The sequence below is a fragment of the Ruegeria sp. AN11 genome, from assembly GCF_056536005.1.
On sequence record NZ_JBQFJD010000001.1, the window covers coordinates 3266954 to 3377116 of the forward strand.

The following is a 110163-nucleotide window of genomic DNA, read 5'->3' on the forward strand; positions in this document are numbered from 1 at the left end:
CCGATTTCACCGGAATGTTGCTTGAGGCTTCAACGGCCTGCCGTGATATACTGGCCCAAACAAATCAAACCCGATGAACGGGTTCATGAGCAGAGGGTAAATCCATGACGATTTCCAAGTTTGTTTTTTCTGCCGGGCTGTGTTCGGCCCTTGTTCTTGGCGCATGTACCGACCCAGGTACTCTGTCGGTGCAAAGCGATCCCAACCAGAATGCAAAGCAGGGTGCTTTGCTGGGCGGTTTGATCGGTGCGGGGGTCGGCGCTATTGCCAATGACTCGGATCCGCTTTTGGGTGCGCTGGCCGGTGGTGCCATTGGTGCCGCAGGTGGCGGCGTCATCGGCAATCAGCTTGATCGCCAGGCGGCGGAACTGCGTCAGCAACTGGCCAATGACGGGATCACCATCGTCAATACAGGCGACCGCCTGATTGTGACCGTCCCCAATGACATCACCTTTGACACCGACAGCTCGACCGTGCGTCCGGGGCTGCGGTCCGATCTGGTGAAGGTGGGGCAGAATCTGGTCAACTACCCGAATTCGAACGTTCAGATCATCGGACACACCGACAGCGACGGCGACGCCACCTATAATCAGGGCCTGTCCGAGCGGCGGGCCAATGCCGTGGCCGATGTCCTGCAAGCCAATGGCGTCAGCTATTCGCGCATCACCACAATCGGTCAGGGTGAAAACAATCCGGTCGCTTCGAACCTGACGCCGGATGGCAAGGCGCAGAACCGTCGGGTCGAGATTGTCGTCGTGCCCAGCGGCAACGCCTGATCGGATCCAACAACCGTGGACAGGGCACATTCTCTTGCCCTGTCCATGCGCACTGACCGTGCGTCAACAGGGCTATGGTCCCGGTCCATCCCCGTATAAGTTCCCGAAAACAACAAAGCGGAGTTCCCGATAATGTCCGAACCGACCCTTCTGGGCCTGTCCGGTTCGTTGCGCCAGAACGCGACAAACCGAAAGTTGCTGCGCGAGGCCGCGCGGTTGTTCGAGCCCGGCACTTTCATCGAGGCCGACCTCAACCTGCCTCTATATGACGGTGATCTGGAGGCGGGTGAGGGCATTCCCGCGTCGGTTCAGGTGCTGGCTGACCAGATTGCGCAGGCCCATGCGGTGATCATTTCGACCCCGGAATACAACAAGGGGCCGTCCGGTGTGCTGAAAAACGCGCTGGACTGGGTCAGCCGAACCAGTGGCAAGCCATGGGCGGACAAGCCCGTTGCGGTGATGTCCGCCGCTGCTGGTCGGGCCGGCGGCGAACGCGCGCAGATGATGTTGCGCGCCTATATGGTGCCGTTTCAGACGCGCATCCTGCAAGGTCCTGAAATCCATCTTGCCGACAGCTCGAACGCATTTGACGATCAGGGGCGGCTGAGTAGCGAGCGCTATGAGAACCCGCTGCGGACGCTGATGCAGAAGCTGAAAGCCGAGGCCGGCTTCTGAGGTCAAGGCGCGGTACTTGTTCCGCAATGCCCTGGCGCGTAACGTGCGGGTATGTCAGATGAAACTCCGGCTGAAACACAGCAGGACATTATGGATCCCGCGCGCGCCGCTGCCTTGCAGGTGGCGCTGGGACAACCAGTTTCCGTTGCGGCGGGCGCACCGCTTCCGCCGTTTTTTCACCAGTTGTATTTCTGGTCACCGCTTCCACCCGATCAGCTTGGCCGGGATGGGCACCCCAGGGTGGGCGGCGGCCTGATCCCGGATCTGGGCCTGCCACGTCGCATGTGGGCCGGAGGCCGGTTGCGGTTCCGCGCGCCCCTGGTCGCGGGCAAGCCAGCCCGGCGCCGGTCCTTTCTGGAAAGCGCCACGTCAAAAACTGGCCGGACCGGGCCGCTGGGTTTTGTCACCTTGCGGCACGAGATCTGGCAGGGGGAAGATCTATGTCTGACGGAATTGCAGGATCTTGTTTACCGTGAAGACCCTTCGGCTGATGCAATCAAGCCGAAGCCGCCAACGGCCAGAACCGACCAAACGGATCGCCGAGAGCTTGGGTTTTCCTCAACTTTGTTGTTTCGGTATTCGGCACTGACATTCAATGGCCACCGGATCCACTATGATCTGGACTATGCGCGCGACGTCGAAGGCTATGACGGGCTTGTCGTTCATGGACCGTTGCTGGCGCAGCATCTGATGTTGTTTGCAACCGATCTGATGGGGCCGCTGTCCGAGTTTTCGTTCCGCGCGTCCTCCCCACTCATGCACTTCGAAACGGCGGCCCTGTGCCGGAACGGTCGCGAGCTGTGGGTCGCGGGGCCGGACGGCCGGAAATGTATGCAGGCGGTTGCCACTCCGGTGTCAGAGTGAGTCTTCGGGTCTGAATCCCTCCGGTATCTGATCGCGGTTTTCCAGTATCAGATCGGCCATGACATCGGCCACTTTGGGGGCCATGCCGAAACCGATCTTGAAGCCGCCATTGGCAATGTACTGACCCCTGTGCATCGGATGTTCGCCCAGCATTGGTGCGCGGCTTTTGCTGCGGGGGCGGACCCCGGCCCAGCGTTCAATCACTTCGGTGCCGTGCAGAACGGGAACGGCGCGCGTGGCGCGGTCGATCACGTCTTCCAGCGCGCTGTCGGTGCTGGAAGGGTCTTCATAGTCCCGCTCGGATGTCGATCCGATGGCCAGAGTGCCGTCCGCATGGGGCACGATGTGAATTGCATCAACAAAAAGCTGAGGCACCGACCCTGCATCGAACCTAAGCAGGGCAGCCTGGCCCTTGACCCCATTGCCAACAGTTTTGCCATAGTGGCGGTTCAGTTCCAGCAGGCCCGCCAATCCGGTGGTGTGTACGACCCGACCCCGGTCGGGCGCGTCTGTGGCAATTTCGACCCCCATCACGGACAGGGCCGCAACCAGCGCGGCACAGGCCCGTCTGGGATGCATGCGCGCACTCAATGTGTCGTGGATGACGTATCCCGTCGGGCTGGGCGGGCACCAGGCGCCGGCCTTGGCGGTTTCAACAACGCGCCATTCTGCCTGTCCCTGCCACAGTTCGATGGCCGTTTTAGCGCGCTGATGCGCAAGATCCAGATTGCGCTGGTCAGCGATGGGCTGCAGGCGACCCAGACGCGCATAACCGGGTGACACGCCACCTGTCGCTTCGACCTGGTTCCAGAACGCTTGGGCCATGATCAGGCTGTCGAACTGAAATGCCTTTTTGGCATTCCAGTTTTCCGGCACATGAGGCGCCAGTGCGCCGACCAGACCACCGCTGGAGCCCGAGCCGGGACCATAAGGATCGACTACCTGCACCTTTGCGCCGCGCCGCGCGCAGGTCCAGGCAATGGACAGGCCGAAAATACCCGCGCCACGCACTGTCACATCGACCATTGCCAATCCCCTTTTCCTTGTTCAGTGTCGCGCCGCCTAGCTACAGGATTCCCCGATGGCAGACCAGCGCGCCGAACTGACCTGGACGGACGAGCAGATCCCGATTTCGGACCGGTTCGACGATCCATATTACTCGCTCCAGAACGGGCTGGAAGAGACACGGCATGTGTTTCTGGCGGGCAACGATCTGCCCGGTCGCTTCGCGCCGGGTTTTCGAATCGCCGAGCTTGGATTCGGAACCGGCCTGAACATGCTGACGGTCTGGTCCGCGTGGGAGGCATCCGGTCAGACAACACCACTGACCTTCACCAGTTTCGAAGCCTTTCCGATGGATCCTGCAGACATGGCACGCGCACTGGCATGTTTCCCAGAGCTTCAACCCTGGAGCAGCCGGTTTCTGGCGCATTGGCAAGGTGGCGAATGCGATCTTGGCACGCTGCACCTGAAAGTGATCGAAGGCGACGCGCGTGAAACCCTGCCCGCTTGGTCGGACATTGCGGACGCCTGGTTTCTGGATGGGTTTTCCCCGGCCAAGAACCCGGAGTTGTGGCAGGCGGACCTGTTAAAGCAGGTCGCCGGTCACACTGTGGCTGGCGGAACAGTCGCGACATATACCGCCGCCGGTTTCGTGCGGCGTGCGTTGACCGAGGCCGGGTTTTCAGTCGCGCGTTCGCCCGGATACGGGCGCAAACGGCACATGACACGGGCGATCAAAGAATGAGTCAGCAGAACAACGTGCGGGCCGGGATCGCCCTGATGGTCGCGGCCACAATCGTCTTTGCGTTGCAGGACGGGATTTCGCGTCATCTGGCCGGAACCTACAACACCTACATGGTCGTGATGATCCGGTATTGGTTCTTCGCGGCATTTGTCATCACCATCGCGGCCCGTGCACCCGGCGGGCTGAAGGCGGCAACACAAACCAGCCAGCTTGGGCTTCAGGTCATCCGGGGTGTGTTGCTGGCGGCCGAGATCTGTGTGGCCGTTTTCGGGTTCACGGTTCTGGGTCTGATCGACAGCATGGCCGTTTTCATCTGTTATCCCCTGTTAGTGGCCGCGCTTAGCGGGCCGGTTCTGGGTGAAAAGGTGGGCTGGCGGCGCTGGTCCGCGATCGGGGTCGGTTGCATCGGGGTCCTGATCATTCTCGAACCGGGTGTTGGCGTCTTCAACCCCTGGGCGGTCATTCCTTTGATTTCGGCCCTGATGTTTGCGGTCTATGGATTGCTGACCCGATACGTTGCCCGTCGCGACAGCACGGCCACCAGCTTTTTCTGGACGGGTGTCGTCGGGGCGGTGGCCATGACGCTGGTTGGCATGTGGTTCTGGGAACCGATGGCCCAGGCGGACTGGTTGTGGATGGCACTATTGTGCGTCAGCGGCGTGACAGGGCATTGGTTGCTGATCAAATGCTATGAAATGGCGGAAGCCAGCGCAGTTCAGCCCTTTGCCTATTTCCATCTGGTCTGGAGCGCACTGTTGGGCATTTCGATATTTGGCGAAACGCTGCGCCCAGCTGTTGTCGTGGGCGCGGCGCTTGTCGTGGCGGCAGGTCTGTTCACCCTATGGCGCGAAAGACGCCAGGGTTGAGCCGGTAAGTTCCTGCGAAAACGGAATGGGCAGGGCCGGCTTGCCCAGACGCGCGCGATAGACGGGCATGCTTTCCGCGACGCGCATGACATAGTTGCGCGTTTCGCTGAACGGGATGGTTTCGATCCAGTCGATGACGTCGACCTCTCCGGCGCGGGGATCGCCAAAGCGTTCCATCCACGAAATCGGACGCTTGGGTCCCGCGTTGTACCCGGCCGCCATCATGACCACGTTGCCTTTGAACTCGGCGGCCAGCCCGGACAGGTAGTTCGCCCCCAACTTGGCGTTGTATTGCCAGTCCGATGTGAGGCGTCCGGTCTGATGGCCGCTGAGGATACCCATCTCCTGCGCGACCAGCTTGGCGGTGGCTGGCATGACCTGCATCAAACCACGTGCGCCGGCTCCGCTGACCACGACCGGGTCAAACTCGCTTTCTCTGCGGGCAATGGCCAGGGTCATTTCTTTCGCCATGGGCAGGCCCATATCGGCCACCGGATGGACAGGGTAGTAGGCCGCAGGCAGAACCGATCCTGTTCTGGCGGCGCGCTTGGCGATCATGACTGCCAGATGTGGCTCCTTGAGTTCCAGCACCAGATCACCCAGTTGACCGGCCTCAACCGGATCGAGACCTTCCACCAGATGGGTCAGAAACTGTTCTGTCAGATTATCTTCGCCGGCTCGCAGCAGCAGAAGCCCAGCTTCCAATACACTGGAATTCGCAAACCCGGCCTGTTTCCAATGCGGTGCACGGCGCGGGTTGGCCAGCTCGCTGTCAAACGGGCGCCCGATGCGCTCGGCAGCCAGCAGGCCATAGAAGGAAGTTTGGTAATCCGCGCCGATTACGTAGGCGTCATAGGCCTTGTCCGCATCGCCCTGCGCCGCATAGGCCCGGCCCAGCCAATAGCCGCCGCGCCCTTTGGAAATTGGCGACTGAACTGCGGCCGAGAAATTCTGGAAATGGCGCACGGCCGTATCCGGATCGTTCAGTTTGCGCAGCGCGAGGAACCCGGCGAGCCATTCCAGATCCGCGTAACCATAGCCCATTTCGGGCGTCATGTGATGGTTGGCCGCCACGTCATAGGCGCGTGCGATATTTCCGTTGCGCATCTCCAGCCGCGCCAGCCTGCGCCGCCCTTCGGCCCATTTGTCCGGCTCGCCCAACGCCTGTGGGCTGGTCGAGCGTTCCAGCATCAAATCGATGGCGCTGTCGTCAAGTTCCTTGCGGTCCCGCCATACGAATCGGTCGAAGGCCAACCCGGCTGACGACGCCAGCGAGTCCGGTACTGCCGAAATCTTTGCATCCACACCGGGCTGGCGTTTTTGCAGCGCGATTCTGGCTTCGGCCAATTTGCGTTCATCCGCACTGACCAGCGGCAACATCTGATCAGCGCTAACCAGATGCCCGTCCCAGAGCATACGGTCCAGCCGGGCCGCGTGATGCGGTTTCAGCAATTTGCCGAAGTTTTCCAGATAGTCCTTCTGCAAACCCGACCCCATGGGCATCGTGCGCCAGGCCATCACGATATCCGCCTCGGCATCGCCCCTGCGACCCTTGGCCATCAGGGCAACCGCGAAATTCAAGGCACCCTCAGCGGTTTGCGGCGGTGAGCCGTCGTAGAACTTCAATACCCGGACCGGGTCGGCCCCGGTGAACGAAGGTTCGCTTTTGCGGCGCAGCCACCCCAGTCCGGGCCAGTCCGACCGGCGGTCGAGAAACACAAGTACATCGCCCGAACTGCCAAAGCCGCTGCGCAACCAGTGCCAGACGATGATGTCACGAGACACCGACCCGCGCGTTCCTGCGACGCGCAGGGCCTCGTTCCAGTCGCCTTTGCGCATCTCGTTCAGCGCCGCGCGCAGGTCCGCGGCGGCATCCGCGCGCGCCTGAGCCGTCGAACAAAGAATCACGGTGATCAATACCGCCAGAAAACGTGTCATCCCTTGCATTTCCCAACCAACCAAGGATACAGCCATTCAGGATAAACCTTGCGCCGCCGGGATCAACTCACAAACCGAAGATTGTGATAAAGGGTGGCGCGTTCACAGCAAACTGTACGCTAAGGAGCGTTCCATGTTCAAAGGCTCGATGCCAGCACTCGTCACCCCGTTCCGAAACGGTGAGTTGGACCTGGACACGCTCAAACATCTGGTGGAATGGCAGATCCAGGAAGGTTCGACTGGGCTGGTGCCGGTGGGAACCACGGGCGAAAGCCCAACGCTCAGCCATGAAGAACACGAAGTGGTGGTGGAAGAGGTCGTCAAGGCCGCTGCCGGCCGCGTACCGGTCATCGCGGGTGCCGGATCCAACAACACGGTCGAGGCGATCCGGTTCGTGCAGTTCGCCGAGAAGGTCGGCGCGGCTGCGGCTCTGGTTGTCACGCCGTATTACAACAAGCCGACCCAAAAGGGTCTGATTGCCCATTTCAGGGCGTTGCATGATTGCGCGGATATTCCGATTGTCATTTACAACATCCCGGGCCGCTCGGTGATCGACATGACACCGGCGACAATGGGCGAACTGGCACAGCTGCCGCGCATTGTCGGGGTGAAGGATGCAACCGGCGATCTGGCGCGGGTCAGCCAGCAGCGGGCAAGCTGCGGTACCGACTTCTGCCAACTGTCCGGGGAAGATGCGACTGCCCTTGGCTTCAACGCGCATGGCGGGGTCGGATGCATTTCGGTGACGGCAAACGTGGCCCCGCGCCTGTGCGCCGAATTCCAGCAGGCGACCCTTGCAGGTGATTACGCCAAGGCGCTGGCCTATCAGGACCGTCTGATGCCCCTGCACGAAGCGATCTTCATTGAACCCGGCCTTGTCGGCGCCAAATACGCGCTCAGCAAACTGAACCGTTGCAGTGAAGACGTGCGCTCGCCCCTGACCGGGCTGGACAGCAGCACAAAATCTGCCATCGACGCGGCAATGGCCCACGCCGGACTTCTCTGAACGCGCTCGACACGAAAAAAGGGCGGCATTCACCGGGTGAAGCCGCCCTGTTTCTTTTCGGTAATCGGACTTCTTTTGTTCGAAAATCCCCCGGCGGTTGACTGCGCCTATGGTTCAGGAGGGGGCTGACCCCCTCGCTTCAGCGCTTGCCGTAATACAGTCCGACCACATGCTCTGCCTGAGCGAAGAACAGCCAGCGTGATACGGCAACGCCAGCCAGGTGCGACAGCACGGCCAACAGCACAAAGAAATGGCTGAACGGCAATACCAGCAACACAACGGGGACAAGGAAGGCCAGCGTGAACGAAATGATCCGCAGCTTTTCGGCGTGTTTGCGTCCGACCACATGCACGAATTCGCGCAACAGGTAGTTAGTCCCGGTATGCGGCGGTTCAAACGCCCGGACGGTCCCCCTCGACCCAAGCCCTGTTGCGGTGCCCAGATCCGTTCCCGAAGCCGCAAGGGCTTTGTCGCTCCGCACCCAGTACAGAATCTGAACCAAACCGGCAATCATCAGCAGGGGACGGGCCAGTCCCGTCTGTCCGGCCAGCAAGGCGCCGCCGGCCAGGCTGAAGGTAATAAACATGAGCGGGGTCAGTTTCATGTTCCAGCGTGGAATGGTCTTCAACTGGGTATAGATCATCGAGGTGGTAAACACGGTCGCCAGTGAAAACAGCGCCCCCAATGCGCCCAGAACGCTCCAGCTCTGGCCCAGAAAGACCACGCCAAAGGCATAGAGGCCCATAAGAACCAATGCGATGACCGCGCACCAGCCCTCACGCGAAAGCCAGCTTGATCGCCATTGGGTGAACGCCTTCAGCGCGCGTTCGGGGTGGCCCAGATGGAAGGTCGACGCCATCAGGCCGCCAACGGCCAGACCATAAGCGATAGCGTAGAAAACAAAAGCCACCCAGCCGGTGACGTCCGGGCTGCCAAGGCCAAGAAAGAACAGCAGGCCAAAACCAAGGCCGGACAGCGTGGTGAAGATGATAACGGAAGGTGCCGGATGCATCAGAGCTTCTCCAGAGTTTTGTCGAGCCAGCCCAGAAAGCCCTTAGGTTCTTCGGCGACGGGTGCCAGAAGCGGTGCCAGGATGTCGATCTGTTCTTCGACAGTGTCCTTCGGGCGCGGCGGCAGGTATTTGTTGACGGGCTTGGTGCCCATTTCCGGCATCAGATCCATGCCATCCCGTTCGGCGACCAGTTTTGATACATCGCTGTTCGGATCACCCAGATCGCCAAAATGCCGGGCCCCGGCGGGGCAGGTACGCACACATGACGGGATGCGATCCACCTCGGGCAGGTTGTCGTTGTAAATCCGGTCGACGCAGAGGGTGCATTTTTTCATCACCCCTTCGGCCTGATCCAGTTCGCGGGCGCCGTAAGGGCAGGACCATGCACACAGGCCGCAACCGATGCAGTCGCTTTCATTGACCAGTACGATTCCATCCTCGACCCGTTTGTAGCTGGCTCCGGTCGGGCAGACGGTGACACAAGGCGCGTCTTCGCAGTGCAGGCAGGATTTGGGGAAGTGGATCAGCTGGGCGTGCCCTTCGGCAGGCTGCACCTCGTAGGAATGCACGCGGTTCAGGAAAGTCCCCGACGGGTTGCCGCCATAGGCATCCTGATCCGACAAAGGCGCGCCATAGTTTTCGGTGTTCCAGCCTTTGCAGGAAATCACGCAGGCGTGGCAGCCGACACAGGTGTCCAGGTCGATCACCAGACCCATCTTGCGCTCGGTTGACTGAGGGAGTTGGGTCATGTCATTGGATCTCCGCTGCCGGGGAGGGGGCCAGCCCCCTCTTGAGCCTCCGGCTCAATTCACCCCCGGGATATTTCTGGCCAGATGAAGTTTGGACCTCGGTCATTTGCCCACCTTCCATGCCAGATCGGTCGGACCGGTTCCGACAGGTGATTTGATCGGTGGGAAGGCCGGCTGGCTTTCCGTCATTTCCTGCGGCGCGGCTGCTTTTTCGATTTTGACTTTCAGATCGAACCATGCGGCCTGCCCGGTGATTGGATCGGAGTTTGCCCAACGCAGCCCGTCACCTTTCGGGGGCAAAAGCTCGTGGATCAGATGGTTCAGAAGGAATCCCTTGGTGGCCTCGGGGGCGTCCTCCTGCAGGGCCCACGCGCCTTTGCGTTTGCCAATGGCGTTCCAGGTCCAGACAGTATTGTCGTTCAGCGCCGCCATTTCCATCACCGGCACGGTGATTTCACCATGCGGAGAGGTGACTTTGGCCCAGTCGCCGTCCGACAGGTTGTGTTCTCGCATCAGTTTGGTCGGCACATAGAGCGGGTTGCGTCCGTGCAACTGGCGCAGCCACGCATTCTGGGTGCCCCAGCTGTGATACATTGCCATGGGCCGCTGGGTCAGGGCGTTGACGGTGAACCCCTCGTTCCCGGTCTGATCGGTTTCGTACCAGATCGGCAAAGGATCCATCGTGTCCTTGATGCGCTGGCGTAGATGATCGGGCGGTTGGCGCTCGCCATACCCTTCGGCTGCCAGTTGGAATTTTCGCATCGGCTCGGAGTAGAGCTGGAACAGGTATGGTTGTGGACTGTCATAGAGGCCCAGGTTGACGGCCCAGTTCTGATAGGCGCTGTTCCAGGGTTTGTAGTACAGCGCCTCATCCGGCACATGTTCGACGTAGAACCCGCCGTTTTCAATGTAACGGTCCAACTGATCCGGGTTCACCTCGCCGCGCCCGGCCTGATCGCCGTTCTCGCCGCGGAAGCCGGCCAGTGGGCCAATGCCCGGCTTGCGCTGATGGTTGACCATATAGTCGGCGTAATCGGTGTACTTGGCGGCGCCGACTTCGTTCGTAAAGCCGGGCAGGCCCAGCTTGTTGGCAAGCTGGATCAGAACCGTCTGGAACCCGCGCACATCCCTGTCAGGCTCGATCACCGGCCAGCGGATGGCGTCTGCGGCGCCGTCCGCCTCGCAGATCGGGCGGTCAAGCAGCGAAATGCAATCGTGCCGCTCCAGATAGGTGGTGTCGGGCAGGATAAGGTCGGCATAGGCGACCATTTCCGAGGAATAGGCGTCGGAATAGATGATATGCGGGATCACATATTCGCCGTTTTCATTCTTGTCCGTCAGCATGTCCATGACACCCTTGGTGTTCATGGTCGAGTTCCAGGACATGTTGGCCATGTACATGAACAGCGTGTCGATCTTGTAGGGATCGCCGGCATGTGCGTTCGAGATCACCATATGCATCAGACCATGGCTGGACATCGGGTTTTCCCAGGTGAACGCCTTGTCGATCCGCGCTGCGCTGCCGTCGGCCTTCAGCGCCAGATCATCCGGACCGCGTACAAAGCCCAGATGCGGGCCGTCCAGCGGTGAGTTCGGTGTGACCTTGCAGTGTGGCGTCGGGTGTGCCTCGACCGGTTTGGGGTAGGGCGGTTTGAACCGGAAGCCGCCGGGCACCTCGACCGTGCCCAGAATGATCTGCAGCACATGCAGCGCCCGGCAGGTCTGGAATCCGTTGGCATGGGCCGAGACGCCGCGCATCGAGTGCATGGCGACGGGGCGGCCGATCATCTTGTCATGTTTCTCGCCCCGGAAATCGGTCCATTCCTGATCGATCTGGAAGGCCTCGTCAAAGGCGACGCGGGCGAGTTCCGCTGCAATGGCGCGGATGCGCTTGGCGGGGATGCCGCACCTTTCGGCGATGGCTTCGGGGGCGTATTCCTCGCTGAGGTATTTCTCGGCCATCAGGTGGAAGACCGGGCGGTGGGTGACGCCGTCTTTTTCGTAGGTGGCCGACAGGTCTGGGCGCACGCCGGGTTTGTCAAAGGCGGTCAGTTCGCCGGTTGCACGATCAATGACCAGCGGTTTGCCGTCTGTATCGCGCAGGAACAGGCCCTGTTCCGGCCCGTCCGAGGCGTTTACCAGCACAGGCGCGTTGGTGTAGCGGCTGAGATAGTCCAGATCGATCTTGCCGGCTTTCATGAGCACATGGATCATCGACAGGATGAACAATCCGTCAGTGCCGGGTGTGATGCCAACCCAGTCGTCAGCAACAGCGTTATAGCCCGACCGGATCGGGTTCACGCCGATCACCCGCGCGCCGCGCGCCTTGATTTTGCCGATGCCCATCTTGATCGGGTTGCTGTCATGGTCTTCGGCCACGCCGAACAGCATGAACAGCTTGGTGTGATCCCAGTCGGGCTGTCCGAATTCCCAGAATGCGCCGCCCATCGTGTAGATGCCGCCAGCTGCCATGTTGACCGAGCAGAACCCGCCATGGGCTGCATAGTTACAGGTGCCGAAATTCTGCGCCCAGAAGCTGGTGAAGGATTGGGACTGGTCGCGGCCGGTGAAAAAGGCCAGCTTCTCGGGGTTGTCTTCGCGCAAGGGCTTCAGCCAGCCGACGGCGATGTCCAGCGCCTCGTCCCAGCTGATTTCTTCGAACTCGCCCGAGCCGCGCGGCCCAACCCGTTTCAACGGTGCGCGCAGCCGTGACGGCGCGTTGACTTGCATGATCCCGGCACTGCCCTTGGCGCACAGAACGCCCTTGTTCACCGGGTGATCGCGGTTGCCTTCGATATAGGCGACCTTGCCGTCTTTTATGTGCACATTGATGCCGCAACGGCAGGCGCACATATAGCAGGTGGTCCGCCTGATCTCGTCCGAGACCTTGGGAGAAGTGTCTAGGATCGGCTGCTGATGCGTCATTGGCGGGTCCTGTCGGTTGTGTCGGGATGAACTTGTCACTTTCATTCCGAATTGAGAACACCGTTCTGCGAACGGCGCAAATATAAGTTCTATGTTCCGTCGGCCTGCAGGGCGGTCACGGCGATCATCTGAGTCACATCCTCGGCGCTGCAGCCGCGTGACAGGTCGTTGGCCGGCTGTGCCAGCCCCTGCAAAACCGGGCCGATGGCAGAATATCCGCCAAGGCGCTGGGTGATTTTGTAGCCGATATTGCCCGCGTCGAGATTGGGGAAGATCATGACGTTGGCCTGACCGGCCACAGACGATCCGGGGGATTTGCGATCTCCGACCGATGGTACGAAGGCCGCATCGAACTGCAATTCGCCGTCGACCTCAAGATCTGGTGCCGTCTGCCGCAGGGTTTCGGTGGCTTCGCTGACCTTGTCCACAGCGGCGTGTTTCGCACTGCCCTTGGTTGAAAAGCTGAGCATGGCGATTTTGGGATCAACACACAGCAATGCCCGCGCGGAGTTGGATGATGCGAGTGCGATCCTGCTCAGCTCTGCAGCGCTGGGATCGATCACAAGGCCGCAATCGGAATACAGCATCGCCCGCGCGCCGGGCATTGCGTTTTCTGGCGGGTACATCAGGAAGAATGAGGACACCATTCCCGCGTCCGGCGCCATGCCGATCACCTGAATGGCCGTCCGCACGATATCACCGGTGGTATGGACAGCACCGCCAACCGTTCCGGTGGCGCGCCCGCTGCGAACCAGCATGGCGGCATAAACCAGAGGAGATTCGGCGGCTTTTCGGGCTTTGGCCTGATCCACGCCTTTGTGATGGCGCAGTTCGAAATAGGTTTGGGCAAACTCTTCGGTCAGATCCGAAGTTGCAGGGTCGTGTATCGTCACGCCATCTGATGCGGACGTGCCCAGGTCTTTCAGAGTGGCTTCGATGTCGGCGTGTACGCCGACCAGAATGACATCGGCAAGTTCAGCCGCATGGGCGGCAAGCGCCCCCGCAACAATGCGGGGATCACTGCCTTCGCATAAGGAAATTACAGGTCGGGTTGCCGGGGCGCGCTGACGCAACAGCTCGATGGGTGTCAGGGTCATGCGCTCCGGCTCCGTCCTGCAATTACACGATCTGTTCGCGCATGTCGTCCGCGGACACACCGGCAACGGCGACGGGTTTCTTCATCGCGTCGCGGCGGAACGGTTCGCCCAGTTCCTGGTTGATCAAGGCTTCGATCAGGGTGGTGATACCGTTCTTCTGATCCTCAATCGCCTGGTTCAACGCTGCGGTCAGCTCGTCCTGGGTACGGGCAACGACGCCTTTCAGACCACAGGCCTGCGCGATTCCGGCGTAGGAAACCTTAGTGTCCAGTTCGGTGCCGACGAAGTTGTCGTCGAACCACAGGGTCGAGTTCCGCTTCTCCGCACCCCACTGGTAGTTGCGGAAGACGATCTGGGTCACGGCGGGCCATTCGTCACGACCGATGGCGGTCAGTTCGGTCACGGCAATGCCGAAGGCACCGTCGCCCGAGAAGCCAACGACCGGAGTGTCCGGGCAGCCGATTTTGGCGCCGATCACCGATGGCAGGCCATAGCCGCAGGGGCCGAACAGGCCGGGGGCCAGGTATTTGCGGCCTGCCTCAAACGACGGGTAGGCATTGCCGATGGCGCAGTTGTTGCCGATGTCGGACGAGATGATCGCCTCTTTCGGCAGTGCGGCCTGAATGGCGCGCCACGCCATGCGGGGGCTCATCCAGTCGGGCTTGGCAGCACGGGCACGTTCGTTCCAGGTGGTGCCCGGATCGTCCTGCTCGTGATCCATCGAGGTCAGTTCCTGCGCCCAGCGCGACTTGGTTTCCGCGATTTTCGCCTTGCGCGCATCGCGTCCTTCGTCGCCTGCTGTGTCCGACAGCTGCGCCAGAATATTGGTTGCAACGGTGGCCGCATCGCCCACGATGCCGACCGAGACCTTCTTGGTCAGGCCAATACGGTCGGGGTTGATGTCAACCTGGATGATCTTGGCGTTTGTGGGCCAGTACTCCATTCCATAGCCGGGCAGGGTCGAGAACGGGTTCAGACGGGTGCCAAGGCAAAGAACAACGTCGGCTTCCTTGATCAGCTCCATACCCGCTTTCGAACCGTTGTAGCCCAGCGGGCCGGCAAACAGCGGATGGGAGCCGGGGAAAGCGTCGTTGTGCTGGTATCCAACGCAAACCGGCGCGTCCAGACGCTCGGCCAACGCCTTGGATGCCTCGATTCCGCCCTTGGACAGAACAGTACCGGCGCCGTTCAGGATGACCGGGTTCTTGGCCTCCGACAGCAGGGCGGCCGCTTCGGTGACGGCGGATGCGCCGCCCGAAGGCAGTTCGAATTCGACGACGGCGGGCAGGTCGATATCAACAACCTGGGTGAAGAAGTCGCGCGGTACGTTGATCTGTGCCGGTGCCGAGGCGCGCTTGGCCTTGGTGATCACGCGGCTCAGGACTTCGGCCATCCGCGAGGGGTCGCGCACTTCTTCCTGATAGCAGACGCAGTCCGCGAACATGCGCATCTGTTCCATTTCCTGGAAGCCGCCCTGACCCATGGTCTTGTTCGCGGCCTGCGGGGTGACCAGCAGCAGCGGGGTGTGGTTCCAGTAGGCGGTTTTGACGGCGGTGACAAAGTTGGTGATGCCGGGGCCGTTCTGCGCGATCATCATCGACATCTTGCCGGTGGCGCGGGTGTAGCCGTCGGCCATCATGCCGCCCGAGCCTTCGTGTGCGCAATCCCAGAAAGTGATGCCAGCTTTTCCAAAAATGTCGGAGATCGGCATCATAGCCGACCCGATGATCCCGAACGCGTGTTCGATTCCGTGCATTTGCAGGACCTTAACAAAGGCCTCTTCCGTGGTCATTTTCATGTGTGCGCTCTCCAAGCAAAGGTGGAACGGGCCAGGCACCTTGCCTTGCCTTTGCATATGGTTTTGGCGCAAGGGTGGCAGCTGCGTTAGGGCCAGAACGCGCGGCGGAATATGTCCAGAGTCGGGTCGGATCACTCGCCAATAAAAGGTACCGCTGGTCCCCTGTCGCGCCGTTGGCGTCCTTGGGAGGGTGAGGCACAGGGCGATTCTGTTTGAAAGCCGGGCGTCCTAATACGCGCGGATTGCGTCGGCAATCAGCTTGATGCCCGGGGCTATGCGATCCGAAGTGATTGACGAATATCCGAGGCGGTAAAAGTTCTGCGGGCGGTCCGGTCCGGAAAAGAATGGCTCGCCCGGTTCGATATGTACGCTTTGGCTTTGCAGGTTGCGCGAAAGCTGTGTCGCATCCACATGGTCGGGTGCCGACATCCATATCGATGATCCGCCCAACATACCGCGACCGGCAACCGTCAGGCCGTATTGTTCTACGGCTTTCTCAAGGGCGTCCCGCCTTTGGGAAAGCGCGTTCGACATGCGTCGGATCTGCGCGTCATAGTGCCCGAGCGACAAGAAATAGGCGGCCGTGCGCTGGATATGGCCGGGCGGGTGGCGCAGAACCAGCGATCTCAGGGCGCGGGCTTCGCGAATGAAGGGCTCGGACCCGACCATGTAGCCAAGGCGCAAACCGGGAAACAAAGATTTCGAGAAGCTGCCGACGTAGATTACGCGCCCGTCCCGGTCCATGGATTTCAAAGCGGGTGAGGGCGCGCCAAGAAAGGACATCTCGAATTCGTAATCGTCTTCGACGATCATCGCGTTCAGTTGGCGCGCCCTGTTCAGCAGTTCGCCCCTTCGAGACACCGGCATGGTCGCGGTGGTCGGGCTTTGGTGACTTGGCGTGGTGAAGATGACGTCCGTATCGTCGGGGATGATGTCCGGCGAAAGGCCGTCCCGGTCGACCTTCAGCGGTGTGAGCTGACACTCGGAGTGGCTCAACAGTTCGCGGAGGGCGTAATAGCAGGGGTCCTCAATCGCCGCCTTGCGTGTTTTGTTCAGCAGTATACGCGAGGCCAGCCAAAGCGCGTTCTGGGCGCCCAGCGTGATCAGAATCTCTTCTGGGCGCGCCGCGATTCCCCGGCGCGGCAAGGTATGACGGGCAATAAACTCGATCAGCAGGGGATCATCCTGATCCACATAGTCGCCGGTCAGCGAGGCAAAATCCTTGTGACCCAGCGCCCGCACGGCGCACAGACGCCAGTTTGCGTGATCGAACAGGGTTCGGTCTGCCTGGCCGTAGATGAAAGGATACCGGTAATCGCGCCAGTCGCTGGGCTTTGGAAGGACATCGCCTTCGGAGAACCGGCGCGCCAGCGCGGTATTCCAGTCAACATTTTCAGCCCCACGCTGAACCGGAGTGTATTTTGGCGGCACCGGCGCGTTGTTTGAGACGTAATACCCGGACCGCCCTTTGGCAGTCAGGTAGTCATTTGCCAGAAGCTCGGTGTAGGCCAGAGTCACCGTGATCCGGCTGACGCCCAGATGCGCGGCAAGTTTGCGGGACGAGGGCAGTTTTTCGCCAACGTGGAACCGCCCTGACAAGATGCCTTCGGCAATCATCTGCTGGATTTGCGCCTGCAGCGTGCCCTGTCCGTTCAGCTCAAGAAAGAATGTGTCGACCGATATCCCCATAGGGCCTTATAGAGTGGACTTAATCGTGGGGCAATCTGGACTTAACATCTTGTGGCACGATTTGGCAAAAATCTGTTGACACGATGAAACCATAAACCTAAATAACTAGAAAATTAGTTTAATAGAGGTGATGAAAATGTGGGAAACCGCTGCTGCAGGGTTTTCAGCCATGGGGTCCGAGGCCCGGCTGAAAGTTCTTAAGACCCTGGTCCGCGCCGGGCAGGCGGGCCTGACCGTGGGCGAAATCCAAAGTCGCACGGGCATTGCGCCATCGACGTTGGCCCATCATCTGCGGTTCCTTGCCGCTGGTGGTGTCGTGGAACAGGAAAAGATCGGGCGCACCACGATTAACCGCGCCTGTTTCGATGAGCTTCGGGATCTTGCCCAGTTCATTCTGAGTGAGTGCTGCATGGACGAAGTGGGAAAGGCCGCGAACGATGGCTGAACTGACACAAAATCCAAAGGTACCGGCCAGATCCGTCGCCGATCTGATTAAAACGCCCTGGGCAGTGATCGTGGCGCTTCTTGCAGCCGTCGCTGTTCTGGATCCCGGAAACTGGACCGAGGTGGTGACGTTTGCCGGCAAGGCGCTGGCCCATACCGGTCAATACATCCTGTTTGCCGTGTTGCTGCTGTCCTATCTCAAGGCAACAGGGGCCGAGGTCATGGTGGCACGGGCCTTTGAGGGGCGCGAGACACGAATGATCTTTCTGGCCGCCTTGTTTGGTGGCCTGGCTCCGTTCTGCTCCTGCGAGGTCATCCCGTTTATCGCCGGACTTCTGGCCCTGGGCGCGCCTTTGTCGGCCGTTATGGCCTTCTGGCTCAGCTCACCCCTGATCGATCCGCCAACGCTGTTGATCACGGCCGGGGCACTGGGGTGGCCGTTTGCCGTAGGCAAAGCCGTTGCGGCAGTGGCGCTTGGGCTGTTCGGCGGGTTCGTGGTGCGTGCCCTGATGCGCAACGGCGCCTTCTCGCAGCCCCTGCGTGAATACAAACCCGCCGGTTGTTGCGGCTGCGGCCCGAAGAAGGACGACAAACCGGTCTGGCGTTTCTGGCAGGACCCCGATCGCCGCGTGCGCTTCCGGTCCGAGTTTGTGCACAATGGTGTGTTCCTGCTCAAATGGCTGGCGCTGGCCTATGTGCTCGAGGCGCTTCTGGTCAGCTATGTACCGGCTGACGTGATCGCCCGGGTTGTCGGTGGTGACGGTGTCCTGCCGATCGTGATCGCGGCGCTAGTTGGCATGCCTGCCTATCTGAATTCCTACGTCGCGCCGCCGCTACTGGCCGGCCTGACCGAACAGGGGATGAGCGCGGGTGCCGCCATGTCCTTCATGATCGCAGGCGCAGTCAGCTCGATCCCGGCAATGGCCGCGGTTTGGTCGCTGGTTAAACCCCGTGTCTTTGCTACCTATCTGGGTCTGGGGATCAGCGGTGCAATCATCGCCGGAATACTGTTCCAGATGATCTGAAAATGAAAAACCGCCCGGCGTTCAGGCCGGGCGGTTTCAATTAGGTCGAGGCGGCTCAACCAGCCTCGCAATATCGCGGCAGTTTGAACCGGTACCGCGCCTCGCCGCTTTCCACGTAAACCCGCTTTTCGACGCAAGCGCTGGTGCCAACGGATTGTGCAATCGGAGCTTCGGTCGACGTTATCGATGCCGCTGAACCATCCGGCAGGCGAACCGACGCCACGACGCCGTTCTTCAGATCGCCATTGATCGGCGAAGCGGACAGAACATCGGCGACAAAAAACGAGTCGTGTTCGTGCACGCCGTCGTCATTCAGGATCAGCAAACCTGCCGTTACGGCGATGAGGGCCAGCACACCAGCAATGGCCAGACCCTTCGTCTGGACAAAAGCATAGATGGATACAGCGCGATGCGGGCCAAAAATGGCTGACAGTACGTTCAGCATGGTTTTTCCAAAAGCAAAACCCCGACCAGTCGGGCCGGGGTCACACGTCAATTATGGGCGCAGGTCGTCTTCGTCCTCTTCCTCGCCGCCACCCTTGGGCAGGTTGAAGAAGCTGTCGGCGTCCACGATCGGTTCGTTCTCTTCCTTGTCATCGCCGTCATCGGACAGCGAGAAGGTCTCGAGACCCTCGATGGCAGTCGGGATCTTGGGCGCGGCGTCCATTTCCAGCGACTGCTCGGTCGACACCAGCCTGCGGCGTTCGTCGTCGCTCATGACGCCGCCTTCGGCGGCTTTCTTGGCGGCGGCCTTCTGAACGATCGCGTCCAGCTCGGACTGTTTGCACAGGCCCAGCGCAACCGGGTCGATCGGCTGCATGTTGGCGATGTTCCAGTGGGTACGCTCGCGGATCGACTGGATGGTCGGCTTGGTGGTGCCGACCAGCTTGGCGATCTGACCATCGCTGAGTTCTGGGTGGAATTTGACCAGCCACAGGATCGAGTTCGGACGGTCCTGACGCTTGGACAGCGGGGTGTAACGCGGGCCGCGGCGCTTTTCCTCGCCCGAGGCGGCGGGATTGAACTTGAGCTTCAGCTTGTGCAGTGGGTTGTTCTGCGCCGAGTCGATTTCTTCCTGGGTAAGCTGGTTGTTGGCGATGGGGTCGAACCCTTTGACGCCAGCAGCAACATCGCCATCCGCGATGCCCTGCACTTCAAGCTCGTGCATTCCTACGAAATCAGCGATCTGCTTGAAGCTGATCGTGGTGTTGTCCACCAGCCATACGGCTGTTGCCTTGGCCATAAGCGGTTTTGCCATCAGCCCATCTCCTATAAATACATCTTTCCCGTCGCCGGAATTCGGCGGCCCCTTGGTGTTGGGGCAGGTTTCCGTTGTCGGGGAACTTGGCCCGTATATAGTCGCCGGAAGGCAAGAAGGGAAGAGGCGAATGCGCCAATGGATTATGGGGCTGGTTTTGTGGGTGTTCGGTTCAATGGCGGCGCTGGCCGACGGCGAAAAGGCGGGTGAGTTCGACTATTACGTACTGGCGCTCAGCTGGTCGCCCAACTGGTGCGCCCGCGAAGGCGATGCGCGCGGATCGGACCAATGCGATGCGCGGCATGATCACGGCTGGATTTTGCATGGTCTCTGGCCGCAATACCATCAGGGTTGGCCAGCCTACTGCCGCACGCCAGAGTCACCGCCAACGCGCCGCATGACCCGGGACATGGAAGACATTCAGGGCAGTTCCGGTCTGGCGTGGCATCAGTGGAAAAAGCACGGCACCTGTACGGGCCTCAGCGCGACCGACTATTTCGCATTGTCCCGCCAAGCCTATGAGCGCGTTGAACGCCCACCGGTGTTTCGTAAACTGGATGCGTCGGTGAAACTGCCCGCCTCGGTCGTTGAGGACGCGTTTGTGAAAGCAAACCCCGGTCTTGAACGCGATATGATCACCGTGACCTGCAAACAGGGTTACATCGAAGAGGTCCGCCTGTGTCTGTCGCGCGACCTGAAACCGGTGCCCTGCGGACGGGATGTGATCCGCGATTGCACCGCCAAGGACGCCTTGTTCGATCCGATTCGTTAGAGCTTCTTGTTCTGGCAGTCCCGCGCATACTCCAGCGCCTTGGCCGTGCCTTTGAGGTCGATTGCCATCACACGCTCACCTGCCGGGTTGTAGACAGTCATGGTTCTGTTCTGCGCAATCGCGTTTACAAAGTTGCGGTCGGTGAAAAACACCGTCCCCCCTGGCACGCGATCCTGCCTGAACCCGATGGCGGTGGCGTCAAAGCTCTTGCCGTCCAGATCGAACCGGATCGGATAGTTTTTCCCCGGTTCGATATCGCCCCATGCCTTGTTGTAGACGGTGAAGTATCCGCGATCGCCCAACGCATCATAGCCCAGCCGCACGACCGACAGATCCTGATAGATCGTCTGGATCAGGCACCCGTTGCCAAGTGCGGGGTCCATCATGATGTTCCAGCCCTCGACAAAGCCTTTGTCGACAAGTTGTTGCGACAGAGCGGAGGTTGCGGTGAAAGCTGCAAAGGTGAAGGCGAGAAGGCGGGTCATCGGGGAACGCTCCAGCTAAAATGGTAGTGTTTGGATATCCTTAGCGCAGTTTTGCGCATAACCAAAGGCTGTGATCAGAAAGCGTGCAGCAGGCACGTGTCGGATAATACTGCAGCCGCCTCTACCGAAGTATCGTTTCCGTTCCGTTGGAAAGATGGAAGACACACCCTTGTGTGCGAGGCAGCTTAAGCAGATCTTCCTGATCCAGGCCCAGCCAGATCCCCCTTAGCACCGAAGAAGTTACACCGTGGGTCACAATGATTGAGGGTTCTTCTTGCTCATCCAGAAAGGATCGGACTCTTGTCGATATCTCCTCAAAGCTCTCACCGCCAGGGCTGCGAAAAAACCACAAATAGCTTTCGTAAGCGTAGTCGATCTGCGACCTGATGACGTTCTTGGTTACACCTTCCCATTGGCCAAATGCGATTTCCTGAAGGCGGTGGTCAGTTTCCAGTTGAAGATGGGGTGCAATCGCGAGCCGAGCCGTGTGCTGCGCGCGCTCTTGCGGGCTGACGACGACCCGAGACGGTGTGTTCGGAATGCCGCAGAGAATTTGGTTCTGAGTGCGCGCCTGCGCCTTGCCCGTTTCGGTCAGCGGAGAGTCCTTGCGGCCTTGAAATTTCCCAAGAGTATTCCACTCGGTTTGGCCGTGTCGCAGTACGAATAGATCGGGATATCTGCTCATAAGTTACGCACAACTCTGGAAAATCAAAGCATGATTCAAAAATGTTCTCGGGGCAGGTTCTGTGACCTTACAGTTCTTTCCGCGCCCTCAGCGCCGCCGTGATCGTCCCGTCGTCCAAATAATCCAGCTCACCCCCAATTGGCACACCCTGCGCAAGTGAGGTCAGGCGGACCTGTCCCTCCAACTGGTCGGCAATGTAGTGGGCGGTGGTCTGTCCGTCGACTGTGGCGTTCAGGGCAAGGATGATCTCGGTGATGCCCTCGGCCGTCACGCGGTCTTTGAGGCGGGGTATGCGCAACTCGTCCGGGCCGACACCGTCCAAGGCCGAAAGTGTACCGCCCAGAACGTGATAGCGGCCTTTGAAGACACCGGCACGTTCCATCGCCCAAAGATCAGCGACATCCTCGACGACACAAAGCTCTCCGGTGGCGCGGGCCTCGCTGTCGCAGATGTCGCAGATGTCAGCGGTACAGACATTGCCGCAATTCAGGCATTCGCGGGCGGTGGCGGCGACCTGCTGCATTGCGTCCGAGAGCGGTGTCAGCAGCAGGGCGCGTTTGCGGATCAGGTGCAGCACCGCGCGGCGGGCCGAGCGCGGGCCAAGCCCCGGCAGCTTGGCCATCAGGTCGATCAGGTTGTCGATGTCGCTGTTCGAACTCACGGCCTGTCCTGTTTGGCACCGAAGGGAGCCTCCGGCGGGAGTATTTTGGAAAAGATGAAGATCAGAACGGCAGTTTGATGTCTGCCGGCAGCCCCATGCTTTCAGTCAGCTTGGCCATTTCCGCCTGAGAGCGCTCGGCGGCCTTGGTCTGCGCGTCCTTGATGGCGGCCAGGATCAGGTCCTCGACCACTTCCTTGTCGTCTCCGTTGAAGATCGACGGGTCGATGTCCAGACCCTTGAGTTCGCCCTTGGCAGTGGCGGTGGCCTTGACCAGACCGGCGCCGGATTCGCCGACAACCATGAGGTTGTTCAGTTCTTCCTGCATTTCGGTCATTTTGGTCTGCAGGTCCTGCGCGGATTTCATCATCTTGGCCATATCGCCCAGACCGCCTAAACCTTTGAGCATCGGGTTTCTCCTGTAAATCGATTTGACGCCTAAATACGAAGGGTGACTGCGTGACACAAGGGGCATGGGCATCCTCCTGTCTTCCAGGCAGATGTTCAGTCCTCTTCGAACGGGTCCCATTCGTCTTCGACCTCGGGCAGAGCCTCGGTTTCGACCTTGGCGGCGCGCTGTTCCGGGGTTTCGATCCGTTTGATGCGCGCCTTGGGAAATTGCATGAGTACCGCCTGAACCAGCGGGTGCTGCTCGGCCTGTGACCTTAGCGCGAGGTCGGCCGCATCGCGGATCTCGGCGATCGTGGCGGCTTCGCCATCTGCCACGATGGATACGGCCCACCGATTGCCTGTCCAGCGCTGCAGCGCCGTACCCAGCCGTTGGGCAAGGTCTGTCGGGGCATGATCGGTCGGCGTAAATTCGATCCGGCCCGGTGAGTAGGACATCAGCCGCACACCGTTTTCGACCTCGACCAGCAGCTTTACGTCCCGGTTTGTCCGGATCAGTTCGACCACATGTTCGAAGGTCGGATAGCGCGCCAGAGCAGTTTGGACGTCCTGTGCCAGGGCCGCAGTCGGCGCGCCGGCGGGACCGTGTGGAGCGGAAACGTAGGAAGACCTTGCCGATGCCTGAGGTTGTACCGGGGCGTGCGAGGGTACGGCCATGCCGCCACCGGGGCCTCCGTTCGGCGTGGGTGGAGGTGCGTCCTGCAAACGTTTGATCAGTTCTTCCGGGCTTGGCAGGTCGGCCACATGGGTCAGCCGAATGACGGCCATTTCCGCCGCCATCATGGCGTTTGGCGCGGCTGAGACCTCTTCGAGTGCTTTCAGCAGCATTTGCCACATGCGGGTCAGGACACGCATCGGCAGGGCTTCGGCCATTTGCTGTCCGCGTGCGCGTTCGTCGGGCGAAACGGTCGGGTCCTCGGCCGCGTCCGGCGTGATTTTGACCACGGACACCCAATGGGTGATTTCGGCCAGGTCGCGCAGCACGGCAAGCGGGTCGGCGCCCTCGGCGTACTGAGCGCTTAGCTCTGTCAGAGCTCCCGCCGCGTCGCCGCGCAGGATCATGTCCATCAGGTCCAGGACGCGGCCCCGGTCCGCCAGACCCAACATCGCCCGGACCTGATCGGCACTGGTTTCCCCGGCCCCGTGCGAGATCGCCTGATCCAGCAGCGAAGTTGCATCACGCGCTGAACCCTCGGCCGCTCGGGTGATCAGCGCCAGTGCGTCCTCTGCGATCTGGGCGCCCTCGGCGGCGGCGATCTTGTTCAGAAGACCGATCATGTCCTCGGGTTCGATCCTGCGCAGGTCGAAGCGTTGGCAGCGCGACAGGACCGTCACCGGAACCTTGCGGATTTCGGTGGTCGCGAAGATGAATTTCACATGCTCGGGCGGTTCCTCAAGCGTCTTGAGCAGCGCGTTGAACGCGCTGGTCGAGAGCATGTGAACCTCGTCGATGATATAGATCTTGTAGCGTGCGCTGGCGGCACGATAGCGGACGCTGTCTATGATCTCGCGGATGTCGTTCACGCCGGTGCGGCTGGCGGCGTCCATCTCCATCACGTCGACATGGCGGCCTTCCATGATCGCCACGCAATGTTCGCATTGGCCGCAGGGTTCGGTCGTCGGTTTGCCGTCGCCATCGGGGCCGATGCAGTTCATGCCCTTGGCGATGATCCGCGCCGTCGTCGTTTTGCCGGTGCCGCGGATGCCGGTCATGATGAAGGCCTGCGCGATCCGGTCTGCCTCGAACGCGTTTTTCAGGGTGCGCACCATGGCATCCTGACCAACCAGGTCGGCAAAGGTTTCCGGGCGGTATTTGCGGGCAAGAACCTGATAAGCGGGGCTTGGCGTGTCGGTCATTTCTGCTCTGTCGGATTCGTATCAGAAGTGCAGCGTAGAGTGCGCCGCCGCCTGCGTCCACAGCCGGTTCGCGAAATTCATTTGGGAATGCTTCGGGATGCGCGTAAAAATGAAGGCGAAAGCATTTTTGACCGGATTCTTGTGCGTAACGATTAAGGAGGGCGCGTTGCATGTCTCAGATGATTATTCATGCGCTGCAGGTCGGAGGAGGTACTCTGGCCCTGACATCAATGCCGGGGCGTGGGGGTAAATATGTCCAGGACCTGAATGCGATTTCCGACTGGAAGCCCGGTCTTGTCATTTCAATGACGACCGAAGTCGAGATGCTGCAGGACGGCGCGCGTGACTTCGGAACCGACATTCAGGCGCGCGCCTGCCGCTGGGTCCATCTGCCGGTCGAAGATTTCGGTGCACCCCCCGACGCCGTGACCGCGCGCTGGCCCGATGTAAGCGCGGCCGTCCGCCATGCCCTGTCAGGGGGCGGGCGCATTCTGGTGCATTGCCGGGGCGGCTGTGGCCGGTCCGGAATGGTGGTGTTGCGCCTGATGGTCGAATGCGGCGAGCAACCGGGTGCAGCCCTGAAACGGTTGAGGGCGGTGCGGCCCTGTGCGGTTGAAACAGATGCACAACTGGCATGGGCCACGCAATTGATTCCGGCCAGCGCGGACCCGTAGCTTAGGCCGACAAATGTCCGGTCTGGGCCGCCACTTGGCGACCTGCCAGGGCCGAAGCTTCAAGCATGGCGCAGGGCGGGTCCGACAGAATTGCGGACGGCAGCGCACGGAACTCTGCGCAGAACATCATGTCTGCATAATCCTCCAACCTGTCGCCCGGAGTTTCCTCATTCGTTCCGCAAAACACCCGGATTTTGTCTGGCCGCGCGTGGAACCGGGCCATGCACCCTTCGGGGCAATGGGCAAGCTCGCTGCTGCCTTCAACGGCGAATTGCGGGGTTGCGGCCGGGCCGGCGCTTGCCACGGCGCGCGTCAGAGCCCGCGCCATTTGCGCCAGTGCCGGACAGGGTTTGCCGGTGCGCTGGCACACAGTGGCAGAAAATTCGTGTGTCCTTGTCTTCCAGATCATAATGCGCCCTCCGCGCGCGGCGCGGGGCAAGGATCAGGTGTGACGGGGCTATGCCATCAGGACCTGCCCGGACACCCCGCCCGAGTTTCGGTTTCAGTATCGATGGCAGGTCTCCTGACTTGCGGGTCATCGCTTTGCCGACCTTCCCAGCCCTTCGGCCAGTGGTGTTTCGGCATTGCTCACCGCTTACAGTTGCGGGGGCAGTCTCGGCCTTGGTTCCTTCCGGCAATGCCAGACAGAACCGCACCGTGTTCCCTTTTCATCCCGGCCCCGGAAAGGGCGCGGAAACCATCGCCTCATCGCTAGCGGTTTCCGGGTCCCCGAGTCAAGCGCATAGCGCGGGCCGAGGCATTTGGTCCGATGCGTGGTCGGGAAAGCGGACGTTTGGTCATGTTTGCACCGGGTTGACTTGAGTGGGCGACTGGCCTGACAGATAGGTGAACTGAACTGTTCAGTTGAGAGCGGAGCATGAGATGTTGGACATACAGGAACGGGTCTTGACCGAAGACATACGATTTCCCGCCGGGACGGCGATGCTGTCGGGTCGCCTGTACCTGCCTGTTGCAGCGCCTGATATCGTAGTTGTTCTGAACAGCGCGACCGGCGTTCCCCAGGACTATTATCAGCATTTTGCCCGGTGGCTGGCGGAAGAGCAGGGCATTGCCTGCCTCACCTATGATTACCGCGATTTCGGAAAATCGTTATCGGGGCGCCTGAAGGATTCGCGTGTCACCATGTCCGATTGGGCGCTGGTCGATATTCCCGCGGCCCGGGCCGAGATGCGGCGGCGATTCCCAAGTGCGCGGCAGTGGACCATTGGTCATTCGCTGGGGGGTATGCTTGGGCCATTGCAATCGGATGTGGATCAGGTCGACCGGATGATTTGTGTGTGTTCAGGCCTGGTTACGTTGTCGGATCATCCGTGGCCCTACAGGGGGCTGGCCGGAATCTTCTGGTACGGTCATGCGCCTTTTGCAGTTCATATGCTGGGGTATCTGCCCGGCAAGGCCATTGGGTTTGGCTCGGACCTGCCGTCAAAGGTCTACTGGCAATGGCGAAAATGGTGCACCTCGCCGAACAGCTATTTGCCTGAAATTGGCCAAAGCCTGCCCGCAGCGACCTGGCCGCGGGCCGGTGGTCCGGTTGACCTGTTTGCGATTTCGGACGACCAGATGGTGCCTGAAAATGCGGTCTGGAGGCTGGCCGAGCTATACGGCCCGGACGCCAACCGTCATGTGCTTGAACCAAAGGATTTCGGGCTGAAATCCATTGGCCACATTGGTGTTTTTGCGCGCAAAAACAAAGCGGTCTGGCCGAGGCTGATCGAGTCTGCGGAGCAGCAAGTCCGTTCCGACCGGAAAGATGTGACGATTGCGGGATGAAGTGAGAGGTTGGACATCGACCCAAGCGGGGCTCGTTGTGGCTGCTTCCTTCCGGACCTGACCAGGTTGGCGAGGCGCTCGCCCGCGCCAACCTCTCAATCGTCGATATAGGGAAGTTGCGCCAGGAAGACAACCCGTCAGAGTGACAGTCTGATCCGCAGAAAGCCTTCCGGGTCATGCCCCAGCACATGCGGATCGTATGCGTCCAGTTCGGAAAGATGCGCCCTTGCTCCCGGCCCGGTTTTCAGAATCTAAGCGTGCCCGGGAAGCCGGACAAGGCTGAAGGGGAAGGGCGCAGATTGCATCGGGTCGCCCGGTAATCCCCCCGAAAGATAGTCGCGCAGGACGTGCCTGATGGGTAAGGCCGGCAGATTGATCTGCCGGGCCTGATGCGCAACAGGGAAGTGTCCGCCGCCGCTGGCCCGGTAACTGTTCAGGGCCACAACGAATTTCTGGGTGGGTTCAACAGGGATTCCACCGCAGCAAATCTCGCGGACACGGTTTGCAGCGGGATCGACCAGCATTCCGTGAGAATCAAAACGCGCCGGCTGGGAAAGATCGATCCGATAGGTCAGGCCGAACAGCACATCGAAGTTATGCCCGGCCCGTGTTTCATCGGTCAGAGTGCGGACAGCTCCTGCATCCACCTGATTGAAAATGCCCGCCGACATTTCAAGCCAGTCACGGACCATGTCGCCGGTGACAAGCGCGGCGCGCAGTTCATTCGGGAAAGAATGAAGATCCGAAACATTGCGCAACCGAACCTTTCCGGGCGGTACTTCCGTGTAGGAGCGCGGTCCCGCGCGGCCTCCGAACTTGCAGGGCGAAACAGCGGACAACAGTGGAAGCCCCCGCAGGTCTTCGTCCAGATGGAGGTTCAATGCTGCTGCCTGGGCGCTGGCGACCAGCGCGAGGCCCCGATCTGGTGCGCAAAAGCTGAAATAGCTGTGCAGGCTTTGACCGGTGTGGCCCACGGGTCTTGAGGCCAGCGCTCGGATTTCTTCGTGGCCGTAACTGAACAGATGCTGCATTCCGGGGTCTTCGGATACCGCTCCGTTCCCGTGCCGGGAGAGAACAGGCGGCAGCTTAACCTGCTGCCCGACAACCTTCCATCGCCCGGCAGAGGTTTTCTGCACATGCAGGTCAATGATGCCAAGATGCGTCCCGGCGACGCCAGGCATGACAACCGGTTTGCCATGTACATGCCCCCGGGTTGCGTCCGTATGATCCAGCCCTTCGTGATCCTTGCCGGGAAGTGTGAGATGCGTATGGCCTGCAACAATGGCGTCGATCCCGTCGATCGCGGCCAGCGGTATGACGGCGTTCTCCATTCCGCGCGCGGGTTCCGAAGGTCCAAGGCCCGAATGCGCCAGGGCGACAATCACATCGCTGCCGTCCGTGCGCAGGGCCTCGACCGTCTTTTGCGCGGCCTCCAGAATATCTTCGAACACGACCACATCCTGTACCCGGTGCGCATTCCATTGCGCCGTTTGCGGCGGCAGGATCGACAAAAGACCCAGACGAAACGGTGTTTCGACGCCGTCAACCAGAAGAGAGCGTTTTAGTATAGCGCGGTCATTCCATTTGGCCCCGGTGGTCAATTGCCGGGCATTGCTGCAAATCACCGGGCACGGTGCGCCGTCCAGAACGCGATTCAGCGTTTGCAGGCCAAAGTCGAAATCATGGTTGCCCAGTCCGATTGCGTCATAGCCAAGTTCCCGGAAGGCCTGCATCAACACGTGGTTGTCATCAGTCTGCTCTGCCGCCCAATCGCCAAACGGCGTTCCCTGAAGGGCATCTCCGTTGTCGAACAGGAATACCAGTGCTCCGTCTTTCTGCGCTTCTTCTCTGGCGGCGCGGATCAGACTGGCCGTTCGGGTGAAGCCCCGCGCCGGATCCGGTTCATCCGCGTGATAGTCGAACCCTGTCAGATTCATATGCAGATCGGTCGTGGCCAAAATCCGAATGCGACCGGCTGAAGTATGTTGGCGCTGAGATGAAACAGTGGTCGGGTGCAATTTTCTACTTTGGGCAATTTAATCTAAGCCATGTTCACTAAAAGAATGAGTAAGTGCAAATAACTTGGCGCCGGTGGGACCATTCAGCGGCATTGCCACGTCCCGGTGTTCATGAATTGGCATTGCAACAACTCGGCAGTCGTGGCAGCCCTGTGCGCAACACCCTGAGGATATTCAATGAAAAACGCGGAAACAGTGACATTTGGCGGCTCGGGCCTGGATCGCGCAGCGCATCTCCGGGGAGATTCGGACAGGCTGGAACAGATGAAAACTGATTCACGCGCCGAATGCCTGCTGGTCTGGCGTGGCAAGATATTGGTGCAGGGCGAAGGTCTGGACCGGCTTGGATTGGTTGCGATGGCACATAGCCTGGTGCGCGAAGGTCCCGGAGGGGTTGTGGAAGGCCCGGTATTTCTGGGCCTTCGTGAAGACGATGCACCGATTTTTGCGGCGGATATATCGGACTGGTCGGCGGATGGGCAGGATTTGTCGGATATCGGTGCTTTTGTAGACCGGTCCGAGCAGCAGCATCCGGACCTGCCGGACGGGTACGTGTTTGCCGAATTGCGCCGGATCATGACGCGGCTGAGCGCCCGCGATGCCGAGCTTGCGGCAGCGGCCAAGGCCGTTATTGGCTGGCATGAAACGCACCGGTTCTGTGCGCGTTGCGGGGCTGCCAGTGAAATTGCACAGGCGGGGTGGCAGCGCAGCTGCCCCACTTGTGGCGGGCAGCATTTTCCGCGCACCGACCCTGTGGTGATCATGCTGATTACCCATGGAAACTCGGTCCTGATGGGCCGGTCTCCGGGTTGGCCCGAAGGCATGTACTCGCTGCTTGCGGGATTTGTCGAACCGGGTGAAACGCTGGAAGCCGCCGTGCGGCGCGAAGTAATGGAAGAGGCAGGCGTGCCGGTTGGTGCCGTTCACTATCTGGCCAGCCAGCCGTGGCCGTTTCCGGCCTCGTTGATGTTCGGCTGCGCGGGTGAGGCCCTGTTCCGCGAACTCAGGATTGATCCGGTCGAGATCGAAGACGCGATGTGGGTCAGCAAATCGGAAATGATGCGCGCCTTTGCCGGAGAACATCCGGTCTTGTTGCCGGCCCGAAAAGGCGCCATTGCGCATTTTCTGCTGCAAAACTGGCTTGCAGACACTCTTGACTGACGAGACACTGAACGAAAGCAAAGGCACCGAGGGCGGACATGCAGTTTTCAGCGCGCGAAGATATCGAGGCCCCGATTGATGCGGTTTTCGACATGGTCGCGGATTTTGAGCGGTTCGAGCGGATGGCCATGCGCCGGGGTGTCGAAGTACGGCGACTGAACGAACAGGCCCCGATAACCGCTGGTGCCACTTGGCTGACGGATTTCAATTTGCGGGGAAAACCGCGTCGGGTCGAAATACAGATGACCGATTGCGATACCCCGTCCCGCATGTGCTTTGAGATGTCCAGCAAAGGTATGAAAGGGGTGACATCGGTTGACTTTCTTGCCCTGTCCCAACGCAAAACCCGGCTGAGTGTCGAAATGTCGCTTGCTGCGAAGTCACTACCGGCCCGCCTGTTGCTTCAGTCCCTGAAGCTGGGACAATCGCGGTTCCGCCGGCAGTTTCAGATTCGCCTGAGCGAATTTGCCCGTGAATTGGAAGAGCGACACGCACACGGTGTATGACGGAAAACTTGCAGGCATAGATTGAGCAGCTATTCCATTCGCCCCGCCGTTGCGGACGATGCCGAGGGGTTGGCCGTCGTTCTGAAGGCCCTTGTTCTTGCCGGACAACGCAGCAAACCATCGGATGCGGCCTTTGCGCTGTCGCATTATCTTTGCCACCCTCAGCAGATCCCGTGTTCGGTCGCCATCGACCCCCGGGGAACAGTATTGGGGTTCCAGTCTTTGAAGCTTGCAACTGCAGGCAATCCGTACAAGGTCGCTGAGGGGCTGGGCATTATTGGCACGCATATCAACCCGTCATCGGCCCGGCAGGGAATCGGACGGGCCTTGTTCAGATCCACTTTGCGGGCTGCGCAGGAAGTCGGCTTGCCTGCGATAGATGCCACCATTGGGGAAACCAATGTTGGGGGGTTGTCCTACTATGGTGCAATGGGCTTCACCGAATACCGCAGGTTGTCCGGCGCGATTTCGAAGTCGTTCACTCTGTCAGACTGCCAGTCATTGAGCTGACTTTTTCTGATCGTATTAGCTGGTGAGGATCGCAAAACAAAATGGGCCGCTGTCAGGCTATGACAGCGGCCCTTACCGATCAGAGTTCGGGGATCGGTTTCGCCCCCTCGAAAACCACTTAAAACACCAGCAACCAGAAAATCTTTCGATACTTTCGAAACTGACCCGCCTTGCTGATCGGTATGTCACTGTAATGCCGATAAACTTCGAGGCTCACAGTGAAGCAGTTCACATTGTTAAAACTTTTTTCATTTTTTCCAGTCGAAGAAGCCCGGTCCGGCCTGTTGCAGCAGTCTCGCTGCCATCTGGCGACCCATTTCCGCACCGTCTGCAACATCTCCGGTTACATCCTCGGCGATTGATTCTGACCCGTCTGGGCGCAGGACTTCTCCGCGCAGCCGAAGTTGCCCATTCAGAATTTCGGCCAGGCCGGCGATCGGTGTCTCGCAGGAACCGTCAAGCGCCGCCAGCAGCGTGCGTTCCGCCGACATGCGCTGTCCTGTCTCGGCATGGTGGATGGCTTTGAGCATTTCAGCCGAACGGGTGTCGGACGCCCGGCGTTCGATGCTGATGGTGCCCTGCGCGATGGCGGGCAGCATGTCCTCGGGCGCAATGGCCGTGGCGGGGACGTCGTCCATCTGCAGTCGGCGCAGTCCGGCCATGGCCAGAAAGGTGCAGTCCGCCACCCCGTCGCCCAGCTTTTTCAGCCGGGTCTGAACGTTGCCCCGGAACTCGACAACCTTCAGGTCAGGCCGCCGGTTCAGCAATTGCGCCTTGCGGCGCAGCGACGACGTGCCGACCACGGCGCCATCGGGCAGGTCATGGATGGAACTCAGGTCCGGCGAGATGAAAGCGTCGCGAACATCCTCGCGCGGCAGGAACGTGTCCAGTACCAGTCCCGCGGGCTGTTCGACCGGCATATCCTTGGTCGAATGCACGGCGATGTCGATATCGCTGCGCAGCATCGCCTCTTCGATTTCCTTGGTGAACAGGCCCTTGTTGCCGATCTCCTTCAGCGGGCGGTCCGCGTCGATCATGGCGCGATTGTCGCCGGTGGTCTTGATGACCACGATCTCGAGCGCCTCTTCGGGTAGATCAAACGCATCGCGCAGTCTTTGACGGGTTTCGTAGGCCTGCGCCAGCGCCAGTGGCGAGCCACGGGTTCCAATCTTCAGCGGCGATGCGGGGGTCGGCAGAGTCAATGTCATGCGCACAGCTTTAGTCGCGTCACATTGCCCTGACAATGGGGGCAGAGCTTGACAAATTGCCGCCGAAGGCAGACCCGTTGCGGCAAACCGGACGATTGGGGACAAATATGGCCGAGACAAAGAAACTGCTGCGGGCGCTGTCGGGCGAGGTACAGGACGTGCCGCCGATCTGGATGATGCGTCAGGCAGGGCGGTATCTGCCGGAGTATCGCGCGACACGGGCGCAGGCAGGGGATTTCCTGTCCTTGTGCTACAACCCCGAACTGGCCGCCGAGGTCACTTTGCAGCCGATCCGCCGCTACGGGTTCGACGCAGCCATTCTGTTTGCCGATATCCTGCTGGTGCCACAGGCGCTGGGTGCCGACCTGTGGTTCGTCACGGGTGAAGGGCCGCGCCTGTCGACCATCACGCGGCAGTCCGATTTTGACGCTCTGAAGCCGGTAGAGGACATCCACAAAACCCTGTCTCCGGTCTACGAAACGGTTCGGATTCTGGCGCGGGAACTGCCCTCCGAAACCACGCTGATCGGATTTGCTGGCGCGCCCTGGACCGTGGCAACTTACATGATTGCCGGGCGCGGGACACCGGATCAGGGCCCAGCCCATGCGCTGCGTGAAGGTGACACTGCCTTGTTCGAAGTGCTGCTGGATCGGATCACTCTGGCCACGATCGAATACCTCTCCGCCCAGATCGAAGCCGGGGCCGAGGTGGTCAAGATTTTCGATAGCTGGGCCGGGTCGCTGAAGGGTGAAGCGTTCCGCAAATACGCCCTTGAGCCCTGTCGGGTTATCACGAAGGCCATCAAGAAACGTCACCCGGGCATCCCTATCATCGGTTTTCCGCGTGAGGCAGGGGACGGCTATGTCGGTTTTGCCAAGGCCACCGGTGTGGATTGTGTCGCGTTGGATAATTCCGTGTCGCCCGAATGGGCAGCAGAATATGTGCAGGCCGATGGATGCGTTCAGGGAAATCTGGCGTCGTCGCATATGGTGACAGGTGGGCAGGCGCTGGTCGATGAGACGCGGCGGATTGTCGAGGCCTTCTCGAATGGGCCGCACATTTTCAATCTTGGGCATGGGATCACGCCGGACGCAATCCCGGACAACGTGCAACTGATGATCGACACGGTGCGCGGTCGGTAACGACGGCCAAGGGGGCCAGCCCCCTTCTTGGCCTTCGGCCAATTCATCCCCCGGGATATTTCCGGCCAGATGAAGGGGCGGATCAGCGCAGGTTGTCGAGTTCGGCCAGGATTTCCCCAGTGTGCTCACCGCGAGCAGGGCTGGGGCCGGGTTGCCAATTGGCGTTTGAAAACCGCGGCGCCGCAGCAGCCTGTAGGGTTCCGTCAACCTCCTGCCAGGTTTGGCGGGCGAGGTTCATCTCGTGGTTCTGTGCCTCTTGCGGGCTGAGGACCGGGGCAACGCAGGCGTCGGTGCCATTGAACAGGTCTGCCCAGTGATCGCGGGGTTTGTCGGCAAATATGGCGCTCAGCCGCCGCGTCTGGTCGGGCCAGAGCTGTGGCTTGAATTGTTCCTTGAAAGCCGGATCCCCGGACAGATTCAAAACGCTCAGGAAAATAGCGTAGAATTTCGGTTCGAGGCATTGAACCGAGACAAAGCCACCATCGGCGCAGCGATAAGTGCGGCTCCAGTGCGGACCGTCCAGCAGGCTTTGACCGCGGGTGTCTGACAGGTTGCCGGTCTGGCGCAGACTCATCAGCAGGTTCATCATATGGGCGGATCCGTCGTAGATCGCCGCATCGACAACGGTGCCTTGTCCGGTTCGTTGCGCATTGATCAGTCCGGCCAGAACGCCGGCGACCAGATACATCGCCCCTCCGCCAATATCGCCGACCAGCGTTGCCGGTGTTTGCGGCGGGTGATCCGGAGCAGAGGCGTACCAGAGTGCGCCCGACAGGGCGATATAGTTCAGATCGTGGCCAGCGTCGCCCGACAGCGGGCTGTCCTGTCCCCATCCGGTCATGCGGCCGTAAACCAGCCTGGGGTTCCGGGCCTGGCAGATCTGCGGGCTGAGGCCCAGTTTTTCCATGACACCTGGGCGAAATCCTTCGATCAGCGCATCGGCCGAGGCGATCAGGCGTTTGGCCGTTTCAAGGTCATCGGGATTTTTGAGGTCCAGATCGATAGAGCGCTTTCCACGATCTAGCAGCGAACGTTCCGGCATTCCGGGTGTCACAGCCCCACCCTTGCGGTGAATGGTAATGACGTCCGCCCCAAGGTCCGCCAGCAGCATGGCCGCGAAAGGGCCAGGGCCAAGCGCTTCGATTTCGATGACGCGTATTCCGTGCAGCATGACTGTCCTCCGTTGTCGCGCAAAATTCCGGGAAGGCCGAAAAAATGCAAGGTCGGAGTTGCCGCGCCGGCGCGTTTCGAATCCGGCGTGCTTGCCTGCCACCACTATTCAGCGCTAGGTCTGTGAGAACCGTCAGAGAAACGACAAAGGGTCCGCGACCATGCAGATGAGTGATACCCGTGAAATCAAGGCATCGCCGGCAGAGTTGTACGCCGCGTTGCTTGACCCGGAGGTTCTGAAAGCCTGTGTCAGTGGCGCGCAAGAGGTTTCGGGCAATCCGCAGGACGGTTACGAGGCCACGGTTGTGCAGAAGGTTGGCCCGGTAAAGGCGACGTTCAAAGGCGTCGTCACAATGTCGGACATGGTCGAGGCCGAGCGACTGACCATTGCCGGTGACGGAAAGGGCGGCGCGGCGGGTTTCGCCAAGGGCCGCGCCACGGTGACATTTCAGCCAAACGCCGAGGGCGGCACAGTTCTGAGCTATGACGTTGATGCCAGTGTCGGTGGCAAACTTGCGCAACTGGGCAGCCGTCTGATCGACGGGTTTGCCAAGAAAATGGCAGATCAATTCTTCGTAAACCTGCAAGCGCATTTCGAAGGCCCGGCAGAAGAAACAGCGGATGACGGGGATGGTGAAAGCGGCAAAGGATGGCTGGGGCGCTTGACGGGCCGGGACTGATCCGTTTGTAAATGGTCTGTTCGGTAACGGCGCGGCGCGGATGGGTCGCTGTCACCACAGGGAATATGCATGACCACCATTCTGTCCATCAGGGATCTGCGAAAATCGTATGCGGATGGCTTTGAGGCGCTGAAAGGCGTGTCTCTGGATATCGAGCAGGGCGAAATACTGGCGCTGCTGGGGCCGAACGGCGCCGGAAAGACGACCCTGATTTCAACGATTTGCGGGATCACCACGCCCAGTTCCGGGTCCGTCACGGTGGGTGGTCACGATATTCAGACAGAGTTTCGCGCCGCCCGCCGGATGATCGGTCTGGTGCCGCAGGAGATTGCGCTGGAACCGTTTGAGAAGGTCTGGAACACGGTGCGGTTTTCGCGAGGTCTGTTCGGGCTGGGCCGTGACAACGCTCGGCTTGAGGAGATTCTGCGCAAGCTCTCGCTGTGGGAAAAGCGCAGAAATGCCATCCGGGAACTGTCGGGCGGCATGAAGCGGCGGGTGCTGATTGCCAAGGCGCTGGCTCATGAGCCGCGCGTGCTGTTTCTGGATGAACCCACCGCCGGTGTTGATGTCGAATTGCGCAAGGACATGTGGGAGATCGTGGCCGAGTTGAAGCGGGCCGGTGTCACCATCATCCTGACCACCCACTACATCGAAGAGGCCGAGGCCATCGCGGACCGTGTAGGCGTCATCGACAAGGGTGAGTTGTTGCTGGTGCAGGACAAGGACACCCTGATGGCGCAGATGGGGAAAAAGCAGATCGAGGTCATGCTGACCGAGCCGATCCCGACCATCCCGGACAGTCTGGCCGCGCACAATCTGGTTCTGAACGGAAGCGGGGACACCTTGGTCTACACCTACGACACGCATGCCGACAGGACGGGTATCACCACGTTGCTGAACGATGTGGCACAGGCCGGTCTGGTGTTGCGTGACGTTCAGACCCGGCAGTCGAGCCTTGAGGAAATTTTCGTCAATCTGGTGTCGGGAGAACCCGCATGAACTGGTCTGCCATCGCCGCCATCTATCGGTTCGAGATGCAGCGCTTTTTCCGCACTCTGGCGCAAAGCTTTCTGTCGCCGGTGTTGTCGACTTCGTTGTATTTCGTGGTCTTCGGCACGGCCATCGGCAGCCGCATTCAGGAGGTTGAAGGCGTGTCGTATGGCGCCTTCATCGTACCGGGGCTGATTATGCTGTCGGTGGTGATGCTTTCGATCTCGAACGCATCTTTCGGCATCTATTTCCCGAAATTCCTGGGCACGATCTACGAACTCCTGTCGGCCCCGGTCAATTTCATCGAAATCGTGATCGGTTACGTTGGCGCGGCAGCGACAAAAGCGTTGTTTGTGGGCGTGGTGATTTTGATTACCGCTACCTTCTTTGTGGATCTCAGGATTGAACACCCGTTGGCGATGATGGCCTTTCTGGTGCTGACTTGCCTCAGTTTTTCATTGCTGGGCTTCATCATTGGTATCTGGGCCAGCAATTTCGAGCAGATGTCGCTGGTTCCGCAACTTGTGGTCACGCCATTGATCTTTTTGGGCGGCACGTTCTATTCGATCTCGATGCTGCCGCCGGTGTGGCAGACAATCACCCTGTTCAATCCGGTCGTCTATCTGATTTCGGGGTTCCGGTGGTCCTTCTACGGGCTTGCGGATGTGCCCATCGTGTTTAGCCTGCTGGCCATTCTGGCCTTTACCGGGATCTGTCTGGGCATCATCGGCTGGATCTTCAAAACCGGCTGGCGCATTCGCAGCTAGGGCGTTGCATTTTTGCCCATCGGATGTGTTTATTTGGTTCACGTCGCGTTTATGGCCGCGTCCGTCTCTTGTTTACCGTCAGGCAGCACTCTACATCGGCATCCATGAAACTCAGCCTTCCGTTTGTCAAAAAGCAGCCGCTTGTGGCCGTTGTGCGTTTGTCCGGCGCGATCGGGATGGCCGGTCGCGGGTCGCTGAACGACACCACGCTGGCCCCGATTCTGGAAAAGGCATTTCGCAAGGGCAAGCCTGCTGCCGTCGCGCTTGAGATCAACTCGCCCGGCGGTTCCCCGGTGCAAAGTTCCTTGATCGGCGCACGTATCCGGCGGCTGGCGGAGGAGCTTAAAATCCCTGTTTTCGCCTTTGTCGAGGATGTCGCGGCCTCGGGCGGCTACTGGCTGGCGGCGTCTGCGGATGAGATCTTTGCCGATGACAGTTCCGTGCTGGGTTCGATTGGCGTGATTTCTTCGGGCTTTGGTGCGCATGTGTTCCTGAAACGCCAGGGGCTCGAACGGCGCGTACATACGGCGGGTCAGTCGAAATCCATGCTGGATCCTTTCGCGCCGGAAAAGAAAGAGGATGTGGCACGACTGCAGGGGTTGCTGGGTGATATCCATGAAAACTTTATCACCCATGTCGTCACACGGCGCGGTGACAAGCTGGATGACGCGGCGGACCTGTTCAGTGGCGAGATCTGGCTGGCCAAACGCGCGCAGGAGCTGGGGTTGATCGATGGTATTGCCCATCTCAAACCTAAGATGCAGGAGCGGTTTGGCGATAAGGTGAAATTCCGCCGCTATGGCGTCCGCAAACCGATCTGGTCCCGTTTTGGGGCCGCTGTGGCGCAGGATGCCATTGCCGGGCTGGAGGAGCGGGCGGCTTACGCGCGCTTCGGTTTGTAACGTGATCATCAAGGCCGTCACTCTTTTTCTGATCGCCATGGGTGTATTGGCGATGTTCGGAAAGCTGCGCTTTCCGGGGCAGAAGCGGCTGCAGTCCTCAAGATGTCCCCGCTGCGGGCGGTTCAGGATCGGTAAAGGCCCCTGCGCCTGCGAAAAAGGAGGGCGGTCATGACGGCATGGCTGCTATCCGGCCTCGGATTGCTGATCCTTTTGTTGGCCGGTGACGCGCTGGTTCGGGGGGCGGTGAACCTGAGTCTGCGTCTGGGCGTGCCTGCCTTGATTGTCAGTCTGACGATTGTTGCCTTTGGCACATCGGCACCGGAACTTCTGATTTCCATCAGCGCCATATTGGAAAACGCGCCCGGTATCGCACTCGGGAACGTCGTCGGGTCGAACACGGCGAATATCCTGTTGGTGCTGGGCCTTCCCGCGCTGCTTGCCACGCTTCACACCAGTGAATGCGACAGCCGCAAGAACTATGTTTTCATGTTGCTGGCCTCGGTTCTGTTCATTGGGCTGGCCTTCTGCGGCACGTTCACCGTGATCAGTGGCCTCATATTGCTGGCTGCGTTGGCCCTGATGCTGTGGCACGCGTTCCGGGAAGCCCGTGCCCATCGCAAGGCCTGTGGCGAAGCCTGCGCCGACGATGAGGAGCTGGAAGGATTGGAAGAAGCCGATCCCGAAATGCCCTATTGGAAAGTGTCGATCTTTTTGGTTCTGGGTCTGGTCGGCCTGCCGATGGGTGCGCATTTGCTGGTCGAGAACGCAACAGTAATTGCGCGGCATTACGGTGTCAGTGAAACCGTGATCGGATTGACGCTGGTGGCCGTCGGAACATCTTTGCCCGAGTTGGCGACAACGGTCATGGCGGCGCTGCGCCGGCAGGCGGATGTGGCGCTGGGGAACGTCATCGGTTCGAACATGTTCAATCTGCTGGCGATTGTGGGGATTGCGACGCTGGTCGGACCGATTCCGGTTGATCCCGAGTTCCTGCATTTTGATCTGTGGGTCATGCTGGGCGCATCGCTTCTGCTGATCCCTTTTGTTTTCCTCAAGCAAGACATCACACGGACCTGGGGTTTTGTCCTGTCCATCCTTTACGTGATTTATGTCATCATCCTGCTGGCGTGATCTGACGAAGAAAGGTGATCCATGACCCGAGCTCTAGTTACCGGTTCAGGCATTCGTCTTGGCCGGGCCATGGCGCTTTTTCTTGCGCGGCGGGGATATGACGTCGCGGTTCACTACGCCAGTTCGCGGGCCCCGGCAGAGGAGACCGTGGCCGAGGTTCAGGCGATGGGGCGCAAATCCGTTGCACTACAGGCCGACCTGCTGGACGAAGCCCAGGTTCAGGCGCTGCTGCCTCGCGCGGTCGAGGCGCTGGGCGGGCCGATCACCTGTCTGGTCAACAATGCTTCGGTCTTCGAGTACGACAATATCCGGACGGCCACTCGGCAAAGCTGGGACCGCCATCTCGACAGCAATCTGCGCGCGCCGTTTGTGCTGACGCAGGCAATGGCTGCGCAGGGCCTGGAGCCTGAAACGGACGACGCGGGCGAGCCCGTTGCCACCGGTCTGATCGTCAACATGGTCGACATGCGGGTGCGCAAGCTGACGCCGGAATTCATGTCCTACACCATTGCCAAGATGGGTCTTTGGGCGCTGACACGCACCGCGGCGCAGGCGCTGACGCCCGCGATTCGCGTCAATGCGATCGGGCCGGGTCCGACCATGCAGGGCCACCGGCAAAGCGAAGGGCACTTCAAAGCGCAACGCGCCAATACTGTTCTGGAACGCGGCGCGAACCCCTCCGATATCACCGCGGCGCTGGGGTATTTTCTGGATGCCCATGCCGTAACCGGGCAGTTGCTTTGCGTCGACGGCGGCCAGCACCTTGGCTGGCGGACGCCTGACGTGCTGGGACTGGAATAGGCAATTTTGCTGTAAGTTTTGCACCGCTCTCATTTGTGTTACCGGCACGTTACAAAAATGTCTTTTTTTTCATACACTTGTCACGCGTGAGAAAAAATCTCTATAAATAACAGGTGGTTATATGATCGCCTAATTATTAGGCAAACAGGGAAATAGGCAATGAAACAAGGGAAAAACGAGGCGATACAAAAGTTATCTGCACAGTTATCCACAGAAACCGTGGACTTGTTTACTCTTGATCTGAGGTCGACAAGATTGCAGCCATGGTCAGAGAATCATATCTCAGGCCAATGACCACCCAGGACGACCCTTCATCAGACACGCAGCCCACCGGCTATGCCTGCATTCAGCGTTACGTGAAAACGTTGGACAGCTCACCCGGTGTTTATCGCATGCTGGATAGCGACAGCCGCGTTCTTTATGTGGGAAAGGCGCGGAACCTCAGGGCGCGAGTGTCGAACTATGCGCGTCCGGGGCATTCGGGGCGGATCGAGCGGATGATTGCTGCGACGTCGTCGATGATGTTCCTGACCACCCGGACCGAGACCGAAGCGCTGCTGCTGGAACAGAACCTGATCAAGCAGCTCAAGCCGAAATACAACGTGCTGCTGCGCGATGACAAAAGCTTTCCGAATATTCTTGTCGCAAAGGATCATTCTTTTCCGCAGATCAAGAAACATCGCGGGGCGAAAAAGGAAAAGGGGGCCTATTTCGGCCCATTTGCCAGTGCGGGTGCGGTGAACCGGACCCTGAACCAGCTGCAAAAGGCGTTCCTGCTGCGCAACTGCTCGGATTCCATGTTCGACAGCCGCACACGACCTTGTCTGCTTTATCAGATCAAGCGCTGTTCCGGACCGTGCGTCGGCCTGATCTCCGAGGCTGACTATGGCGCAAGCGTCAAGGATGCGGAACGGTTCCTGTCCGGGCGGTCCACTCGGGTGCAGGAAGAATTGGCCGAACAGATGATGGTCGCCTCCGAGGCGATGGAGTTCGAACGCGCCGCCGGTCTGCGTGATCGCATCCGGGCGCTGACGCAGGTGCAGACCTCGCAGGGCATCAATCCGCGCGGGGTGGCCGAGGCAGATATCATCGGTCTTTACATGGACAGCGGGCAGGCCTGCGTTCAGGTGTTTTTCATCCGCGCCAACCAGAATTGGGGCAACAAGGATTTCTATCCGCGCGTGGGGCCAGACGTCTCGGCGGCCGAGGTCATGGAAGCTTTTCTGGGTCAGTTTTACGACAACAAGGAACCGCCCCGGCAATTGATCCTGTCAGACGGGATCGAAAACGCCGATCTGATGCAGGAGGCACTGTCTGAGAAGGCTGGCCGAAAGGTCAAAATCCTTGTGCCCCAGCGCGGTGAAAAGCAGGAACTGGTGGCTGGGGCCTTGCGCAATGCACGTGAATCTCTGGCCCGGCGCATGTCGGAAAGCGCAACGCAGGCCAAGCTGTTGCGCGGCGTGGCCGAGGCGTTTGATCTGGACAGTCAGCCGAACCGGATCGAGGTTTACGACAACAGCCACATTCAGGGCACCAACGCTGTGGGCGGCATGATTGTTGCGGGCCCGGAAGGGTTCATGAAAAACGCCTATCGTAAGTTCAACATCCGGGGCGACGATCTGACACCGGGTGACGATTTCGGCATGATGAAAGAGGTTCTGACCCGTCGGTTCACCCGTCTGCAAAAGGAGGACCCAGACCGGGACAAGGGGCTTTGGCCCGATTTGCTGTTGATTGATGGCGGCGCCGGTCAGGTGAGTGCCGTGCATGAAATTATGGTCGAACATGGTGTCGAAGACATCCCGATGGTCGGTGTCGCCAAAGGCGTTGATCGCGATCACGGCAAAGAAGAATTTCACCGGATCGGTCAGCGCCCCTTTGCGCTGAAACGCAACGACCCGGTGCTGTATTTCATTCAGCGCCTAAGGGACGAGGCGCATCGGTTTGCCATCGGAACACATCGCGCGAAACGGGCCAAAGCGGTGGGCGCGACACCTCTGGACGAAATCCCGGGGGTGGGTGCCGCGCGCAAAAGGGCGTTGCTGGCGCATTTCGGCAGTGCCAAGGCCGTCAGCCGAGCCAATCTGGCAGACCTGAAGGCGGTCGAGGGGATCTCAGCCGGGCTGGCGCAGAAGGTTTACGATTACTTCCACGACAAGGGCTAGACCTTCCGCCCACGCCACAGGATGTACAGCCCCGAGGCAACGATCAGCGCGCTGCCGGTCCACATGGTCCGGTCCAATTGCTCGCCAAATATGACGACCCCCAGTCCGATACCGAACAACAACCGGGAATAGCGGAAGGGCGTGACCGCCGAGACCTCGCCCGTGCGCATCGCCTTCATCAGCGACGCATAGGCGATTGTGCCCATCAGTGTGGCACCAACCAGGTGCAGGCTCGTGTGCAGGGTCACAGCGGCCATCGGCACATTTTCCCAGAACCGATAGGCCAAACCGGCCACGACGATGCAAAGAAAGCCATAGAACCCCAGCACTTCGGTTCCCAGCGACGCGGGTGCGGCACGGCTGGCCAGATCGCGTCCGGCAAAGCCCAGCATTCCCAACACGGCGAGGATGGAGAGGGCCGAGAAACTGTCCCCGGTCGGCTGGATGATGATCACGACGCCGATCAGCCCGATCAGGATTGCGCTCCACCGCCGCCAGCCGACGGTTTCACCAAAGAACAGGGCCGCTCCGGCGACCACGACAAGGGGCGTGGCCTGCAGAATTACCGTGGCCGAAGACAGGGGTGTCAGCGCAATGGCCAGCACGTAGAACAAACGCCCAAGGATTTCGAAGACCACGCGCACCTTCATCGGGCGCGATAGCACGTCAGGCTGAAACAGCCGCGTGCCACGCAGCAAGGCGGCAATTCCAAACACAAGCGCACCGCCCGTGCCGAACAGAATCAGGACCTGCCAGATCGGCAACGCGGCCGAGGCGCTTTTCAGCAGCGCATCCTCGAGCGCAAACAGCGCCATTGCCGAGATCATCCATAAACTGCCGATCAGGTTTGACCGGGGGTCCGTTTGAATATGCGGTGTCATGCTGCTGTCGTTCCCCAACCGGTCCGCACGCCAATCTGACGGCAAAGCGCGCGCGCGCCAAGCTGTATCTGGTTGAGATGTCCGGCTTGCGACCCTTTGACCACCAGTGCCGCAACCGCCTGTGATCGGGTCAGTTTTTTGCATGGCTGTCTTTTCTGTCCCGAAGTGGCGATGTAGTGTCGATCCATGAAGTGGAACCTGCCCAATATCCTGACCGTCCTGCGCCTGTTGGCGGCACCCGGTCTGGCCGTGATGTTTCTGTATTTCACCCGCCCCTGGGCGGACTGGTTCGCTTTGATCCTGTTTCTGACGGCCGCCATCACCGACTGGTTCGATGGATATCTGGCGCGTGCGTGGAAACAGGAAACCAAGATCGGGGCCATGCTGGACCCGATTGCCGACAAGGCGATGGTTGTGATCGCCCTGATGATTCTGGTCGGCTATTCCGCCGAGCACTGGACGCCCTGGCTGGTGCTGCCCGCAACTGTTATCCTGTTTCGCGAGGTTTTCGTCTCGGGCTTGCGTGAATATCTGGGTGACGTGGCCGGGACGCTGAAAGTCACGAAGCTGGCCAAATGGAAAACCACTGCGCAGATGGTGGCGATTGCCATCCTGTTTTCGCAAGGGATATTCGAGCACCATTTTGTGATGGGGTCCTTTGGCATGGATGCCGAAACACTCGATCGGGTCCTGATGGGTGAGATCGAGGACCTGAACGGCCTGCGCTGGCATCTTGAGGGGATGTTCTGGTCCGGGCGGATTGGGCTTTGGCTGTTGTGGATCGCGGCGACTCTGACATTGATCACGGGCTACGACTACCTACGTAAAGCCATGCCGCATCTGAAGGAGAGCTGAGCGATGGATGTGCTGTATTTCGCATGGGTGCGCGAACGCATCGGCCTGCCGAAAGAAAGGGTCGAGACCGAGGCCGCAACGGTATCCGATCTTGTGGCCGAGCTGAGCGCGCGAGAAGACCGCTATGCCGCAGCCTTTGCGGACCTGTCCGCATTGCGGGTAGCGCTGGATCAGGAACTTTCGGACTTTGACGCCTCGCTGGCCGGTGTGCGTGAAGTGGCGTTCTTTCCGCCCATGACCGGCGGCTGACGCGATGCGTATTGCCGTTCAGGAAGAAGCGTTTGACCTTGGCGCCGAAGCCAACGCTTTTGCGTCAGGGGATTCAGCCAACGGCGCCATCGTGACCTTTACCGGTATCGTGCGCAATCTGGCCACGGGTGATCTGGATGTGATGGAGATCGAGCATTACCCGGGCATGACCGAGCGCGCGCTGACCAGGATCGCCGAAGAGGCTCAGGAACGCTGGTCTTTGGGGGATGTTCTGGTAATCCACCGCCACGGGCGGCTGGCCCCGGGGGACCGGATCATGATGGTTGCCACGGCTGCGCGGCATCGCAAGGATGCATTCGAGGCGGCAGAGTACTTGATGGACTATCTGAAATCCCGCGCGCCCTTCTGGAAGAAAGAGATCACCTCGGGCGGGGCGGAGTGGGTGGCCGCGAAAGATGAAGACGAAGACGCGTTGACCCGCTGGTAATACTCGAACCGGCACCCGTCGGGCGGATGCCGGCGCGTGTCAGGGCAGATTAGCTGGATTGTTCCGCGTTGCAGGTCCGTGCTGCCTCAATGGCTTTCTTTGTGCCATCCAGGTTGACGGTGAATGCGAATTCCTTTTCCGGGAACACGGTCATTTCGTTTTTGTTGATGACGTCGTCAACGAACTGAGCGTTGTTCGCCAGGATGTACCCGCCGGTATATCCATCGGCCAGGTGCTTGGTTTTCTTGTGCGCTTCGGCCTCATAAACGTTGCCGTCTAGTGACAGGAAGATCTTTTCCTTCTTACCTTTCAGGCCGATGTCATTCTTCGTGAAAACCCCCAGATAGCCCATCTCATGGTCTTTGGTCAGGCCCATTTGAACGACGTTCTGGTTTTCGTCCATGCGCTCGATCAGGCAGGACCCGCGCGTATCATCTACAAAGATGGTCCATCCGGATTCTTCCCCCCAATTTGAAAACGTATCGTTTTCCGAGGGGATGACATCGCCGGAAGCCAGGGCTGAGGTTGCGGAAAATGCGCAAAGCACTTTGGCGGTTTTCAAAGTATCTTGGAAATTCATAGTACACTCCAATTTTCTGGATAGTGGACAGTGATGTGTGTAGGCAAAAACACACCAATTCGTAGTATTGAATTTGTCGCCAATATTGAAGGCGAAAGAAACAGACCGGCCAAAACACGCCGATCTTGTTTACTGTTGTACTGAGGCAAGCTCAGGTTGTGCAGTCGACGCAAAGGTTCAGTCGGCGTTGTTTATCCGCCCGCGCAGTTCTTCCGCTTCTTGCCGCGCCGCGCGCAGGCCGTCCATCGCGGCGGCTAGTTCGGCTTCGGTCTGGGTCAGCTGGTTGGACAGTTCGGCCTCGCGTTGTTGCAGGTAGGTAATCGCCTGATCGCGGGTTTCTTCGGCTTCATGTAACTCCTGGCTCATACGGTCCAGATCAGCGACGTCGCTTTGGCGGACGCGGGACAGACGATGAGCTAGCCAGTTGGCGAACCAGCCCATGCAGAATGCCGCAAACAGGATAACGGCAGTGGCGATGATGAATTCGGTTCTGTTCACTTTACTGATCCCCTGCATCTGCATCAGATGCGCTGTTTTCCGGTTCTTCAGGCTCGGATGGCGTGGCTTCCAGCGCATCAAGCCCGGTTTCCCTGTCCGCAAGCGGTTCGGGCCGGATCAGGCGAAACTCGATGCGGCGGTTTTCTTCCCGGCCTTCTTCGCTGTCATTGTCCGCGATGGGTTGCGTTTCACCATAGCCGACGGCCGAGTAGGTTGCCGTTGGTATCCGGCGCGCGCGCAGCTCACTCAGAACGGACTGGGCGCGGGACTGGCTCAGCTGCTGGTTCATCTCTTCGCGGCCCTGGCTGTCCGTGTGGCCCTGAATTTCAAGCCGGATGGGGCCACATTCCCGCAGGATCTCTGCGATCTGGTTCAGCGTATCCCGCGATTCGGTGGCAACGGTGGCCGAACCGGGTTCGAACGCGATCTTGCCTGCCGCCTGAATCTCGGCAATCCGGGATTCGCACAGCTCCGGATCGGGCAGGGCGTCTTTGGGTTCGGGCGGTTCCTGATAGGTGATCGACAGGGTGAAATCCTGCGCTTCGCCCAGTTTGTCAGACAGATGCCCGGCTATGCGGGCCTTTGCATCTTCCTCATGGCTGACACCGGACAGTTCCACCACCTCGGGCGTGACGGTCAGAACACCATTATGCAGTTCCGACAACGCCTCAAGCCCGGCCAGCACCCGCAGCGGCCAGTCGGCGGGCAGATCGGGAACAATGCGGGTTGCCAAGTGCACCTGTTCCGAGCCGAAGGCCGCGCGGGCAAAGCTGTCGACCATGTCCCGCAAGGTTTCATCTCCGACACGCCCACGCAGTTGCACCAGGCCTTCCGGGCTGCGGGTTGCGGAAAACTCGGGCGGGCCGGCCTGGTCTTGGGTGTCGGGTTCGGGCAAAACGGCGTGTAGGGCAAACACTTCCGGCAATGCGTTTTCCAATTCACCCACGACCCGGTCGAATGTGGCGGGGTCCGCGCCTTGCGCCGCGATCAGCGTGATGTCGGCATCGGACATGGTCACCGAACCCTGCCCGATATCGGCCAGCGCCCCGATGCTGAGTTCGGCAGCGCGGGCCCAGCGCGGCGAGGGGACACCCAGCCCGATGGTGCAACTGTAAGGACCGGACAATCCTGCTGCTTGCGCGGCGGCCACGATTGTCTGACGGGCGTCGTCATCCTGCGCTGAACAGGCGTCGAAACGGCCCCCTTCCTCGGTGATCAGGTAGCGCAACGTAAAAGGTGTGATCACCGGGCGCGGTGCTGAAATCGACAGGCCGATCCGAAGGCTTGGCGGTGCTGCGCGCGTCAGGTCGCGCTCCAGCATCTCTTTTTCCTTCTGGCTGTCGGTGATGGCCGTGATCCGCACCAGCCCGGGGCTGGCCGAGATCTTGGCCCGGGGCAATTTCGCCAGCGCGCTGAGCGCGTAAGTAAACGCGTCATCCCAGCCCTTCGGCTTGGGATAGTCAGCCGTTTCCAGCAGATCTGACACGGGGGTGTTTGGAACCAGTTTTTCCAACTGTCTGATCATGGCGTCACGATCCACGCTGGCCGGGATCAGACCGATGACCGAGATGCCACTGTCGTTGCGCAGGATTTCGGTCGAAAACCGCGGTGCCGCCAACGTTGTGGTGGGCGCAACTTCCATCTCATCGATGACACGCGATGTATCGACTTCGGTTCCGGCAGCGGTCAGCGCGTTGAATCGCGTTGCCTCGTCCGAAGCGGTGCCGGTCAGAACCACGCGCAGCCCGTCTGAATACACTTCGGCCCAGTCGTGACCCTTGAGATCCAGCGCCCGCCGCACGGCAAATTCCGAAGCTTCTTCGACCTTGGTCACGGCATAACTGGCCGCCAGGAGCGACAAACCAGCCGACACGAGAAAGATCAGGACAACAGCGATGGAAAAAGGCAAACGCATGTGCGGTTTCGGGACTCCTCGGGCGATTGGTCGGGACTCTTACAGAGGCGTGGCCTGGGGTGCAATCAGAGCAGAAGCGCGACGCAGAGGAAGATCAGCGGAATCAAGCCGGTGTCGCGGTTGGCCCGGAAAAGTTGCAACAGTTTGGCGTTGTCTTCGATATCCAGCCCGCGCAATTGCCAGGCCATGTGCCAGCCCATCGCCCATGGCCCGGTCAGGGCAACGACCAGTGCCATGATGGACGCCTGCTGGGCAGCACCATCGATGATGGCAAGTCCCATAAGCGCGACGGTTGCGACCAGAAAATACTTGAGCCATTTCGCTGTATCCGTCCCGAACAGTCGCGCGGTGGATTTGATGCCGATCAGCTCGTCATCCTCGGCATCCTGATGGGCATAGATGGTGTCGTAAAACAGCGTCCAGGCGATCCCTGACAGGTACAGGGTAACTGCGGGCCAGCCTACCGTGCCGCTATGGGCGGCCCAAGCCAGCAGCGCGCCCCAATTGAAGGCCAGGCCCAGAAAGACCTGCGGCCACCATGTGAACCGCTTTGCGTAAGGGTAGATGGTCACGGGCAACAGGGACAGAACGCCCATGGCGATGGCCGCCTGATTGAACGTCAGAAGAATCCCCAGCGCCAGCAGGCATTGCAGGCCCATCCAGACAATGGCCTGCCGAACGCTGACCTGTCCGGACGGGATCGGCCGGGACCGTGTGCGCTCCACCTGCCCGTCAAATTCGCGGTCGGTGATATCGTTCCAGGTACAGCCTGCACCACGCATAAGAAAGGCTCCGATGGCGCAGCCGATCGCGATACACAGATCCTCCCAGCGTGGGTTTCCGTCGCTGAGAATTGCCAGCGCAAGGCCCCACCAGCAGGGAATCAGCAGCAGCCACGTGCCGATGGGCCGGTCCGCGCGGCTGAGGCGCAGGTAGGGCCGCGCAAAAGCGGGCGCATGGGTGTCGACCCAGTTGCCGCTGACGGCATCGGCGACCTGACCATCTGGTGTTGGGACATTGCCTTGCATATGTAAGGTCTCATGAGTGCAAAAATCAGACTGTATGTAGAGCACCCTCTGGGTCGGGGGCAATCCGTTGAATTGACGCGCGAGCAGGCACATTACCTGTTCGGCGTCATGCGTCTGGCTGTCGGGTCACACGTTGCCCTGTTCAACAGTCGGGACGGAGAGTGGCTGGCCGAGGTGGCCGAGGCAGGCAAACGCGGCGGCACGCTGGCCTGTGTCGAACAGACAAGACCGTTGCAGATGCCGCCCGACCTTTGGTTTCTGTTCGCGCCGATCAAAAAGGCACGCACCGACTTCATCGTTGAAAAGGCGGCGGAAATGGGTTCCGCGCGGATCATGCCGGTGCAGACCGAATTCACCAATTCCGAACGCATCCGGCAGGACAGGTTGCAGGCCCATGCGGTTGAGGCCGCCGAACAGTGCGGCGGAACCTTCGTACCCGAAGTTTGCGAGCTGCAGCGCCTGGACCGTGTGCTGGATGCTTGGCCCGATGGGCGGCAACTGATGTTCTGCAACGAGGCGGAAGTAGGCTCGGCTCTGCGTCTGGCCGAACAGGAAAAGGGCGGGCCGTGGGCCATTCTGATCGGTCCCGAGGGCGGGTTTTCCGAGCGTGAGCGCAACCGCCTGACCGCATTGCCTTATGCGCATGTGGTCAGTCTGGGCCCGCGCATTCTGCGCGCGGATACTGCGACTGTGGCGGCACTTACCATGTGGCAGCAGGCACTGGGGGATTGGTCGTGACCTGGTGTTTGGCGCAGGCAACCGACCTGCCCGAGATCGAGGAATTCCTCCGCCGTCACCTGCAATCTTCAATGTTTCCGCTGGCCAACTTGCGGGATTTCGGACTGAACGGATCGGAACCCCGGTCCCTGAAAATCTGGATGCTGGGCGAGCCGCTGCGCGCCGTTCTGGCCATCACGAACGAAGGGATGCTGTTGCCGCAGTGCCGGGATTGCACCGATGCCGAGCTTGAAGCGGTACTAAAGATGTTGAAAAGGCGCCCGGTCATCGGCGTGATCGGTGAGGCCGCCCAAGCCCGGCGCATTTTGCAACTGGCTGGCTGGCAAAACAGACCCGCTATCCTCAGCCGGGATGAGCCTGCCTTTTCGCTGGAACTGGAACAGCTTATTATTCCAGACCTGCCGGGAGCGCGCCTTGTCCCCTTGTCGGCAATTGACCGGGCGCTAGCCGTTCACTGGCGGCACAGCTACCATCTGGAATCCTTGGGAAAGGACTCGGATCAGGCGCAACATCAAGCCGAGCGCGACATTGACGGGTATCTGAGCCGGGACAGCCACCGGGCGTTGTTGTTGAACAACCAACCTGTCTGCATGACCGGTTTCAACGCCGTTTTGCCTGAAGTGGTTCAGATCGGCGGGGTTTATACGCCGCCCGAACTGCGCCGCCGCGGCTATGCCCGAACCGCCGTCGCGCTGCATCTGGCCGAGACGTGCGCAACCGGTGTGTCACGTGCCGTACTTTTTGCCGCTTCAGATTTTGCGGCGCGGGCCTATATCGCAGTAGGATTTGTTCGGACAGGTCAGTTCTCGGTGAACCTGTTCAAGACGGAAAAGGAGGCCGCCGCATGAGTTTCATCCGCCCGGAAGCGAAACTGGCTCTGTGGCGCTGGCGCGAAGTGCTGGTGGCCGTCGCCGTTTTTCTGGTAGGCCTGAGTTGGATTAGCGGGCCCGGCGGGCTGCTGGGCTGGATGGGATGGATTCTGGTCGCCGTGGCGGTGGCGCTGGCGGTGATCGGGGTGCAGCGGGTGCGATTCCGCATGGGTGCGGGTGGTCCCGGTGTCGTGACAATAGATGAGGGGCAGATCGCCTATCTCGGGCCTCTGGATGGCGGCATTGTCGCGGCGCGCGAAATCGAGAGGCTGGCGCTGGACCCGACCTCGGACCCGGCGCATTGGGTGCTGGACCAGCCGGGACAGCCCGCACTTCACATTCCTGTGAACGCCGAAGGCGCCGAGGCGCTGTTTGATGTGTTCTCGGCCCTGCCGGGGCTGAAAACCGAACGGATGTTGTCGGAACTCAACGGCGGATCGCCGCATCCGGTGGTAATCTGGGAACGCACGCCCTCGCGCCCGTCGCATATGCGCCTGCATTGACACTGGCCGCGTTTGCGACCACGACTGACCCAGCAACAGACACTTCAGGAGCGGAGCGCGGTTCATGTCAATTCCCCAGTCCGGCGGCGGGCCGATCGAACGCCACGAGCAACTGGCCGAATATCTGGAATCGGGCTGCAAGCCCAAGGCCGATTGGCGTATCGGTACCGAGCATGAGAAGTTCGGGTATTGCAAGGACACGCTGAAACCGCTGCCGTTTGAAGGCACCCGGTCCATCGTTGCGGTGCTTGAAGGCTTGCGCGACCGTCACGGCTGGAGCGAGGTACGTGAAGCCGGGCATCTGATCGGTCTGGAAAAGGACGGCGCGAATGTCAGCCTTGAACCGGGCGGCGCGCTGGAATTGTCGGGTGCCCCGCTGGAGACCATCCACGAAACCTGTGACGAGGTGAACACTCACCTGCGCGAGGTGAAGGATATCGCCGACGCGATTGGTGTCGGTTTCATTGGTTTGGGGGCGGCTCCGATCTGGACCCATGACCAGATGCCGCTGATGCCCAAGGGCCGTTATCGGCTGATGAACGACTATATGGAAGAAGTCGGCACCATGGGCCGCGCCATGATGCGGCGCACATGCACGGTACAGGTCAATATCGACTTCGGCTCCGAGGCCGACATGGTTCAGAAACTGCGCGTGGCACTGGCGTTGCAGCCGGTGGCAACGGCGCTGTTTGCAAACTCTCCGTTCTTCGAAGGCAAGGTCAACGGACAGAAAAGCTGGCGCAGCCACATCTGGCGACATCTGGACGATGCCCGCACCGGGATGTTGCCCTTCGTGTTCGAGGACGGATTCGGGTTCGAGCGTTACGTTCAGTATGCGCTCGATGTGCCGATGTATTTCGTCTACCGCGACGGACAGTATATCAACGCGCTGGGCATGTCCTTCCGTGATTTCCTGCAGGGCAAACTTCCGGCGCTGCCGGGGGAAACCCCGACCCTGTCCGACTGGGCCGACCACCTGACCACCGCCTTCCCCGAAGCGCGGATCAAGAAGTTCATGGAAATGCGCGGTGCCGATGGCGGCCCGTGGCGCCGCCTGTGCGCGCTGCCTGCCTTCTGGGTCGGGCTGACCTACGATCAGGGCGCGCTGGATGCGGCGTGGGATCTGGTCAAAGGCTGGGACGCGGAAACCCGCGAGGCGCTGCGGGTTGAGGCCGCCAAAGACGGGCTGCAGGCGCGGGTTGGCAACATCAGCATGCATGATCTGGCACGCGAAGTGGTGGCCATTTCCGAGGCCGGCCTGAAATCCCGTGCGCGCCCCGGCGCCGGAGGTCTGGTCCCCGATGAGACCCATTTCCTGAATGCGCTGAAGGACAGTATCGAGACCGGTAAGATTCCGGCAGACGAGTTGCTGGATCACTTCTATGGAGACTGGAACGGCGATCTGACCCGGATCTATCCTGAATACAGCTACTGAGACCATCGGGCGCGTTAAGGCATGATTTGCCAAAACGGGCCTAATGTCTTGCACTTCTTGCGGGCCGTCAGATACTAGCACGCATTCCGTCGCGCGAGTGATCCATGGCCCGTATCAGCGAACTTCATTATTCCAACGCCTACGCCGCAACCTCGGGTGTAAACGAATTTCTTGAAGTCGCACTGCGCCCGGATGAGATTCCAGCAGATTTCACGGTCTCGTTCTATCAGGCAAACGGGCAGGTCGGGATCGAAATTCCGCTGGATCATCCCTTAGTTCAGATGTCGGTCGATGCCGACAACAACGAGCTTGTTTTTGTCATATCGGCGGATGACTTCCCGATCCTTTTGACAGACCCCAACGGGGGCGGGCCGACCAACTACGAAGCCTATGCACTGACCAATACGAACACCGGTCAGGTCATCGATTTTTATGATATCGGTGGCGGCACAACGAACATCGTGGCGCAAAACGGGCTTGCGGCGGGGCAGACTTCGGTCAACCTGCCGGTTCTGGTCGGGCCGAACCAGACCACGACAACGTTGCAATTCAATCAGCCCGATCCGGATACCCTGACCTACGGGTCAGTGGCCCCCGGCGACAGTGGTGCGGCCTGTTTCACGGCGGACACGATGGTGGAGACGCCCGACGGACGTCGCGCTGTCGAAAATCTGCGGCTGGGTGATCTGGTGCACACAATCGACGCCGGGCCGCTGCCGGTTCGCTGGGTTGGCGGGCGCACGGTCTCAGGTCGTGGCCGCTTTGCGCCGATCCGGATCCACTCAGGTACACTTGGGGCCGAGGCCGATATTCTGGTCTCTCCCCAGCATCGTATCCTGATCACCGGTTGGCAGGCCGAATTGCTGTTTGGCGAAGATGAGGTACTGGTTCCCGCGATATCTCTGGTCAACGGCACCACCGTGACACAAGACCCTTGCGACATTGTCAGGTACATCCACCTGCTGTTTGACCGCCATCAGCTTGTCACCACCTCTGGCTTGATCTCCGAGAGCTTTTTTCCGGGGCAGGAGGGGCTTGCGGGGTTGGGAACGGACACTCAGGACGAGTTGCTGGCGTTGTTTCCCCAGCTGCGCAATCACCCCGAGGCATATGGCCTTGCAGCGCGCCCGGTGCGGCAGGACAGAACCACAGCGCTGCTTCGTTTCGCCTGAATGTGCGCGCCCTCTTGCTTTCGCGGGCTGCTGTGATAGCAGGTCCGCAACAGCATTCAGGGGCCAAAGTCAGGAAGCGTCATGGACGATCTTAAGGCAAAATATCTGGGTCAGATCGCAGACGCGGGCGACGAGAACGCACTCGAAGCGATCCGCCTGGCCGCCGTGGGCAAAAAGGGCGAAGTCGCGCTGAAGATGCGCGAGCTGGGCAAAATGACACCCGAGGAACGCCAGGTTGCAGGCCCGGCGCTGAACGCCCTGAAGGATGAGATCAACTCGGCGCTATCCGCCAAAAAAGCCGCTCTGGCCGACGCCGCGCTGGATGAGCGTCTGCGCACCGAATGGCTGGACGTTACGCTGCCGACCCGCGCGCGCCGTCAGGGCTCGATCCACCCGGTCAGCCAGGCGACCGAGGAACTGACTGCTATTTTTGCCGAACTGGGTTTCTCGGTGGCCGAAGGGCCGCGGATCGAGACCGACTGGCATAACTTTGACGCGCTGAACATCCCCGGCCACCACCCCGCGCGGGCCGAGATGGATACGTTCTACATGCACCGCGCCGCAGGCGACAACCGCCCGCCGCATGTGCTGCGTACTCATACCTCGCCGGTGCAAATACGTTCGATGGAGCTACAGGGCGCGCCGATCCGTGTGATCTGCCCGGGCGGCGTGTACCGCGCCGATTATGACCAGACCCACACGCCGATGTTCCATCAGGTCGAGGGGCTCGCCATCGACAAGGACATCTCGATGGCGAACCTGAAATGGGTTCTGGAAGAATTCGTAAAAGCCTTCTTCGAAGTCGACGACGTCGAACTGCGCTTCCGCGCCTCGCACTTCCCCTTCACCGAGCCATCGGCCGAGGTCGATATCCGCTGTTCCTGGGATAACGGCCAGCTGAAGATCGGCGAAGGCGACGACTGGATGGAGATCTTGGGCTCCGGCATGGTCCACCCCAAGGTGATCGCCGCTGGTGGCATCGACCCCGAGGTCTATCAGGGTTTCGCTTTTGGCATCGGGATCGACCGTCTGGCGATGCTGAAATACGGCATTCCGGATTTGCGAGCCTTCTTTGATAGCGACCTGCGCTGGCTGCGCCATTACGGTTTCGCAGCGCTGGATATGCCGAACCTGCATGGTGGTTTGAGCCGGTAAGTGTATCCGCTGGGTGTATATCTGGCGAGCTATTATGATTGGTGGCGCCGTAGAGTAGCCAAGGTTCCATTTCTATGGCTGGTCGGGCTAGTTGTAGCGTTAGGCTTTCTTCAGTTTTCAGTAGAACGCTTGTTCGGATCGTCCTTTGCTTGGGTTTTGTTGGTTGCGGTTATCGCTGTATCTCCGGGAGTGTGGGTGGCTCTTTTGGCGACCCGTAACGGATTTTTAAAGAAAGTGAATCCTCTGAAAGAGGTGGAAGATCAAAAAGCCATGGCCAAGAAGCTCATTAATGAATTCGCGAAAAAGCAGTCGAAATAGCGGCGCGGAGCAAAGGCCGATAGGCCGCCGCGCCATCGCCAGACCGCCCGGACGGGCTGGCGATTTGTCTCCGCCAGCGTTCCGTTTGAACGTCACACGGGTTTGGCTGCCATAAAGTGCCCAACACAACCCGAGGATCGCCATCCCGCGGTCTGGCGATGGCGCGGCTTGGTGGTTTGGTTGGATGTCGGGCGGGCTTCAGCCAACCATGCCCCGGGTGCCGGGCTGGAGCCTGGCCTACACCAATATGTTACGTGACAGTGCCGTGAGTCTGACTAGGCTCCGGCCTATGATCTATCGACTGCTATGCCTGCTTCTGCTGACCGCCACCCCGGCCGCCGCCGTGGATACCTGCCACGGGGATACCGCCTGTCAGGTCGGCGACCGCTCGTATCATGTGCTGGAACCCGATGGCTGGGACGGGGTGACGCCTCTGCCGGTGTTGCTGCATTTTCACGGCTGGGCGCGGCAGGGGACGGTTGTGGTGAACCACGAGCGTATCGCCGGGGCCACGAAGCTGCGGGGCGTGTTGTTGGTCGCGCCGAACGGCCTGGGCAAAAGCTGGGATTTCTGGGCGCCGGACACTGGCGACGTGGGTTTTGCCGACCGGGTGCTAAAGGATGTCGCCAGTCGGTATCCCATTGATCCTGAACGCATCTATGTCTCGGGCTATTCCTATGGCGGCGCGATGGCGTGGCGCTTTGTCTGCCAGTCCGGCAATGACGTGACCGCTTTGTTGGCCGTGGCGGGCAGTATCCCGCAGACCGAGGATTGCCCAGAATCCCCGCGCCAGGCGCGCCATGTTCACGGGACCGATGACGCAGTAATGAGCTTCCCCTTTGGTCCGGGCGGCGATACGACTTATCCGGTGGCGCTGTGGCGGGAAAAATTCGGCTGTGCAACTGCAACCCCGCGCGGCGACTGGAGTGTCGAGCCTTTCCTGACGCTCAGCCGGGTGGAATGGACCGATTGCGCGCGGGGAAAGGTGGTGCTGGACACCCATCCCGGCGGGCATTTTATCCCTCATGGCTGGATCGGCTGGCAACTGGATGAGCTTTTGGGCCGCACCCCAGCCTATCCGTGACGCGCGGCGCTTGCACCCCGGCGCAATCTTTGCCATTGCCTTTGCCGACTGGATGTTTGCCAAAAAAGGCCCTGAGCAATGAAATTCACTCTGTCCTGGCTGAAAGACCACCTCGACACTGACGCTTCGGTTGATGAGATTGCCGAGGCGCTGACCGATCTCGGGCTTGAGGTCGAAGAGATCGTGAACCCGGCGGACCGGTTGAAGGATTTTACCCTCGGGTATGTGAAACATGCCGAGAAACACCCTGACGCGGACAAGCTGCGTGTTTGCAAGGTCGACACCGATGAGGGTGAGTTGCAGATCATCTGTGGTGCCCCCAACGCGCGTGAAGGTATCACGGTCGTGGTTTGCAAACCCGGCATGTATATCCCCGGTCTGGACCTGACGATCAGCGTGGGCAAGATCCGTGGCGTCGAAAGCTTCGGCATGATGGCGTCTGAACGCGAGCTTGAGTTGTCGGAAGAACATGACGGCATCATCGAACTGCCATCGGGCGAGGTTGGCGACAGGTTTGTTGACTGGCTGGCTGAGAATGACCCCTCGAAAGTCGATCCGATGATCGAGATCGCGATCACTCCGAACCGTCCGGACGCGCTGGGCGTCGAAGGGATTGCCCGCGATCTGGCCGCGCGTGGCATTGGCACCCTGAAACAACGTGACTACGTGCCGGTCCCGGGAGACTACGAAAGCCCGATCAAGGTGACGATTGACGAGGACACGTTGGACGGCTGTCCGCATTTCACCGGTCGTTTGATCCGGGGTGTCAAGAACGGTCCCAGCCCGCAATGGTTGCAGGATCAGCTGAAGGCAATCGGTCTGCGCCCGATTTCGGCCTTGGTGGACATCACCAACTACATGACTTTTGACCACAACCGCCCTCTGCACGTTTTCGACGCGGACAAGGTGCAGGGCAACCTGCGCGTTCACCGCGCCAAAGGCGGCGAAAAGCTGGTGGCACTGGACGAGAAGGAATACACGATTCAGCCCGGCATGATGGTGATTTCGGATGACAAGGGCCCGGAATCGATTGCGGGCATCATGGGCGGGCAGGAAACCGGCTGCACCGAAGAGACCGTTAACGTTTTCCTCGAAAGCGCGTTCTGGGATCATGTTCAGATTGCCTTGACGGGCCGGGCGCTCAGGATCAATTCCGATGCCCGTTACCGTTTTGAACGTGGCGTCGATCCGGAATACACCCGTGAAGGGCTTGAGCATGCGACGCAGATGATCCTTGATATCTGTGGCGGTGAAGTTTCGAACGTGGTCGAGGCAGGCAAGGCGCCGAACCACGCGCGCGCCTACAAGCTGGACGCGGCGCGGGTTCGGTCCCTGGTCGGCATGGACATCCCCGAAAGCGAGCAGCGCCAGACCCTGACCCGACTGGGCTTTCGTTTGGAAGGCGAGATGGCTCATGTTCCCAGCTGGCGCCCCGATGTCATGGGTGAGGCCGATCTGGTTGAAGAAGTCGCGCGGATTGCGTCCCTGACCAAGCTGCAGGGAAAGCCATTGCCGCGGGTCACAGACGGCATTCCGAAGCCGGTGATGACCCCGGCGCAGCGGCGGCAGTCGATGGCGCGACGCACCTGTGCGGCGCTTGGGTACAACGAATGCGTCAGCTACACGTTTATCGATCAGGCCTCGGCCGCGCTGTTTGGCGGGGGCGATGATGCGACGAAGCTGGAAAATCCGATCTCGTCCGAGATGAGCCATATGCGCCCGGACCTTTTGCCGGGGCTGCTGCAGGCTGCGGCCCGCAATCAGGCGCGTGGGTACGCGGACGTGGCTTTGTTCGAGGTCGGTCCGGTTTTTCATGATGGCGAACCCGGCGATCAGAAGACCCAAATTACCGGCCTGCTGGTCGGTCGAAATGGCCCCAAGGATGTGCATGGCGCGTCGCGCCCGGTCGACGTGTTCGACGCCAAGGCGGATGCCGAAGCCGTTCTGGCCGCGATCGGCGCACCTGCCAAGGTTCAGGTTCTGCGTGACGGTGACACCTGGTGGCATCCGGGTCGTCACGGTAGGATTTGTCTGGGCCCGAAGAAGGTGCTGGGTGTATTTGGCGAACTGCACCCGCGCGTCCTGCAGGCGATGGATATCAAGGGCCCGGCAATGGCCTTCACGATCTGGCCGGATGAGGTGCCTTTGCCCCGAAAATCCGGCGCCACCCGCGCGGCGCTGGAACTGCGTGACCTACAGGCTGTCGAGCGCGATTTTGCCTTTGTTGTCGATGCCGCGGTCGAGGCCCTGACACTGGTCAATGCTGCAGCAGGTGCCGACAAGGCGCTGATTGAGGATGTGCGTGTGTTCGACGAGTTTATCGGTGGAAGTGTGGGTGAAGGCAAAAAGTCCCTGGCCATTACCGTGCGACTTCAGCCGACGGACAAGACACTGAAGGAAAAAGACATCGAAGCCGTCAGCGCCAAGATCGTTGAAAAGGTCGCCAAGGCCACGGGCGGTACGCTGCGGGGCTGATGGAGTCCGCCTCCGGCGGGAGTATTTTCAAAAAGATAAAGGGGCGGTTGCGCCCCTTTGTTGTCTGGAGAGGAGAAAGCCATGCTGAACGTTTATCTGTCCGGGGAAATCCATACGGACTGGCGTGAACAGATCATCGAAGGTGCCAAGGGGCTGAGCATCGCGTTCAACAGCCCGGTGACGGATCATGCGGCCAGTGACGATTGCGGCGTTGTTATTCTGGGCGCCGAGCCGGACAAATACTGGCATGACCACAAAGGCGCGATGGTCAACGCAATCAGAACGCGCAAGGGGATCGCCGATGCGGATGTGGTCGTGGTTCGGTTTGGCGACAAATACAAGCAATGGAACGCTGCCTTTGATGCCGGTTACGCGGCGGCTTTGGGTAAGTCTCTGATCGTGATGCACGGGCCAGATCATCAGCACGCGCTGAAAGAGGTGGACGCTGCCGCACTGGCCGTGACCGAGACACCGGAACAGGTCGTCGGTGTCCTGCGCTATGTGTTGACCGGCGCGCTGCCGAAGTGATCTGCGGACCGAACGCAGGTCATTTTCCTCGGATTTACCGTCTGAATGCAGGCGTCCTTGCAAACGGCCCCGGTCCGCGCTGATTGCTGCCGACTGGCGTTTTCGGCGTGACGGGTCGGATTCCAAGCACTGGCGTCACTGGGGAAAAACATGCCGCCTTTCCCATGAAAATGATTGCGCGTTTGTGAGAATGGCGCAGTCATCCTATACGAAATCACAACACTTGGGGTTTGCCCCAGCTGGAAAAACTGGTGAATCGTGCGAAGGAACGCGCGAAAAGGCAGAAGGAACAGACCGAAAAATCGCGGGCAGGCCAGAGCGAACCGGATAAACGTAAGGAGACTTGCGGCATGCTGAAAAAGTGACTGCTGCTGCATCAATTGTTTGGGATCTGCGCAGATGCATAGGTATCTGTTTTAATAATAGCGAAAACTGCGGCTTAGGGAGTGATCGGGAATGGAAATGGACCAGATTGTAGAAATGACAAACGGCTATCTGCCGGTTGTGCTGAATGCAGGCAAGGCGCTGATTGTTCTGATTTTGGGTTGGATCGCAGCGGGTGCAATCAGCGGCATGGTCCGTCGCCGGATCAACAGAACACCTCAGATCGATCCAACATTGGGCAACTTTGCCGCCAGCATCATCAAATGGGTCATTCTCGCGATGGTTGTCGTCGCCGTACTGGGGATCTTTGGGATCCAGGCGACCAGTATCGTGGCCATTCTGGGTGCCGCGTCGCTGGCCATCGGCCTGGCCCTGCAGGGAACGCTGAGCGATCTGGCCGCTGGTGTCATGCTGGTCGTGTTCCGCCCCTACAAGCTGGGCCAGTATGTCGATATCGGCGGGACGGCGGGGACCGTAAAAGACCTCAATCTGTTCACGACGGAACTGGTGACGCCGGACAACGTGCAGATCATCGTTCCGAATGGCCAGTCCTGGGGATCGATCATCACCAACTACTCGGCACATGATACGCGCCGCGTCGATCTGGTGTTTGGCATTGACTATGGCGACAGCGCAGATGAGGCGATGAATATTATTCTGGATGTGGCCAAGGCGGATGAACGTATTCACAGCGATCCGGAGCCATGGGTGCGTGTGACCAATCTGGGTGACAGCTCGGTCGATCTGACAGCGCGTCTTTGGTGTGCGGCGGCGGATTACTGGGATGTCAGATTCGAACTCACCAAGACGATCAAGGAAGCCTTTGATGCCAAGGGCGTATCGATCCCCTATCCGCATTCGGTGGAGATCCAGAAACAAGGCTGATGGCTCCCGCCTGTCGGGCGGGCAATGGAAATGCCCTTCTCCTGTTGGGCCCGGCGCCGCGCGAAAAGTGCGGCGCTTTTTTTGCGGCCACGCTGGTGCTTGAGACGACAGCGCCGCGCCCGAAGGCGCGGCGCTATGCCTAACGCTGTAAAGCACCCGCATCAGCGGGCGCTTTCAACGGCGGGAGGGCTTAGGATTTAACAATAACGTTGGGAGAGACGACATCAATTCCCAGCGCCTTGCCGACCGCGAAATAGGTCAGCTGCCCGGCGTGAACGTTCAGACCGTTCAGCAGGTGCGGGTCATCCTGACATGCCTGTTTCCAACCCTTGTCCGCAAGTGCCAGCATGAACGGCATGGTCGCGTTGCCCAATGCAATGGTCGAGGTGCGCGCAACAGCGCCCGGCATGTTGGCCACGCAATAGTGCATGATGCCATCGACCTCGTAGATCGGTTCCGCATGGGTGGTGGCTTTCGAGGTTTCAAAGCAGCCGCCCTGGTCGATGGCCACGTCCACCAGCACCGCACCCGGCTTCATTGTGGACAATTGCGCGCGCGAGACCAGCTTGGGCGCTTCTGCACCGGGGATCAGAACAGCGCCGATCACCATGTCTGCGGTCTGGATCAGTTCAGCCGTTGCGCCAGCGGTCGAGTACTGGTTCTTGAACGTGCCGCCATAGACGTCGTCCAGATACCGCAGACGTGGCAGTGAACGGTCCAGAACGGTGACGTCCGCGCCCATGCCGGCTGCGATCTTGGCGGCGTGGGTACCAACAACACCACCGCCGATCACGACGACCTTTGCCGGGCCAACACCGGGAACGCCGCCCATCAGAACTCCGCGGCCACCATTGGCCTTTTGCAGCGTCCACGAGCCGACCTGAGGGGCCAGACGGCCAGCGACTTCGGACATCGGGGCCAGCAACGGCAGGCCGCCATTGGCGTCGGTCACGGTTTCATAGGCAATGGCGGTGCAGCCGGAGTCCAGCAGGTCGCGGGTCTGATCCGGATCGGGGGCCAGGTGAAGGTAGGTGAACAGCAGCTGGCCTTCGCGCAGCATCTTGCGCTCGACCGCCTGCGGTTCCTTGACTTTCACGATCATGTCCGCCGTCGCGAACACCTCGGCCGCGGTGTCGACGATGCTGGCACCGGCAGCGGTATAGGCGTCATTGTCAAAGCCGGATCCCAGGCCGGCTCCGGTTTCGATGATGACCTCATGGCCGCGCGCGACAGCTTCCTGTGCGGCGTTGGGCGTCATACCGACACGGAATTCCTGAGGTTTGATTTCCTTTGGGCAACCGATTTTCATTTTGGGCTCTCCATCCATAAACTGCCTAAATTATGGGCACTCACAGCCGCAATTTCTGTGAAACTTTGCCCGGAATCTAAGTTTGTTTCGGTGGATTCTTCGATATACTGTCAGAATCTTGCAAAGGATTTGCGTGAATGAGCATAGATTCGACTGATCGAAAGATTCTGGCCGCCCTGCAGCGCAATGGCAGAATGTCGAATGCTGAGCTTTCAGAGCAGGTGAATCTGTCGCCCTCCGCCTGCCACAGACGTGTACAGCGGCTCGAGGTCGAAGGCTATATCCGCAACTACGTGGCGCTGCTGGATGCGCGCAAGATGAACGTTCCGACAACCGTGTTTGTCGAGATCACGTTACAGGGTCAGGCCGAAGAGGTTCTGGATGCGTTCGAGAAGGCAGTATCGCGGATACCGGATGTTCTGGAATGCCATCTTATGGCGGGTACTGCGGATTACATCCTGAAGGTCGTCGCGGAAAACACCGAGGACTTTGCCCGTATCCACCGGCAATACCTGTCACGTTTGCCCGGCGTGGCACAGATGCAGAGTTCCTTTGCGCTGCGGACCGTGTTCAAGACCACCGCATTGCCCGTGTGATCTTCAGGCCGGGCCGGGATAGGTGAACAGGGCCAGATGCAGGGCGTTGAAGGCGAAATGCATCACAACAGGAACCCAAATTCGTCCCGTCGCGAAATAACCCAGACCGCAGCCCAGCCCAAGCAGCGATGCGAACAGGACCAGAGGGACGCCACCGCCCGCATGGGCCACGCCAAACAGAAGGCTTGCGACCGCAAGTCCGGCGGGAGGGCCGAACCGGGACACAAGGACCGTTTGCAGATAGCCGCGAAAGAAGGCCTCTTCCGCGAGGCAGGTCAGGAACAGGTTGGAAAGGGCAAAGGTCAGCCACCATTCAGGCAGGCCGACTTCCGGATGCACGGCCCCAGTCAGTAGTCCTGTTGCAAAGAGCAGCGGCAAAGTTACGACACCAAGCGCAAGGGGCACCCAGCGTACCGGAGATTTTCGGCTCAACATCGCAGGGCAAGCAAGCACGACCGCGAAGAACACCAGCGGTTTGTCCAGATTCAGGTGCATTGAGAACAGCGCGCTGTCTGGACCCGCGCGAACCTGATCCAGGACCAGAAGATTACGAAATCCGGGCAGCAGATGTGCGCCAAGTGCGATGCACCAGACAATCAACGCCAGATGCCCGATCAGGACCCACCGGCCCTGAAGTCGATGCAGAATCCAGGCCCCTATCAAGCCCGACACGGCAAGTCCGGTTGCCAGCGGCGCCAGAAGCCCGGTCAGCAGCGCGGCGACCGCGAAAACCGAAAGCAACGCAAGACCCAGCCGCAGGTGCCCGGCCAAGGTGCTTACCTGAGCGGTTATCAGGATCGTCCATGGCCAGATCATTGGCAACAGAGAAACAAAGTGGTCCACAAAAGCCTCATGCATTCGATGTCGGCATTGTTGCCGCCTGATTGCGGGAAATGGCAATATCGCTCTGGCCTGTTGGTTTCAACCTGTTGGCATTGCGTCAATTCTAACGCTTGTATCCCCGGCACCATGGGTCCACATTCAGGACAAAGACCGCACAACGGCCCCGTTTTCGTGGTCTGCACCTGTCAGGTCAGCGCCACTTGCCCGGGGATTTGGCGATGCCACCGCATTTTCGGTGACATCCGGCAGTTACACTTGCCCGGTACGGTCCAGACCCGACGAACGATAAGGAGCAGACCTTGACCTACGAAAACAACAGTACCCCCAAAGATTGGCTTGAGGCGGAACTGGAAGACACGCTGGACGAAGATTTCGAAATCGAGTTCAGCGAACCAATGCTTTCGATGGAGGTCCGCAAGATCTACAAGGACCAGCATCCCGACATGCTGGACCGCAAGGTTTATTTTCAGAACCTCTTGCGCCTGCAGGCCGAGCTGATCAAGGTGCAGGATTGGGTGGTTCACACCGGCGCCAAGGTCTGCATTCTGTTCGAAGGCCGTGACAGCGCCGGCAAAGGGGGGGTGATCAAACGCATAACTCAACGCCTGAACCCGCGCGTCGCCCGAGTTGTGGCCTTGCCCGCGCCCAGCCGCCGGGAGCAGAGCCAATGGTATTTTCAGCGATACGTTCCGCATCTGCCTGCGGCGGGCGAAATCGTGTTCTTTGACCGCTCGTGGTACAACCGGGCCGGTGTCGAACGCGTCATGGGCTTCGCCAATGAAAACCAGGTCGAGCAGTTCTTTCAGGACGTTCCCGAATTTGAACGGATGCTGGTGCGGTCGGGGATCATTCTTCTGAAATATTGGTTCTCGATCACCGATGAAGAACAGCAACTGCGATTCCTCATGCGGATTCACGATCCGATGAAACAGTGGAAACTGTCACCCATGGATCTGGAATCCCGCATCCGCTGGGAGGCGTACACCAAGGCCAAGGAGGACATGTTCTTCCGCACCAATATCCCCGAGGCACCTTGGTATATCGTGGAAGGCAATGACAAAAAGCGCGAACGTCTGAACTGTATCGAGCACCTGCTGACCAAAATCCCTTACGAGGACGTGCCGCAGGACAAGGTCAATCTGCCCGACCGCCGGTATAATCCTGAATACGAACGGCGCATCCTGCCGGATGAGCTTTACGTTCCAAAGATCTATTGATGAAGTTGTGCGAGGCTGGTTGTCCAGCCTCGCACCGGAACGCCGGATCAGGCTGCGTCCATCATGCAGTCCACGTCGAAGATATTGAACATCATGAAGTCACAGCCGTCTTCGGCGACCGTGCCGGAATCAGCAGGGTCTTCCATGTGTTCGCTGTCTTTACCCGTCACAAGATCGAAGTCATCCATGTCACCGGTTTCGTCGCCTGCGGTTTCGGTGCCATCCCAATCGAACTGATCGAACTGGGCCTGCAGGTTTTCCAGGAATGAAGCGATCTCATCCAGAAAGGCCTGTACGTCAAAACAATCGGACTCTGGTTCGCCTGAATCGGTCACTTCAGTATCTGGCGTTTCGGTTTCCGGATTTTCCGTCTCGCTATCATCCGCGTCCGTTGTTTCGATCTCCGGTTCCTCAGGCTCGTTTTCATCCGTGTCCGTTGTTTCAGTCCCCGGCTCTTCCGTTTCGGTATCTTCGGTGTCGGTTGTTTCGGTCTCCGGATTTTCCGGTTCCGTCACTTCTGTGTCGGTCGTTTCGCTATCCGGCTCCTCGGGTTCCGTCACATCCGTGCCTGTCGTCTCGGTATCCGTTTCCTCCGGGTCGGTTGTTTCCTCGACCGGTGTGACCGGCGTGGCGGGTGCCGAGGGTTCTCCGGTGTCCGGCAGAACAGCGGCATCGGTTGCGGCAAAGTTCTGGGTGACCATGACCGCGTCAAATCCCTGCATGTCCCCGGTTTCAATGCCAATACCGATATACTCGAATTCAGGGTTCAGGATATTGGCGCGGTGGCCCGGGCTGTTCATCAGACCCTGATGTAGCTGGGCAACATCGTCGCTGATGCCTGGGGCACCCCGTTCGGATTGCCAGGCGATGTTTTCGCCGGTGCGCCAGCTGCCTTCCAGGTCGAACCCGGCATTTTCCATCCGTTGAGTCGCGCTCGATCCGCCCGATCCGGTGTGGCTAAAGGTATCCGTGTTCAGCATCCAGCTGCTGTGGTTTTCCGACGAGTCGTTCAGCTGGGTTTCAAGTTTCAGCTGGTTCAGCCCGCGGGATGTGCGCTCCTGATTGATCAGCGCCAGCATTTCGCGTTCGAACGTGTTTGCAGTCGACATTTTTGCCTCCGTTTATGGTTGAGTCCTTGCGGACGACGCCACTTAGAGGTGCAAGGCGCGACAGCGATAGAGACTGTCGAAAGATCGGCGGTTTACGGCGACGCAGCGCTTTCCGGGCAAGATTCGCTGCGCTGCAAAATGCCGGGCAAAATGCTGCTGATGGGAAAATGGCAGCTTGCCGCGCGGTCTGTCCCACGGGTCGGCGGAATGTAACCGGCAAACGGGCGATGCCCCCTGAAAACGACAAACCCCCGGGCAGGGCCTCGGGGGTCGTCAAATAGTGTCATCCAAAGCTGGACGAGCAAGGTGCTTAGAGCAAACCTTCGCGCTGTGCTTTCTTACGTGCCAGTTTACGGGCACGGCGGATCGCTTCAGCTTTCTCGCGCGCTTTTTTCTCGGACGGTTTCTCGAAATGTTGCTTCAGCTTCATTTCACGGAACACGCCTTCGCGCTGCAGCTTTTTCTTCAGGGCCCGAAGCGCCTGATCGACGTTATTGTCGCGAACACTAACCTGCATGTGGTTGTCACCACCTTTCTAGATAGAGTTGCAAGGAAATTGCAGGAGTTGGCCGTATAGCAAAGCCGTTATATCTTGTCTAGTACTGGCTCTGAGAACCGGAGAACCGCAATGACCACCACTTATGAAGATTCAAAGCAACAGCTTTTGGACGCGATGCTGACCCACGTTCCGTTTGACGGCTGGTCCGAGGTGGGCTTTCGCGCGGCTATTGCGGACTGTGACATGGATGAAGGTCTGGCACGTGCGATCTGTCCGCGTGGCGCGGTCGATCTGGCGCTGGCTTTCCACGCACGCGGCGATGCAGTCATGGTCGAACGTCTGAAATCCGAAGATCTGGGTGATCTGAAATTCCGCGATCGGGTTGCTGCCGCAGTGCGCTTTCGGTTGCAGGCCGTCGAGGATAAGGAGTTGGTCCGCAAGGGCATGACCCTTTTTGCGCTGCCCCTTCATGCGGCAGACGGGGCCAAGGCCCTGTGGCAGACCTGCGACCTGATCTGGGATACGCTTGGCGACACGTCCGATGACGTGAACTGGTACACCAAGCGCGCCACCCTGTCGGGAGTGTATTCTTCGACCCTGCTGTTCTGGCTGGGTGATGAGTCCCCCGCGCATCAGAAGACATGGGAGTTTCTGGACCGGCGCATCGACAATGTCATGCAGTTCGAGAAACTCAAGGCGCAGGTGAACGACAATCCACTGTTCAAGCCGTTCCTCGCGGTTCCGAACTGGCTGGCCGGGCAGGTGAAGCCGCCGATTAAAATGCGGACCGATCTGCCCGGGATGCTGAATCCGCGCAAGTAAGCGTCTGGGCCTTCCAGAAATTGCCTGCTAGGCATTGGGCAAAGGAGATTTGCCCATGACCCAGACGATGCGCGCCGTTGAAATATCCGAGCCGGGCGGCCCGGATGTTCTGCGATTGACCGAACGCCCGATTCCGAAACCGGCCAATGGTCAGGTAATCCTGAAGGTCGCCTATGCCGGGGTGAACCGCCCCGACGCGCTGCAGCGCGCAGGTGCATATGATCCCCCACCGGGCGCCAGTGATCTGCCGGGCCTGGAAGCTTCCGGCGAAGTGGTTTCCATCGGATCAGGGGTTGAAGGGCTGTCACTCGGCGATCAGGTCTGCGCGCTTCTGCCAGGCGGTGGTTACGCCGAATATGTCGCCACGCCCGCCGCTCATTGTCTGCCTGTGCCAAATGGTATGGGCATGAAAGAAGCCGCATGCCTGCCCGAAACCTTCTTCACCGTCTGGTCCAACGTCTTCACGCGCGGCGGGCTGAAAGCAGGCGAGCGGTTTTTGGTCCATGGCGGATCCAGCGGAATTGGCACAACTGCGATCCAGTTGGCCAATGCCTTTGGCGCACGGGTCTTTGCAACAGCCGGATCTGCCGAGAAATGCGAAGCCTGTGTCCGGCTGGGAGCAGAAAAGGCGATCAACTACCGGGACGAAGATTTCGTGGCGGCGATGCGGGTCGAAGGCGGGGCGAATCTGATCCTCGATATGGTGGGGGGCGATTACATCCCGCGCAACGTCAAGGCGTTGGCCGAGGATGGACGTCTCGTGCAGATCGCGTTCCTGCAGGGTCCGAAGGTCGAGCTGAACTTTGCCATGATGATGGTGAAACGCCTGACCCTGACCGGAAGCACCCTGCGCCCGCAAAGCGATCTGGCCAAGGCAAAGATCGCGCAGGACTTGCGCGAGGCGGTCTGGCCGCTTCTGGATGCCGGAAAGATCTCACCTGTGATGGACAGCGAGTTTGCCTTGGCCGAGGCGGCGGCAGCGCATGCGCGCATGGAAAGCTCGGGCCATATCGGCAAGATCGTTCTGAACGTCGCAGGCTAAGGGAACAGCGCGCGGGGGTGCCCCGCGCGCGACCGCGTCAGGCGATGGCCCGACGATACAGGTGCCAGGTCGAATGGCCCAGAACCGGCATCACCACGATCAGGCCCAGCAGCATCGGGATGGCCCCCAGAATAAGCAGGGCCGCGACGATGAAGCCCCAGGTCAACACCACACCCGGGTTTTGGCGCGTCACGCGGAAGGATGTTACCACAGCCACCGGCAGCCCGACCTGCTTGTCCAGCAGAAGCGGAAAGCTGACAACACTGATCGCCAGGGCGACAAGCGCAAACAGGAAACCGACGGCGGTTCCGACAACGATCATGGTCCAGCCTGCGCCGGTTGTGAACACCTGCATTGCAAACACACTCAGAGAGGCGGGCGGTTCCGGCCCCAGCGTCTGTGCATAGATGGCCTGTGCGGCCATCAGCCAGATCAGCAGCAGCATGACCAGGTAGAAGCCAAGTGCCAATATGGCGCCGAAGGACGGCGACCGGAAGACACCGAACGCGTCCAGCCATTGAACCACTTCGCCCTGTTCGCGCTTGCGGCTGATTTCGTACAGACCCACGGCCGCGACCGGGCCAATCAGGGCAAAGCCCGCGATCAGGGGCGCCAGCAGTGGCACCATGTTCATGTTCAGCCCGAAGCCGACCATCAGAAGCCCGGCAATCGGGTAGATCAGCACCACGAAGATCGCGTCGGCGCGCGTTTCCAGAAAGTCCTGATATCCGGCTTTCAGGCAGGAACGCAGGTCCTGAAGTGTCAGTGTCTGAACCACCGGCAGGTGCTTGGTGTCGGCGCTTCCGATCCGCGATACGCTTTCCGATATATGATCGCCGGACGCACTGATGTTTCTGGCGGCCCAGCTGATTGGATTACCGATTGTTTTTGCCATACTCATCCCCTCCCCTAACGAGGTTGCGTCTCGGATCATGTCCGGCGCAGGGGGTCGTGGCCGGATCAGCCGACAACGTGTGAAATCACTATAGCACAGTATCTTCTTTTGCGCCGCCATAATTCTGAGACAGGTCAATTGCCCTGTGCCTCAGTCATGTTAGCTTGGTTACAGGCGCAAGGAGGTGAGCATGCAGCAAACAGCACGTACCGTGGTCATTCATGAAACCGGCGGCCCCGAGGTTCTGCGAATCGAAGACAGGCCCGTGGGCGATCCCGGTCCGGGAGAGATTCGCATTCGGCATCACGCCTGTGGGTTGAATTTCATCGATGTCTATCAGCGGACCGGCCTTTATCCGCTGGAACTTCCGCACGCCCTTGGCATGGAGGCCGCAGGGGTCGTTGAGGCCGTCGGCGAGGGCGTGAGCCACCTACAACCCGGTCAGCGTGCCGCTTACGCCGCGGCTCCCCCAGGTGCCTATTGCGAGGCACGCGTAATGCCGGCGGCGCAGGTCTGCCCGCTGCCCGACAGCATTCCATTCGATGCCGCCGCTGCCATGATGCTGAAAGGAATGACAGTCGAATATCTGTTTCACCGGACGACGCCCCTGAAACGCGGCGACACGGTGTTGTTTCACGCCGCCGCCGGCGGGGTGGGACTGATCGCCTGCCAGTGGGCCAAGTCCGAGGGCATCACCCTGATCGGCACGGCGGGCACGGATGAAAAATGCCAGTTGGCCAAGTTCAACGGGGCCGCCGAATGCATCAATTACCGGACCGAAAATTTTGCCGAACGCGTGGCCGAGATCACCCACGGCAAGGGGGTGGACGCGGTCATGGATTCAATCGGCGCGGATACGTTCGAAGGTTCTCTGGATTGCCTGAAACCATTGGGCATGATGATCTCGTTCGGCAATGCGTCCGGACCGGTGCCGCCGGTGGATATCGGCATACTCGGCCGCAAAGGCTCGCTGAAGATCACCCGCCCGACCTTGTTCACCCACATCGCGGATCATTCGGTATGCCAGGCCATGGCCCGGCGTCTGTTCGGCAAGGTCGAAGGCCGGGAAGTCAGGCTGCACATCGATCAGCGCTTTGCCCTGTCACAAGTCGCCGATGCGCATCGGGCGCTGGAGGCGCGCCAGACGACCGGCAGCACGGTTCTTGAACCCTGAACGCAAATGGCGGCGGAAATCTCCGCCGCCATTTGTTCTGAAAGGATCAGAAAATTACTGCTGCTGCAATTCAGCAGGGGTTTTATGAGCGATGGTTTCCCAGTTCGCGTCCGCTTTTTCGTTGAAGCCCGGGATGTCACCTTCCCAGCGTTCCTGGATGTCCGCCGACAGGTTCAGGTACAGCTTGTTGTCAACGATTTTCCAGTAGTTCGGATCACCGTCGAACTTGAAGCCCATGGCCGTGCCGAAGGCGCAGTAGCCGCCATATGCCGGCAGGTAAGCATCTGGGTTCTCTTCGAATGCGGCTTTGTTTTCTTCCGAGGAGAAGCGGTACAGCGCTTCGTTGTGCAGTGCGGTGATGCGGTAGTCGCCTTTGGTCGCTTCACCTGCGGTGAAATAGGCCACCGGGTCGTAGCCCTGCAAGGCCAGGCCGGTCGAACTTGCGTTCAGTTCAACACCCGCCGCCATGGCCGAGCTTGCAATTGCAACAGACAGCGCGACGCCGCCGATAAGGGATTTGATCTTGTTCATTGCTTCACCTTTCGTGAACCGGGTCACCAGATGGCGTTGGAATTGCACCTTGGTTTCCCTCGTGATTTTGTCCTGTGCGGTCGGTAATTGGCCGTCACAACACCCCAGTTGGGAAGCGGGCTGTTCACGTTCAAAGCAATCAATTGTGATTGTGCGGTTATGAATAGGTGATGTGCGGGAACGAAGGTTTCAGCCGACCGGTTGCGGATCGGGCACCAGCGCCATCGTGAACGCAATCACCTTGGCTGCAGACATCTCGCAGGGCCGGAGCAGCGCACCGCTGTTCTTTGTTTGATACAGGTTCAGGCTGATGTAATTTGTGCCGTCCAGCTGATGCGCCACCAGCTTGTGCGACTTACCTTTCGCCACGGTCTGGCGGCACACGACATAACGCCCGTTGCGGCTTGTCCCGGTGAAAGTGCCCATGGGCAGGGCAAAGAACGCGTTCAGAAATTCGTCTGGCGGGGTCACGATTTGCCGATTTTCGGCTCGGTCCCGGCCTTGATACGCGCGACGTTGGCACTGTGCCGCCAGTAGACCAGCAGGGTCAGGATGATCCCCAGAATGAACGTCGCGCCATCCGTCAGAACAACGACCCAAACCGTCAGCAGGGCCGCCGCTGCAAGCGCGCCAACCGAGGAGATCCTCCAGATCGCTGCCGCCACAAGCCAGCTCAGACAGCAGGCAACTCCGACCCGCCAGTCCAGCGCCAGCCACAGGCCCAGAAAGGTCGCAACACCCTTGCCGCCCTTGAAGCCCAGCCAGACCGGAAAGCAATGACCCAGAAAAGCGGTCAGGGCGGCAATCTGGGCTGCGTCTTCTCCGGCCAGTGAACGTGCCAGCAGAACAGCCACCGCCCCTTTGGCCGCATCGAAAATCAGGGTTAGCGCGGCGGCGGCCTTGTTGCCGGTGCGCAGAACATTGGTGGCGCCGATATTGCCGGACCCGATACTGCGCAAGTTGCCCAGCCCCATGACCCTGGCGATGATCATGCCGAAGGGAACGGACCCCATAAGGTAACCGATCACGGCCCACAGGATCAGTTGGGTCATGGTGCTGTCGATCAGGGGCATCAGGTTCTCCGGTAAACTTCTTTGCCAGCGACAAAAGTCGCTGTGACCTTACCCTGCATCCGCTGGCCGTCAAACGGTGTGTTCTGCGACTTGGACTTCAGGGCGAACCGGTCCAGCACAAAGGGGACATCGGGATCGAACAGCACCAGATCGGCCGGTGCGCCTTCGGACAGGCGACCGCACTCCAGGCCCAACCGTTTCGCCGGGTTCAGGGCCATGGCGCGAAACAGCGTCGGCAGGTCCAGCTGCTCGGCATGATAAAGGCGCAGCGCGGCGGGCAGCAGTGTTTCCAGCGCCACCGCGCCCGAGGCGGCTTCTTCAAACGGCAGACGCTTGCTTTCTTCGTCCTGCGGCGTGTGCATCGAGCTGATCGTGTCGATCAACCCGGTGCGCAGCGCCTCGATCACCGCCAGCCGGTCGTCTTCGGACCGCAGCGGGGGTTTGACCTTGAAGAAGGTACGGTAGTCGGCCACGTCCAGTTCGTTCAGCGTCAGATGATGGATCGAAGTGCCCGCAGTGACGTCCAGCCCATTGCGCTTGGCGCGTTCCAGCGCGGGTAGGGCGCGGGCGGTGGTGATCTGGTCGGCGTGGTATTTTGCACCGGTCATTTCCAGCAGGGCGATGTCGCGGTCCAGCCCCATCCGCTCGGCCATTGGCGATACGGCGGGCAGGCCGCGCAGGGCAGCGAACTTGCCGCTGGTCGCGGCGGCCCCGGCGCTCAAGCCTGGTTCCTGCGGATGCGCGATGACCAGTGCGCCGCAGGATTTCGCGTAGGTCAACGCGCGAGAGAACACTTTGGTATTGGCGATAACGTGATCGCAATCGGTGAACGCAACGGCTCCTGCGTCTTGCAGGAAACCGATCTCGGTCATTTCGCGGCCCTCGCGGCCCTTGGTCAGGGCGGCCATCGGCAGCACGTTAACCGGTGTATCGGCCTGTGCCCGGCGGGTGACGAATTCCAACGTTTCCGGCGTGTCGATGGCGGGGCTGGTGTCGGGCCGAGTGACCATGGTGGTCACACCTCCCGCAGCAGCGGCAAGGCCCGCCGACTTGTAGCTTTCCTTGTGCCGTTCACCCGGTTCGCAGACCTTGACGCCGATATCAACGATACCCGGTGCCAGACAGTGGCTGCCGCAGTCGATGATTTGGGAGTCGCAAACCGGTGCCTGCCCCTCTCCGCGCGCCACAATCCGGCCCTCGGCGACCTGCAGCCACCCGGTTGCATCGGTTCCGGCCTCGGGGTCGATCAGGCGGGCGTTTGAGAAGAGAACGGTGCTCATGAAATGGCCCTTTCGATTGCGGCTTTGGTGGCGGCAGGGTCTGCCTGGTATTTGATCAGATGTTTGTCACCGCTTTTGGTGACGATCTGGACGAAGCTGCCTAGGATGTTGACCGCATCGATCTGGTTCAGTGGCAAATTGCGGGGGCCGGGGCCGGTCAGGGTGGTATCCGTCATCTGCCAAGTGGCAACCAGTTCTTCGGAGGCCAGATACCAGGCCCGGATGCCGATGGCGGCAAGCCCGGCGGGTGCGCCGGTCCAGACGTAGGGGTTGCCGATCAGCCAGAGAACCAGCATCGCACACGCCATGGCCCCGGCAGCGAGCCAGGCGTTGGTGCGGATATAGGCGCCTTTGTCCGGTGCGAAACTTACAGGATCAGCCACAGGACACCTCCGATTACCAGAAAGATCACCAGAGCAAGTATGGCCGACCCCATACGGCGTGGCTTGTCATCAACAGGGGCGGTCTGAGGCGCCGAGAACGGTTTCGCGCTTTCGGTCTCGATCGGTCCGCCGGTCCAGTTGGTGGCCTCTTCGGTATAAAGACCGGTCAGGTGCAGCCTCGGGTCCGGCGTCAGTGTTACCGGGCGGTCGTCAAAGGCGGCACTGCGCACGACCATCACCCAGCCTTCGATGGCGTCCAACGCGGCGCGGTCCAGTTGGTCGGCAGAGACGCCGCAGCCCTCGTTCAGATAGCCGTAAAGCCCGAGGTCTTCGAGGTCCGAGACCGGAAAGACGTCGATCTGGTCCGGGTCCAGTCCGTCAACCCCCAGAACCTGATCGGCAGCGCCCGGTTCGCGCAGGAACTTCGCCTCTTCGGAACGCATGTCCAGCGTGAACACGCGGAGCACGCCGCGTTCGTGGGGGGCGACAGTCAGATCGCTCATGCGGCCTCGCGCAGGTTGCGGGCCAGCAGTTCCATCGCGGCCATACGCACTGCGACGCCCATCTCGACCTGTTCCTGAATGACGGACCGGTTGATGTCATCGGCCAGTGTGCCGTCGATCTCGACGCCACGGTTCATCGGGCCGGGGTGCATGACGATCGCGTCGGTTTTTGCCAGTGCCAGCTTGGCGGCGTCCAGACCATAGCGATGGTAGTATTCCCTTTCCGAAGGGATAAACCCGCCATCCATCCGCTCTTTCTGAAGGCGCAGCATCATGACCACGTCGACATCTTTCAGGCCCTCGTTCATGTCGTCGTAGATTTCGGCTCCGAACTCGGCGAATTGCGCAGGCACCAGCGTAGGCGGGCCGATCAGGCGAATACGGTTCTCCATCTTGCCCAACAGGATCAGGTTCGAGCGGGCCACACGGGAATGGGCCACGTCTCCGCAAATGGCGATGTTCAGACGGTGTAGCCGGCCCTTGGCGCGCCGAATGGTCAGCGCGTCCAGCAGCGCCTGCGTCGGGTGTTCGTGCCGCCCGTCGCCCGCGTTCAGCACGGCGCAGTTCACCTTCTGCGCCAGCAGATCGACCGCGCCGGAATGCGGGTGCCGCACCACCAGCAGATCGGGATGCATCGCGTTCAGTGTCATAGCTGTATCAATCAGCGTCTCGCCCTTTTTGATCGAACTGGCCTGCATCGCCATGTTCATCACATCCGCGCCCAGCCGCTTGCCCGCAATCTCGAAGCTTGCCTGCGTGCGGGTCGAGTTCTCGAAGAACATGTTGATCTGGGTCAGCCCCGCCAGCACATCTGAGTGTTTCGACGACTGGCGATTCATATCGACGTATTTCTCGGCCAGATCCAGAATGGCGGTGATATCGGATTGCGACAGATGCTCGATGCCAAGAAGGTGACGATGGGCGAAACGCATGGGCGGGCTCCTGTCTGACAATCGGGCCGCTTATAAGAAGCCACGCAGCGCAAGGCAACCTAAGGATCAGTGCTCTCGGGCAGTTTCTCGCACCCGCCTTTCGGCAGGCACTGCTCGCCGGGTTTGCACCATTTGCCATAACCGCAATCAATGGCCCGGACCGGCACACAGCCTTGATTTCTGGAGCATTTGAAACCGGGACGGCACTGCGATCCGGTTTTTTCGCACAAAAACCAGCCCGGACGGGAGCAACCGCCAGCCGGCAGACAGGACGATCCCGCAGAGCAGACATTTCCGTCGTCGCAGGCGCTTGGCAGCCCGGGGTTGAACTCAGGCGTGATCCGTTCGCATTCTCCGCGCCCGTTGCAGAAACTGTTGCTTGGACAATCCAGGCGCGACGTGCATTTGTTTGCCCCTGCAGGCGCACAGCGGGTGCCGCCTGCCACGCAGCGTTCAAATGGCCCGCAAGACCGGCCCCCGCCGCAATAGGTTCCGCCTGCGCGGATGCAGTGGCCGTCAAAGCTGCACCGCTGTCCTCCGCTGCAGCAGGTGCTGCCGCATTGGAACTGCCCTGCGCGGCACTGCCCGTGCTTGTCGTGAAAGGTCGCCATGGCCGGTCCGCTGCCAAAGACGTTGAACAGCAGCAGGAGCAGGAGATATCTCAGAGCAATCAGCATGTGCATGGCCATCGTCGGTGCGACCGGGTGCCATGGCAAGGTCTATTCGCTTTCCCTCGGGCCAAAGCTGGTTAGATTATGAGGCATGGAATCGGCAATGGACCATCATACCGCGCGCGCGCTGCTGGAATGGCAGGTTGAACTGGGCGTCACCGACGCTATCGGTGACGCGCCGGTTGACCGCTATGCCTTGCCGGATACCGCGCCGAAGGCCCGGACACAGGTTGTTGAACATTCGTCGCAAGAAAAGCCGCGACAGGCGGACCCAATTGCGGCTGCCGAAAAGGCCGCGCGCGGGGCAGGGTCGCTGCCGGAATTGCGCGCAACGATGGATGCGTTCGATCTGTGCGACCTGAAGCGGGGCGCACGGCAGCTGGTGTTTGCGGATGGCACCCCCGGCGCGCGGGTGATGATCATAGGCGAGGCCCCGGGCCGGGATGAGGATCGCGAAGGCAAGCCGTTCGTGGGTCGCGCCGGGCAATTGCTGGACCGGATGCTGGCCGCCATTGATCTGAACCGGGCCGAGAATGTCTATATCACGAACGTCCTGCCATGGCGCCCGCCGCAGAACCGTGATCCGAAGCCCGAGGAAATCGGCATGATGAACCCGTTTCTGCAGCGTCATATCGCATTGGCAAACCCTGAGGTTCTTGTGGTGATGGGCAATATCAGCTGTCAGGCCGTGCTGGGAAAACGCGGCATCACGCGGCTGCGCGGGAATTGGGAACAGGCGCTGGATCTGCCGGTCATACCAATGTTTCACCCTGCCTATCTGCTGCGGCAGCCGCAGATGAAGCGGCAGGCCTGGGCCGATCTGCTGGAACTCAGGGCGTGGCTGGAGGCGAAGCGATGAAAATACTGGCGTTCTCGGACCTGCATATGGCGCGCAACCGCGCCGTCGATCTGGTTGCGGCCAGTGCAGAGGCCGATCTGGTGATCGGGGCCGGGGATTACTGCAACATGCGTCAGGGTCTGGACGAAGCGATGGCCATGCTGTCCGGTATCGCTGCACCGATGGTTCTGGTGCCGGGCAATGCCGAAAGCGCGGAAGAGCTGGCAGATGCCGTCCCCGACGGGGTGCATGTGCTGCACGGGTCCGGTATGACCGTCGACGGGCTGCGGCTGTTCGGTCTGGGCTACGGCGTGCCGGTTACGCCTTTTGGCGACTGGTCCTGTGACATGACCGAAGGCGATGCGACAGAAATGCTTGCGCGATGCGTCGGGACTGACATCCTGATCGCGCATTCACCGCCGAAAGGATACGGCGATAAGACGTCTCAGGGGCTTTCAGTCGGGTCTACGGCCATCCGGAATGCAATTGAACGGATTCAGCCCGCGTTGGTGCTTGGTGGCCATATCCATGACAGCTGGGGGTATCGCGGTTCGATCGGCCGGTCGCAGGTCGCCAATCTCGGTCCGCAAGTCAACTGGTTCGAGGTCCGCGCATGATCGAGACCGTGACGCTGCTGGCCTTTGTGCCTGCGGCCATCGCACTGAACCTCACGCCGGGTGCGGATATGATGTTCTGTTTCGGGCAGGGGCTGCGATCCGGCACAAAACCCGCGATTGCCGCCAGCGCCGGAATTTCGATGGGCTCGATGATCCATGTTTCGCTGGTCGGACTGGGATTGGGCGCGGTTGTTGCCGCTGTTCCGTGGGTGTTCGACGCGATCCGCTGGCTGGGTGTCGCCTATCTGCTGTATCTGGCATGGGGTGCGATACGGCACGGCGCGATTTCGGCCGAAGGTCCGGTAAAACCGACACGCTATGCCTTTCGCGACGGGTTTCTGGTCAACCTGACCAACCCGAAGGTCATTCTGTTTGTCCTTGCCTTTATTCCGCAATTCGTAAACCCCGCCTCGGGGTCCGTTCTGCTGCAATTCCTGATCTTCGGGGCGATCATTTCCATCGGCGGGTTCGTTATCAACGGGCTGGTGGGCGTGTTTGCCGGGGGCGCGGGTCAAATGCTGATCAACAGCCCCCGCGCGTCCAGAATTCTGGGCTGGGTCAGTGGCGGCATCTTCACCGCTCTGGCGATCCGACTTGCCATCATGGAAAGGGCCTGACGCCAAATGTCACGCATTGATGAAACCATGGAGTTCATCCCGGTTCGTATCGCCGTTCTGACCGTGTCAGATACGCGCTCGATCGAGGAAGACCGTTCCGGCCAGACCCTGGTCGACCGGATTGAACGGGCCGGCCACACACTTGCCGACCGCAAAATCCTGCCGGATGAGCGCAGCCAGATCGCAGATCAGCTGCGGGCCTGGATCGCCGAGCCCGATATTGACGTTGTCCTGTCGACCGGAGGAACTGGCCTGACGGGGCGTGATGTCACGGTGGAGGCGCATCGCGACGTCTATGAAAAGGAAATCGAGGCGTTTGGAACCGTCTTCACCATCATCTCGATGGAAAAGATAGGCACTTCGGCTGTTCAGTCGCGCGCGACAGGCGGCGTGGCGGGCGGGACCTATCTGTTTGCCCTCCCCGGTAGTCCCAGCGCGTGCAAGGACGCCTGGGACGGGATTTTGGAAAAACAGTTCGATTATCGGCATCGCCCCTGCAATTTTGTGGAAATAATGCCCCGATTGGACGAACATCTGCGACGGAAGTAGACTGGTCATACGTTCAAGTCCTTATAACCGCCTTGTGGCTTGGCTTATTTTCCGGTCCAGCTACATTTCGCGTATGGCAGCCTGTTGCAACTTGGGTGAATGATTGATGCGATTTCTGAGGCAAAGCCTTGTCGGTGTCTTTCTGGCGTCCCTGACGCTGGCCCTGTTGTTTGTGGCTGCACAGATGATCGCAAATGCGCTGCAGGATGTGCTGACCCGGGACGAAAACCGCCCGCCAGCGCAGGAGAGGGTATTTGCGGTCAGCGTCAAACCCGCGCTGGTGGAAACGGTAATCCCCTATCTGGATGCGTTTGGCGAAGTGCAAAGCCGCCGCAGGCTTGAGTTGCGCGCGGCTCTGGGCGGGCGGGTTGTATCCCTGGCCGAGGAATTCGAAGATGGCGGCGTTGTGTCCGCTGGCGAGGTACTGGTTGAACTGGACCCCGCCGATGCGCAATCGGCGCTGGACCGTGCCAAATCCGATCTGTTGGATGCCCAGTTCGAAGAGCGCGATGCCGAGCGGTCGCTGCTGCTGGCGCAGGACGAGTTGAACTCGGCCGAAGCTCAGGCCGAGTTGCGCGGACGCGCCCTGCAGCGCCAGAAGGATCTGCAAAGCCGTGGCGTCGGTGCCGCCGCCAGCGTGGAAGAGGCTGAACTGGCCGCAGCGTCGGCTCAGCAATCGGTTCTGGCCCGGCGGATCGCACTGGCGCAGGCCGAATCCCGTGTCGATCAGGCCACCACGTTGCTGGCCCGCGCGCGGATCGCCTTGGAAGCGGCCGAGCGGGATCTGGACGACATGACGATTCGCGCCCGGTTTGGCGGCACGCTGACCGATGTCACACTGGTCGAGGGCCGATTGGTGACGGCCAATGAAAAACTGGCCGAACTGGTCGATCCGGACGCGCTGGAAGTGGCGTTTCGGGTGTCGACCGCACAGTATGTGCGCCTGCTGGACGCGCGGGGCGAGCTGATCAAAGCCCCCGTTTCCGTGTCGCTGGAAGTGACCGGCACCGACCTGGTCGCCCTTGGCCGGATCAGCCGCGACAGCGGATCGGCGGGGGAAGGGCAGACGGGCCGGTTGATCTATGCCCGCCTGAATGATGCGTTTGGTTTCAAACCCGGTGACTTCGTAACGGTCTCTGTCGAGGAACAACCCGTCGAGAATGTTGTTCGCCTGCCGTCGACGGCCCTTGATGCGTTTGGCACCGTATTGGTGCTGGGTGATGGCGACCGGCTTGAGGCGCTGCCTGTGCAATTGATTCGCCGACAGGGCGATGAGGTGCTGTTGCGCGGGCAGGGGCTGGAAGGGCGCGAGGTGGTGATCGGACGCACCCCGTTGCTGGGCGCAGGCGTACGTGTGCGCCCCTTGCGGGCCGAAGCCCGGGCGCAATCGGACACGGATATGGTCGAGTTGTCGGATGAACAACGCGCGCAGTTTGTGGCTCAGGTCGAAGCCAGTGCAGGCATGTCGCAGGACGCCAAGGCCCGCGTGCTGGGCCAGTTGAGCGAGGCGAAAGTGCCTGCATCGCTGGTGCGCCGTCTTGAAAGCCCGACAGGGGGATAAGCGTCATGATGCGCGAAATCCCCGGTGCAGCAGGCGGTATCCTGAGCTACTTCATCCGGCACCGGACCGTGGCCAATCTTTTGCTGCTGGTGATGTTGGTTCTGGGCGCCGCTGCGATTCCGAACATGCGGGCGCAGTTCTTTCCCGATGTGGTGCTGGAACGGGTGGACGTCACCGTCAATTGGGATCAGGCCGGCCCCGAGGATATGGACAGTGCCATCGTCAGGGTTCTGGAACCGGCCCTGCTGGCTGTCGAGGGCGTGACCAGCACCGAATCCAGTTCGCATCCCGGACATTCGCGCATCCGGATGGAGTTCGAACCGGACTGGGACATGGCCAGGGCCGTCGAGGAGGTGCGCACCGCCGTTGACGCTGTGACCGATCTGCCGGACGACGCTGACGAGCCCATTATCCGGCGCGGCGCCTGGCGGGACCGCGTCACGGACGTTGTACTGACCGGACCGGTCGGGACCGAACAGCTTGCGAACTTCACCGATGAGCTGATCAGCCGCCTGTTCGCAGCCGGTGTGACCCGCACATCGATCCGCGGCATAGCTGCGCCGCGTGTGGTGGTCGAGGTGCCAACCGCGCAGCTGATTGCCAATGACATCACCCTGTCCGAGATCGCCTCGGCCATTGCGGCCGAAGTCAATGCCAGCCCTGCGGGCGAAGTGACCGGGGCCAACGCGCGCATCAAAACCGGTGTTGAAAAACGGACGCCCGAGGAAATCGAAGGCATCGCCCTACGCACGTTCGAGAACGGATCAAAGCTGGTGGTCAGCGATGTGGCGCGGATTTTCGTCGAAGGCGTCACCCGTCATCGCAGCTATTTCGTCGATGACGACCCGGCCATGTCGATCCGCGTCGATCGCTCGAATCTTGGGGATGCGATCGACATCCAGCATCGGGTCGAGGATGTCGTCGCCGAGATGCAAGCCAGTCTGCCCGATGGTGTCACGATCGAACTGATCCGGACCCGGGCGCAGGCCATCACCGACAGGCTGAACATTCTTGTCGACAATGGTCTGCTCGGCCTGGGTCTTGTGGTCTGCCTGCTGTTTCTCTTTCTCAATGCGCGTATTGCGTTCTGGGTTGCAGCCGGTATTCCCGTCGCCATGTCCGCCGCGATCGCGTTCATGTATATCGGCGGGCTGTCCATCAACATGGTTTCACTGTTCGGCCTGATCATCACACTGGGTATTGTGGTCGATGATGCCATCGTGGTCGGTGAACATGCCGATTTCCGTGCACGGCGATTGGGCGAGGCACCGATGGTTGCAGCCGAACGGGCCGCCCGGCGCATGGCGATGCCCGTCTTTGCTGCGACAGTCACGACGGTTATCGCCTTTTTTGGCCTGACCCTGGTTGGTGGGCGCTTTGGCGTGTTGATCCGCGATGTCCCGTTTACCGTGATTGCCGTCCTGATCGCCTCACTGATCGAGTGTTTCCTGATCCTGCCGAACCATATGGCCCACGCCATAAAACACTCTGCCAAGGAACACTGGTATGACCTGCCCAACCGGGTGGTGAACAAGGGTTTTCGCTGGGTGCGTGACCACCTGTTCCGACCGCTGATCGCCTGGGTGGTCTGGGCCCGCTATGTGGTTGTCGCGGTGATGGTGGTGATTCTGGCCAGTCAGGTCGCGCTGTTTATCCGTGGCGATGTGAACTGGCGCTTTTTCAACGCGCCCGAGCGTGGTTCGGTCACAGGCAGCTTCATCATGCGCGAAGGGGCGACGCGGGATGACACGCTGGAAATGATGCGCATGTTGCAGCAGGCCGCCGAAGAGATGGGTCAGATCTATGCGGAGCGCCATGGGCGCAATCCCATCGAATATGCGCTGGCCCAGATCGGCGACACGCCGGGCTATGGGCTTGCGGCGGCAGACGGCAAGGACGGGTCGCTGCTGGGGGGTATTTCCATCGAACTGATCGATGCCGATCAGCGCCCCTATTCCAGTTTCGAGTTTGTCGGAGAATTGCAGGAATATGTTCCGCGCCATCCCAAGGTTGAGCTTGTCACGTTTCGCGGCTGGCGGTCCGGCCCGGGCGGCGATGCGATCGATGTTCAGTTTTATGGGGCTGAGATCGACACGCTCAAATCGGCGTCCGAGGATTTGCAGACCGAACTGTCGAAATACCCCGAGGTTTCCGCGCTGCAGGACGATCTGGCCTATGACAAGGAAGACTTCATCCTGGAACTCACAGCACAGGGTCAGGCCCTGGGATTCCGGATCGAAACGCTGGGCCGGGTTCTGCGCAGCCGCCTGAACGGCATCGAGGCCGCAACCTTCCCGGATGGTCCGCGCAGCGCCGAAATACGGGTTGAATTGCCCGAAAGCGAACTGACGGCCGATTTTCTGGAACGCACACTGATGCGGTCGCCCGAAGGGATATACGTACCGCTGGCCGATATCGTTTCGGTCCAGCGAAAGTCAGGCTTTTCCACGATCCGGCGCGAGAATGGCTTGCGGGTGGTCTCGGTAAATGGCGACATCTCCGAAGATGACCCCGATCGCGCCGCTGAAATTGAACGCGCACTCAGTCAGGAAATCCTGCCCAAAATCGCCTCCGAGCGGCAGGTCGAATGGCGCATGTCGGGGCTGAGTGAGCAGGAGGACGATTTTCTGTCGCAGGCGCGCACCGGCCTGATCCTATGCCTGACGGGCATTTATCTGGTTCTGGCCTGGGTCTTTGCGAGCTGGACGCGGCCGTTGTTAGTCATGGCGATCATTCCATTTGGCCTCGTGGGTGCCATCTGGGGCCACTACATCTGGGCTGTACCGCTTAGCATGTTCACGGTCGTGGGCCTGCTGGGGATGACAGGGATAATCATCAACGACTCCATCGTGCTGGTGACGACCATCGACGCCTATCAACAGGACAGGGGGTTGATTCCGTCCATTGTCGAAGGCACAGCCGACAGGTTGCGGCCGGTGATGCTGACCACTTTGACCACGGTTCTGGGTCTCACACCGCTGCTGTACGAAGGCTCGCAGCAAGCGCAGTTCCTCAAGCCCACAGTGATCACGCTGGTCTACGGTCTTGGGTTCGGAATGCTTCTGGTTCTGTTGCTGGTACCCGCGCTGCTGGCCATCCTGAATGACGTGACACGTCCGATGACCTCAATGCGTCGCGCCCTGCGCGCGCCGGATAGGGTGGTGCAAGGGATGATTGTCATAACCGGTCTGGCATTGCTGGCCTGGTTTGCGGTGACGATGGTGTGGCCCGCTGTCGCGGGCACGCCGCTGACCGCTCTGGCCGACTATTACCCCGGCGAAGATGGTTCTGCGGTTCTGCGTATGGGACTGGGTGTGTTCGCTGCCGGCGCAGCGCTGATCCTGGTGCTGAGCGTCGCGCTATCCGGTCTGATTTACGCGCGGCTTAGAGGCCGGATCGGGGCTTGACCCCGTCCAATGCGGTCTCCAGCAGGTCGGCGACACGAGCGCTCATATTCAATTCGCCGCGCGTGATCTGATCGATGGGAAACCAGCGCGCGTCCATCGCGTCATCGCCGGCAACCGGATCGCCGGCCTGATATCGGCAGGATACGCCGACCAGCAGGTAATGCGACAGAACCTGCCCGTTAGGATCACGACGCAGCAGATCCAGATTGTCCAGATACTGCAGAGGTTCAGCCATCACCGATGTTTCTTCGTGCAGCTCGCGCTGCGCGGCCTGCATCACGGTCTCACCCCATTCGACATGACCGCCGGGAAATCCCCAAAGCCCGGCATCCGGTTGCTTGGAGCGCTGAACCAGCAACACCCGATCCTGATGCACAACAATGGCCAGAGCGCCGATTTTTGGGTATTGCATCACCGGATCAGCCCGCGCTGCATCCCTGAATGTCAACCGCGTGGCTGCTGCCCAGCACTGTGATCCTGACGGCTGACCGGTCCAGCGCAAAGGGACTGCCCGATGCATTGACCACCTCGGTCCGGGCGATCAGCGTGTCGCCCTGCCGCCGGGTTTCGGGATGCGCGGCCCACAACGCCGGATTGCCCGGCTCGATCACGGCGACCTCGGTCCCTCCGGCCGACGGCATGGTGATGCGCGCCTCGATTTGCATGCCATCTTTTGTGGGCGCCAGGTGGCATTTGGCGCTGGCAACACGGGCCTCGTTGGCGGAATAGGGGCGTTGTGCCAATGCGGCGGCAATGGCCGGGTTGCGTCCTGCGTTCTTGTCCAGAGTATGATCGAAACCCAGCCGCTCGGGGATGCAGACATCCTTGCACACGCCCAGATCCATCTCACCGCGCAGACGCACTGGCTTGGCAGGGTTCTTTGGCGTGATTTCGACCGGCAGAACCAGCTGATCCTGATACCCGATCGAGCGCAATCCGTTCTGGTCAAAAACATCCGGCGCAGGCCAGGTGATCGAAATGTCGCCAACGTTGCGCGACCCTTTCCAGTCGAACTGTGGCGGGATGCCCGCATCGCCCGGCGCGCGCCAGTAAGTTTTCCACCCGTCTTTCAGGGTCAGGCGCAACGCACCCAGATAGGTACCGTTGGCAGTGCGCCCGCCATCCAGAATATCCAGTTGCACAGGTTTGCCCACGCTCTGCGACAGGGCAGGCGAGGCAAGGGCAAAACAGGCGGTCAGCGCAACTGCGGCGGGTCTGAGAAGTGATCGCATACTACATAAATGCGCGCTCTGGCGCGCGATTCCAAGTCACGTTCCGGTCACTGGGGTGAAATACCGCTAAATGTCGGACGATCCCTTGCCAATTGTGGTCCCACGGGTTCATTGTTGAGACAGGACTCAGTCAGAAACGGCGGCTTATGGATCTTACCGGAAAACTGTTGATTGCGATGCCGGGAATGGGCGATCCGCGCTTTGACCACTCGGTTGTCTATATCTGCAGCCATGGTGAAGACGGCGCCATGGGGCTGATTGTCAACAAACCGTCGGACCTACGCATCAAGACATTGCTGGGGCAGCTCAATATTGCCTGCAACATTCCCGTCATAGGTGAGCGTCTGGTCCATTTCGGCGGTCCGGTCGAGATGTCGCGCGGCTTCGTCCTGCACAGTGCCGATTACGAAGCTAACCTCCACTCGATGCAGATTTCGACCGATTTCAGCATGACGGCTACGCTGGACGTGCTGGAAGATCTGGCTTCGGGCCGGGGGCCTTTGAACTCGATGCTGACGCTGGGATACTCCGGATGGGGCCCGGGCCAGCTTGAGGATGAGATTGCCATGAATGGCTGGCTGACGACCGATGCAACCTCGAAACTGGTGTTCGATGTCGCTGATGACGAAAAGTGGGAGGCCGCGCTGGCAACCCTTGGCGTTGATCCCCTGACCTTGTCGGCCAGCGCAGGACGCGCCTGATCAGCTGTCGCGCGGGGCCGCCGCGCGGCGCAGCCGGTCGTTGATTGCCGCCCCAAGGCCATGGTCGGGGATCGGCGAGACCGCAATCGGGCGACCTGTTGTGTTCAGCGCATGAAGGGCAGAAAACAGGTTGGCCGCAGCTTCGGTCAGAACACCATCAGCCGACAAGTTCAAATCGCAGTCGACCGGCCCAAAGCCCAGCAGGACTTCATCGCCCTGTCGGGACAGCGCATTCAGCCGAACCGGCGCGTCCGGAGCATAATGAGACTGTAATTGTCCCGGCGCCGTCAAAAGGTCCCCGGGCTGGTGATGATGCAGTCGCGTGTTCAGAACATCCTCGATCTGTTCCAGCGCCACGCCGCCCGGACGCAGCAGCGCCGGTTCTCCGGCCAGGCCGACGATGGACGATTCCAGCCCGACACCGCAGGGGCCGTCATCCAGAATGGCTGCGATACGCCCACCCAGACCGGCGCGCACATGCTCGGCGGTGGTCGGGCTGATCTGTCCTGACGGGTTGGCGGATGGCGCGGCCACCGGACCATCGAATTCGGCCAGCAATGCCCGCGCGCTGGGATGCGCAGGCACCCGGACGGCCAGCGTGTCCAGCCCGGCTGTGACCAGCGATGAAATGCCATGTCCGTCGCGCAGCGGCAGGACCAGCGTCAAAGGCCCGGGCCAGAACGCGGCGGCCAGTCGCTCGGCCTGATCGGACCAGCGGACGAACCGCTGCGCTGCCTGAACGGATGCGACATGCGCGATCAGCGGATTGAAGCTGGGCCGCCCCTTTGCTTCATAAATCCCGGCGACCGCTTCGCCATTACGGGCATCACCGCCCAGGCCATAGACCGTCTCGGTCGCAAACGCGACCAGAAGACCCTGCCGCAGCAGGTCCGCAGCGCGTGAGATGCCGGCCGGATCTGCGCTCAGGTCGAGTGTGCCGTGGGGGATCATGACTGGTGACGCCGCGTTTTGATTGCTTGTAACATGGGGAAGAGTAGGTAATGCCTTCGAGCCCAGATGCATAGTGCCGTGCGCGGATGATTCCAAGCCCGCCTGCGCAAACCGAACTGACAGCCCCGAGGGAAGCCATGACGTATCGCGCCCCAGTCCCAGATTATGAATTCCTGTTCCGCAACGTGATCGACTTTGACCAGATCGCAGCCACCGAGATGTTTTCAGAGGCCAGTACGGATGTGGTCAGCGCCATTCTGACCGAAGCAGGCAGGATGTGCGAAGAAGTGATGGCCCCGCTGCAACGCCCCGGTGATCTGGAACCGGCGCGGCTGGAAAACGGGGTTCTGCGCTCGTCTCCGGGGTATGCCGATGGCTGGAAGGCGATATCCGAAGGGGGCTGGATCGGGATAAGCGGCGATCCTGAATATGGCGGCATGGGCCTGCCGATGACCTTGACCAGCGCAGTGAACGAGATGATGAGCGCGGCCTGCCTTTCGCTGCAACTGGCCCCGCTGATGAGCCAGGGCCAGATCGAGGCGCTGGAGCATCACGCCAGTGCCGAGCTGAAAGAGCTTTATCTGCCCAAACTGATGTCGGGCGAATGGTCCGGCACGATGAACCTGACCGAGGCGCAGGCGGGGTCGGACGTGGGTGGCCTGGCCTCAAAGGCGGAACCGAACGGGGATGGCACCTACGCGGTGACGGGTCAGAAGATCTTCATCTCGTGGGGCGACAACGATTTCGCGAAAAACGTCTGCCACCTGGTGCTGGCGCGCCTGCCGGACGGCGTTCCCGGGACGAAGGGAATTTCCCTGTTTCTGGTGCCCAAGTTAATCCCGGATGAGAACGGCAATCCGGGCGTGGCGAATGATCTGAAGGTTGTGTCGCTTGAGCACAAGATGGGCCTGCACGGCTCACCGACCTGCGTCATGCAATATGACGGAGCCAGGGGCTGGCTGGTTGGCAAGGAACATGGCGGCATGGCCGCGATGTTTACGATGATGAACAATGCCCGTCTGGGTGTTGGCGGGCAAGGCGTCGGCGTTGCGGAAGGCGCCTATCAGCATGCGCTGGCCTACGCGCTTGAGCGCAAGCAGGGCAAGACGCCCTCGGGTACGATTATCGACCATGCTGATGTGCGCCGCATGCTGATGGAAATGCGCGCGGATGTGTTCGCGGCACGGGCCATCCTGCTGGCCAATGCAGTGGCCATCGACATGGCCAACGCGACCGGCGATGCGGACTGGTCGGCCCGCGCGGCGCTGCTGACGCCAATTGGCAAGGCTTTTGGCACCCAGACCGGCATGCGTGTCGCCGAAACCGGCGTGCAGGTTCACGGCGGCATGGGTTTTATCGAGGAAACCGGTGCGGCCCAATATTACCGTGACGTTCGCGTGACCGCGATTTACGAAGGCACCAATGGCATTCAGGCGATGGATCTGGTCGCCCGCAAAATGATGGATGGGGGTGAGGCTGCGGCGCGGCTGCTGGATGAAATCGAAGATCACGCAGAACAGGCGCGGGCCACCATGCCGGAACTGGCCGGCCCGGTCTGGGAAGCCACCGAAAGCCTGCGTGAGGCCACTGAATGGCTGGTTTCCCAGTCGGAAATGAACAACCGCTTTGCCGGGGCCGTCCCGTATCTGCAAGCCTTTGCGCGGGTTCTGGGCGCGCATTACCATCTTGCGGCAGCTCTGGCGGAACCCGATGGGCCGCGGTTCAAGCTGGCGCGGTTCTACATCAACGCTTTGTTGCCCGAATATGCGGGCCTGCTGGCACAGGCGCAAAACGGTGCGGACGATATCTTCGCGCTCAACGTGGACGAGCTGCTGGCATGAAGGATGGTGAGCAACGATTGACGACGCACTACCCCTGGCCTGAACCTCCGGCCCCCGATGAGGCGATCGAGATTGCCGAAGGCGTCCTTTGGCTGCGCCTGCCGCTGCCCATGGCGCTTGATCACGTCAATGTCTATGCGCTGGATGATGGCGACGGGTGGACGGTGATCGACACCGGTATTTCGTCCAGAAAGTCGCGTGGCATCTGGCAAACGCTGATGGACGGGCCATTGGCGGGCAAGCCGGTGACCCGTGTTGTCGTTACGCATCATCACCCCGACCATGTTGGCAATGCAGGGTGGTTCCAGACCGAACACGGCGCTGAATTGGTGGCCAGCCGCACCGCATGGCTGTTTTCGCGGATGCTGACGCTGGACGTGCAGGAAACCTGGCCGCAGGAAACGCTGGACTACTACCGCAGCGCGGGCATGGCGCATGAAATTCTGGCAAAGCGTATGTCGGACCGGCCCTTCAACTTTGCCGACACCGTCTATCCGATGCCGCTGGGCTATACCCGGATCAAACAGGGCGACGTGATCCGCATGGGCGGGCGTGACTGGGACGTTCACGTGGGCAATGGCCACGCGCCCGAACACGCCACGTTCTGGAGCCGCGATGACAATCTTGTCCTGTCCGGCGATCAGATCATCAGCTCGATCAGCCCCAATCTGGGTGTCTATGTCACCGAACCCATGGCGGATCCGGTGGCCGAGTGGCTGGAAGCCTGCGAGCGGCTGTCGGCGCTGGCGCGTCCCGATCATCTGGTGTTGGCCGGGCACAAGCTGCCCTTCACCGGATTGCCGGTTCGCATGCGGCAACTGGTCGACAATCATCACGGCGCGCTCCGGCGGCTGCTGGATCATCTGGACCAGCCCAAAGCTGCCGCCGAGTGCTTTGCCCCCCTGTTCAAGCGTCCGATTGGCGAAGGTGAATACGGTCTCGCGCTGGTCGAGGCGGTTGCACATCTGAACCATCTCTACCACATTGATGCTGTAACCCGGTCGCGCCGCGCGGACGGGGCGTGGGAGTTTCAGCGCAAAGGGTAAGCCATGCAGGATCAGATCGAAACCTCGGCCGAGGCCGCAGAATCCGCCGCATTGCCACGCTGTTACGAGGTCCACGCCAACTCCAGTGCGCAATCGGGCAACAAGGATCTTCCCGGCCGCCTGAAAAAGCCGGTCGAAACCAAAAGCCCGGCCCAGTGGGCCTATGAACGCCTGATCCTGTATATCCAGAATTTTGAAAAGACGCTGGACGGCGATCAGGAGGTTGCCATGGGCTTCACCGGCGGCGATGCCGGGGTGATGCGGATCGAGGGGATGGGTTATTTCGACCCTGACGTGATCACCTTTTTCGGCTCGGACGCCACCGGTGCGCGCACCCAACTGGTACAGCATGTCAGCCAGTTGAACGTGATGCTGCGCGCGCTGCCCAAATCGGTCGAGGACAAGCCTGCCAACCGCATCGGTTTTCGGCTGGCTGCGGATCTGGAAGAAAGCTGACAGTCCCGCTTGCAATTCACGCAATCGCAGCCTTGAATGAGCGTATCATTCAGGAGAGCGCCGCGTGACACATTTCTCAACCGTTACAGAGGCCTGGCGGGGGGCTTGGGCGCGCCGTCGGGTGTTCGTACCGATCTATGTTGCGGTGCGACTTTTGCTGGTGGCGCTGATTGCGCCGGGCGTGGCGATAGCCGTGCAACTGGCGGTATCCCTGTCCAATCAAAGTGCCCTGACCGATCAGGCCATTGCCGGGTTCATCCTGTCCCCGGTGGGCTTTATCGCGGCGATCCTTGCGCTCAGCCTGTTTCTGCTGGCCGAAGTGTTTGTCTTCTCCGTCATGGCGGGTTCTCTGCGCATGGGCGAGGCCGATCCCTGGCGCGCCGGCAGCTCCGCCATCCAACTGATCCTGTCCCGACTGCCCGCTTTGTTCGGCTTTGCGGTCCGGTTTGTCCTGCGCGTGTTGCTGCTGGTTCTGCCCTTTGCAGCCATTGCCGCCGTTGTCGCGTGGTGGACACTGACGGAATACGACATCAACTATTACCTGACCTTCCAGCCACCCTCGTTCTGGGTGGCGGTCGTTCTGATCGGGTTAATCGTTCTGGCATTGGCCTGGGTTTTGATCCGCAGGCTGTCGGCCTGGGCCCTGTCGCTGCATCTGGTTCTGTTTGAAAGCTGCAATCCGGCAGAAGCGTTTGAAACCAGCACCGGGCGGATGGAGGGCAAACGCGGACGCCTAAAGATCGAACTGGCGCAGTGGCTGGGCATACGCATCGTGATCGCAGCCGGAATTGCGGCTGTGGCCGGGTTTCTGTTCGATCTCGTACCCCTGCAACCGGGTGGTCGTCTGCAACTGGCACTGACCTACACACTGGTCATCGCCGCGCTCTGGTCGCTGGCCGGTCTTGTTCTGGCGGCCGTCGCGCTGGGCGCTTTGGCGGTGCTACTGGACGGTTTCTTCGAGGCAAAAACGTCAGACATCCCCCACCCCGAACCGGGCAACTTGAGGTTGCCGCTATTTGGTGTTTTGGGGGCTGCCGTCCTTGCAGTGCTGGCCGGTGGCTGGTTCGGGCAGCGGCTGCTTGAACAGGTGCAGGCCCTCGACCACGCGGATGTCATCGGCCACCGCGGGGCCGCGGCCTTGCGGCCCGAAAACACCATGGCGGCCGTTCTTAAGGCCATCGAGGATGGCGCGGACTGGGTTGAGATCGACGTGCAGGAAACGGCCGATGGTGAGGTCATCGTCGCCCATGACAGCGATTTCATGAAACTGGCGGGCGTCAACCTCAAGGTCTGGGATGCCACAATGGACGACGTCGCGGACATCGATATCGGCAGTTGGTTCGGACCCGAATACGCCTCGGAACGCACGCCGACCCTGCGTGAGGTGCTGGAAGCCGCAAAAGGCCGGTCGAAGGTGATCATCGAACTGAAATATTACGGCCATGACGTCGATCTGGAAAACCGGGTTGCCACAACTGTCGAAGAAATGGGGATGCAGGACGATATCGCCACAATGTCCTTGAAATATCCGGCGGTGCAGAAGATGAAGGCCCTGCGCCCGGACTGGCGCGCCGGTGTACTGGCTGCGACCGCAGTCGGCAATCTGTCGGGGTTGGATGGCGATTTTCTGGCGGTGAACGCGGCGATGGCGACACCCGGGCTGGTCCGGTCTGTCCATGCTGCCGGCAAGGATTTGTATGTGTGGACGGTGAACGATCCGTTGCAGATGTCGGCTTTGGCGTCGATGGGCGTCGATGGTCTGATCACCGACCGGCCTGCCATGGCCCGCGAGGTTCTGCGCGTCCGAGCCGAGATGGGTCCGGCTGAACGTTTGCTGCTGTGGTTGGCCACCGAGTTCGGGATGACCGTGGAAACAGAGGCGATGCGCGATGCGAGCCCTTAAAACGGCGCTTATCCTGATCGCCCTTGGCACATCCACCGCCGCGCAAGATCTGATGCGCGGCATCGAGATGCCCGGCCATCAGGCCCTGATGACACAATCGGCCGGGGCCGAAGTGACGCCATTTGAAACCGATGGCTGCTCGGGCGGGCTGTCGGCCAGCTGGCGATTGGTGGCTGACATCATCCCAAGCTTCGCCGCACGCTATGAAAACAACCCTCCGTGGGAATATTGCTGCGTTACCCATGACAGCGCCTATCACAACGCCGGCGGCGCAACGCGGGCCGAAGACAGCTATGACGCCCGCCTGTCGGCGGACGATGCACTGCACGCCTGTGTCGAACAACACGGCGATGCGCATGCCGAAGAATACGCGGATCGTTACGGGGTGACACCCGAACAGGTCCGAACCGCCCATTCGGTCACCGCGGATGCCATGTATATGGCGGTGCGATTTGGTGGCGGCCCCTGTTCCGGCCTGCCATGGCGATGGGGCTTTGGTTTTCCGGGCTGTTCGGTATTCGGGTCACAGTCACCTGCGCGCGAATGACGTGGTGACAGCGCTTTCGTTTTCCTTTATCCAAAGCCCAAACACGCGAATTCAGGAGTCTTCCGACATGGCCGAACACAAGCACGGCGAGATGGACATCACAGTTCAAACCAAAACCTTCGAAGGGTTCGTCAAAGCCACAGTCTGGTGCTGTGTGGCCATTGCTTTCCTGGGATTGTTCCTGGCGGTTTTCGCGTCTTGATCTGAACGGGGCGAACCGTGCTCAGAATAATTGTCGCCTGCCTGCTGGCAGTGACCGTGGCTGGCTGCACCGGATCGAATCGTCCGCAGGCAGACCTGGCCGAGGTCGCTGCACGGTCCTACCGTGACCCCGGCCCGTCGACGCTGACGCTTTATACGATGATCAACACCCGGACCGGATCGGGCGCGCATACGTCGCTGATGATCAGCGCCAGCGAGCGGGTGATCTTTGACCCTGCGGGATCGTTCCGCGCGGATGTGGTTCCGAACAAGGATGATGTCCTTTACGGCATCACGCCCGCCGTAGAACGCGCCTATCGCAGCTCGCACGCGCGCGAGACGCATTTTGCGCGCATCCAGACCATCGAGGTCACGCCGCAACAGGCCGAGATCGCCTATCAACTGGCCAAGCAGTCCGGCCCGGTGGCCAGCGCGTATTGCGCCCATTCGACGGCCAGTATCCTGAGGCAAGTGCCGGGGTTCGAACAGATCGACGTCACATTCTACCCGGTCAAACTGTCGGAACAGTTCGCCCAGATTCCGGGCGTGGTGACAGAAGAATACCGTGAATACGACGACGCGGACCTGCAAAAGGGTCTGGCTGCGAACAACGCGCGCCTCAATCAACTGGACGCGACCTCAACCCAGTAGGTAGAGCAACCCGTACAGCGTGGCGGCGCCCGAAAAGATTGCCGCCAGAACGTTCTTGGTGACCAAACCGACCGACAGCGCCACCACGGCGGCAGCCATGCGGGGCAGGTCCGGCTGACCTTCGGTTGCGGCGGGCCAGACAACAAGTGGTGCGATCAGCGCCGGAATGATCGCCACCGCCGTGTACCGCAGATGACGCAGCAGCCACGGCGGCATGGGGCGGTCTCCGACGAGGCCGATAAAGGTAAAACGCAGGGCAAAGCTGCCGACGGCCAGGCCGACGATGATGATCCACATGGTTGTCGGGTCAATCTGGGTCATGTCTCTTTCCGCTCCAGCCTGCGTTCCAGCATCAGTTCGGCCTGCGCGCCCGCCATCATGCCCGCCGCGCCCGCGATCAGCAGGCCCAGATTGAATGGCACCGAAACGGCCAGCAGGGCGACAATGATCGCAACCAGCGCCGCAATCACATGCGCCAGCGTCCGCATCATTGGTCCGATCATGGCCAGAAACGTGATCGGCAGGGCGAAATCCAGCGCCCAGCTTTCCGGGATTTGAGCGCCCAGCACCGCCCCGAGATAGGTGGCGAATATCCAAAGCGGGGTGATCGGTGTGACCGAGCCAAAGAAATAGGCCATCCTTTGTGACACGGTCATCTTCGGTTCTTTTTCAAACTGGACGATCCCGCAGGCATAGGATTGATCGACCGTCAGGTAAGCCGCAATGGCCCTTTGCCACAACGGGGCGGCCCCAAGATAAGGTGTCAGCGAGGCGGAATACATCGCCACCCGCAGGTTCACCGCAAGCGCCGAGATCAACACAATCGCCGTGGGCGTGTTGTCCTGCAACAGTTGCAGGGCGGTGAACTGCGCGGCACCTGCAAACACCGTTGCGGAAAACGCGATGGTCTGAACGATATCCAGCCCGGCCTCTGTCGCGAAAACACCAAACAGCGTGCCAAAGGGGATGGCCACGAAGATAAACGGCGTGCCGTCCCGAAAACCCTTCCAGAAGTAAGACTTGGATGTGGTGTCTGCCATGGCTAGATCCTATGGTGTCGCCAGCACAACTAGCGGTCTTGGGAAAGGGTTGCAATTGGCCACGCACACGGACCTGTCGGACTACATCATCGCGCCTGATCCCGGCGCGGCCCGCCTGACCCGCGCGGTGGAAGGTGTGGACCAGAACGGCGAGGTCAGCCAGATCTCGGTGGTCGAGGAGCGCCCGCTGACGATTTTCCTCAATGCGCAGGAGATCGTGACGGCGATGACCATCGGCGACTACCCCGAATATCTGGCGCTGGGTTTTCTGCGCAATCAGGGGATGCTGCTGGCGGATGATGAGATCACCGGCGTCGATTATGACGACGATCTGGAAACCGTGGTTGTTCGCACAGCGCGCCAGACCTCGTACGAGGACAAGCTGAAGAAAAAGACCCGCACCAGCGGTTGCGCGGTCGGTACCGTCTTTGGCGACATGATGGACGGGCTTGAGGATGTTCGCCTGCCGCAGGTTTCTGTCCGCACCTCATGGCTTTATGAACTTGCGGCCCGGATCAACCGTACCCCGTCGCTGTATCTTCAGGCCGGGGCGATTCACGGCACCGTCCTGTGCCGGGAAAACCGCCCGCTGGTCTATATGGAAGATGTGGGTCGCCACAACGCCGTCGACAAGATCGCTGGCTGGATGCTTTCGACCAGGGAGGAGGCTGGTGACAAGATCCTCTACACCACGGGCCGCCTGACGTCCGAGATGGTGATCAAGACCGCGATGATGGGCATTCCGGTTCTGGCTTCGCGATCGGGATTCACGGCATGGGGCGTTGAAATTGCACGTGAGGTCGGGTTGACCCTGATCGGTCGTATGCGCGGCCAGCGGTTCGTATGCCTGTCCGGCGAGGATCGTCTTGTTCGGGATATCGACCCCTCGTCCGTGGCGGTTGAGGACAAAAAACATCGCAGGAAAAGCGCAGGATGACCAAACCAAAGGGCGTGATCCTTGCAGGCGGTCTGGCCACCCGGATGGGCGGAGGCGACAAGGGCCTGCTGCAACTGGGCGGGCAAAGCCTGCTAACCCGGGTAATTGACAGGCTGGCGCCGCAGGTCGATGGTCTGGCGCTGAACGCCAATGGCGATCCGTCCCGGTTCAGTGCCCTGAACCTGCCTGTGCTGCCGGACACAATCGAAGGTTTTGCCGGTCCGCTGGCCGGTGTTCTGGCCGGTCTCGACTGGGCCGCGGAGCAGGGCGCCAATAGCATCGTCACCGCTGCTGCCGACACGCCGTTCTTTCCCCGCGATCTGGTGGCGCGGCTGATGCAGGCGGCTGAAGGACAGGCGCATCCGCTTGTATTGGCGACGACCCCGCGCACGGGTGACGAAGCTCTGAAATCCGGCGGTGGAAAGCGGGTCAACCGGCACCCGACATTCGGGTTGTGGCCAGTCGCATTGCGCGACGATCTGCGGGCCGCGTTGCAGGACGGGCTGCGCAAGGTCGTCTTGTGGACCGATAAACATGACGGTCGCGAGGCGTTGTTTCCGGTAGACCCTTTCGATCCGTTCTTCAACGTGAACACGCCCGAAGACCTCGAAAGGGCGCAGACCTTGCTGGAGCAGGCATGAGGGTCTACGGCGTCACCGGCTGGAAAAACGCGGGCAAGACCGGGTTGATGGAGCGACTGGTGGCCGAGATCACCGGACGGGGGTTCACGGTTTCAACCGTCAAACACGCGCATCATGCCTTTGACGTCGATCAGCCGGGCACCGACAGCAACCGTCACCGTGATGCCGGCGCCTCCGAGGTTCTGCTGGCGTCCGGGCAGCGTGTCGCCCTGATGCAGGAACTGCGCGGCGCGCCCGAGCCGTCTCTGGACTCGCTGCTGGCCCGGCTATCACCGGTCGATCTGGTCCTGATCGAAGGATACAAACGTGAAAGCCACCCCAAGGTCGAGGCATTTCGGGCCGAACCCGGCAACCCGCTGATCGCTTTAAAGGATGAAACGATCCGGGCGGTGGCCAGCGACACGCCACTGGATCTGGATCGCCCGGTCTTTGACCTAAACGACACTGCGCGCATTGCTGCGTTCATCCTGCAAGAGGTTGGTTTGTGACCACATTCGACACCTTTGCGATGGTCGATTGGTCTGGTGGAAATGACACAGGGCCAACGCCCCGCAAGGATGCGATCTGGGGATGTATGGTGCGCGACGGGGCCACTGGTCAGGCTGAATACTTGCGCAATCGTAAGGTCGCAGAAGATTGGCTGACCAGGTTGATTGAAACGGAACTGAATGCGGGTCGGCGCCTGTGTCTGGGGTTCGATTTCCCATTCGGCTATCCTAGGGGCTTTGCCCGCGCACTGACCGGTGCGGACGATCCGCTGGGCTTGTGGGAGTGGTTCGAACACCGGATCGAAGACGCGCCGAAGGCCAATAACCGTTTCGATCTCGCCGGCCGGATCAACCGGGATTTCGGCGGCAGGGGCCCGTTCTGGTTCAACGGTCTGGCCCGCGATGTTCCGGGCCTGCCGAAAACCAAAGCGGATTATCACAATCCCTTTCCGGATCGCCGTCAGGTGGAAGCTCTGGCCAAGGATAGCTTCACCTGCTGGCAGATGGGCGGATCCGGCGCGGTTGGCGGGCAGGTGATGACCGGACTGCCGGTTCTGTCCCGCCTGCGTCGCCGATTTGCAGGGCAGGTGGCCGTCTGGCCGTTCGAAGTGCTGGACAAACCGGTCGCCTTTGTCGAAATCTGGCCCTCACTGACGCTGGGGGCGGAACCCGATGATCGGATCAGGGACGCCTGGCAGGTCGAACAAGTCGCGAAGTCTCTGGCGCAGATGCCAGAGGCGGAACTGACCCGGCAGCTGACCGTCAGCGCCGCCGAAGAAGGATGGATTTTGGGCGTGCCACAGGACAAACCGAATATCACACCACCGCCATTGCAAAACGACTGCTTTGCCCTGCCCGCAGGCGTGGACTGGACCCCGGTGGATGAGGCATTGGCCTTGCTGCAGGACCGGCTTTCGGTAGTGAAGGGGGCTGAGACCGTGCCACTGGGTCAGGCGACAGGTCGTATTCTGGCGGCGGATCAGATCGCGAAACGCTCCAATCCGCCGCAACCCAATACGGCGGTAGATGGCTATGGGTTTGCAGGGCCTTTTGCAGAAGGCGCACAGGTTCTGCCCCTGATCCAAGGGCGCGCGGCGGCGGGTATACCGTTTGAAGGCACCGTTCCCCCCGGTCAGGCCCTTCGGGTTCTGACCGGGGCGGCTCTGCCTGCGGGTGTGGATACCGTCATTCTGGAAGAGGATGTGACCGTTCAGGACGGCCACATTGCCTTTCACGGCCCTCTAAAAAAGGGCGCGAATACCCGAAAGGCAGGCGAGGATGTGGCCGCCGGAGATCTGGCTTTGGCCGCAGGTCGCCGCCTGACACCCCCGGATCTGGCGCTGCTGTCAGCAGTGGGAATTGCCGAGGTTCCGGTGCGCAAGACCCTGCGCGTGGCGGTTCTGTCCACCGGTGACGAACTGATCGAAGCCGGAGAGCCCGCCGGACCCGGGCAGATATTCGATGCCAACCGCCCGATGTTGCTGTCTCTGGCAGCCCGGATGGGATTCGCTGCGGTTGATCTGGGCCGTGTGGCCGATGATCGTGACGCGTTGGCGACGCGGCTGGACGAGGCGTCCGAGCGGGCCGATGTGATTCTGACCAGTGGTGGCGCATCCGCGGGCGACGAAGATCATGTCTCCGCTCTGCTGCGGCAGGCCGGGGCGATGCATGAATGGCGTATTGCGCTGAAACCGGGCCGTCCGCTGGCGCTGGGGATGTGGAAGGGCACTCCGGTCTTCGGCTTGCCGGGCAATCCGGTGGCGGCACTGGTCTGCACGCTGATCTTTGCGCGCCCCGCCCTGGGGCTGATGGCCGGCGAAGGCTGGCAGGAACCGCAAGCGTTTGATCTGCCCGCCGACTTTGAAAAACGCAAGAAACCTGGTCGCCGCGAATATCTGCGTGCACGGGTCCGGGACGGTCGTGCTGAAGTATTCGCGTCAGAAGGTTCGGGCCGGATCAGCGGCCTCAGCTGGGCCGAGGGACTGGTCGAGATCGAAGACGGCGCGCGCCATATCCGGCCCGGCGACCCTGTCCGGTTCATTCCCTATGGCAGTTTCGGGCTGTAGCGGCGCCTGTCAGTCGAAGGTACCCGCAACCCGTCCCAGCAGCATGAACGCGCGGGCGGTTCGGGTTTCACCTAGCGCGGTCAGTTCAGCATCGCTGGCGATGGGCTCGAATTCCACGATCATGTTGTCGAACCGCCGCAGAAAATGGTGCGCGGCGTCGCGGAAAATCGGGTCCTGCTTCATTCGCGCCGCCGTCAAGGCCAGCGAGGACCGGTCCCGAATGCCGCCCAGAGCGGCCACTGCACGGCCGCGTGCGCCCTGCGCGAACTGGCGCCAGATTTCAGGTCGGGCCATGTCGGGACGCAGGTCGTCCATATAGATCCCCTCCTGGCTGAGAAGGGTCAGCACATCCTGCGAGGCCTGCACCAGTTGTGCGGTCTTCCTGTCCTTCAGCGCCAGCCTCAGGGCGTCGAACCCTTCGGCATCGTCCTGTGTTTCAGGAAAGTTCAGGGCACGGATAAAGATACCGGTCGGCAGAGGGCGCGCGATGTCTTCCGCTGGTGTGCCAAGCGCAAGTGAGGTCTGGTCTCCCGGTGATGGTGCCGCCCTGCGCACAGGTTCGCGGCGCTTGGAAGAAAACGTAGCCAATGCGCTTTCCGTCTTCTTCGCTGTCTGCGCGATTTCATCCAGCTTCTTGCTGACGGCAGGCTCATACGTACTGGCGGCGCGCTGCTGCTGCGTGACATAGGCGTTTCGGATCGCGTCGATTGCCGTCTGCAGTCGGGCACTTTCCTCGCGCATGACGCGGCTGGCGCGCATGGCCATGGCCGCCACCCAGATCATGGCCACGGGCATGAACACTGCAAGCAGCGTGACGATGAAACTGCTGGTTTCGACCCGGCCGGGCAGCACCAGAAAAACCACCGAAACAACCAGCCAGATCAGGCTGAGAACAACACCCGCGATCTCGATGCCGCTCACCGACGGCGCTCCGGGGCGATCGTAGATGCCCAGAGATGTCGGTTGCTTGGTTTCGCGGTCAGGATTGGACCCCGACATGATCAACGCTCCGATCAGGCGTACTCGATACTCAGAATTTCATAAGACCGCACACCGCCGGGGGTACGGACTTCGACACTGTCCCCCTCTTCCTTGCCAATCAGGGCGCGGGCAAGGGGGGATTTGATGTTCAGCAGGCCTTTTTCGATATTGGCCTCATATTCACCCACGATTTTCCAGGTCTTTTCTTCGTCGGTGTCTTCATCGACCAGCCTGACCTTGGCGCCGAACTTGATCGCGCCCGACAGTTTGGCCGGATCAATTACGTCAGCCAGCGACAGGATGCCTTCCAGCTCTTTGATGCGCCCTTCGATAAAACCCTGTTTTTCACGGGCCGAATGATACTCGGCGTTTTCCTTCAGGTCGCCCAGTTCCCGCGCCGTCGCAATGGCCTCGATGATCGCCGGGCGTTCGACGGACTTCAGGTTCTTCAATTCCGCCTCAAGCGCGGCATTGCCCGCGGGCGTCATGGGAATTTTTTCCATTTTGTCTTCGTCCACGCATAAATTGAGTCGCCCCGCCGCTCAAAGCGTCGGGGCGAATGATGGGTCGTCAGATACCTGACCCAAATGCAGCGTGAAATGCAAGGGGGCTCAGTGGTTCCGGTGCTTTATTCGCGAACTCGCGCCGTCGGGATGGGGCAAGGCATGCCTGCGGCGATGCCCCAGAAGGTCGCCCCTGCGCCAGTGATGCGCTTCGGTTCCCAGCCACAGCAACTCAATCATACTGCACCACCTCGAATTCGATGCCGTTGTCATCCTCGAAATAGAACCGCCTGCCGGGTTCGTAATCCGCATGGTTGTGCGGCTTGAATCCCGCTTTGCGCACCTTGCTTTCAGTGGCATCGATATCCTCGACCAGCACGCCGACATGGTTCAGCCCGCCGACATAATCGTAACTGTTCTCACCCGAGCGCATGGGTTTGCCCGGCGCATAGAGCGCGAGATAGGTGTGTGCGCTGCCCACGTGGACCGTATAGCCGCCAGCGATTGCCGGACCTTCCCACCGGGTTTTCCAGCCAAAGACCTTCTCCATCCAGTCTGCCGAAGCCTTTGGGTCGCGGACAGTGAAATTGGTGTGTTCAAGCGTCGCCATCATGGGATCTCCTTTGCGAATTCAGGCTTGTCACGACTCACCGTAATTTCTAAACCTAACTTTAGGTCAAGAAGTTTTTTGAGGTTCTGATGGCTGCATCCGAAGGGCTGGCAATTGGCGCACTGGCCCGGCGCACCGGACTGGCTGTTTCAGCCATCCGGTATTACGAGGCACAGGGCCTGATTGCACCCTGGCGCAATGCAGGCGGGCAGCGTCGCTATCAACGTGCCGATATCCGGCGGCTGAGTTTTGTCATGATCGCCCAGCAATTCGGCCTGACCCTGCCGGAGATCCGAGAGGTGTTGTCGGGCCTGCCCGGAAACCGCACCCCCACACCGCAGGACTGGAAGCAGATCAGCACCACCCTGCGCGCCCGGCTGGATCTGCGAATCGATACCCTGACACGATTGCGCGACAATCTGGATGGCTGCATCGGGTGCGGCTGCCTCAGCCTGCCGAAATGCGCCCTTTACAACCCCGATGACCGGGCAAAGTCCAATGGTAGCGGTCCCAGGTATCTCATGGGTGATACACCAGACGGCTGAACTGCCGTATTGCTGCTGTTTTACGCCGTGTTTCGATTGACCAAGGTCTTGCCGACCGGGTAATCAGCCGTGAAACAAAATTGCGCACACCACGCAGTGAAAGCGCCAATTCGGAAAGTTAGCTAAGGAGCCCGCGATGGCCGAGATTGAACGCGAAGCGATGGAATACGATGTGGTGATCGTGGGCGCAGGCCCCGCGGGCCTGTCGGCGGCCATTCGTCTGAAACAGCTGGATGCCGACCTGAACGTCGTTGTTCTGGAAAAGGGCTCGGAAGTGGGCGCACATATCCTGTCGGGTGCGGTACTGGATCCGTGCGGTCTGGATGCGCTGATCCCCGACTGGAAGGAAAAGGGCGCGCCGCTGAACGTGCCTGTGCACGAAGACAACTTCTACATGCTGGGTGAGGCGGGCAAGATCCGCATCCCGAACTTCCCGATGCCGCCGCTGATGAACAACCACGGCAACTACATCGTGTCGATGGGCAATGTCTGCCGCTGGATGGCGGAACAGGCCGAGGAACTGGGCGTGGAAATCTTCCCGGGCATGGCGTGTTCTGAACTGGTTTACGGCGACAATGGCGAAGTCAAAGGCGTTGTTGCTGGCGTTTTTGGCCTGGAAGCAGATGGTTCCTACGGCCCGAACACCGAACCGGGCATGGAGCTGCACGGCAAATACGTCTTCCTGTCGGAAGGTGTGCGCGGCTCGCTGTCGAAAGAAGTCATCGCCAAATACGACCTGTCGGCCGGCAAAGAGCCGCAGAAATACGGCGTCGGCATGAAAGAGATCTGGGAGATCGACCCGGCCAAGCACAAGGAAGGCTCGGTCACGCACACCATGGGCTGGCCGCTGGGCAGCAATGCGGGCGGCGGGTCGTTCATCTATCATCTTGAAAACAATCAGGTCTATGTCGGTTTCGTGGTGCACCTGAACTACAAGAACCCGCACCTGTATCCTTACATGGAATTCCAGCGCTTCAAGCATCACCCGATGGTCGCCGAACTGCTGAAAGGCGGCAAGCGCGTGGCCTACGGCGCCCGCGCGATCACCGAAGGCGGCCTTCAGTCGATGCCGAAACTGGTCGCACCCGGCGTGGCGCTGTTGGGCTGTTCTGCGGGCATGGTCAACGTGCCGCGCATCAAGGGCAACCACAACGCGATGCTGTCGGGCAAGGCCGCAGCCGAGGCTGCTTATGACGCCATCAAGGCCGACCGCTCGGGCGACGAACTGACCGCCTACGAGGCCGACGTGCGCGAAGGCGCAATCGGCAGCGACCTCAAGAAGGTGCGCAACGTCAAGCCGCTGTGGTCGAAATACGGCCTGACTGCTTCGCTGGTGCTGGGCGGCATGGACATGTGGACCAACACGCTGGGCTTCTCGTTGCTGGGTACTCTGGGTCATGGCAAGAACGACGCGGAATCGACCGAAGATGCCAGCAAGCACAAGCCGATCGACTATCCCAAACCTGACGGAACGCTGTCGTTCGATCGTTTGACCAACGTTTCCTTCGCGGCCACCAATCACGAGGAAAGCCAGCCCTGCCACCTGCGCCTGGCCGACCCCGAGATTCCAGTCAAGGTCAACCTGCCCAGGTTCGACGAACCGGCGCAGCGCTACTGCCCGGCGGGCGTCTACGAGATGGTCGAGGATGAAAACGGTCCGCGATTCGTGATCAACTTCCAGAACTGCGTCCACTGCAAGACCTGCGACATCAAGGATCCCAGCCAAAATATCACCTGGACCACACCGCAGGGCGGCGACGGGCCGAACTATCCAAACATGTAAGCGAAAACCCGGGCAATGGCGGCGTCGTGAAGGCTCTGCCATTGCCTCTCAGGGGCCAAAGCCCTAGCTTATCGTTCAGATAACGATAGCGAGGCAGAATTCTGGTGATTTCCCTGGTTCGACGCGTGGCATTGGCTGCAATGCTTTCTTCCCCTATTGCCGTTCCGGTCTTGGCCGATACCGGCGCCGGGGCGTATCTTGCGGGTCGTCAGGCGATCTATGAAAGCGACTATACGGCGGCCGAGAAATATTATTCGCAGGCCCTTCGCTTTGATCCGGAAAACCTGCACCTGCTGGAAAGCGTGGTCGTGGCCCGTCTCGCGCTGGGCGAGATTCAGCGAGCCCTGCCCGTCGCGCAGAAAATCGTGGACAACGACTTGCCAAGCCAGGCCGCGCGCATGGTGCTGTCGGCGGCTTTGGTGGCAGACGAAAAATATGACGCGTTTCTGGCCCTTGATCCTGAAACGCAAGGTGTCGGGCCGCTGGTTGACGGGCTAATGATTGCCTGGACCTACATGGCGCAGGGCGCCATGACCAAAGCGATGGAGCAGTTTGACAAGGTTTCCACGCAGGACGGTCTGAGGGAGTTTTCGCTGTATCATAAGGCAATGGCCCTTGCGTCCGTGGGCGATTTTGAAGGGGCTGAGGCAATTTTTGCCGAAAACAACGGAACCATTGCCCGCTTCAGCCGCCGCGCTGCACTTGCCCGGGCCGAGGTCCTGTCGCAACTGGACCGCAATGCCGACGCGCTGGCATTTCTGGACGAAGTGTTTTCCATAGGCAGCGACCCGACCATCGAAGGCTACGAGACGCGTCTGACCGACGGCGAAACCCTGCCTTTCACACATATCGGATCAGCTCGGGACGGCATGGCCGAGGTTTTCTTCTCGGTTGGCGCGGCACTGAATGGCGAAGCGGCACAGAACTATGTCCTGCTTTACACACGTGTGGCGACCTTTCTGCGCCCCGATCACGTCGACGCGATTTTGCTGGGGGCAGAGCTGCTGGACGATCTGGAACAGTTTGATCTTGCAGTTGCGGCCTATCGGACAGTGCCTTCTGACAGCCCTGATTTTCACGTTGCCGAACTGGGCCGGGCCGAAGTTTTAGGGCGTGCAGGCAAGAAAGACGCTGCAGCGGAAGTTCTGCAGAACCTGGCGGCACAACGTCCGAACCTGCCGTCCGTTCATGTGGCACTGGCCGATTTGTTGCGCCGGGACGAAAACTATGCCGCCGCGGTGCCGTCCTACGACCGGGCGATCGAGCTGACCGAAACCGGGGCGGGCGGCAGTTGGTTCCTGCACTATGCCCGCGGAATTTCGCATGAGCGTCTCAAGAACTGGGATCAGGCCGAGGCGGATTTTCGCCGCGCGCTTGAACTGAACCCGGACCAGCCGCAAGTGCTGAATTACCTCGGCTACTCGCTGGTCGAACGTCGCGAAAAGCTGGACGAGGCGCTTGAAATGATCGAACGCGCCGTCGCCACGCGCCCGGACAGCGGTTATATCGTGGACAGCCTCGGTTGGGTTCTGTTCCGGCTCGGCCGCTATGAAGAAGCCGTTGAGCATATGGAACGCGCCATCGAGCTGATGCCGGTCGACCCGGTGGTCAATGATCATCTGGGCGACGTCTATTGGGCCGTTGGGCGCGACCGCGAGGCCGAGTTCCAGTGGAAACGCGCCCTGTCTTTCATCGACCCCGACGACACCGATGGTGAGGCCGATCCCGACCGTATCCGGCGAAAGCTCGAGATCGGGCTGGACGCGGTTCTGGCGGAAGAAGGTGCAGAGCCTCTTCAGGTTGCCAATGAAGGCTGAGGCATTTGCCCCCGCCAAGATCAACCTGACCCTGCATGTGACTGGCCAGCGCGAAGATGGCTATCACCTGCTGGATTCTCTGGTCGTGTTCGCAGATATCGGTGATCACCTGACGTTCGAGCCCGGCCCGGACCTGTCGATGGACGTCACCGGTGAACATGCCCGGGGTGTACCATCCGATCAGCGTAATCTGGTTTGGCAGGCGGCGGATGCAGTTGGCTGGACAGGCCGAATTACCCTGAACAAGTCGTTGCCCCATGGGGGCGGTATCGGCGGCGGGTCTTCGGATGCGGCCGCGACATTGCGTGTGCTCGCGGGATCGGGCAACGGAAAGCTGCCGAACCCGGTGTCACTGGGTGCTGATATCCCGGTCTGTTTGATGGCGAAAGCCGCGCGAATGCGGGGCATAGGCGAACAGATCAACCCTGTTTCCCTTCCGCCGCTTTATGCGGTTCTGGTCAACCCTTGCGTCGGGGTTCCGACCGGTTCCGTTTTCAAGGCGATGGAAACGCGCCACAACCCGGCTATGCCCGAGGATATCCCTGAATTTGAAACGGCGGAAGACTGCGCCGCGTGGCTGAAAGGCCAGCGCAACGATCTGCAGGCACCGGCCATGGGCATTGCGCCTCAGATCGGGCGGGTTCTGGATGAGCTCGACGCCTCTCGCGGTGTTCTTTTGTCGCGGATGTCCGGCTCGGGCTCGACCTGTTTCGGGCTTTACCCGTCCATGAAGGCCGCGCATTTCGCGGCCTATGAAATCGGCGCGGCCCATTCCGACTGGTGGTGCCGCGCAACGCAGCTTAATTGAGGCGAGCGACCACGTAGTCGGCCAGATCGCGCAGCAGCGACCGGATCTCGTGATCGGGCAGCACCTCCAGCGCGGTTTTGGCCTTGGCGGCCCAGCCGATGGCATCCGAACGGGTGGCCTCCAGCGTGCCGTATTTGTTCATCAGGCTTAGCGCGTGATCCAGATCGCCATCCTGCTGGCGGCCCTTGCCAATCGTGCGTTCCCAGAAGGCGTGTTCGTCTGCCGTGGCCTGCGCCACGGCCTTGATCACCGGCAGGGTCAGTTTGCGCTCGCGGAAATCATCGCCGACATTCTTGCCGGTTGCCTTGCTGTCGCCCTGATAGTCCAACAGGTCATCGGCGATCTGAAAGGCAATGCCAAGCGCGTCGCCATAGTCGAACAGCGCTTTCACCTGCTCTTCCGATGCACCGGCAATCACGCCGCCTACCTCGGTTGCAGCCGAAAACAGCGCGGCCGTCTTTCCGCGCACCACCTGCAGATAAATGCCCTCGTGGGTGCTCAGGTCGGTGGCTGCCGTCATCTGCAACACTTCACCCTCGGCAATCGTGGCCGAAGCGTTGGCCAGAATGTCCAGAACGCGCAACGACCCGGTTTCCACCATCAGCTGGAAACTGCGGGAAAACAGGTAATCGCCAACCAGAACACTGGATTTGTTGTCCCACAGCAGGTTTGCCGTGGGCCGCCCGCGCCGCTGGGCGCTTTCGTCCACAACGTCGTCATGCAGAAGCGTGGCGGTATGAATGAATTCGACCGTCGCGGCCAGACGCACATGGTGGTCGCCTGAATAGCCAAACAGACGGGCTGCGGCCAGAGTCAGCATGGGGCGCAGACGCTTGCCGCCCGCCTCAACCAGATGAGCGGTCACTTCGGGGATACGAGGGGCGTGTTCCGACGCCATGCGCGTGCGGATCAGATGGTTTACCGCATCCATTTCACCGGCCAGAATGTCGGCCAGCCGTTCATGTGGTTTCGAGATTGTGCTGACGTTCATCACACTCCTGATACAAGGCTCGACTTCCGCCGCTCCTTGCCCTTACATCCATCCCCATGGAAGAACTATTGCGCAGCACCGATCCGACAATCCTGGCCTTTGCATCCGCTCTCCTTGAAGGCGAGGATATAGACTGCTTTCAGATGGACGTAAATATGAGCATCCTCGAAGGCGGCATAGGAATTTTCCCCCGCCGCCTGATGGTGCGCGCCGACGACCTGATCCGCGCCGAACGGGTAATGCGTGACAACGACATCCCCTTGGGCCGATGAGCGGGTTCTCCGACAGCGAGCTGATCTGCAACGAGTTCCTCGGCGGACGCGTGCGGCTGTGGCAGCCTTTGTCCGGCTATCGCGCAGGTGTTGACCCGGTTCTGCTGGCGGCCTCGGTTCCGGCCACGGCAGGCCAAACCGTGCTGGAGCTTGGCTGCGGGGCAGGCGCCGCCATCCTGTGCCTTGCCGCCCGCGTGCCGGGCCTGCACCTGACAGGGGTCGAATTGCAACCCGCCTACGCCGATCTGGCGCGGCGCAACGCCGCAGAGAACGATGTGCCGCTGGCAGTGATACCGGCAAACCTGACCGATCTACCCAATGATCTGAGGCAAAGACAGTTCGATCACATTATCGCCAACCCGCCCTATTACCGCCCCGGCGCACACAGCCCGGCGCAGGATTCAGGGCGGCAGGTGGCGCTGGGCGAGCAGACACCGCTGTCGGACTGGATCGGCGTGGCCGCCAGGCGGCTTGCCCCGCGCGGCTATCTGCACATGATCCAAAAGGCCGAACGCCTGCCGGACATGTTGTCGGCCTGTGCCGGCAGACTGGGTTCAGTCGAAGTCCTGCCGCTGACGCCGCGCGCGACCCGAGATGCGGAACTGGTTATTCTGCGCGCGCGGAAAGAGGGGCGCGCTGCCTTCCAGCTCCATTCCCCGCTGATCCTGCACACAGGCGCACGGCACGAGAGGGACGGTGAGAGCTATACGCCCCAGGTAACTTCGGTGCTGCGGAACGGGGCCGGGCTACCCGGATTCTCGGATTGATAGGCGGTGACCGGCCGAATTTGTCGGATTTGTGACAGATTCTGTGCGTCTGCGGCGTGACAGGCTGGAAACGATGTGGTCAACTTCCCATGTAAAACTCAGACATCCAACTAAGGAGGATCGCCATGAGCGTGAGCGCACATCTGACGGAACTGAAGAAAAAACACGAAAGTCTCGGTCTCGAAGTGGAAAAAGCCCAACGCTCGCCAGGAATTGATGATCTCCATATTGCGCAGCTCAAAAAGCAGAAGCTCAAGCTGAAGGAAGAGATCGAACGCCTGTCCAATTAAAGCGTCCAGCACCTGACCTGAATCACTCTGTATCGCCAATGTCCCGAAAGCACCAAAGGCGCGGCAGGTTATTGGCGATGCAAGTTCAGGGCAGGGCGAACTAGGACTTCAGACTGGCCCGCGCCGCAATTGTGGCCCCGCCGGTGATCAACAGCGCCGCGACCGCCAGACCCCAGGAAGGGGCGGCGATCCCGGCGAGAACCAGCGCAAGCGTAGACAGCAATGGTGCCGCATAGGACGCGGTGCCCAGTATCTGAATGTCGCCCCGCTTGACCCCGATATCCCAAACATAAAACGCCAGCCCGACCGGTCCCAGACCCAGGGCAAGGATCGATGCCCAGCCGAATGCGGTCGCGGGCCAGACCGTTTCCTCCACAGCAAGATGCAGCGCGCCCGAGGCAATTGCCGCGGCGATGCAGAAAACAGCAACCGAACTGGTGGGGGTATCGCCCAGACGCCGGGACAGAACGGAATAGCCCGACCAGGTCAACGCGCACATCAGTGCCAGCGCATATCCGGGCAGGTGTTGCACCTGAAACCCGGTGCTGCCGCCACCGGCAATGATCAGCGCCGCGCCCGCGAAACCGAAGCAGGCACCAATCAGATGCCCGATGCGCAACCGCTCGCCGGGCAACAGCCCCGACAGCAGAACGATCAGCAAAGGCCAGAGATAGGCGATCAGACCCGCCTCGGCCGCGGGGGCCATCCTCAGTGCCGAGAAATATAGGGCGTGATAGCCGAACAGACCCAGCGTTCCGAACAGATAAGTTGTCCAGGGTACGCGCCCAAGTTGTTGCAATCCGCCGGTGGCCCAGGTCCAGATCAGGCCCAGGGTGCCGCCGATTGAAAAGCAGACGGCGTTCAGCAGCAACGGTGGTGTCGGTGTCGAGCCGACAGTGAACAGGGCCAGCAGGGACCACAGCAGCACAGCAATAAAACCAATCGCCGTTGCGCGCATTCTGGTCATGGGGCAGCCTCTTCGGGAATCTAAAATTGACAGGGCCGGCCCATTTGGACCGGCCCGTTCAAAATTGCAATCGCTCTTGATCAGACGAAGAACTGCGCACCGTTGGCCGAGATGGTCGAGCCGTTGATGAACTGGGAATCGTCCGATGCCAGGAACGCCACGCAGCGCGCGATTTCCTCGGGCTCACCCAACCGGCCGGCCGGGATCTGACCGATGATCGATTCGCGGACTTTTTCCGGAACCGCCATGACCATCTCCGTAGCGATATAGCCGGGGCAGATCGCGTTTGCGGTGATGCCCGCACGTGCACCTTCCTGCGCCAGCGATTTCACAATGCCCAGATCGCCCGCTTTGGTTGCGGCATAGTTCACCTGCGCGAACTGGCCCTTCTGTCCATTGATCGAGCTGATGACGATCACGCGGCCAAACTTACGCTCGCGCATGCCGGGCCAGACCGGGTGTACGGTGTTGAACACGCCGGTCAGGTTGGTGTCGATCACCTGATGCCACTGCTCGGGCGTCATCTTGTGGAAAGGGGCGTCTTTGGTGATACCGGCATTTGCCACAACGATGTCGATGGGGCCAACTTCGGCCTCGACCTTTTCGATACCCGCCTTGGACTCGTCATAGTCGGCGACGTTCCACTTATAGGTGGCGATACCGGTTTCCTCGGTGAATTTCGCGGCGGCTTCGTCATTCCCCGCATAGGTGGCTGCAACGTTGTACCCTTCGGCTTTGAGCGCCTTGGAAATTGCTGCGCCGATGCCGCGGGAGCCGCCGGTTACGAGTGCTGTACGTGCCATTTAGGAGTCCTCCAAATTTAGTCGGCTTGGTAATTCTGTTACTCTGAGAGAGATTGGTGCGCAATATCGTTTCGTTCAGGTCTTTGCTTTTCTGCTCAGCGAAATTGTCGCAGCTACGGTGTAAGGCTTGATTGTAACAAAAAAGGGCGTCCGTGGGACGCCCTTTTCTATTTGGTTCTCAACGCACTTAGTCGCGCTCCACGCACAGGGCGACACCCATGCCGCCGCCGATGCACAGGGTCGCCAGACCCTTCTTCGCGTCGCGGCGCTTCATTTCGAACAGCAGCGTGTTCAGAACGCGGCAGCCCGAGGCACCGATCGGGTGGCCGATGGCAATCGCGCCGCCGTTCACGTTCACGATCGACGGGTCCCAGCCCATGTCCTTGTTCACGGCGCAGGCCTGCGCGGCAAAGGCTTCGTTCGCCTCGACCAGATCCAGATCGTCTACCGACCAGCCGGCTTTCTCCAGCGCCTTGCGCGACGCGTAGATCGGGCCCACGCCCATGATCGACGGGTCCAGACCGGCAGTGGCGTAGGATGCGATACGGGCCAGCGGCTCGATCCCGCGCTTTTCGGCGTTTTCAGCAGACATCAGCAGGGTTGCGGCCGCGCCGTCGTTCAGGCCCGAGGCGTTTGCCGCGGTGACAGAACCGTCCTTGATGAAGGCAGGGCGCAGCTTGGCCATGGCTTCCATGGTCGCGCCGTGACGGATGTATTCGTCGCTGTCCATCACGATGTCGCCCTTGCGGGTCTTGATGGTGAACGGCGTGATCTCGTCGGCGAACTTGCCGGCCTTCTGCGCGGCTTCGGCCTTGTTCTGCGAGGCAACGGCGAATTCGTCCTGCATGTCGCGGCTGATCTGCCACTTCTCGGCGACGTTTTCAGCGGTCTGACCCATGTGATAACCGTTGAAGGCATCCCACAGACCATCGCGGATCATCGTGTCGATGTATTTCATGTCGCCCATCTTGTGACCGGCGCGCAGGGCGGCAGCATGGGGCGAAAGGGTCATGTTTTCCTGGCCGCCGGCGGCGACGATTTCGGCATCGCCCAGCTGGATGTGCTGTGCGCCCAGAGCAACGGCACGCAGGCCCGAGCCACAGACCTGGTTGATGCCCCAGGCCGCGCTTTCCTGCGGCAGGCCGGCATTGATGTGCGCCTGGCGCGCGGGGTTCTGGCCCTGAGCGGCGGTCAGAACCTGGCCCATGATGGTTTCGCTAACCTCGCTTTTGTCGATTCCCGCGCGTTCGACAACGGCCTCAAGCACAGCGGCCCCAAGATCGTGGGCGGGGGTGTTGGCAAACGAGCCGCCAAAGCTGCCGACACCGGTACGTGCGGCGGATGCGATTACTACGTTGGTCATTCGATTAATCCTTTACCGTCATGGTCCTGTGGGAAATGTGACGGCGCAGATCGTAGAGGATCCCCCTGCAATCAAGAGCGCCCCGTGATCCCCGCTCCAGCACCATTTGGATATCGCAATGCTGCACGCGCAGCAACGGGCAGC

The 110163-nt window shown here is 60.5% G+C and carries 115 protein-coding genes, 1 other RNA gene and 1 riboswitch; of the genes, 66 read left to right on the forward strand and 50 right to left on the reverse strand.

All coding sequences use genetic code 11. From position 1 onward, the window contains the following. Positions 1-104: 104 nt before the first annotated feature. The 3 genes from ACR3EQ_RS16195 (at position 105) to ACR3EQ_RS16205 (ending at position 2315) form a co-directional block, all read left to right on the forward strand. Positions 105-776 (forward strand): YiaD family glycine zipper/OmpA-like lipoprotein, encoded by a 672-nt coding sequence (locus tag ACR3EQ_RS16195; protein WP_480491219.1) that lies wholly within the window; start codon positions 105-107, stop codon positions 774-776. Between the two features lie 132 nt (positions 777-908). Next, positions 909-1451 (forward strand): NAD(P)H-dependent oxidoreductase, encoded by a 543-nt coding sequence (locus ACR3EQ_RS16200; RefSeq protein ID WP_170614278.1) that lies wholly within the window; start codon positions 909-911, stop codon positions 1449-1451. Between the two features lie 51 nt (positions 1452-1502). After that, positions 1503-2315 (forward strand): HTD2 family dehydratase, encoded by an 813-nt coding sequence (locus ACR3EQ_RS16205; protein ID WP_170614279.1) that lies wholly within the window; start codon positions 1503-1505, stop codon positions 2313-2315. Here ACR3EQ_RS16205 and ACR3EQ_RS16210 read toward each other — a convergent pair. Continuing rightward, positions 2307-3341, reverse strand: coding sequence for an NAD(P)/FAD-dependent oxidoreductase (locus tag ACR3EQ_RS16210; RefSeq protein WP_170614280.1), 1035 nt, complete (start codon positions 3339-3341; stop codon positions 2307-2309). The two genes, ACR3EQ_RS16205 and ACR3EQ_RS16210, sit on opposite strands and share 9 nt — an antisense overlap. Before the next feature lie 55 nt (positions 3342-3396). Between ACR3EQ_RS16210 and mnmC2 the strand changes: the two genes are divergently transcribed. Together mnmC2 and ACR3EQ_RS16220 are read left to right on the forward strand one after the other, a co-directional pair. Then, a complete protein-coding gene (mnmC2, locus tag ACR3EQ_RS16215) occupies positions 3397-4062 on the forward strand; it encodes a tRNA (5-methylaminomethyl-2-thiouridine)(34)-methyltransferase MnmC2 (RefSeq protein ID WP_170614281.1) in 666 nt (221 codons plus the stop codon). Then, entirely contained in the window at positions 4059-4928 is an 870-nt protein-coding gene (locus ACR3EQ_RS16220; RefSeq protein WP_170614282.1) for a DMT family transporter, read from the forward strand. Before mnmC2 ends, ACR3EQ_RS16220 begins: the two co-directional genes overlap by 4 nt. Here ACR3EQ_RS16220 and ACR3EQ_RS16225 read toward each other — a convergent pair. After that, positions 4902-6866 (reverse strand): lytic transglycosylase domain-containing protein, encoded by a 1965-nt coding sequence (locus ACR3EQ_RS16225; RefSeq protein WP_480491221.1) that lies wholly within the window; start codon positions 6864-6866, stop codon positions 4902-4904. The two genes, ACR3EQ_RS16220 and ACR3EQ_RS16225, sit on opposite strands and share 27 nt — an antisense overlap. Positions 6867-6999: 133 nt before the next feature. Here ACR3EQ_RS16225 and dapA point away from each other — a divergent pair, with 133 nt between their 5' ends. Further along, complete coding sequence (gene dapA / locus ACR3EQ_RS16230) at positions 7000-7872, forward strand: 4-hydroxy-tetrahydrodipicolinate synthase (RefSeq protein WP_170614284.1); 873 nt, start codon at positions 7000-7002, stop codon at positions 7870-7872. 139 nt (positions 7873-8011) lie between these two features. On the opposite strand, the gene ACR3EQ_RS16235 is transcribed toward dapA, so the two are convergent. The 6 genes from ACR3EQ_RS16235 to pdxR form a co-directional block, all read right to left on the reverse strand. After that, the gene (locus tag ACR3EQ_RS16235; protein WP_480491223.1) at positions 8012-8884 is read right to left on the reverse strand and encodes a dimethyl sulfoxide reductase anchor subunit family protein; all 873 of its coding nucleotides are present in this window, start codon (positions 8882-8884) and stop codon (positions 8012-8014) included. Further along, positions 8884-9633 (reverse strand): 4Fe-4S dicluster domain-containing protein, encoded by a 750-nt coding sequence (locus ACR3EQ_RS16240; protein ID WP_170614286.1) that lies wholly within the window; start codon positions 9631-9633, stop codon positions 8884-8886. The genes ACR3EQ_RS16235 and ACR3EQ_RS16240 overlap by 1 nt, the downstream gene beginning before the upstream one ends. A gap of 102 nt (positions 9634-9735) precedes the next feature. Next, positions 9736-12558, reverse strand: a complete 2823-nt coding sequence (locus ACR3EQ_RS16245; RefSeq protein WP_480491225.1) for a molybdopterin oxidoreductase family protein — start codon at positions 12556-12558, stop codon at positions 9736-9738. Positions 12559-12647: 89 nt separating this feature from the next. After that, the gene (gene pta, locus ACR3EQ_RS16250; protein ID WP_480491227.1) at positions 12648-13655 is read right to left on the reverse strand and encodes a phosphate acetyltransferase; all 1008 of its coding nucleotides are present in this window, start codon (positions 13653-13655) and stop codon (positions 12648-12650) included. Positions 13656-13677: 22 nt separating this feature from the next. Continuing rightward, a complete protein-coding gene (gene xsc, locus ACR3EQ_RS16255; RefSeq protein ID WP_170614289.1) occupies positions 13678-15453 on the reverse strand; it encodes a sulfoacetaldehyde acetyltransferase in 1776 nt (591 codons plus the stop codon). Between the two features lie 228 nt (positions 15454-15681). Beyond that, positions 15682-17142 carry a MocR-like pyridoxine biosynthesis transcription factor PdxR gene (gene pdxR / locus ACR3EQ_RS16260; protein ID WP_480491228.1) on the reverse strand — a complete coding sequence of 487 codons (1461 nt, stop codon included), beginning with the start codon at positions 17140-17142 and terminating at the stop codon, positions 15682-15684. Between the two features lie 136 nt (positions 17143-17278). Here pdxR and ACR3EQ_RS16265 point away from each other — a divergent pair, with 136 nt between their 5' ends. Both ACR3EQ_RS16265 and ACR3EQ_RS16270 read left to right on the forward strand, forming a co-directional pair. Further along, positions 17279-17587 carry an ArsR/SmtB family transcription factor gene (locus ACR3EQ_RS16265; RefSeq protein ID WP_170807456.1) on the forward strand — a complete coding sequence of 103 codons (309 nt, stop codon included), beginning with the start codon at positions 17279-17281 and terminating at the stop codon, positions 17585-17587. Beyond that, positions 17580-18611 carry a permease gene (locus tag ACR3EQ_RS16270; protein WP_170614292.1) on the forward strand — a complete coding sequence of 344 codons (1032 nt, stop codon included), beginning with the start codon at positions 17580-17582 and terminating at the stop codon, positions 18609-18611. The genes ACR3EQ_RS16265 and ACR3EQ_RS16270 overlap by 8 nt, the downstream gene beginning before the upstream one ends. A 55-nt stretch (positions 18612-18666) precedes the next feature. On the opposite strand, the gene ACR3EQ_RS16275 is transcribed toward ACR3EQ_RS16270, so the two are convergent. Together ACR3EQ_RS16275 and ACR3EQ_RS16280 are read right to left on the reverse strand one after the other, a co-directional pair. Beyond that, complete coding sequence (locus ACR3EQ_RS16275; RefSeq protein ID WP_170614293.1) at positions 18667-19056, reverse strand: hypothetical protein; 390 nt, start codon at positions 19054-19056, stop codon at positions 18667-18669. 51 nt (positions 19057-19107) lie between these two features. Next, positions 19108-19869: a DUF1013 domain-containing protein gene (locus ACR3EQ_RS16280; protein ID WP_170614294.1), complete on the reverse strand. Its 762-nt coding sequence runs from the start codon at positions 19867-19869 to the stop codon at positions 19108-19110. 130 nt (positions 19870-19999) lie between these two features. Here ACR3EQ_RS16280 and ACR3EQ_RS16285 point away from each other — a divergent pair, with 130 nt between their 5' ends. Next, positions 20000-20641, forward strand: coding sequence for a ribonuclease T2 family protein (locus ACR3EQ_RS16285; RefSeq protein WP_480491231.1), 642 nt, complete (start codon positions 20000-20002; stop codon positions 20639-20641). On the opposite strand, the gene ACR3EQ_RS16290 is transcribed toward ACR3EQ_RS16285, so the two are convergent. The 5 genes from ACR3EQ_RS16290 to ACR3EQ_RS16310 all read right to left on the reverse strand — a co-directional run bounded on the left by ACR3EQ_RS16290 (position 20638) and on the right by ACR3EQ_RS16310 (position 24734). Beyond that, on the reverse strand, positions 20638-21126 hold the full coding sequence (locus ACR3EQ_RS16290; protein ID WP_170614296.1) for a hypothetical protein: 489 nt from the start codon (positions 21124-21126) through the stop codon (positions 20638-20640). The genes ACR3EQ_RS16285 and ACR3EQ_RS16290 overlap by 4 nt on opposite strands. 121 nt (positions 21127-21247) lie before the next feature. Next, positions 21248-21811, reverse strand: a complete 564-nt coding sequence (locus ACR3EQ_RS16295) for a histidine phosphatase family protein (protein ID WP_170614297.1) — start codon at positions 21809-21811, stop codon at positions 21248-21250. A gap of 67 nt (positions 21812-21878) precedes the next feature. Then, a complete protein-coding gene (gene recR / locus ACR3EQ_RS16300; protein ID WP_170614298.1) occupies positions 21879-22472 on the reverse strand; it encodes a recombination mediator RecR in 594 nt (197 codons plus the stop codon). 61 nt (positions 22473-22533) lie between these two features. Then, positions 22534-22878, reverse strand: a complete 345-nt coding sequence (locus ACR3EQ_RS16305; protein WP_170328851.1) for a YbaB/EbfC family nucleoid-associated protein — start codon at positions 22876-22878, stop codon at positions 22534-22536. A gap of 95 nt (positions 22879-22973) precedes the next feature. Further along, positions 22974-24734, reverse strand: a complete 1761-nt coding sequence (locus tag ACR3EQ_RS16310; protein WP_170614299.1) for a DNA polymerase III subunit gamma/tau — start codon at positions 24732-24734, stop codon at positions 22974-22976. Between the two features lie 170 nt (positions 24735-24904). Between ACR3EQ_RS16310 and ACR3EQ_RS16315 the strand changes: the two genes are divergently transcribed. Further along, positions 24905-25408, forward strand: a complete 504-nt coding sequence (locus tag ACR3EQ_RS16315) for a phosphatase domain-containing protein (protein WP_170619272.1) — start codon at positions 24905-24907, stop codon at positions 25406-25408. A 1-nt stretch (position 25409) separates the two neighbouring features. Here the strand turns inward: ACR3EQ_RS16315 and ACR3EQ_RS16320 are convergent, their stop codons facing one another. After that, entirely contained in the window at positions 25410-25817 is a 408-nt protein-coding gene (locus ACR3EQ_RS16320) for a hypothetical protein (protein ID WP_170614301.1), read from the reverse strand. 87 nt (positions 25818-25904) lie between these two features. Then, positions 25905-26125: riboswitch (cobalamin riboswitch) on the reverse strand. 165 nt (positions 26126-26290) lie between these two features. Here ACR3EQ_RS16320 and ACR3EQ_RS16325 point away from each other — a divergent pair. Continuing rightward, positions 26291-27199: an alpha/beta fold hydrolase gene (locus ACR3EQ_RS16325; protein ID WP_170614302.1), complete on the forward strand. Its 909-nt coding sequence runs from the start codon at positions 26291-26293 to the stop codon at positions 27197-27199. On the opposite strand, the gene ffs is transcribed toward ACR3EQ_RS16325, so the two are convergent. After that, positions 27199-27297: signal recognition particle sRNA small type (ffs, locus tag ACR3EQ_RS16330), an RNA gene on the reverse strand. The genes ACR3EQ_RS16325 and ffs overlap by 1 nt on opposite strands. A 153-nt stretch (positions 27298-27450) precedes the next feature. Beyond that, a complete protein-coding gene (locus ACR3EQ_RS16335) occupies positions 27451-29217 on the reverse strand; it encodes a bifunctional 2',3'-cyclic-nucleotide 2'-phosphodiesterase/3'-nucleotidase (RefSeq protein ID WP_480440853.1) in 1767 nt (588 codons plus the stop codon). Positions 29218-29394: 177 nt separating this feature from the next. Here ACR3EQ_RS16335 and nudC point away from each other — a divergent pair, with 177 nt between their 5' ends. The 3 genes from nudC to ACR3EQ_RS16350 are packed head-to-tail and all read left to right on the forward strand — an operon-like array spanning position 29395 to position 31394. After that, positions 29395-30378, forward strand: a complete 984-nt coding sequence (nudC, locus tag ACR3EQ_RS16340; RefSeq protein WP_480491236.1) for an NAD(+) diphosphatase — start codon at positions 29395-29397, stop codon at positions 30376-30378. A 38-nt stretch (positions 30379-30416) separates the two neighbouring features. After that, a complete protein-coding gene (locus ACR3EQ_RS16345) occupies positions 30417-30884 on the forward strand; it encodes an SRPBCC family protein (protein WP_480491237.1) in 468 nt (155 codons plus the stop codon). Positions 30885-30905: 21 nt separating this feature from the next. Further along, positions 30906-31394 (forward strand): GNAT family N-acetyltransferase, encoded by a 489-nt coding sequence (locus ACR3EQ_RS16350; RefSeq protein ID WP_170614305.1) that lies wholly within the window; start codon positions 30906-30908, stop codon positions 31392-31394. 248 nt (positions 31395-31642) lie between these two features. On the opposite strand, the gene hemC is transcribed toward ACR3EQ_RS16350, so the two are convergent. After that, entirely contained in the window at positions 31643-32602 is a 960-nt protein-coding gene (hemC, locus tag ACR3EQ_RS16355; protein ID WP_480491239.1) for a hydroxymethylbilane synthase, read from the reverse strand. A gap of 107 nt (positions 32603-32709) precedes the next feature. On the opposite strand from hemC, the gene hemE reads away from it, so the two are divergent. Next, positions 32710-33744 (forward strand): uroporphyrinogen decarboxylase, encoded by a 1035-nt coding sequence (gene hemE, locus ACR3EQ_RS16360; protein ID WP_170614307.1) that lies wholly within the window; start codon positions 32710-32712, stop codon positions 33742-33744. Between the two features lie 82 nt (positions 33745-33826). On the opposite strand, the gene ACR3EQ_RS16365 is transcribed toward hemE, so the two are convergent. Further along, positions 33827-34915, reverse strand: coding sequence for a CaiB/BaiF CoA transferase family protein (locus ACR3EQ_RS16365; RefSeq protein WP_480491241.1), 1089 nt, complete (start codon positions 34913-34915; stop codon positions 33827-33829). A gap of 160 nt (positions 34916-35075) precedes the next feature. Here ACR3EQ_RS16365 and ACR3EQ_RS16370 point away from each other — a divergent pair, with 160 nt between their 5' ends. The 7 genes from ACR3EQ_RS16370 (at position 35076) to uvrC (ending at position 42350) form a co-directional block, all read left to right on the forward strand. Next, positions 35076-35594, forward strand: a complete 519-nt coding sequence (locus ACR3EQ_RS16370) for an SRPBCC family protein (protein ID WP_170679541.1) — start codon at positions 35076-35078, stop codon at positions 35592-35594. Positions 35595-35663: 69 nt separating this feature from the next. Beyond that, the gene (locus ACR3EQ_RS16375; protein ID WP_170679543.1) at positions 35664-36593 is read left to right on the forward strand and encodes an ABC transporter ATP-binding protein; all 930 of its coding nucleotides are present in this window, start codon (positions 35664-35666) and stop codon (positions 36591-36593) included. Continuing rightward, positions 36590-37351 carry an ABC transporter permease gene (locus ACR3EQ_RS16380; protein WP_170614311.1) on the forward strand — a complete coding sequence of 254 codons (762 nt, stop codon included), beginning with the start codon at positions 36590-36592 and terminating at the stop codon, positions 37349-37351. The genes ACR3EQ_RS16375 and ACR3EQ_RS16380 overlap by 4 nt, the downstream gene beginning before the upstream one ends. Positions 37352-37455: 104 nt before the next feature. Beyond that, positions 37456-38253, forward strand: coding sequence for a S49 family peptidase (locus tag ACR3EQ_RS16385; protein WP_480491243.1), 798 nt, complete (start codon positions 37456-37458; stop codon positions 38251-38253). Between the two features lie 168 nt (positions 38254-38421). After that, positions 38422-39384, forward strand: coding sequence for a calcium/sodium antiporter (locus ACR3EQ_RS16390; protein WP_170807353.1), 963 nt, complete (start codon positions 38422-38424; stop codon positions 39382-39384). Positions 39385-39405: 21 nt separating this feature from the next. Further along, positions 39406-40185: an SDR family oxidoreductase gene (locus ACR3EQ_RS16395; RefSeq protein WP_170614314.1), complete on the forward strand. Its 780-nt coding sequence runs from the start codon at positions 39406-39408 to the stop codon at positions 40183-40185. A 290-nt stretch (positions 40186-40475) separates the two neighbouring features. Next, the gene (gene uvrC / locus ACR3EQ_RS16400) at positions 40476-42350 is read left to right on the forward strand and encodes an excinuclease ABC subunit UvrC (RefSeq protein WP_480491795.1); all 1875 of its coding nucleotides are present in this window, start codon (positions 40476-40478) and stop codon (positions 42348-42350) included. Here the strand turns inward: uvrC and ACR3EQ_RS16405 are convergent. Together ACR3EQ_RS16405 and ACR3EQ_RS16410 are read right to left on the reverse strand one after the other, a co-directional pair. After that, positions 42347-43231 (reverse strand): DMT family transporter, encoded by an 885-nt coding sequence (locus ACR3EQ_RS16405; RefSeq protein ID WP_170614315.1) that lies wholly within the window; start codon positions 43229-43231, stop codon positions 42347-42349. The two genes, uvrC and ACR3EQ_RS16405, sit on opposite strands and share 4 nt — an antisense overlap. Beyond that, complete coding sequence (locus tag ACR3EQ_RS16410; RefSeq protein ID WP_170614316.1) at positions 43228-43419, reverse strand: hypothetical protein; 192 nt, start codon at positions 43417-43419, stop codon at positions 43228-43230. Before ACR3EQ_RS16410 ends, ACR3EQ_RS16405 begins: the two co-directional genes overlap by 4 nt. Between ACR3EQ_RS16410 and pgsA the strand changes: the two genes are divergently transcribed. From pgsA to ACR3EQ_RS16425, 3 genes are read left to right on the forward strand one after another with little or no spacing between them, the layout of a single operon-like run. Further along, complete coding sequence (gene pgsA, locus ACR3EQ_RS16415) at positions 43418-44086, forward strand: CDP-diacylglycerol--glycerol-3-phosphate 3-phosphatidyltransferase (protein WP_170614317.1); 669 nt, start codon at positions 43418-43420, stop codon at positions 44084-44086. The genes ACR3EQ_RS16410 and pgsA overlap by 2 nt on opposite strands. A 3-nt stretch (positions 44087-44089) precedes the next feature. After that, entirely contained in the window at positions 44090-44335 is a 246-nt protein-coding gene (gene moaD / locus ACR3EQ_RS16420) for a molybdopterin converting factor subunit 1 (RefSeq protein ID WP_058281820.1), read from the forward strand. Between the two features lie 4 nt (positions 44336-44339). Next, positions 44340-44783, forward strand: coding sequence for a molybdenum cofactor biosynthesis protein MoaE (locus ACR3EQ_RS16425; RefSeq protein ID WP_170614318.1), 444 nt, complete (start codon positions 44340-44342; stop codon positions 44781-44783). Between the two features lie 49 nt (positions 44784-44832). Here ACR3EQ_RS16425 and ACR3EQ_RS16430 read toward each other — a convergent pair whose 3' ends face one another. From ACR3EQ_RS16430 to ubiA, 4 genes are all read right to left on the reverse strand, one after another. Beyond that, positions 44833-45363, reverse strand: coding sequence for a hypothetical protein (locus tag ACR3EQ_RS16430; protein ID WP_170614319.1), 531 nt, complete (start codon positions 45361-45363; stop codon positions 44833-44835). A gap of 177 nt (positions 45364-45540) precedes the next feature. Beyond that, positions 45541-45861 (reverse strand): hypothetical protein, encoded by a 321-nt coding sequence (locus ACR3EQ_RS16435; RefSeq protein WP_170614320.1) that lies wholly within the window; start codon positions 45859-45861, stop codon positions 45541-45543. Position 45862: 1 nt separating this feature from the next. Then, positions 45863-47776, reverse strand: a complete 1914-nt coding sequence (locus tag ACR3EQ_RS16440; RefSeq protein ID WP_170614321.1) for an OmpA family protein — start codon at positions 47774-47776, stop codon at positions 45863-45865. A 65-nt stretch (positions 47777-47841) separates the two neighbouring features. Next, positions 47842-48804, reverse strand: a complete 963-nt coding sequence (gene ubiA, locus ACR3EQ_RS16445; RefSeq protein ID WP_480491247.1) for a 4-hydroxybenzoate octaprenyltransferase — start codon at positions 48802-48804, stop codon at positions 47842-47844. Between the two features lie 12 nt (positions 48805-48816). Between ubiA and ACR3EQ_RS16450 the strand changes: the two genes are divergently transcribed. The 11 genes from ACR3EQ_RS16450 (at position 48817) to ACR3EQ_RS16500 (ending at position 60350) form a co-directional block, all read left to right on the forward strand. Continuing rightward, a complete protein-coding gene (locus ACR3EQ_RS16450; RefSeq protein WP_480491249.1) occupies positions 48817-49542 on the forward strand; it encodes a 16S rRNA (uracil(1498)-N(3))-methyltransferase in 726 nt (241 codons plus the stop codon). Continuing rightward, a complete protein-coding gene (locus ACR3EQ_RS16455; RefSeq protein WP_170614324.1) occupies positions 49539-50390 on the forward strand; it encodes a GNAT family N-acetyltransferase in 852 nt (283 codons plus the stop codon). The genes ACR3EQ_RS16450 and ACR3EQ_RS16455 overlap by 4 nt, the downstream gene beginning before the upstream one ends. Further along, a complete protein-coding gene (locus ACR3EQ_RS16460) occupies positions 50387-50914 on the forward strand; it encodes a hypothetical protein (protein WP_170614325.1) in 528 nt (175 codons plus the stop codon). Before ACR3EQ_RS16455 ends, ACR3EQ_RS16460 begins: the two co-directional genes overlap by 4 nt. A gap of 64 nt (positions 50915-50978) precedes the next feature. Beyond that, positions 50979-52349 carry a glutamate--cysteine ligase gene (locus ACR3EQ_RS16465; protein ID WP_170614326.1) on the forward strand — a complete coding sequence of 457 codons (1371 nt, stop codon included), beginning with the start codon at positions 50979-50981 and terminating at the stop codon, positions 52347-52349. A 104-nt stretch (positions 52350-52453) separates the two neighbouring features. Then, complete coding sequence (locus ACR3EQ_RS16470) at positions 52454-53521, forward strand: Hint domain-containing protein (protein WP_170614327.1); 1068 nt, start codon at positions 52454-52456, stop codon at positions 53519-53521. Between the two features lie 81 nt (positions 53522-53602). Then, positions 53603-54676 (forward strand): phenylalanine--tRNA ligase subunit alpha, encoded by a 1074-nt coding sequence (gene pheS, locus ACR3EQ_RS16475; protein WP_170614328.1) that lies wholly within the window; start codon positions 53603-53605, stop codon positions 54674-54676. Continuing rightward, positions 54677-54994: a hypothetical protein gene (locus tag ACR3EQ_RS16480; protein WP_170614329.1), complete on the forward strand. Its 318-nt coding sequence runs from the start codon at positions 54677-54679 to the stop codon at positions 54992-54994. A gap of 289 nt (positions 54995-55283) precedes the next feature. Then, the gene (locus ACR3EQ_RS16485) at positions 55284-56078 is read left to right on the forward strand and encodes a prolyl oligopeptidase family serine peptidase (RefSeq protein WP_170614330.1); all 795 of its coding nucleotides are present in this window, start codon (positions 55284-55286) and stop codon (positions 56076-56078) included. Between the two features lie 78 nt (positions 56079-56156). Continuing rightward, on the forward strand, positions 56157-58553 hold the full coding sequence (gene pheT / locus ACR3EQ_RS16490) for a phenylalanine--tRNA ligase subunit beta (protein ID WP_170614331.1): 2397 nt from the start codon (positions 56157-56159) through the stop codon (positions 58551-58553). 81 nt (positions 58554-58634) lie between these two features. Next, entirely contained in the window at positions 58635-59081 is a 447-nt protein-coding gene (locus tag ACR3EQ_RS16495) for a YtoQ family protein (protein WP_170614332.1), read from the forward strand. A 462-nt stretch (positions 59082-59543) separates the two neighbouring features. Continuing rightward, complete coding sequence (locus ACR3EQ_RS16500; RefSeq protein WP_170614333.1) at positions 59544-60350, forward strand: mechanosensitive ion channel family protein; 807 nt, start codon at positions 59544-59546, stop codon at positions 60348-60350. A 190-nt stretch (positions 60351-60540) separates the two neighbouring features. On the opposite strand, the gene ald is transcribed toward ACR3EQ_RS16500, so the two are convergent. Next, positions 60541-61659, reverse strand: a complete 1119-nt coding sequence (gene ald, locus ACR3EQ_RS16505; RefSeq protein ID WP_170614334.1) for an alanine dehydrogenase — start codon at positions 61657-61659, stop codon at positions 60541-60543. A gap of 137 nt (positions 61660-61796) precedes the next feature. Here ald and ACR3EQ_RS16510 point away from each other — a divergent pair, with 137 nt between their 5' ends. Continuing rightward, positions 61797-62255, forward strand: a complete 459-nt coding sequence (locus ACR3EQ_RS16510) for an Lrp/AsnC family transcriptional regulator (RefSeq protein WP_170614335.1) — start codon at positions 61797-61799, stop codon at positions 62253-62255. A 3-nt stretch (positions 62256-62258) separates the two neighbouring features. On the opposite strand, the gene ACR3EQ_RS16515 is transcribed toward ACR3EQ_RS16510, so the two are convergent. Continuing rightward, the gene (locus ACR3EQ_RS16515) at positions 62259-63098 is read right to left on the reverse strand and encodes a CPBP family intramembrane glutamic endopeptidase (protein ID WP_480491254.1); all 840 of its coding nucleotides are present in this window, start codon (positions 63096-63098) and stop codon (positions 62259-62261) included. Positions 63099-63397: 299 nt separating this feature from the next. Here ACR3EQ_RS16515 and ppk2 point away from each other — a divergent pair, with 299 nt between their 5' ends. Continuing rightward, positions 63398-64315, forward strand: a complete 918-nt coding sequence (gene ppk2 / locus ACR3EQ_RS16520) for a polyphosphate kinase 2 (RefSeq protein WP_170614336.1) — start codon at positions 63398-63400, stop codon at positions 64313-64315. A gap of 47 nt (positions 64316-64362) precedes the next feature. Here ppk2 and ACR3EQ_RS16525 read toward each other — a convergent pair whose 3' ends face one another. After that, positions 64363-65424 (reverse strand): CAP domain-containing protein, encoded by a 1062-nt coding sequence (locus tag ACR3EQ_RS16525; RefSeq protein ID WP_170614337.1) that lies wholly within the window; start codon positions 65422-65424, stop codon positions 64363-64365. A gap of 310 nt (positions 65425-65734) precedes the next feature. Beyond that, complete coding sequence (rpsU, locus tag ACR3EQ_RS16530; RefSeq protein ID WP_005614280.1) at positions 65735-65941, reverse strand: 30S ribosomal protein S21; 207 nt, start codon at positions 65939-65941, stop codon at positions 65735-65737. Positions 65942-66052: 111 nt separating this feature from the next. On the opposite strand from rpsU, the gene ACR3EQ_RS16535 reads away from it, so the two are divergent. Then, positions 66053-66745, forward strand: coding sequence for a COQ9 family protein (locus ACR3EQ_RS16535; protein WP_170614338.1), 693 nt, complete (start codon positions 66053-66055; stop codon positions 66743-66745). A gap of 55 nt (positions 66746-66800) precedes the next feature. Continuing rightward, positions 66801-67787 (forward strand): NAD(P)H-quinone oxidoreductase, encoded by a 987-nt coding sequence (locus tag ACR3EQ_RS16540; RefSeq protein WP_170619267.1) that lies wholly within the window; start codon positions 66801-66803, stop codon positions 67785-67787. 37 nt (positions 67788-67824) lie between these two features. Here the strand turns inward: ACR3EQ_RS16540 and ACR3EQ_RS16545 are convergent, their stop codons facing one another. Beyond that, a complete protein-coding gene (locus tag ACR3EQ_RS16545) occupies positions 67825-68682 on the reverse strand; it encodes a DUF2189 domain-containing protein (RefSeq protein ID WP_480491257.1) in 858 nt (285 codons plus the stop codon). A 190-nt stretch (positions 68683-68872) separates the two neighbouring features. Here ACR3EQ_RS16545 and ACR3EQ_RS16550 point away from each other — a divergent pair, with 190 nt between their 5' ends. Next, the gene (locus tag ACR3EQ_RS16550) at positions 68873-69856 is read left to right on the forward strand and encodes a quinone oxidoreductase family protein (RefSeq protein WP_480491258.1); all 984 of its coding nucleotides are present in this window, start codon (positions 68873-68875) and stop codon (positions 69854-69856) included. Between the two features lie 54 nt (positions 69857-69910). On the opposite strand, the gene ACR3EQ_RS16555 is transcribed toward ACR3EQ_RS16550, so the two are convergent. From ACR3EQ_RS16555 to ACR3EQ_RS16585, 7 genes are all read right to left on the reverse strand, one after another. Further along, positions 69911-70387 carry a YHS domain-containing (seleno)protein gene (locus tag ACR3EQ_RS16555; RefSeq protein ID WP_170614454.1) on the reverse strand — a complete coding sequence of 159 codons (477 nt, stop codon included), beginning with the start codon at positions 70385-70387 and terminating at the stop codon, positions 69911-69913. 189 nt (positions 70388-70576) lie between these two features. After that, on the reverse strand, positions 70577-70858 hold the full coding sequence (locus ACR3EQ_RS16560; RefSeq protein WP_480491260.1) for a hypothetical protein: 282 nt from the start codon (positions 70856-70858) through the stop codon (positions 70577-70579). Next, entirely contained in the window at positions 70855-71460 is a 606-nt protein-coding gene (gene plsY, locus ACR3EQ_RS16565) for a glycerol-3-phosphate 1-O-acyltransferase PlsY (protein ID WP_480491262.1), read from the reverse strand. The genes ACR3EQ_RS16560 and plsY overlap by 4 nt, the downstream gene beginning before the upstream one ends. Then, entirely contained in the window at positions 71460-72740 is a 1281-nt protein-coding gene (gene pyrC, locus ACR3EQ_RS16570; protein ID WP_480491264.1) for a dihydroorotase, read from the reverse strand. Before pyrC ends, plsY begins: the two co-directional genes overlap by 1 nt. Further along, positions 72737-73123: a hypothetical protein gene (locus ACR3EQ_RS16575; RefSeq protein WP_170614344.1), complete on the reverse strand. Its 387-nt coding sequence runs from the start codon at positions 73121-73123 to the stop codon at positions 72737-72739. Before ACR3EQ_RS16575 ends, pyrC begins: the two co-directional genes overlap by 4 nt. Continuing rightward, positions 73108-73626 (reverse strand): hypothetical protein, encoded by a 519-nt coding sequence (locus ACR3EQ_RS16580; RefSeq protein ID WP_170614345.1) that lies wholly within the window; start codon positions 73624-73626, stop codon positions 73108-73110. Before ACR3EQ_RS16580 ends, ACR3EQ_RS16575 begins: the two co-directional genes overlap by 16 nt. After that, entirely contained in the window at positions 73623-74558 is a 936-nt protein-coding gene (locus ACR3EQ_RS16585; protein ID WP_170614346.1) for an aspartate carbamoyltransferase catalytic subunit, read from the reverse strand. Before ACR3EQ_RS16585 ends, ACR3EQ_RS16580 begins: the two co-directional genes overlap by 4 nt. A 762-nt stretch (positions 74559-75320) precedes the next feature. On the opposite strand from ACR3EQ_RS16585, the gene ACR3EQ_RS16590 reads away from it, so the two are divergent. The 6 genes from ACR3EQ_RS16590 to ACR3EQ_RS16615 all read left to right on the forward strand — a co-directional run bounded on the left by ACR3EQ_RS16590 (position 75321) and on the right by ACR3EQ_RS16615 (position 82818). Then, positions 75321-76088: a uracil-DNA glycosylase gene (locus tag ACR3EQ_RS16590; protein WP_170614347.1), complete on the forward strand. Its 768-nt coding sequence runs from the start codon at positions 75321-75323 to the stop codon at positions 76086-76088. Further along, the gene (locus ACR3EQ_RS16595; protein WP_170614348.1) at positions 76085-76684 is read left to right on the forward strand and encodes a metallophosphoesterase; all 600 of its coding nucleotides are present in this window, start codon (positions 76085-76087) and stop codon (positions 76682-76684) included. The genes ACR3EQ_RS16590 and ACR3EQ_RS16595 overlap by 4 nt, the downstream gene beginning before the upstream one ends. Then, positions 76681-77301 carry a LysE family translocator gene (locus tag ACR3EQ_RS16600; protein ID WP_170816945.1) on the forward strand — a complete coding sequence of 207 codons (621 nt, stop codon included), beginning with the start codon at positions 76681-76683 and terminating at the stop codon, positions 77299-77301. Before ACR3EQ_RS16595 ends, ACR3EQ_RS16600 begins: the two co-directional genes overlap by 4 nt. Positions 77302-77307: 6 nt before the next feature. After that, complete coding sequence (gene moaB, locus ACR3EQ_RS16605; protein ID WP_170614350.1) at positions 77308-77850, forward strand: molybdenum cofactor biosynthesis protein B; 543 nt, start codon at positions 77308-77310, stop codon at positions 77848-77850. Between the two features lie 106 nt (positions 77851-77956). Then, a complete protein-coding gene (locus ACR3EQ_RS16610; protein WP_170614351.1) occupies positions 77957-79411 on the forward strand; it encodes an RND family efflux transporter in 1455 nt (484 codons plus the stop codon). Positions 79412-79416: 5 nt separating this feature from the next. After that, a complete protein-coding gene (locus ACR3EQ_RS16615) occupies positions 79417-82818 on the forward strand; it encodes an efflux RND transporter permease subunit (protein ID WP_170614352.1) in 3402 nt (1133 codons plus the stop codon). Here the strand turns inward: ACR3EQ_RS16615 and ACR3EQ_RS16620 are convergent. Together ACR3EQ_RS16620 and ACR3EQ_RS16625 are read right to left on the reverse strand one after the other, a co-directional pair. Next, a complete protein-coding gene (locus ACR3EQ_RS16620; RefSeq protein ID WP_480491267.1) occupies positions 82796-83266 on the reverse strand; it encodes an NUDIX hydrolase in 471 nt (156 codons plus the stop codon). The two genes, ACR3EQ_RS16615 and ACR3EQ_RS16620, sit on opposite strands and share 23 nt — an antisense overlap. Further along, complete coding sequence (locus ACR3EQ_RS16625; protein WP_170614353.1) at positions 83238-84050, reverse strand: protein-disulfide reductase DsbD domain-containing protein; 813 nt, start codon at positions 84048-84050, stop codon at positions 83238-83240. The genes ACR3EQ_RS16620 and ACR3EQ_RS16625 overlap by 29 nt, the downstream gene beginning before the upstream one ends. A 146-nt stretch (positions 84051-84196) precedes the next feature. Here ACR3EQ_RS16625 and ACR3EQ_RS16630 point away from each other — a divergent pair, with 146 nt between their 5' ends. After that, a complete protein-coding gene (locus ACR3EQ_RS16630) occupies positions 84197-84751 on the forward strand; it encodes a YqgE/AlgH family protein (protein WP_170679624.1) in 555 nt (184 codons plus the stop codon). Here the strand turns inward: ACR3EQ_RS16630 and ACR3EQ_RS16635 are convergent, their stop codons facing one another. Beyond that, the gene (locus ACR3EQ_RS16635) at positions 84752-85702 is read right to left on the reverse strand and encodes an L-threonylcarbamoyladenylate synthase (protein WP_480491268.1); all 951 of its coding nucleotides are present in this window, start codon (positions 85700-85702) and stop codon (positions 84752-84754) included. A 137-nt stretch (positions 85703-85839) separates the two neighbouring features. Between ACR3EQ_RS16635 and ACR3EQ_RS16640 the strand changes: the two genes are divergently transcribed. The 7 genes from ACR3EQ_RS16640 (at position 85840) to ACR3EQ_RS16670 (ending at position 92347) form a co-directional block, all read left to right on the forward strand. Beyond that, on the forward strand, positions 85840-87543 hold the full coding sequence (locus tag ACR3EQ_RS16640) for an acyl-CoA dehydrogenase family protein (protein ID WP_480491270.1): 1704 nt from the start codon (positions 85840-85842) through the stop codon (positions 87541-87543). Further along, on the forward strand, positions 87540-88589 hold the full coding sequence (locus ACR3EQ_RS16645) for an MBL fold metallo-hydrolase (RefSeq protein WP_170614357.1): 1050 nt from the start codon (positions 87540-87542) through the stop codon (positions 88587-88589). Before ACR3EQ_RS16640 ends, ACR3EQ_RS16645 begins: the two co-directional genes overlap by 4 nt. A 3-nt stretch (positions 88590-88592) precedes the next feature. Beyond that, complete coding sequence (locus tag ACR3EQ_RS16650; RefSeq protein ID WP_170614358.1) at positions 88593-89045, forward strand: DUF6173 family protein; 453 nt, start codon at positions 88593-88595, stop codon at positions 89043-89045. A gap of 64 nt (positions 89046-89109) precedes the next feature. Next, complete coding sequence (locus tag ACR3EQ_RS16655; protein ID WP_480491272.1) at positions 89110-90948, forward strand: glycerophosphodiester phosphodiesterase; 1839 nt, start codon at positions 89110-89112, stop codon at positions 90946-90948. Continuing rightward, the gene (locus tag ACR3EQ_RS16660) at positions 90935-91495 is read left to right on the forward strand and encodes a hypothetical protein (protein ID WP_170816942.1); all 561 of its coding nucleotides are present in this window, start codon (positions 90935-90937) and stop codon (positions 91493-91495) included. Before ACR3EQ_RS16655 ends, ACR3EQ_RS16660 begins: the two co-directional genes overlap by 14 nt. 67 nt (positions 91496-91562) lie before the next feature. Beyond that, positions 91563-91697: an aa3-type cytochrome c oxidase subunit IV gene (locus tag ACR3EQ_RS16665; RefSeq protein WP_170614361.1), complete on the forward strand. Its 135-nt coding sequence runs from the start codon at positions 91563-91565 to the stop codon at positions 91695-91697. A gap of 17 nt (positions 91698-91714) precedes the next feature. Continuing rightward, complete coding sequence (locus ACR3EQ_RS16670; RefSeq protein ID WP_480491275.1) at positions 91715-92347, forward strand: hypothetical protein; 633 nt, start codon at positions 91715-91717, stop codon at positions 92345-92347. Here ACR3EQ_RS16670 and ACR3EQ_RS16675 read toward each other — a convergent pair. Together ACR3EQ_RS16675 and ACR3EQ_RS16680 are read right to left on the reverse strand one after the other, a co-directional pair. Next, positions 92336-92668: an AzlD domain-containing protein gene (locus ACR3EQ_RS16675; RefSeq protein ID WP_170614363.1), complete on the reverse strand. Its 333-nt coding sequence runs from the start codon at positions 92666-92668 to the stop codon at positions 92336-92338. The genes ACR3EQ_RS16670 and ACR3EQ_RS16675 overlap by 12 nt on opposite strands. After that, positions 92665-93387 (reverse strand): AzlC family ABC transporter permease, encoded by a 723-nt coding sequence (locus ACR3EQ_RS16680; RefSeq protein ID WP_170807388.1) that lies wholly within the window; start codon positions 93385-93387, stop codon positions 92665-92667. Before ACR3EQ_RS16680 ends, ACR3EQ_RS16675 begins: the two co-directional genes overlap by 4 nt. Here ACR3EQ_RS16680 and ACR3EQ_RS16685 point away from each other — a divergent pair. From ACR3EQ_RS16685 to ACR3EQ_RS16700, 4 genes are read left to right on the forward strand one after another with little or no spacing between them, the layout of a single operon-like run. Beyond that, complete coding sequence (locus ACR3EQ_RS16685) at positions 93386-94324, forward strand: formate dehydrogenase accessory sulfurtransferase FdhD (RefSeq protein ID WP_480491277.1); 939 nt, start codon at positions 93386-93388, stop codon at positions 94322-94324. The genes ACR3EQ_RS16680 and ACR3EQ_RS16685 overlap by 2 nt on opposite strands. Next, on the forward strand, positions 94321-94965 hold the full coding sequence (gene mobA, locus ACR3EQ_RS16690; protein WP_480491279.1) for a molybdenum cofactor guanylyltransferase MobA: 645 nt from the start codon (positions 94321-94323) through the stop codon (positions 94963-94965). The genes ACR3EQ_RS16685 and mobA overlap by 4 nt, the downstream gene beginning before the upstream one ends. Beyond that, positions 94962-95453: a molybdopterin-guanine dinucleotide biosynthesis protein B gene (mobB, locus tag ACR3EQ_RS16695; protein ID WP_480491280.1), complete on the forward strand. Its 492-nt coding sequence runs from the start codon at positions 94962-94964 to the stop codon at positions 95451-95453. The genes mobA and mobB overlap by 4 nt, the downstream gene beginning before the upstream one ends. Further along, the gene (locus ACR3EQ_RS16700; RefSeq protein WP_480491281.1) at positions 95450-97519 is read left to right on the forward strand and encodes a molybdenum cofactor synthesis domain-containing protein; all 2070 of its coding nucleotides are present in this window, start codon (positions 95450-95452) and stop codon (positions 97517-97519) included. Before mobB ends, ACR3EQ_RS16700 begins: the two co-directional genes overlap by 4 nt. Before the next feature lie 9 nt (positions 97520-97528). Here ACR3EQ_RS16700 and ACR3EQ_RS16705 read toward each other — a convergent pair whose 3' ends face one another. From ACR3EQ_RS16705 to ACR3EQ_RS16715, 3 genes are all read right to left on the reverse strand, one after another. Further along, complete coding sequence (locus ACR3EQ_RS16705; RefSeq protein ID WP_170614367.1) at positions 97529-98518, reverse strand: hypothetical protein; 990 nt, start codon at positions 98516-98518, stop codon at positions 97529-97531. A gap of 14 nt (positions 98519-98532) precedes the next feature. After that, on the reverse strand, positions 98533-99003 hold the full coding sequence (greA, locus tag ACR3EQ_RS16710; protein WP_170614368.1) for a transcription elongation factor GreA: 471 nt from the start codon (positions 99001-99003) through the stop codon (positions 98533-98535). A gap of 232 nt (positions 99004-99235) precedes the next feature. Next, positions 99236-99616 carry a VOC family protein gene (locus ACR3EQ_RS16715; RefSeq protein ID WP_170614369.1) on the reverse strand — a complete coding sequence of 127 codons (381 nt, stop codon included), beginning with the start codon at positions 99614-99616 and terminating at the stop codon, positions 99236-99238. Positions 99617-99702: 86 nt separating this feature from the next. Between ACR3EQ_RS16715 and soxR the strand changes: the two genes are divergently transcribed. From soxR to ACR3EQ_RS16735, 4 genes are all read left to right on the forward strand, one after another. Beyond that, a complete protein-coding gene (soxR, locus tag ACR3EQ_RS16720) occupies positions 99703-100158 on the forward strand; it encodes a redox-sensitive transcriptional activator SoxR (RefSeq protein WP_170614370.1) in 456 nt (151 codons plus the stop codon). A gap of 136 nt (positions 100159-100294) precedes the next feature. Continuing rightward, complete coding sequence (locus tag ACR3EQ_RS16725) at positions 100295-101941, forward strand: electron transfer flavoprotein-ubiquinone oxidoreductase (protein WP_170614371.1); 1647 nt, start codon at positions 100295-100297, stop codon at positions 101939-101941. A gap of 140 nt (positions 101942-102081) precedes the next feature. After that, the gene (locus ACR3EQ_RS16730) at positions 102082-103758 is read left to right on the forward strand and encodes a tetratricopeptide repeat protein (RefSeq protein ID WP_170614372.1); all 1677 of its coding nucleotides are present in this window, start codon (positions 102082-102084) and stop codon (positions 103756-103758) included. After that, on the forward strand, positions 103748-104566 hold the full coding sequence (locus ACR3EQ_RS16735; RefSeq protein WP_170614373.1) for a 4-(cytidine 5'-diphospho)-2-C-methyl-D-erythritol kinase: 819 nt from the start codon (positions 103748-103750) through the stop codon (positions 104564-104566). Before ACR3EQ_RS16730 ends, ACR3EQ_RS16735 begins: the two co-directional genes overlap by 11 nt. On the opposite strand, the gene ACR3EQ_RS16740 is transcribed toward ACR3EQ_RS16735, so the two are convergent. Then, positions 104559-105557, reverse strand: coding sequence for a polyprenyl synthetase family protein (locus ACR3EQ_RS16740; RefSeq protein ID WP_170614374.1), 999 nt, complete (start codon positions 105555-105557; stop codon positions 104559-104561). The genes ACR3EQ_RS16735 and ACR3EQ_RS16740 overlap by 8 nt on opposite strands. Before the next feature lie 56 nt (positions 105558-105613). Between ACR3EQ_RS16740 and ACR3EQ_RS16745 the strand changes: the two genes are divergently transcribed. From ACR3EQ_RS16745 to ACR3EQ_RS16755, 3 genes are all read left to right on the forward strand, one after another. Beyond that, on the forward strand, positions 105614-105829 hold the full coding sequence (locus tag ACR3EQ_RS16745) for a putative signal transducing protein (RefSeq protein WP_170614375.1): 216 nt from the start codon (positions 105614-105616) through the stop codon (positions 105827-105829). Beyond that, the gene (locus ACR3EQ_RS16750) at positions 105826-106596 is read left to right on the forward strand and encodes a methyltransferase (protein WP_170816941.1); all 771 of its coding nucleotides are present in this window, start codon (positions 105826-105828) and stop codon (positions 106594-106596) included. Before ACR3EQ_RS16745 ends, ACR3EQ_RS16750 begins: the two co-directional genes overlap by 4 nt. A gap of 125 nt (positions 106597-106721) precedes the next feature. Beyond that, positions 106722-106886 (forward strand): YdcH family protein, encoded by a 165-nt coding sequence (locus ACR3EQ_RS16755; RefSeq protein WP_170614377.1) that lies wholly within the window; start codon positions 106722-106724, stop codon positions 106884-106886. A 100-nt stretch (positions 106887-106986) separates the two neighbouring features. On the opposite strand, the gene yddG is transcribed toward ACR3EQ_RS16755, so the two are convergent. The 3 genes from yddG to ACR3EQ_RS16770 form a co-directional block, all read right to left on the reverse strand. Next, the gene (yddG, locus tag ACR3EQ_RS16760) at positions 106987-107853 is read right to left on the reverse strand and encodes an aromatic amino acid exporter YddG (RefSeq protein ID WP_170619264.1); all 867 of its coding nucleotides are present in this window, start codon (positions 107851-107853) and stop codon (positions 106987-106989) included. Between the two features lie 80 nt (positions 107854-107933). Beyond that, the gene (gene phbB / locus ACR3EQ_RS16765) at positions 107934-108656 is read right to left on the reverse strand and encodes an acetoacetyl-CoA reductase (RefSeq protein WP_170614379.1); all 723 of its coding nucleotides are present in this window, start codon (positions 108654-108656) and stop codon (positions 107934-107936) included. Between the two features lie 187 nt (positions 108657-108843). Next, on the reverse strand, positions 108844-110019 hold the full coding sequence (locus ACR3EQ_RS16770) for an acetyl-CoA C-acetyltransferase (protein ID WP_480491286.1): 1176 nt from the start codon (positions 110017-110019) through the stop codon (positions 108844-108846). Positions 110020-110163 lie beyond the last annotated feature (144 nt).

Coding starts and splice junctions, on each gene's coding strand:
- ACR3EQ_RS16540 (WP_170619267.1), top strand. CDS start 66,801: ATGACCCAGACGATGCGCGCCGTTGAAATATCCGAGCCGGGCGGCCCG.
- pgsA (WP_170614317.1), top strand. CDS start 43,418: ATGAAGTGGAACCTGCCCAATATCCTGACCGTCCTGCGCCTGTTGGCG.
- hemC (WP_480491239.1), bottom strand. CDS start 32,602: ATGACATTGACTCTGCCGACCCCCGCATCGCCGCTGAAGATTGGAACC.
- ACR3EQ_RS16755 (WP_170614377.1), top strand. CDS start 106,722: ATGAGCGTGAGCGCACATCTGACGGAACTGAAGAAAAAACACGAAAGT.
- ACR3EQ_RS16270 (WP_170614292.1), top strand. CDS start 17,580: ATGGCTGAACTGACACAAAATCCAAAGGTACCGGCCAGATCCGTCGCC.
- ACR3EQ_RS16315 (WP_170619272.1), top strand. CDS start 24,905: ATGTCTCAGATGATTATTCATGCGCTGCAGGTCGGAGGAGGTACTCTG.
- nudC (WP_480491236.1), top strand. CDS start 29,395: ATGAAAAACGCGGAAACAGTGACATTTGGCGGCTCGGGCCTGGATCGC.
- ACR3EQ_RS16610 (WP_170614351.1), top strand. CDS start 77,957: ATGCGATTTCTGAGGCAAAGCCTTGTCGGTGTCTTTCTGGCGTCCCTG.
- ACR3EQ_RS16580 (WP_170614345.1), bottom strand. CDS start 73,626: ATGAGCGATCTGACTGTCGCCCCCCACGAACGCGGCGTGCTCCGCGTG.
- pyrC (WP_480491264.1), bottom strand. CDS start 72,740: ATGAGCACCGTTCTCTTCTCAAACGCCCGCCTGATCGACCCCGAGGCC.
- ACR3EQ_RS16750 (WP_170816941.1), top strand. CDS start 105,826: ATGAGCGGGTTCTCCGACAGCGAGCTGATCTGCAACGAGTTCCTCGGC.
- ACR3EQ_RS16305 (WP_170328851.1), bottom strand. CDS start 22,878: ATGCTCAAAGGTTTAGGCGGTCTGGGCGATATGGCCAAGATGATGAAA.
- dapA (WP_170614284.1), top strand. CDS start 7,000: ATGTTCAAAGGCTCGATGCCAGCACTCGTCACCCCGTTCCGAAACGGT.
- ACR3EQ_RS16395 (WP_170614314.1), top strand. CDS start 39,406: ATGACCCGAGCTCTAGTTACCGGTTCAGGCATTCGTCTTGGCCGGGCC.
- ACR3EQ_RS16375 (WP_170679543.1), top strand. CDS start 35,664: ATGACCACCATTCTGTCCATCAGGGATCTGCGAAAATCGTATGCGGAT.
- ACR3EQ_RS16555 (WP_170614454.1), bottom strand. CDS start 70,387: ATGAACAAGATCAAATCCCTTATCGGCGGCGTCGCGCTGTCTGTTGCA.
- ACR3EQ_RS16405 (WP_170614315.1), bottom strand. CDS start 43,231: ATGACACCGCATATTCAAACGGACCCCCGGTCAAACCTGATCGGCAGT.
- ACR3EQ_RS16595 (WP_170614348.1), top strand. CDS start 76,085: ATGAAAATACTGGCGTTCTCGGACCTGCATATGGCGCGCAACCGCGCC.
- ACR3EQ_RS16205 (WP_170614279.1), top strand. CDS start 1,503: ATGTCAGATGAAACTCCGGCTGAAACACAGCAGGACATTATGGATCCC.
- ACR3EQ_RS16295 (WP_170614297.1), bottom strand. CDS start 21,811: ATGAGCAGATATCCCGATCTATTCGTACTGCGACACGGCCAAACCGAG.
- hemE (WP_170614307.1), top strand. CDS start 32,710: ATGGCCGAGACAAAGAAACTGCTGCGGGCGCTGTCGGGCGAGGTACAG.
- ACR3EQ_RS16660 (WP_170816942.1), top strand. CDS start 90,935: ATGCGAGCCCTTAAAACGGCGCTTATCCTGATCGCCCTTGGCACATCC.
- moaD (WP_058281820.1), top strand. CDS start 44,090: ATGGATGTGCTGTATTTCGCATGGGTGCGCGAACGCATCGGCCTGCCG.
- phbB (WP_170614379.1), bottom strand. CDS start 108,656: ATGGCACGTACAGCACTCGTAACCGGCGGCTCCCGCGGCATCGGCGCA.
- ACR3EQ_RS16615 (WP_170614352.1), top strand. CDS start 79,417: ATGATGCGCGAAATCCCCGGTGCAGCAGGCGGTATCCTGAGCTACTTC.
- ACR3EQ_RS16535 (WP_170614338.1), top strand. CDS start 66,053: ATGACCACCACTTATGAAGATTCAAAGCAACAGCTTTTGGACGCGATG.
- ACR3EQ_RS16275 (WP_170614293.1), bottom strand. CDS start 19,056: ATGCTGAACGTACTGTCAGCCATTTTTGGCCCGCATCGCGCTGTATCC.
- ACR3EQ_RS16440 (WP_170614321.1), bottom strand. CDS start 47,776: ATGCGTTTGCCTTTTTCCATCGCTGTTGTCCTGATCTTTCTCGTGTCG.
- ACR3EQ_RS16640 (WP_480491270.1), top strand. CDS start 85,840: ATGACGTATCGCGCCCCAGTCCCAGATTATGAATTCCTGTTCCGCAAC.
- ACR3EQ_RS16470 (WP_170614327.1), top strand. CDS start 52,454: ATGGCCCGTATCAGCGAACTTCATTATTCCAACGCCTACGCCGCAACC.
- uvrC (WP_480491795.1), top strand. CDS start 40,476: ATGACCACCCAGGACGACCCTTCATCAGACACGCAGCCCACCGGCTAT.
- ACR3EQ_RS16225 (WP_480491221.1), bottom strand. CDS start 6,866: ATGACACGTTTTCTGGCGGTATTGATCACCGTGATTCTTTGTTCGACG.
- pheS (WP_170614328.1), top strand. CDS start 53,603: ATGGACGATCTTAAGGCAAAATATCTGGGTCAGATCGCAGACGCGGGC.
- ACR3EQ_RS16210 (WP_170614280.1), bottom strand. CDS start 3,341: ATGGTCGATGTGACAGTGCGTGGCGCGGGTATTTTCGGCCTGTCCATT.
- ACR3EQ_RS16735 (WP_170614373.1), top strand. CDS start 103,748: ATGAAGGCTGAGGCATTTGCCCCCGCCAAGATCAACCTGACCCTGCAT.
- greA (WP_170614368.1), bottom strand. CDS start 99,003: ATGGAAAAAATTCCCATGACGCCCGCGGGCAATGCCGCGCTTGAGGCG.
- pdxR (WP_480491228.1), bottom strand. CDS start 17,142: ATGGGGATATCGGTCGACACATTCTTTCTTGAGCTGAACGGACAGGGC.
- ACR3EQ_RS16525 (WP_170614337.1), bottom strand. CDS start 65,424: ATGTCGACTGCAAACACGTTCGAACGCGAAATGCTGGCGCTGATCAAT.
- ACR3EQ_RS16380 (WP_170614311.1), top strand. CDS start 36,590: ATGAACTGGTCTGCCATCGCCGCCATCTATCGGTTCGAGATGCAGCGC.
- ACR3EQ_RS16685 (WP_480491277.1), top strand. CDS start 93,386: ATGGCTAGATCCTATGGTGTCGCCAGCACAACTAGCGGTCTTGGGAAA.
- ACR3EQ_RS16245 (WP_480491225.1), bottom strand. CDS start 12,558: ATGACGCATCAGCAGCCGATCCTAGACACTTCTCCCAAGGTCTCGGAC.
- ACR3EQ_RS16680 (WP_170807388.1), bottom strand. CDS start 93,387: ATGGCAGACACCACATCCAAGTCTTACTTCTGGAAGGGTTTTCGGGAC.
- ubiA (WP_480491247.1), bottom strand. CDS start 48,804: ATGCAAGGCAATGTCCCAACACCAGATGGTCAGGTCGCCGATGCCGTC.
- ACR3EQ_RS16325 (WP_170614302.1), top strand. CDS start 26,291: ATGTTGGACATACAGGAACGGGTCTTGACCGAAGACATACGATTTCCC.
- ACR3EQ_RS16675 (WP_170614363.1), bottom strand. CDS start 92,668: ATGACCCAGATTGACCCGACAACCATGTGGATCATCATCGTCGGCCTG.
- ACR3EQ_RS16285 (WP_480491231.1), top strand. CDS start 20,000: ATGCGCCAATGGATTATGGGGCTGGTTTTGTGGGTGTTCGGTTCAATG.
- ACR3EQ_RS16705 (WP_170614367.1), bottom strand. CDS start 98,518: ATGTCGGGGTCCAATCCTGACCGCGAAACCAAGCAACCGACATCTCTG.
- ACR3EQ_RS16310 (WP_170614299.1), bottom strand. CDS start 24,734: ATGACCGACACGCCAAGCCCCGCTTATCAGGTTCTTGCCCGCAAATAC.
- ACR3EQ_RS16715 (WP_170614369.1), bottom strand. CDS start 99,616: ATGATGGCGACGCTTGAACACACCAATTTCACTGTCCGCGACCCAAAG.
- ACR3EQ_RS16725 (WP_170614371.1), top strand. CDS start 100,295: ATGGCCGAGATTGAACGCGAAGCGATGGAATACGATGTGGTGATCGTG.
- ACR3EQ_RS16665 (WP_170614361.1), top strand. CDS start 91,563: ATGGCCGAACACAAGCACGGCGAGATGGACATCACAGTTCAAACCAAA.
- ACR3EQ_RS16645 (WP_170614357.1), top strand. CDS start 87,540: ATGAAGGATGGTGAGCAACGATTGACGACGCACTACCCCTGGCCTGAA.
- ald (WP_170614334.1), bottom strand. CDS start 61,659: ATGAAAATCGGTTGCCCAAAGGAAATCAAACCTCAGGAATTCCGTGTC.
- ACR3EQ_RS16220 (WP_170614282.1), top strand. CDS start 4,059: ATGAGTCAGCAGAACAACGTGCGGGCCGGGATCGCCCTGATGGTCGCG.
- ACR3EQ_RS16770 (WP_480491286.1), bottom strand. CDS start 110,019: ATGACCAACGTAGTAATCGCATCCGCCGCACGTACCGGTGTCGGCAGC.
- pta (WP_480491227.1), bottom strand. CDS start 13,655: ATGACCCTGACACCCATCGAGCTGTTGCGTCAGCGCGCCCCGGCAACC.
- ACR3EQ_RS16265 (WP_170807456.1), top strand. CDS start 17,279: ATGTGGGAAACCGCTGCTGCAGGGTTTTCAGCCATGGGGTCCGAGGCC.
- ACR3EQ_RS16410 (WP_170614316.1), bottom strand. CDS start 43,419: ATGGATCGACACTACATCGCCACTTCGGGACAGAAAAGACAGCCATGC.
- ACR3EQ_RS16430 (WP_170614319.1), bottom strand. CDS start 45,363: ATGAATTTCCAAGATACTTTGAAAACCGCCAAAGTGCTTTGCGCATTT.
- ACR3EQ_RS16365 (WP_480491241.1), bottom strand. CDS start 34,915: ATGCTGCACGGAATACGCGTCATCGAAATCGAAGCGCTTGGCCCTGGC.
- ACR3EQ_RS16585 (WP_170614346.1), bottom strand. CDS start 74,558: ATGCGTTTCGCCCATCGTCACCTTCTTGGCATCGAGCATCTGTCGCAA.
- ACR3EQ_RS16460 (WP_170614325.1), top strand. CDS start 50,387: ATGAGTTTCATCCGCCCGGAAGCGAAACTGGCTCTGTGGCGCTGGCGC.
- ACR3EQ_RS16730 (WP_170614372.1), top strand. CDS start 102,082: ATGCTTTCTTCCCCTATTGCCGTTCCGGTCTTGGCCGATACCGGCGCC.
- ACR3EQ_RS16320 (WP_170614301.1), bottom strand. CDS start 25,817: ATGATCTGGAAGACAAGGACACACGAATTTTCTGCCACTGTGTGCCAG.
- ACR3EQ_RS16510 (WP_170614335.1), top strand. CDS start 61,797: ATGAGCATAGATTCGACTGATCGAAAGATTCTGGCCGCCCTGCAGCGC.
- ACR3EQ_RS16485 (WP_170614330.1), top strand. CDS start 55,284: ATGATCTATCGACTGCTATGCCTGCTTCTGCTGACCGCCACCCCGGCC.
- mobB (WP_480491280.1), top strand. CDS start 94,962: ATGAGGGTCTACGGCGTCACCGGCTGGAAAAACGCGGGCAAGACCGGG.
- moaB (WP_170614350.1), top strand. CDS start 77,308: ATGTCACGCATTGATGAAACCATGGAGTTCATCCCGGTTCGTATCGCC.
- mnmC2 (WP_170614281.1), top strand. CDS start 3,397: ATGGCAGACCAGCGCGCCGAACTGACCTGGACGGACGAGCAGATCCCG.
- ACR3EQ_RS16235 (WP_480491223.1), bottom strand. CDS start 8,884: ATGCATCCGGCACCTTCCGTTATCATCTTCACCACGCTGTCCGGCCTT.
- ACR3EQ_RS16385 (WP_480491243.1), top strand. CDS start 37,456: ATGAAACTCAGCCTTCCGTTTGTCAAAAAGCAGCCGCTTGTGGCCGTT.
- ACR3EQ_RS16345 (WP_480491237.1), top strand. CDS start 30,417: ATGCAGTTTTCAGCGCGCGAAGATATCGAGGCCCCGATTGATGCGGTT.
- ACR3EQ_RS16500 (WP_170614333.1), top strand. CDS start 59,544: ATGGACCAGATTGTAGAAATGACAAACGGCTATCTGCCGGTTGTGCTG.
- ACR3EQ_RS16425 (WP_170614318.1), top strand. CDS start 44,340: ATGCGTATTGCCGTTCAGGAAGAAGCGTTTGACCTTGGCGCCGAAGCC.
- yddG (WP_170619264.1), bottom strand. CDS start 107,853: ATGACCAGAATGCGCGCAACGGCGATTGGTTTTATTGCTGTGCTGCTG.
- ACR3EQ_RS16630 (WP_170679624.1), top strand. CDS start 84,197: ATGGATCTTACCGGAAAACTGTTGATTGCGATGCCGGGAATGGGCGAT.
- ACR3EQ_RS16290 (WP_170614296.1), bottom strand. CDS start 21,126: ATGACCCGCCTTCTCGCCTTCACCTTTGCAGCTTTCACCGCAACCTCC.
- ACR3EQ_RS16625 (WP_170614353.1), bottom strand. CDS start 84,050: ATGCGATCACTTCTCAGACCCGCCGCAGTTGCGCTGACCGCCTGTTTT.
- mobA (WP_480491279.1), top strand. CDS start 94,321: ATGACCAAACCAAAGGGCGTGATCCTTGCAGGCGGTCTGGCCACCCGG.
- ACR3EQ_RS16495 (WP_170614332.1), top strand. CDS start 58,635: ATGCTGAACGTTTATCTGTCCGGGGAAATCCATACGGACTGGCGTGAA.
- ACR3EQ_RS16240 (WP_170614286.1), bottom strand. CDS start 9,633: ATGACCCAACTCCCTCAGTCAACCGAGCGCAAGATGGGTCTGGTGATC.
- ACR3EQ_RS16590 (WP_170614347.1), top strand. CDS start 75,321: ATGGAATCGGCAATGGACCATCATACCGCGCGCGCGCTGCTGGAATGG.
- ACR3EQ_RS16745 (WP_170614375.1), top strand. CDS start 105,614: ATGGAAGAACTATTGCGCAGCACCGATCCGACAATCCTGGCCTTTGCA.
- ACR3EQ_RS16195 (WP_480491219.1), top strand. CDS start 105: ATGACGATTTCCAAGTTTGTTTTTTCTGCCGGGCTGTGTTCGGCCCTT.
- ACR3EQ_RS16465 (WP_170614326.1), top strand. CDS start 50,979: ATGTCAATTCCCCAGTCCGGCGGCGGGCCGATCGAACGCCACGAGCAA.
- ACR3EQ_RS16740 (WP_170614374.1), bottom strand. CDS start 105,557: ATGAACGTCAGCACAATCTCGAAACCACATGAACGGCTGGCCGACATT.
- soxR (WP_170614370.1), top strand. CDS start 99,703: ATGGCTGCATCCGAAGGGCTGGCAATTGGCGCACTGGCCCGGCGCACC.
- pheT (WP_170614331.1), top strand. CDS start 56,157: ATGAAATTCACTCTGTCCTGGCTGAAAGACCACCTCGACACTGACGCT.
- xsc (WP_170614289.1), bottom strand. CDS start 15,453: ATGAAAATGACCACGGAAGAGGCCTTTGTTAAGGTCCTGCAAATGCAC.
- plsY (WP_480491262.1), bottom strand. CDS start 71,460: ATGCCCCTGATCGACAGCACCATGACCCAACTGATCCTGTGGGCCGTG.
- ACR3EQ_RS16650 (WP_170614358.1), top strand. CDS start 88,593: ATGCAGGATCAGATCGAAACCTCGGCCGAGGCCGCAGAATCCGCCGCA.
- ACR3EQ_RS16280 (WP_170614294.1), bottom strand. CDS start 19,869: ATGGCAAAACCGCTTATGGCCAAGGCAACAGCCGTATGGCTGGTGGAC.
- ACR3EQ_RS16200 (WP_170614278.1), top strand. CDS start 909: ATGTCCGAACCGACCCTTCTGGGCCTGTCCGGTTCGTTGCGCCAGAAC.
- ACR3EQ_RS16545 (WP_480491257.1), bottom strand. CDS start 68,682: ATGGCAAAAACAATCGGTAATCCAATCAGCTGGGCCGCCAGAAACATC.
- ACR3EQ_RS16370 (WP_170679541.1), top strand. CDS start 35,076: ATGCAGATGAGTGATACCCGTGAAATCAAGGCATCGCCGGCAGAGTTG.
- ACR3EQ_RS16600 (WP_170816945.1), top strand. CDS start 76,681: ATGATCGAGACCGTGACGCTGCTGGCCTTTGTGCCTGCGGCCATCGCA.
- ACR3EQ_RS16550 (WP_480491258.1), top strand. CDS start 68,873: ATGCAGCAAACAGCACGTACCGTGGTCATTCATGAAACCGGCGGCCCC.
- ACR3EQ_RS16635 (WP_480491268.1), bottom strand. CDS start 85,702: ATGATCCCCCACGGCACACTCGACCTGAGCGCAGATCCGGCCGGCATC.
- ACR3EQ_RS16450 (WP_480491249.1), top strand. CDS start 48,817: ATGAGTGCAAAAATCAGACTGTATGTAGAGCACCCTCTGGGTCGGGGG.
- ACR3EQ_RS16390 (WP_170807353.1), top strand. CDS start 38,422: ATGACGGCATGGCTGCTATCCGGCCTCGGATTGCTGATCCTTTTGTTG.
- rpsU (WP_005614280.1), bottom strand. CDS start 65,941: ATGCAGGTTAGTGTTCGCGACAATAACGTCGATCAGGCGCTTCGGGCC.